This is a genomic window from Treponema rectale, from assembly GCF_014202035.1.
In the GTDB taxonomy this organism is placed as follows: Bacteria; Spirochaetota; Spirochaetia; order Treponematales; family Treponemataceae; genus Treponema_D; species Treponema_D rectale.
Window position 1 is genome coordinate 173,015 of the sequence record NZ_JACHFR010000003.1, and the last position, 115,343, is coordinate 288,357.

General features: G+C 40.9%; 93 protein-coding genes and 3 tRNA genes (2 of these 96 running past the window's edge). 59 read left to right on the top strand and 37 right to left on the bottom strand.

Going from position 1 to position 115,343, the window contains the following annotated elements; genetic code table 11:
* Window positions 1-133, top strand: partial view of a Cys-tRNA(Pro) deacylase gene (gene ybaK / locus HNP77_RS09620; RefSeq protein WP_184652978.1) — the end only. Its footprint begins 350 nt before the window's first position; the window shows 133 of its 483 coding nt (coding positions 351-483); its start codon lies off the left edge, out of view; its stop codon occupies window positions 131-133.
* 2 nt (window positions 134-135) lie between these two features.
* Here the strand turns inward: ybaK and HNP77_RS09625 are convergent, their stop codons facing one another.
* The 5 genes from HNP77_RS09625 to HNP77_RS09645 all read right to left on the bottom strand — a co-directional run bounded on the left by HNP77_RS09625 (window position 136) and on the right by HNP77_RS09645 (window position 6,344).
* Window positions 136-1,074: an SPOR domain-containing protein gene (locus HNP77_RS09625; RefSeq protein ID WP_184652979.1), complete on the bottom strand. Its 939-nt coding sequence runs from the start codon at window positions 1,072-1,074 to the stop codon at window positions 136-138.
* A gap of 30 nt (window positions 1,075-1,104) precedes the next feature.
* Window positions 1,105-1,740, bottom strand: a complete 636-nt coding sequence (coaE, locus tag HNP77_RS09630; RefSeq protein WP_184652980.1) for a dephospho-CoA kinase — start codon at window positions 1,738-1,740, stop codon at window positions 1,105-1,107.
* Entirely contained in the window at window positions 1,737-4,544 is a 2,808-nt protein-coding gene (gene polA, locus HNP77_RS09635) for a DNA polymerase I (protein ID WP_184652981.1), read from the bottom strand. Before polA ends, coaE begins: the two co-directional genes overlap by 4 nt.
* A 130-nt stretch (window positions 4,545-4,674) precedes the next feature.
* Window positions 4,675-5,703 carry a sugar kinase gene (locus HNP77_RS09640; RefSeq protein WP_221266570.1) on the bottom strand — a complete coding sequence of 343 codons (1,029 nt, stop codon included), beginning with the start codon at window positions 5,701-5,703 and terminating at the stop codon, window positions 4,675-4,677.
* Window positions 5,704-5,705: 2 nt separating this feature from the next.
* A complete protein-coding gene (locus HNP77_RS09645) occupies window positions 5,706-6,344 on the bottom strand; it encodes a bifunctional 4-hydroxy-2-oxoglutarate aldolase/2-dehydro-3-deoxy-phosphogluconate aldolase (protein WP_184652982.1) in 639 nt (212 codons plus the stop codon).
* Between the two features lie 317 nt (window positions 6,345-6,661).
* On the opposite strand from HNP77_RS09645, the gene HNP77_RS09650 reads away from it, so the two are divergent.
* The 9 genes from HNP77_RS09650 (at window position 6,662) to HNP77_RS09690 (ending at window position 20,318) form a co-directional block, all read left to right on the top strand.
* Window positions 6,662-8,311 (top strand): family 43 glycosylhydrolase, encoded by a 1,650-nt coding sequence (locus HNP77_RS09650; RefSeq protein WP_184652983.1) that lies wholly within the window; start codon window positions 6,662-6,664, stop codon window positions 8,309-8,311.
* 11 nt (window positions 8,312-8,322) lie between these two features.
* The gene (locus tag HNP77_RS09655; protein ID WP_184652984.1) at window positions 8,323-9,426 is read left to right on the top strand and encodes a glycoside hydrolase family protein; all 1,104 of its coding nucleotides are present in this window, start codon (window positions 8,323-8,325) and stop codon (window positions 9,424-9,426) included.
* Between the two features lie 12 nt (window positions 9,427-9,438).
* Window positions 9,439-10,719 carry a family 43 glycosylhydrolase gene (locus HNP77_RS09660; RefSeq protein ID WP_184652985.1) on the top strand — a complete coding sequence of 427 codons (1,281 nt, stop codon included), beginning with the start codon at window positions 9,439-9,441 and terminating at the stop codon, window positions 10,717-10,719.
* A gap of 14 nt (window positions 10,720-10,733) precedes the next feature.
* Window positions 10,734-12,524: a fibronectin type III domain-containing protein gene (locus HNP77_RS09665; RefSeq protein ID WP_184652986.1), complete on the top strand. Its 1,791-nt coding sequence runs from the start codon at window positions 10,734-10,736 to the stop codon at window positions 12,522-12,524.
* Window positions 12,525-12,538: 14 nt separating this feature from the next.
* Complete coding sequence (locus HNP77_RS09670) at window positions 12,539-14,638, top strand: fibronectin type III domain-containing protein (RefSeq protein ID WP_184652987.1); 2,100 nt, start codon at window positions 12,539-12,541, stop codon at window positions 14,636-14,638.
* Window positions 14,639-14,658: 20 nt separating this feature from the next.
* Window positions 14,659-16,476 (top strand): Ig-like domain-containing protein, encoded by a 1,818-nt coding sequence (locus HNP77_RS09675; protein WP_184652988.1) that lies wholly within the window; start codon window positions 14,659-14,661, stop codon window positions 16,474-16,476.
* An 84-nt stretch (window positions 16,477-16,560) separates the two neighbouring features.
* Window positions 16,561-17,157 carry a hypothetical protein gene (locus HNP77_RS09680; protein ID WP_184652989.1) on the top strand — a complete coding sequence of 199 codons (597 nt, stop codon included), beginning with the start codon at window positions 16,561-16,563 and terminating at the stop codon, window positions 17,155-17,157.
* Entirely contained in the window at window positions 17,158-18,414 is a 1,257-nt protein-coding gene (locus HNP77_RS09685; protein WP_184652990.1) for a family 43 glycosylhydrolase, read from the top strand. It abuts the gene before it with no gap.
* Window positions 18,415-18,581: 167 nt separating this feature from the next.
* Window positions 18,582-20,318 carry a glycoside hydrolase family 35 protein gene (locus tag HNP77_RS09690; protein WP_221266571.1) on the top strand — a complete coding sequence of 579 codons (1,737 nt, stop codon included), beginning with the start codon at window positions 18,582-18,584 and terminating at the stop codon, window positions 20,316-20,318.
* A 293-nt stretch (window positions 20,319-20,611) separates the two neighbouring features.
* Here HNP77_RS09690 and HNP77_RS09695 read toward each other — a convergent pair whose 3' ends face one another.
* Together HNP77_RS09695 and fliS are read right to left on the bottom strand one after the other, a co-directional pair.
* A complete protein-coding gene (locus HNP77_RS09695) occupies window positions 20,612-21,094 on the bottom strand; it encodes a flagellar biosynthesis protein FlgN (protein WP_184652991.1) in 483 nt (160 codons plus the stop codon).
* A 27-nt stretch (window positions 21,095-21,121) separates the two neighbouring features.
* Window positions 21,122-21,574, bottom strand: coding sequence for a flagellar export chaperone FliS (fliS, locus tag HNP77_RS09700; RefSeq protein WP_184652992.1), 453 nt, complete (start codon window positions 21,572-21,574; stop codon window positions 21,122-21,124).
* 155 nt (window positions 21,575-21,729) lie between these two features.
* Between fliS and ftsH the strand changes: the two genes are divergently transcribed.
* From ftsH to purA, 8 genes are all read left to right on the top strand, one after another.
* Entirely contained in the window at window positions 21,730-23,808 is a 2,079-nt protein-coding gene (gene ftsH, locus HNP77_RS09705) for an ATP-dependent zinc metalloprotease FtsH (protein ID WP_184652993.1), read from the top strand.
* A 147-nt stretch (window positions 23,809-23,955) separates the two neighbouring features.
* Window positions 23,956-25,461: an IMP dehydrogenase gene (locus HNP77_RS09710; protein WP_184652994.1), complete on the top strand. Its 1,506-nt coding sequence runs from the start codon at window positions 23,956-23,958 to the stop codon at window positions 25,459-25,461.
* A 6-nt stretch (window positions 25,462-25,467) separates the two neighbouring features.
* On the top strand, window positions 25,468-26,073 hold the full coding sequence (locus HNP77_RS09715) for a hypothetical protein (protein ID WP_184652995.1): 606 nt from the start codon (window positions 25,468-25,470) through the stop codon (window positions 26,071-26,073).
* The gene (locus tag HNP77_RS09720) at window positions 26,073-26,906 is read left to right on the top strand and encodes a sensor histidine kinase (protein ID WP_184652996.1); all 834 of its coding nucleotides are present in this window, start codon (window positions 26,073-26,075) and stop codon (window positions 26,904-26,906) included. Before HNP77_RS09715 ends, HNP77_RS09720 begins: the two co-directional genes overlap by 1 nt.
* On the top strand, window positions 26,906-27,514 hold the full coding sequence (locus HNP77_RS09725; protein WP_184652997.1) for a response regulator: 609 nt from the start codon (window positions 26,906-26,908) through the stop codon (window positions 27,512-27,514). Before HNP77_RS09720 ends, HNP77_RS09725 begins: the two co-directional genes overlap by 1 nt.
* A 136-nt stretch (window positions 27,515-27,650) precedes the next feature.
* The gene (locus HNP77_RS09730; RefSeq protein ID WP_184652998.1) at window positions 27,651-30,560 is read left to right on the top strand and encodes a leucine-rich repeat protein; all 2,910 of its coding nucleotides are present in this window, start codon (window positions 27,651-27,653) and stop codon (window positions 30,558-30,560) included.
* A 57-nt stretch (window positions 30,561-30,617) separates the two neighbouring features.
* Window positions 30,618-31,409, top strand: coding sequence for a leucine-rich repeat domain-containing protein (locus tag HNP77_RS09735; protein WP_184652999.1), 792 nt, complete (start codon window positions 30,618-30,620; stop codon window positions 31,407-31,409).
* A gap of 285 nt (window positions 31,410-31,694) precedes the next feature.
* Window positions 31,695-32,921, top strand: coding sequence for an adenylosuccinate synthase (gene purA, locus HNP77_RS09740; RefSeq protein ID WP_184653000.1), 1,227 nt, complete (start codon window positions 31,695-31,697; stop codon window positions 32,919-32,921).
* 88 nt (window positions 32,922-33,009) lie between these two features.
* Here purA and HNP77_RS09745 read toward each other — a convergent pair whose 3' ends face one another.
* Window positions 33,010-35,166: a PP2C family protein-serine/threonine phosphatase gene (locus HNP77_RS09745; protein WP_184653001.1), complete on the bottom strand. Its 2,157-nt coding sequence runs from the start codon at window positions 35,164-35,166 to the stop codon at window positions 33,010-33,012.
* A 221-nt stretch (window positions 35,167-35,387) separates the two neighbouring features.
* Window positions 35,388-35,594 carry a 30S ribosomal protein S21 gene (gene rpsU / locus HNP77_RS09750; protein WP_184653002.1) on the bottom strand — a complete coding sequence of 69 codons (207 nt, stop codon included), beginning with the start codon at window positions 35,592-35,594 and terminating at the stop codon, window positions 35,388-35,390.
* A gap of 183 nt (window positions 35,595-35,777) precedes the next feature.
* On the opposite strand from rpsU, the gene HNP77_RS09755 reads away from it, so the two are divergent.
* The 3 genes from HNP77_RS09755 to HNP77_RS09765 are packed head-to-tail and all read left to right on the top strand — an operon-like array spanning window position 35,778 to window position 38,584.
* A complete protein-coding gene (locus HNP77_RS09755) occupies window positions 35,778-36,821 on the top strand; it encodes a glycosyltransferase family 8 protein (protein WP_184653003.1) in 1,044 nt (347 codons plus the stop codon).
* Window positions 36,822-36,839: 18 nt separating this feature from the next.
* Window positions 36,840-37,679, top strand: coding sequence for a lysophospholipid acyltransferase family protein (locus HNP77_RS09760; protein WP_184653004.1), 840 nt, complete (start codon window positions 36,840-36,842; stop codon window positions 37,677-37,679).
* A gap of 38 nt (window positions 37,680-37,717) precedes the next feature.
* Entirely contained in the window at window positions 37,718-38,584 is an 867-nt protein-coding gene (locus tag HNP77_RS09765) for a M23 family metallopeptidase (protein ID WP_184653005.1), read from the top strand.
* A gap of 4 nt (window positions 38,585-38,588) precedes the next feature.
* Here HNP77_RS09765 and HNP77_RS09770 read toward each other — a convergent pair whose 3' ends face one another.
* From HNP77_RS09770 to HNP77_RS09805, 8 genes are all read right to left on the bottom strand, one after another.
* Window positions 38,589-39,245, bottom strand: a complete 657-nt coding sequence (locus HNP77_RS09770) for a 3'-5' exonuclease (RefSeq protein ID WP_184653006.1) — start codon at window positions 39,243-39,245, stop codon at window positions 38,589-38,591.
* 86 nt (window positions 39,246-39,331) lie between these two features.
* The gene (locus tag HNP77_RS09775) at window positions 39,332-41,113 is read right to left on the bottom strand and encodes a phospho-sugar mutase (protein ID WP_184653007.1); all 1,782 of its coding nucleotides are present in this window, start codon (window positions 41,111-41,113) and stop codon (window positions 39,332-39,334) included.
* A 133-nt stretch (window positions 41,114-41,246) separates the two neighbouring features.
* Window positions 41,247-42,212 carry an ABC transporter permease gene (locus tag HNP77_RS09780; protein ID WP_184653008.1) on the bottom strand — a complete coding sequence of 322 codons (966 nt, stop codon included), beginning with the start codon at window positions 42,210-42,212 and terminating at the stop codon, window positions 41,247-41,249.
* Window positions 42,212-43,318, bottom strand: a complete 1,107-nt coding sequence (locus tag HNP77_RS09785; protein ID WP_184653009.1) for an ABC transporter permease — start codon at window positions 43,316-43,318, stop codon at window positions 42,212-42,214. The genes HNP77_RS09780 and HNP77_RS09785 overlap by 1 nt, the downstream gene beginning before the upstream one ends.
* Window positions 43,315-44,853, bottom strand: a complete 1,539-nt coding sequence (locus HNP77_RS09790) for an ABC transporter ATP-binding protein (protein WP_184653010.1) — start codon at window positions 44,851-44,853, stop codon at window positions 43,315-43,317. Before HNP77_RS09790 ends, HNP77_RS09785 begins: the two co-directional genes overlap by 4 nt.
* A 79-nt stretch (window positions 44,854-44,932) precedes the next feature.
* Complete coding sequence (locus tag HNP77_RS09795; protein ID WP_184653011.1) at window positions 44,933-46,069, bottom strand: BMP family lipoprotein; 1,137 nt, start codon at window positions 46,067-46,069, stop codon at window positions 44,933-44,935.
* A 139-nt stretch (window positions 46,070-46,208) separates the two neighbouring features.
* Complete coding sequence (locus HNP77_RS09800) at window positions 46,209-48,305, bottom strand: methyl-accepting chemotaxis protein (RefSeq protein ID WP_184653012.1); 2,097 nt, start codon at window positions 48,303-48,305, stop codon at window positions 46,209-46,211.
* An 86-nt stretch (window positions 48,306-48,391) separates the two neighbouring features.
* Window positions 48,392-50,194, bottom strand: coding sequence for a phosphoglucomutase (locus HNP77_RS09805; protein WP_246428911.1), 1,803 nt, complete (start codon window positions 50,192-50,194; stop codon window positions 48,392-48,394).
* 95 nt (window positions 50,195-50,289) lie between these two features.
* Here HNP77_RS09805 and mnmA point away from each other — a divergent pair, with 95 nt between their 5' ends.
* Window positions 50,290-51,498: a tRNA 2-thiouridine(34) synthase MnmA gene (gene mnmA / locus HNP77_RS09810; RefSeq protein ID WP_184653013.1), complete on the top strand. Its 1,209-nt coding sequence runs from the start codon at window positions 50,290-50,292 to the stop codon at window positions 51,496-51,498.
* 5 nt (window positions 51,499-51,503) lie between these two features.
* Here mnmA and HNP77_RS09815 read toward each other — a convergent pair whose 3' ends face one another.
* Together HNP77_RS09815 and HNP77_RS09820 are read right to left on the bottom strand one after the other, a co-directional pair.
* On the bottom strand, window positions 51,504-52,379 hold the full coding sequence (locus HNP77_RS09815) for a M23 family metallopeptidase (protein WP_184653014.1): 876 nt from the start codon (window positions 52,377-52,379) through the stop codon (window positions 51,504-51,506).
* Between the two features lie 23 nt (window positions 52,380-52,402).
* Window positions 52,403-53,467, bottom strand: coding sequence for a hypothetical protein (locus HNP77_RS09820; protein ID WP_184653015.1), 1,065 nt, complete (start codon window positions 53,465-53,467; stop codon window positions 52,403-52,405).
* A gap of 146 nt (window positions 53,468-53,613) precedes the next feature.
* Between HNP77_RS09820 and HNP77_RS09825 the strand changes: the two genes are divergently transcribed.
* Window positions 53,614-54,252: a PTS sugar transporter subunit IIA gene (locus HNP77_RS09825; protein WP_184653016.1), complete on the top strand. Its 639-nt coding sequence runs from the start codon at window positions 53,614-53,616 to the stop codon at window positions 54,250-54,252.
* Between the two features lie 23 nt (window positions 54,253-54,275).
* Here HNP77_RS09825 and HNP77_RS09830 read toward each other — a convergent pair whose 3' ends face one another.
* A complete protein-coding gene (locus HNP77_RS09830) occupies window positions 54,276-55,430 on the bottom strand; it encodes a hypothetical protein (protein ID WP_184653017.1) in 1,155 nt (384 codons plus the stop codon).
* A gap of 31 nt (window positions 55,431-55,461) precedes the next feature.
* Between HNP77_RS09830 and HNP77_RS09835 the strand changes: the two genes are divergently transcribed.
* From HNP77_RS09835 to HNP77_RS09880, 10 genes are all read left to right on the top strand, one after another.
* Window positions 55,462-56,127 carry an RluA family pseudouridine synthase gene (locus HNP77_RS09835; RefSeq protein ID WP_184653018.1) on the top strand — a complete coding sequence of 222 codons (666 nt, stop codon included), beginning with the start codon at window positions 55,462-55,464 and terminating at the stop codon, window positions 56,125-56,127.
* 132 nt (window positions 56,128-56,259) lie between these two features.
* Window positions 56,260-56,742, top strand: coding sequence for an LSm family protein (locus HNP77_RS09840; protein WP_184653019.1), 483 nt, complete (start codon window positions 56,260-56,262; stop codon window positions 56,740-56,742).
* 11 nt (window positions 56,743-56,753) lie between these two features.
* Window positions 56,754-58,211, top strand: coding sequence for a transcription termination factor NusA (nusA, locus tag HNP77_RS09845; RefSeq protein WP_184653020.1), 1,458 nt, complete (start codon window positions 56,754-56,756; stop codon window positions 58,209-58,211).
* A 9-nt stretch (window positions 58,212-58,220) separates the two neighbouring features.
* Window positions 58,221-60,941 (top strand): translation initiation factor IF-2, encoded by a 2,721-nt coding sequence (infB, locus tag HNP77_RS09850; protein ID WP_184653021.1) that lies wholly within the window; start codon window positions 58,221-58,223, stop codon window positions 60,939-60,941.
* The gene (gene rbfA / locus HNP77_RS09855) at window positions 60,942-61,325 is read left to right on the top strand and encodes a 30S ribosome-binding factor RbfA (protein ID WP_184653022.1); all 384 of its coding nucleotides are present in this window, start codon (window positions 60,942-60,944) and stop codon (window positions 61,323-61,325) included. It abuts the gene before it with no gap.
* A gap of 11 nt (window positions 61,326-61,336) precedes the next feature.
* The gene (truB, locus tag HNP77_RS09860) at window positions 61,337-63,223 is read left to right on the top strand and encodes a tRNA pseudouridine(55) synthase TruB (protein WP_184653023.1); all 1,887 of its coding nucleotides are present in this window, start codon (window positions 61,337-61,339) and stop codon (window positions 63,221-63,223) included.
* Window positions 63,224-63,268: 45 nt separating this feature from the next.
* On the top strand, window positions 63,269-63,538 hold the full coding sequence (rpsO, locus tag HNP77_RS09865) for a 30S ribosomal protein S15 (RefSeq protein ID WP_184653024.1): 270 nt from the start codon (window positions 63,269-63,271) through the stop codon (window positions 63,536-63,538).
* A 228-nt stretch (window positions 63,539-63,766) separates the two neighbouring features.
* Complete coding sequence (gene pnp / locus HNP77_RS09870) at window positions 63,767-65,863, top strand: polyribonucleotide nucleotidyltransferase (protein ID WP_184653025.1); 2,097 nt, start codon at window positions 63,767-63,769, stop codon at window positions 65,861-65,863.
* A gap of 91 nt (window positions 65,864-65,954) precedes the next feature.
* Window positions 65,955-66,182, top strand: a complete 228-nt coding sequence (locus HNP77_RS09875; protein ID WP_184653026.1) for an OadG family transporter subunit — start codon at window positions 65,955-65,957, stop codon at window positions 66,180-66,182.
* Window positions 66,183-66,294: 112 nt separating this feature from the next.
* Window positions 66,295-68,118: a dihydroorotate dehydrogenase gene (locus HNP77_RS09880; protein WP_184653027.1), complete on the top strand. Its 1,824-nt coding sequence runs from the start codon at window positions 66,295-66,297 to the stop codon at window positions 68,116-68,118.
* Here HNP77_RS09880 and HNP77_RS09885 read toward each other — a convergent pair.
* Complete coding sequence (locus tag HNP77_RS09885; RefSeq protein WP_184653028.1) at window positions 68,045-69,643, bottom strand: RecQ family ATP-dependent DNA helicase; 1,599 nt, start codon at window positions 69,641-69,643, stop codon at window positions 68,045-68,047. The genes HNP77_RS09880 and HNP77_RS09885 overlap by 74 nt on opposite strands.
* A gap of 157 nt (window positions 69,644-69,800) precedes the next feature.
* Here HNP77_RS09885 and HNP77_RS09890 point away from each other — a divergent pair, with 157 nt between their 5' ends.
* The 6 genes from HNP77_RS09890 to HNP77_RS09915 are packed head-to-tail and all read left to right on the top strand — an operon-like array spanning window position 69,801 to window position 77,810.
* Window positions 69,801-71,222, top strand: a complete 1,422-nt coding sequence (locus tag HNP77_RS09890) for a lyase family protein (protein WP_184653029.1) — start codon at window positions 69,801-69,803, stop codon at window positions 71,220-71,222.
* Window positions 71,223-71,228: 6 nt separating this feature from the next.
* On the top strand, window positions 71,229-72,377 hold the full coding sequence (locus HNP77_RS09895) for a Gfo/Idh/MocA family protein (protein ID WP_184653030.1): 1,149 nt from the start codon (window positions 71,229-71,231) through the stop codon (window positions 72,375-72,377).
* 26 nt (window positions 72,378-72,403) lie between these two features.
* Window positions 72,404-73,063, top strand: coding sequence for a LolA family protein (locus tag HNP77_RS09900; RefSeq protein WP_246428912.1), 660 nt, complete (start codon window positions 72,404-72,406; stop codon window positions 73,061-73,063).
* Between the two features lie 12 nt (window positions 73,064-73,075).
* Complete coding sequence (locus HNP77_RS09905; RefSeq protein ID WP_184653031.1) at window positions 73,076-74,176, top strand: helix-turn-helix domain-containing protein; 1,101 nt, start codon at window positions 73,076-73,078, stop codon at window positions 74,174-74,176.
* A gap of 18 nt (window positions 74,177-74,194) precedes the next feature.
* Entirely contained in the window at window positions 74,195-75,559 is a 1,365-nt protein-coding gene (rimO, locus tag HNP77_RS09910; protein WP_184653032.1) for a 30S ribosomal protein S12 methylthiotransferase RimO, read from the top strand.
* A complete protein-coding gene (locus HNP77_RS09915; RefSeq protein ID WP_425506744.1) occupies window positions 75,549-77,810 on the top strand; it encodes an ATP-dependent helicase in 2,262 nt (753 codons plus the stop codon). Before rimO ends, HNP77_RS09915 begins: the two co-directional genes overlap by 11 nt.
* 19 nt (window positions 77,811-77,829) lie before the next feature.
* On the opposite strand, the gene HNP77_RS09920 is transcribed toward HNP77_RS09915, so the two are convergent.
* The 5 genes from HNP77_RS09920 to HNP77_RS09940 form a co-directional block, all read right to left on the bottom strand.
* Window positions 77,830-78,429: a chromate transporter gene (locus HNP77_RS09920; RefSeq protein WP_184653033.1), complete on the bottom strand. Its 600-nt coding sequence runs from the start codon at window positions 78,427-78,429 to the stop codon at window positions 77,830-77,832.
* Window positions 78,426-78,971 carry a chromate transporter gene (locus HNP77_RS09925; protein ID WP_184653034.1) on the bottom strand — a complete coding sequence of 182 codons (546 nt, stop codon included), beginning with the start codon at window positions 78,969-78,971 and terminating at the stop codon, window positions 78,426-78,428. Before HNP77_RS09925 ends, HNP77_RS09920 begins: the two co-directional genes overlap by 4 nt.
* 163 nt (window positions 78,972-79,134) lie before the next feature.
* The gene (locus tag HNP77_RS09930) at window positions 79,135-80,808 is read right to left on the bottom strand and encodes an ABC transporter permease subunit (RefSeq protein ID WP_184653228.1); all 1,674 of its coding nucleotides are present in this window, start codon (window positions 80,806-80,808) and stop codon (window positions 79,135-79,137) included.
* A 48-nt stretch (window positions 80,809-80,856) separates the two neighbouring features.
* Complete coding sequence (locus HNP77_RS09935; RefSeq protein WP_184653035.1) at window positions 80,857-82,350, bottom strand: sugar ABC transporter ATP-binding protein; 1,494 nt, start codon at window positions 82,348-82,350, stop codon at window positions 80,857-80,859.
* Between the two features lie 79 nt (window positions 82,351-82,429).
* Window positions 82,430-83,581 carry a substrate-binding domain-containing protein gene (locus HNP77_RS09940; RefSeq protein WP_246428926.1) on the bottom strand — a complete coding sequence of 384 codons (1,152 nt, stop codon included), beginning with the start codon at window positions 83,579-83,581 and terminating at the stop codon, window positions 82,430-82,432.
* Between the two features lie 366 nt (window positions 83,582-83,947).
* Between HNP77_RS09940 and HNP77_RS09945 the strand changes: the two genes are divergently transcribed.
* The 9 genes from HNP77_RS09945 to HNP77_RS09985 all read left to right on the top strand — a co-directional run bounded on the left by HNP77_RS09945 (window position 83,948) and on the right by HNP77_RS09985 (window position 92,246).
* Window positions 83,948-85,516, top strand: coding sequence for a sodium:solute symporter family protein (locus HNP77_RS09945; protein WP_184653037.1), 1,569 nt, complete (start codon window positions 83,948-83,950; stop codon window positions 85,514-85,516).
* A 128-nt stretch (window positions 85,517-85,644) separates the two neighbouring features.
* The gene (locus HNP77_RS09950) at window positions 85,645-85,956 is read left to right on the top strand and encodes an Asp-tRNA(Asn)/Glu-tRNA(Gln) amidotransferase subunit GatC (protein ID WP_184653038.1); all 312 of its coding nucleotides are present in this window, start codon (window positions 85,645-85,647) and stop codon (window positions 85,954-85,956) included.
* Entirely contained in the window at window positions 85,956-87,455 is a 1,500-nt protein-coding gene (gene gatA, locus HNP77_RS09955; RefSeq protein ID WP_184653039.1) for an Asp-tRNA(Asn)/Glu-tRNA(Gln) amidotransferase subunit GatA, read from the top strand. The genes HNP77_RS09950 and gatA overlap by 1 nt, the downstream gene beginning before the upstream one ends.
* Before the next feature lie 4 nt (window positions 87,456-87,459).
* Window positions 87,460-88,998, top strand: coding sequence for an Asp-tRNA(Asn)/Glu-tRNA(Gln) amidotransferase subunit GatB (gene gatB / locus HNP77_RS09960; protein ID WP_184653040.1), 1,539 nt, complete (start codon window positions 87,460-87,462; stop codon window positions 88,996-88,998).
* 33 nt (window positions 88,999-89,031) lie between these two features.
* Window positions 89,032-90,177 carry an SH3 domain-containing protein gene (locus HNP77_RS09965; RefSeq protein WP_184653041.1) on the top strand — a complete coding sequence of 382 codons (1,146 nt, stop codon included), beginning with the start codon at window positions 89,032-89,034 and terminating at the stop codon, window positions 90,175-90,177.
* Between the two features lie 13 nt (window positions 90,178-90,190).
* Complete coding sequence (locus HNP77_RS09970) at window positions 90,191-90,985, top strand: hypothetical protein (protein WP_184653042.1); 795 nt, start codon at window positions 90,191-90,193, stop codon at window positions 90,983-90,985.
* Window positions 90,985-91,281, top strand: coding sequence for a hypothetical protein (locus HNP77_RS09975; RefSeq protein ID WP_184653043.1), 297 nt, complete (start codon window positions 90,985-90,987; stop codon window positions 91,279-91,281). The genes HNP77_RS09970 and HNP77_RS09975 overlap by 1 nt, the downstream gene beginning before the upstream one ends.
* A 104-nt stretch (window positions 91,282-91,385) precedes the next feature.
* On the top strand, window positions 91,386-91,799 hold the full coding sequence (locus HNP77_RS09980) for a hypothetical protein (RefSeq protein WP_184653044.1): 414 nt from the start codon (window positions 91,386-91,388) through the stop codon (window positions 91,797-91,799).
* Between the two features lie 42 nt (window positions 91,800-91,841).
* Window positions 91,842-92,246 (top strand): hypothetical protein, encoded by a 405-nt coding sequence (locus HNP77_RS09985; protein WP_184653045.1) that lies wholly within the window; start codon window positions 91,842-91,844, stop codon window positions 92,244-92,246.
* A gap of 136 nt (window positions 92,247-92,382) precedes the next feature.
* Here the strand turns inward: HNP77_RS09985 and HNP77_RS09990 are convergent, their stop codons facing one another.
* Window positions 92,383-93,264, bottom strand: a complete 882-nt coding sequence (locus HNP77_RS09990) for a PHP domain-containing protein (RefSeq protein WP_184653046.1) — start codon at window positions 93,262-93,264, stop codon at window positions 92,383-92,385.
* Window positions 93,265-93,350: 86 nt separating this feature from the next.
* Here HNP77_RS09990 and HNP77_RS09995 point away from each other — a divergent pair, with 86 nt between their 5' ends.
* The gene (locus HNP77_RS09995; protein WP_184653047.1) at window positions 93,351-94,610 is read left to right on the top strand and encodes a Crp/Fnr family transcriptional regulator; all 1,260 of its coding nucleotides are present in this window, start codon (window positions 93,351-93,353) and stop codon (window positions 94,608-94,610) included.
* 60 nt (window positions 94,611-94,670) lie between these two features.
* Window positions 94,671-94,743, top strand: a tRNA-Thr gene (locus HNP77_RS10000).
* 115 nt (window positions 94,744-94,858) lie between these two features.
* Here HNP77_RS10000 and larC read toward each other — a convergent pair.
* The 7 genes from larC to HNP77_RS10035 form a co-directional block, all read right to left on the bottom strand.
* The gene (gene larC / locus HNP77_RS10005; protein ID WP_184653048.1) at window positions 94,859-96,148 is read right to left on the bottom strand and encodes a nickel pincer cofactor biosynthesis protein LarC; all 1,290 of its coding nucleotides are present in this window, start codon (window positions 96,146-96,148) and stop codon (window positions 94,859-94,861) included.
* Complete coding sequence (gene larB, locus HNP77_RS10010; protein ID WP_184653049.1) at window positions 96,145-96,837, bottom strand: nickel pincer cofactor biosynthesis protein LarB; 693 nt, start codon at window positions 96,835-96,837, stop codon at window positions 96,145-96,147. The genes larC and larB overlap by 4 nt, the downstream gene beginning before the upstream one ends.
* Before the next feature lie 3 nt (window positions 96,838-96,840).
* Complete coding sequence (locus HNP77_RS10015) at window positions 96,841-97,956, bottom strand: metallophosphoesterase (protein ID WP_184653050.1); 1,116 nt, start codon at window positions 97,954-97,956, stop codon at window positions 96,841-96,843.
* A gap of 20 nt (window positions 97,957-97,976) precedes the next feature.
* Window positions 97,977-99,578, bottom strand: coding sequence for a UDP-N-acetylmuramoyl-L-alanine--D-glutamate ligase (murD, locus tag HNP77_RS10020; protein ID WP_184653051.1), 1,602 nt, complete (start codon window positions 99,576-99,578; stop codon window positions 97,977-97,979).
* Between the two features lie 54 nt (window positions 99,579-99,632).
* On the bottom strand, window positions 99,633-100,349 hold the full coding sequence (locus HNP77_RS10025; protein WP_184653052.1) for a hypothetical protein: 717 nt from the start codon (window positions 100,347-100,349) through the stop codon (window positions 99,633-99,635).
* 9 nt (window positions 100,350-100,358) lie between these two features.
* Window positions 100,359-101,492: a D-alanine--D-alanine ligase family protein gene (locus HNP77_RS10030; RefSeq protein ID WP_184653053.1), complete on the bottom strand. Its 1,134-nt coding sequence runs from the start codon at window positions 101,490-101,492 to the stop codon at window positions 100,359-100,361.
* Window positions 101,493-101,562: 70 nt separating this feature from the next.
* Window positions 101,563-103,275 (bottom strand): Mur ligase family protein, encoded by a 1,713-nt coding sequence (locus HNP77_RS10035; protein ID WP_184653054.1) that lies wholly within the window; start codon window positions 103,273-103,275, stop codon window positions 101,563-101,565.
* A gap of 65 nt (window positions 103,276-103,340) precedes the next feature.
* Here HNP77_RS10035 and HNP77_RS10040 point away from each other — a divergent pair, with 65 nt between their 5' ends.
* Complete coding sequence (locus HNP77_RS10040; RefSeq protein ID WP_184653055.1) at window positions 103,341-104,717, top strand: MATE family efflux transporter; 1,377 nt, start codon at window positions 103,341-103,343, stop codon at window positions 104,715-104,717.
* Between the two features lie 158 nt (window positions 104,718-104,875).
* The gene (locus tag HNP77_RS10045) at window positions 104,876-105,166 is read left to right on the top strand and encodes an HPF/RaiA family ribosome-associated protein (RefSeq protein WP_184653056.1); all 291 of its coding nucleotides are present in this window, start codon (window positions 104,876-104,878) and stop codon (window positions 105,164-105,166) included.
* Between the two features lie 28 nt (window positions 105,167-105,194).
* Here HNP77_RS10045 and rpoN read toward each other — a convergent pair whose 3' ends face one another.
* Window positions 105,195-106,622: an RNA polymerase factor sigma-54 gene (gene rpoN / locus HNP77_RS10050; RefSeq protein WP_184653057.1), complete on the bottom strand. Its 1,428-nt coding sequence runs from the start codon at window positions 106,620-106,622 to the stop codon at window positions 105,195-105,197.
* Window positions 106,623-106,681: 59 nt separating this feature from the next.
* Here rpoN and HNP77_RS10055 point away from each other — a divergent pair, with 59 nt between their 5' ends.
* Entirely contained in the window at window positions 106,682-108,013 is a 1,332-nt protein-coding gene (locus tag HNP77_RS10055; protein ID WP_184653058.1) for a DUF1015 domain-containing protein, read from the top strand.
* A 12-nt stretch (window positions 108,014-108,025) separates the two neighbouring features.
* Here the strand turns inward: HNP77_RS10055 and recQ are convergent, their stop codons facing one another.
* Window positions 108,026-109,975, bottom strand: a complete 1,950-nt coding sequence (recQ, locus tag HNP77_RS10060; RefSeq protein WP_246428913.1) for a DNA helicase RecQ — start codon at window positions 109,973-109,975, stop codon at window positions 108,026-108,028.
* Window positions 109,976-110,056: 81 nt separating this feature from the next.
* Here recQ and HNP77_RS10065 point away from each other — a divergent pair.
* Window positions 110,057-110,139 (top strand) — tRNA-Leu (locus HNP77_RS10065).
* A gap of 83 nt (window positions 110,140-110,222) precedes the next feature.
* Here HNP77_RS10065 and HNP77_RS10070 read toward each other — a convergent pair.
* Entirely contained in the window at window positions 110,223-111,791 is a 1,569-nt protein-coding gene (locus tag HNP77_RS10070; protein WP_221266572.1) for a YifB family Mg chelatase-like AAA ATPase, read from the bottom strand.
* Between the two features lie 194 nt (window positions 111,792-111,985).
* Here HNP77_RS10070 and earP point away from each other — a divergent pair, with 194 nt between their 5' ends.
* From earP to HNP77_RS10095, 5 genes are all read left to right on the top strand, one after another.
* On the top strand, window positions 111,986-113,203 hold the full coding sequence (earP, locus tag HNP77_RS10075) for an elongation factor P maturation arginine rhamnosyltransferase EarP (protein WP_184653059.1): 1,218 nt from the start codon (window positions 111,986-111,988) through the stop codon (window positions 113,201-113,203).
* Window positions 113,204-113,244: 41 nt separating this feature from the next.
* Window positions 113,245-113,814 carry an elongation factor P gene (gene efp / locus HNP77_RS10080; protein ID WP_184653060.1) on the top strand — a complete coding sequence of 190 codons (570 nt, stop codon included), beginning with the start codon at window positions 113,245-113,247 and terminating at the stop codon, window positions 113,812-113,814.
* Between the two features lie 79 nt (window positions 113,815-113,893).
* Window positions 113,894-113,968, top strand: a tRNA-Arg gene (locus HNP77_RS10085).
* A 162-nt stretch (window positions 113,969-114,130) separates the two neighbouring features.
* A complete protein-coding gene (locus tag HNP77_RS10090; RefSeq protein WP_184653061.1) occupies window positions 114,131-114,904 on the top strand; it encodes an SDR family oxidoreductase in 774 nt (257 codons plus the stop codon).
* Window positions 114,905-115,082: 178 nt separating this feature from the next.
* On the top strand, window positions 115,083-115,343 hold the 5' portion of the coding sequence (locus HNP77_RS10095) for an antibiotic biosynthesis monooxygenase family protein (RefSeq protein ID WP_184653062.1). It continues 57 nt past the right edge of the window; the window shows 261 of its 318 coding nt (coding positions 1-261); the start codon lies at window positions 115,083-115,085; its stop codon lies beyond the right edge, outside the window.

Genomic DNA, 115,343 nt, shown 5'->3' on the forward strand with positions numbered 1-115,343 from the left:
TTTTATTGACCAGTCAGCTCTTGACTGTGATAAGGTTTATGTAAGTGCAGGGCAGAGGGGCGTTCAGCTTTGTCTTGCTCCTGAAAATTTAATAAAGGCCTGCAACGCAGTCGTTACAGACCTTAAACTCTGATTTTATTTTCCGATGCTTGAGTTTGTAACGTAAGCTCCGCTTGCTGCAAACTCAGCGATTTTTGTTATTTCAGCTTTCCAGTATTCAGCCTCGCTCTTTGTTGTATAAGGACCAACCCTTACGCGGAAGTAGAGGGTATCTTCTTTATTGCGCCAGGTAAATACTTCGCACTGGAATCCTTTATCGTAAAGCAGCTTTCTTGCTTCATCAGCAGTTTTCTTGCTTGTATATGATGCAATCTGAATCCAGAAACGGTCAGCCTGCTTTTCTTCTTTTGTGCTTCCAGACTTGACGGCAGTTTCTGTTGTTTTTGAAGAAACTGCTGCAGGTTTTGATGCCTGCTGCGTATTTTTTACAGTATTCTTTGAAGGCTGTACGGTTTCAGAAGATGCTGTTCCCACGGAAGCGGCTGAATTGCCGGCCTTGGAAGAAACTCGGGCAGCTCCAAACTGAATGTCAGTAGATTCAGTTTCGTTTTCAGGAGGAAGAACAGTTTTTTCTGGAACCGTTCTCTTGTTTCCTGTTTCCCTGATTATCCTCTGAGCAGCTTCATTGTTTGCAGTTACGCCTTCTGTTCCTTCCTTAGTGTTTTCATAGATATTAGTAGTTCCGCTGGCATAAACCGTAAGGTTTTCTGTCATCAGGTTTTCCGGCATAGCAGAATCTGAAGTTTCAGATTCTACCCTGTCAGCTATCTCTGAATCGTATGGGAATGCGCCTTGTTCGCTGCCGGTGAACTCAGTAGTTTCATCGTTGAAGGAACTCGGCGGTTCAGAAGAAGGAACCGACGGTGCTACATATATAGAATCACTTCCGTTGGAATAGCCTGTTTCAGCAGATTTTTTTGTCTGCGGGGCATACAGAATAAGGGCAGCTCCTATTACGAATAAAAGGAAAATTCCTGCTGCCAAAACAATCCATAAGGTCTTTTTCTGTTCCATAATCGTAAATCCCCTCCCGGTACCCCTGTATCAGTCTTCGTAAAGTTTTTTTAAAAATACGTCTATCTTTTTTTCAAGATTCAAAAGTGTACCGGTATTCCGTACTCTTCTAATATCGGCATTTGAATTTTTATATTTAGCAAAAAGATTTTTCTGGCTTTTAAACCTGTTGAGAATGAGGCTGAAGGGCATTCCGTCCCTTTTTCTTGCCCTGAAAAGACGCTGAATTAACGGACTGTCTACATAAAGTACGGCGTCACATTTTTTTATGAAGGGAACTTTATATAGAACTGCGGCATTTATGACTATATCTGTGGCTGCATTTTTTTCTGCGAATTCTTCTATAAGTCTGTTTATTTCCGGAAAGATTATTTTCTCGTGGGCTTCCACAAGTTCTTTGCTTCCGAAAATAAGCTGTCCCAGATTCCGGCGTATTATTTTACCGTTTACATCAGTAAGCTGAATGTTTTTTTCTTCCGCCAGTTTCTTAAACTGAGTTACGACTGCGTCATTTACTTTTTCCAGAGCCTGATGGGCAAGAATGTCTGCATCGGCACAGGCAAATCCTTTTTTTTCAAGTATTGCTGCTGCGGCATTTTTTCCTGCTGCCATTGGCCCCGTTACGCACAGAATAAGGCGTTTGTTTTTTCCGTTATACGTTTTCAATGGAAGCATCCCCAGTTTTTGCCGTACTCAACGCTTACTCTCAGTGGAACATTCAGTTTGAAAGTATGTTCCATCCTGTCCGTAATTAAAGCAACTGCCTTTTTTATGAGGGACTCATCATCAGGACATTCAAATATAAGTTCGTCATGAACCTGAAGAAGCATTTTTACAGGAAGCTTCTGTTTTTTAATTTCTTCATTCACGTCAATCATTGCTTTTTTTACGATGTCAGCTGCGCTTCCCTGAATCGGAGAGTTTACTGCAATGCGCTGTCCGCTTTGCTGAATGAGTTTATTCGTATTTCTCAGTTCCGGAACGTAGCGTCTTCTGCCTGTAATTGTTTCAGTATATCCCTTAGCAGCAGCATCTTCGATCGTTCTGCTGATAAAATCCCTGACTCCGCTGTAAGTCCTGAAGTACTGGTCTATGAAGTTTTTTGCTTCCGTGCGGGAAATATCCAGTTCCTTTGCAAGCCTGAAAGCACTCATTCCGTACATTACGCCGAAGTTAACGGTTTTTGCAAAACGCCTCTGCTGCGGTGTAACTTCATCCGGACTTATTCCGTAAATAAGGGCGGCTGTAGATTTATGAACGTCAGTTCCGTCTATGAAGGCCTGGCTTAAGTTTTTATCTCCGCTAAGGTGAGACAGAATTACAAGTTCAATCTGGGCATAGTCTGCACTTATGAGGACGGTTCCCTGTTCAGCGGTAAAGGCACTTCTGATTCTCCTTCCGTTTTCATCCCTTACCGGAATATTCTGAAGGTTAGGTTCCTTTGAGGAGAGACGCCCGGTTGCAGTTCCTGTCTGCATGAAGGAAGTGTGAACGCGGGAAGTTTCATCTGCAAGAAGAGGCAGAGTCTCTACATAAGTATTTAAAAGTTTTGTATAAGAACGGTATTCAAGTATTAAGGAAGGCAGCGGATTATCCGTGGTTTCAGAAAGTTCTTCAAGAACGGCGGTATCCGTTGAATATCCTGTTTTTGTTTTTTTACTTCCTGTCAGTCCCTGTTCCTCAAAGAGAACATCCTGAAGCTGTTTTGTAGAGGCTATGTTGAATTCATGGCCGGCTTTATCGTAGATTTCTTTTTCTTTATCTGCAATAAGCTTTTTCAATTCTATTCCGTAGGCTGCAAGCTCTTTCTTATCAAGATGAATGCCGGAAGTTTCCATTGAAGCCAGAATCGGAAGAACCTTCATTTCCATTCCGTAAAAAAGCTCGTGGAGTGAATTTTCTTCTATAATATTGGAGAACAGTTTGTACAGCCTGAAAGTAAAATCTGCATCTTCTGCTCCGTAAGGAACTGCCTGTTCCAGGGGAACGTCTGCAAAGGTGCTTCCTTTTGGAACTATGTCTGAAAATTCAATTCCTTTAAGGCCAAGATAGTTTTCGCTTAAGGTTTCAAGAGAGTAGGGAGATTTTCCTGATTCGCTGGGATTTAAAAGCCAGGCGGCAACCATTGTATCAAAGACAGAGCACCGGATTTCCTGTTTCATTCCGTTTGTTTTAAGGACTTCCAGGTCAAATTTTCCGTTATGCATTATTACAGTAACTTCAGGATTTGAAAACAGCCTTTCAAGTTCATTAATGCAGTCAGATTTTGCAATGGTTTCAGGAGCAAACATTTCTCCCGGAAGAAGGACAGGTATATAGCAGGATTTTCCTTCTTCCGTACAGAGGGAGAATCCTACAAGACTGTCTTTTAAACTGTTTAAGCCGGTTGTTTCCGTATCAAAGGCCGCTGTCTTATTTTTTGATGAAAGAATGTCATCGATAAGGGAGGAAAGCTGCTCTTTTTTTGTTAAAGCAGTGTAATTTCCCTTGTTCTGAATTACTGTTTCTGCTTTTTTTAACGGTGGTTCCGTAAAATTTCCCTGCTGTGGTGCAGCCGGTACTGACTGCCTCTTTTCTTCAGCCGGTTCAGTTTTTGCGGCATTTTTTGAGAAGGAGGAGGCAACCTGAAAGGCTCCGTATTTATTTAACAGGGCAGCGGCTCTGTCAAAATCCAGATTGTCTGTCCTGAAACTTTCAAAATCTATTTCTACCGGAACTTCGTCGTTTAAGGTTATGAGTTTTTTTGAAAAATATGCATTTTCCCTATCGTTTCTGATTTTTTCTCCAAGGGCACCTTTTATTTCTTCCGCATGTCCGTAGATTCCGTCCAGAGACTGGTACTGGGTAAGAAGTTTTACTGCCGTTTTGTCTCCTACGCCTTTTACTCCGGGAACATTGTCTGCCGTGTCTCCGGTAAGGGAAAGATAGTCCAGTATTTTTTCCGGTCCTACACCCCATTTTGCAAGAACATCGTCTTTGTTTAAGGTTTCCCATCCGCCGCTGGCTTTATCCGGCTGCATCTGAAGGCAGGTATCTGTTACAAGCTGAAGAAGGTCCTTGTCTCCTGAAAGAATCCTGCATTCCCGGTTTTCTTCAGCACATTTTTTTGCCACGGTGGCAATTATGTCATCAGCTTCGTAGCCGTCTTTCTGAAGTACGGGTATTCCAAGTCCTGAGAGTATTTCTTCAATCCATGGAATCTGGGCATGAAGGTCTTCCGGAGTTTTTGCCCTGGTTGCCTTATATTCAGCGTACATTTCGTGCCTGAAGGTAGGGGTCCTGGAATCAAAGGCTGCCGCAAGGTATTTTGGATTGTGGCTTTTAAGAAGTGCCCGGAGATTCTTAAAGAAGATTACTACGGAATTGATGTTTTCTCCGTTTTTATTTGTAAGGGGATGATTTATCAGTGCAAAGTATGCCCTGTAAATAAGGCCGTAACTGTCAAGAATATAAACGCAATTATCACTCATAGGGCTATTTTAGTGAAAAAGCCTTCCTTTGTCAGTGAAAATGCAGGGGTAAAAAAAAGACCGCCTGAAAAAATATGGAGAACCTTCAGGCGGTCAGTGGTGATAATGAGTTTAGATGTTTTACAAGTGTTTATCTCTGTACGCGACCGGAACCGTCACCGCCGGCAAGAGTCTGTACTTCTGCTACGCTTACCATGTTGAAGTCACCTTCGATAGAGTGCTTGAGACAGCTTGCAGCTACTGCAAATTCAATTGTTTCCTGATTTGCATAGTTGTTTGTACATGCGTAGATAAGTCCTCCGCCGAAACTGTCACCGCCTCCTACGCGGTCAACTATTTTCATATTGTATTCTTTTGAGAAGAAGCTTTCTTTAGTTTTTCCGTCATAAAGCATTCCTGCCCAGTTGTTTTCACTTGCAGAAATTGAAGTGCGGAGAGTAATTGCTACTTTCTTGAAACCGAATCTTTCCGTAAGTTTTGCTGCAACTTCCTTGTAGCCTTCCTTGTTGAGCTTTCCGCTGGTTACGTCTGTAGCTTCTGATTTTATTCCGAATACGTCATTTGCATCTTCTTCGTTAGATATACATACATCTACGTACTTGCAGAGTTCACCCATAACCTGTCCGGCCTTCTCTTTAGTCCAGAGCTTCTTGCGGTAGTTAAGGTCACAGCTTACGGTAATTCCCTTTTCACGGGCTTTTTTACATGCTTCGAGACAGATTTCTGCAACGTTGTCGCCTAATGCCGGGGTAATTCCAGTAAAGTGGAACCATGATGCACCTTCAAAAATCTTGTCCCAGTCAAAATCTTCTTTTGAGGCAAGGGCTATTGAAGAACCTGCGCGGTCATATATTACTTTTGAAGGACGCTGGGAAGCTCCTTTTTCAAGATAGTAGATTCCTACGCGCGGGCCGCCTCTTGTAATAAAGCTTGTGTCTACACCAAAACGGCGGAGACTGTTTACTGCAGCCTGTCCGATTTCGTGAGCAGGAAGTTTGGTTACGAATGCGGTATCAAGTCCGTAGTTGGCAAGAGAAACAGAAACGTTTGCTTCTCCTCCTCCGAATGTTGCTCCATAATTTTCTGCCTGAACAAAACGGTAATAACCTTCCGGTGCAAGGCGGAGCATGATTTCTCCGAATGTTACGATTTTTCCCATGATTAACCTCTTATTTCTTTAACGATATTGCTTGCTTCGCGGGTAAGACGTTCGATTTCCGCAAAGTTTCCTGCATTTATAAGGTCGCCCTTAACCATCCAGCTTCCTCCGCAGGCAAGAATCTTGTCACATGCAAGGTAATCCTTTACGTTGTTTGCATTGATTCCACCTGTAGGCATGAATTTCATCATTGTGTACGGGGCACTCATGGCCTTTATCATTTTGAGTCCCCCTGCATTTTCTGCCGGGAAGAATTTTACTACATCAAGCCCGAAACCTAATGCCATTTCAAGTTCTGTAGGAGTCATTATGCCTGGTGTTACCGGATAGCCTTTGTTAATGCAGTGTTCAACAACCTTCGGATTGAATCCCGGAGAAACGATGAATTTTGCACCGGCATCAACAGCACGGTCGGCCTGTTCTGGAGTAAGGATTGTGCCTGCTCCCACAAACATTTCAGGGAATTTTTTTGCGATTGCACGGATGCTTTCTTCTGCCGCATCTGTTCTGAATGTAACTTCTGCACATGGAAGACCGCCCTTTATAAGGCTTTCTGCCAGAGGCTGTGCGTCGTCTGCTTTATTCAGTACAACAACCGGAACAATGCCGGTTTTACCTATCTGTCTGAGCGTATCGTTCATAAAAACCTCACTTTACATAAACTGTAGTGCCTTTTTAAAAAAAAGTCACGCAAAATTTGGTTTCAAAGTGAAAAATTTGATTCTAAATAACTAAATTTGATATCAGATTTAGTTTCCTGATGCAGAGTGATGATATATTTTTTTAAGATGATATCAATTTTATAAAAGTGATATCACTTTTATAAAGAAATATTAATTTTTTCTTGACATATCAAAAAACTGGGCTGAAAATATTGTGAAAAGGTTTTCAATAAATTGTTATCAAACGTTTATTTTGGTTAATGAAAGCATTTAAAAAAAGGAGGACATAAAAAAAGATGAGGAAAGTTTCTGCTTTTCTTGCGGCTGCATTCCTGTTTTCTTCCTGCTCGCTCGTTGATAATGGTACGGCGGATGTTTCGACCTATAACTACGGGTATGTGACGCAGGATGGAAAGAGTGTTGTTGCAACAGGAATCAGAACGCTTGATACGGACGGCAATGAACTTTTTGGTTCAGGCGGCTGTATGGTTCAGGCGGGAGAGTATTTTTACTGGTATGGTGAACATCGCTTTGCCAATTATGGTTTTCTTGGAACTTCCTGCTACCGGTCGAAGGATTTGGTTCACTGGGAGAACCGCGGAGATATTGTCCGGTGGGACATTAATGACTGCGGTACTATTCTTGCCGGAGGAAAGGACGGTTCAATCATCGTTGAACGCCCTAAAGTCATTTACAACAAAAAATACGGCTATTATGTAATGTGGGGACATCTTGACCGCGGTTACGGACTTGCAGGTGTTGTTGTCTGCAAGGGAAACAGTCCTGATAATACAGACGGCAGCTGGGAATATGTAGACTGGTTCCGTCCTTTTGACGGTTCTAAGTTTAATGTCCATGAAAACGGAAGTTACGGTGATTCTGCTTACTATGATGATGAGGGAGTTCATGGAACAGATCCTTACGGATACATGAGCCGGGACTGTACGCTTTTTGTTGATGATGACGGAACTGCTTATTTTGCAGGTTCTTATGCAGAAAATCAGTACATGCATATCTATCGTCTTACAGATGATTATCTCCATATAGATGAATCTTACTGGCCTACGGATAATACTCTTTCTGCTACTGCAAGAGAAGCTCCATGTCTTTTCCGCGAAGGAGACGTATATTACATGATAAGTTCCGGTACTGCAGGATGGACTTCTACCATTACAACACTTCAGTATGCCTATGACATAAGGGGACCATGGTCTTCAACACTTACAATCGGTGATACAACTTATGTCGGACAGCTTTCTCAGTCTGACCGTTCGCAGCCTGCCTATGTATTTAAGCTTGAAGCAACTGATGGAAGCGGAAACTACGACTGGATTTATATGGGTGACCGCTGGGGACCTGCATTTGGAGGAAGTTCTCCGTATGACAGCCAGTATGTATGGTGCGAACTTTATCTCAATAAAGGCAGTTCCCACATGTATTTCAGTGAAGCCCTTCTGGTTGACATAAAGCACGGGGATGTTTCTTCTCCGACTTACTATAAGCTTCAGGACAGGGCTGGCGGATACATTTACAGTGCTGATACTTCATTTGCCGGACTTAATCCTCAGCGCGTAACTTCGCTGGATAATGTGTACAAGGGACAGTGGCGTTTTTATCCTGTAGGTGATGCTTACATGATTATCAACCGCTGGAGCGGAATGTGTCTTTCAGTCGTCGATGATGCCCTTAATTCAAGACTCGTTCTTGCAAGCCGTGATTATACAGATACTAAACAGCTGTGGTACATAGATGATTATTCAACTCCATATAACAAAATCAGGAGTAAGTATTCAGGCTATTACATTTCTGACAGCCATCCGATTACAGGCGGTGTTGCCCAGAGTTCATGGGGATACAGAAATCCTGGCTGGACTCATGACAGTACGATTGAATCAAATGAAAAATATACGCGCATAAATTATATGGCGTTTAAAGTGACACAGTAGGGGGTACAGTGATGAAATTGTTTTCTAAAAAAAGTGTCACTGCGGTATTATCAGCAGCAGCCCTTTTATTTACATCCTGTGATTCACTTGCTGATGATGTTCTTGTTGAACCTAGTGACTGGAGTGAAGGTGTAATGGAAACTCCTTATTACCTTATGTCTTCCATTGGTGCAAATATGTACATTTCCAGTGATTCTCTTCATCTTGCATGGAGTGATGACGGACTTACATGGACTGCCTTTAATTCTAACGGTGCAGTGCAGACTACTAATTCCGGTTCCAATCATTATCGTGATCCGAGTATTTTCAGACTGAACGACGGAACCTTTGTTCTTCTGGCTGCAGACTTTACAAGTTCAGGAGAAATCCAGGATCTTGGAAGCCGTTCAGATTTAAATTACTGGGGTCATCCTAAAAGTACAATTTATGTTGCTTTCAGTAATGATCTGATTAACTGGACGAAAGGTCATTTCTTAAAGCTTACGGAAGGTACCGGAAAAGACGGTGCTGTACGTCACTGCTGGTCTCCCCGTGCTGTCTATAATAAGCAGTATAAGTGTTATGACATTTACTGGATTGGTGATAATGAAGAAGGGGTTAATGAAGTTTATCTTACACAGACTTATGATTTTTATTCCGTAAAGTCTCTTAAGGATAATGTAATTTATTCTCCGGGATGTTCCGTAATAAATGCAGCTGTTGTGAAAAGCGGTTCTTCTTATTACCTCTTTGCCCGCGATGATGATGTAGATTTTGCTACAGGTTCAGGCGGAGATATCCAGGTCGCTAAATCAGAAAGATGGGGTAAGGGCTTTACCCGTATTTCTTCTGATTACATAAACAGGGTTAACGGTCAGTTTACTCCCGAAAACGTAATGTATCCATGTGTCTATAAACTTAAGGATAATAATACCTGGGTAATGCATGTTAATAAGAAAAATGATCCTACGACATTTTCTACTTATGTAACGACAGACATTTCAGATACTTCAAGCTGGAAGGCAGCTTCTGCAGCAGATCCTGCTTTAACCTTTACTCTTCCCGGTGCAAATATTGATACATCAGTTGTCATGATTACTCAGGAAGAATTTGATGCACTGGATGCTGTGTACTAAGGAGTCGGTAAGATGAAAAAAGTTTTAATACTAACAGTTGCTGCTTCCTGTGCCTTTGCTTTCTTTTCCTGCAGGGAAAGTCCTTCTGTTGAAAACGGAGCAATTACAGCATCAGGAAACAGTCAGAATGCTTCAACTGTGAATACAAACGGAACCCCGTGGAAGGATACTTCCGGTAAAACCATTCAGACTCATGATTCAATTCTTCATTATCAGGGAAAATATTACTGGTATGGTCTTGATTATGAGAGCAACCTTATAAACACGGGTTGTGATGCAAATGGCTTCAGGGCTGTAAAGTGCTATGAAAGTGAAGACCTTGTTAACTGGACGCTTAAGAATAATGTTCTTACATGTAATACTTCAGCTTTACTTGCAAACTGTGACCTTAACAACATTCAGGTTGTATATAATCCGAATACTCATAAGTTTGTAATGTGGGCCGGCTACAATAAGTCTTATGTGGGAACAAGCGGTCTTAATTTTGGCGCAATAAGAACAACTCATAACCGCCTTTATACAATGGCAAATATTGTTGCAACAAGTAATTCTCCTTATGGAAATTTTGAGATTGCAAACAGTTTCTTCTATCTTCACGGCGGAACTACGCAGACATCTCTCTTTGTTGATGAAGACGGAACCGGCTACAGCATGGGATGGGCTAATAAAGATAATTCATGGAGATTTTATATAGACCGCCTTTCAGATGATTATCTTGGAACCTCTTCTACAGTTGCAGAGCTTTATCCTGAGACAGAAATTGGAAGAGCTTCTGTCGTAAAATACGGAAACTTTTACTATCTGTTTATGGGTGCCTTTATCGGAGAACTTGATGATGCAACATACAACAGTGTAGGCTCTGCATCCCGCGTTGACAGCTGGATGACGAATAAAAACGGTTCTACTACAAATCAGTCTAATGACGGTTTCATTAACTATCACTTTACGTACTTTGATTTTTACAGAGACAGTGCAATTTCAAAGCCGATGGGATATACCGGCGTAAGGGTTGCATTTGCTTCAAGCATGGACGGCAGCTGGAGTGATTACGGTTCATTCGGTCCTGATGATTCAAGCTGTGAATTCAGTTCTGTGCTTAAGATTCAGGGAACGGAAGAAACCAGTTACATGCTCATGTTCAATAAATGGAATACGGCAGATTTAAGTGAAAGCGGTTATGTCTGGTATCCTGTTTTCTTTAATAAAGTATCTCCTCAATTCAGTTATCCTGAATTTGAAGAGTATCAGGATATTACCATCAATGCTGCTAAAGGCACTGTAACTGCAGAGTAAAGGAGAGAAGCGTCATGAAAAAAATTATTGCTGAAACAATAGCTTTCCTTTTAGGTTTTAATGCATTATTCACTTCATGTTCACAGTCAGATCATAAATTTATTATGACTGAAGACAGGGGACTTGCAATTGCGTCTCTGGAAATAGATCATGACAGTATTTACATGCAGGGAAACAAGGGAAAAACTCAGGCATCTCTTTCCGTAACATACAGTCCGTCTCTTGCTCAGGATACGCTTATTTACTGGTCTTCTTCGGATGAAAATGTAGCTTCCGTTTCTGATACAAATCTGACGACCTGTACGGTTACGCTTCAGGGTACGGGAAAAGCTGTTATTACTGCTTCTTCGTATTCTGGTTCTGCAAAGGCTCAGTGTGTCGTAGAAGGAATCCTTGATGAAACACCAGCCTTTGAAGTTGCAGACATTACTGTTACTCCTTATGCAAACAATATTGAACTTACATGGAAAAATCCAAGTGACAATGCAGAGAACCTTTATGGAATCCGTGCAGATATTTATGCCGGAGATAAGGCTGAGGGTACTCCTGTAAAAAGTGTTGAACTTGAAGGAGCAGGGGAAGGTAAAGTTTATTCAGAGAGAATCAGAGATTTAACCCCTGAAACTGAATACTGTATAAGCGTACGTTCCCTTACTGTAAATGCAATTTTAAGTGATGAAGCAAAAGAGGCTACCTTTACAACCCTCGCAGCTGATGATGAAGCTCCTGCGGCAGTTACTGATGCTGTCATTGGTTCTGTATCTGCAGAAAATGTGGTTGTAAAGTGGACGGATTCTGCCAGCGATGATGTATGGTATATTGCCGTTTATGCTTATGATGCTTCAGATGAAGAAATTGATTTCGTAAAGGTATTGCCGGGTAATGAAAGCTGTACAGTTGCCGGAGTTTCAGATGACAGTGATAAATATACATATAAGATTGTTGTCGTGGACAATAATTTTAATGTGTCATCTGAAGTTTCGCTGGTATATTATAACGGAGCACATGTTTCTGCTCTTACGGCTGCACCTTCAACAGAGTATTCAGGTCTCTTAAGTCTTGCATGGACTGATCCTGAAGAAGATTTTGATCATCATTCAATAACACTTTCTTCTGAAGGACAGGAAGATATTGTAGTTGAATCTGTTGCAGCGGGAGTTCAGAAATATGACTTTGCAGGCCTTGTTCCTGGTGCACTTTATTATGTAACGGTTTCTACATTTGATTCAGAAGGAGAACCGACTGGAACCTCAGGAACGCGCTCTTATGCTTCAAAAATACAGATCAGATTTTACAGCCGTGAAAGTGCAGGCTTCATGGTTGTAACTTCTGCAAAATCATTTAAGACTCAGGACGGCAGTTCTGCTGCTTACAGTTACAAGTGGCTTAAAATGCCGGCCCTTGATGGAAGCACTGAATTTACTTATGACGGTGACAGTGGAAAAACAGGAACAGTTCCTACATATTCAATTATGGCTCAGGGAATAGATGGCAGTGCTTCAGGACAGTACATATATCTTACATCGAATGATTCTTCCGTAACAGGAGGAACGTCATCGACTGAAGCTCCTTTGACAATCTGTACTGCTGATGATGTTGATGCTGAAAGGCTTTCCTTTGCAACATTTATTTCTGCTGCAGTAGATGCAGATGATTCCAAATATAAAGCTTTACGCTTTAAAGAAAACTACTATCAGCTTGGTTCAACTTCTTCAAAAGTCATATACAGGACAAGTGCCGGTGCTGCAGGATATACCAGATGGCACTGGACTATTACTGAAGAAGTTTCAACACCTGAGGACTAGGGGAGGATATGATTGTGAAAGAAAAAATCATTAAGGCTGCAGTTTTAATGTTTATTCTTCCTGCTTTTCTTATGTCCTGCGTGGATGTAGAGAAGGCTGAAGAAAGCGGCAGTCTTGTAATAAGTCAGAGTGAAATCTCTATTGATAATGCACTTGCAACTTCATCATCAGCTGAAATTACAGCTTATCTTGAAAATGCGGACGGTGTGGTTAATTTTAAGAGTCTTAATGAAAGTGTCGTTACTGTAGAAAAGACATCTCCAAATAAAGCTGTTCTTACTGCACAGGGAGATGGAACTGCAAAAATCTGTGTTTATACAGATGACGGAAAATATGTAAAGTACTGTACGGTAAATGTAACTTTAGGAAAAATTTTCTGTCATGATGTAACGGATATAAAGGAAGGTGAGGTTACTGAAGAGTCAGCTTCACTTTTCTGGACGGCTCCTTCTGATGCAAGCCTTGTAGAAGTATCAGTTATGGATGAATCCCTTGAAATTCTTAATGTTGTTTATTTTCCGGCAAAAGACGGAAGCGGCACTGTAGAAAATCTTGAACCTAAAACTGTTTACAACTTTAAGGTTCGTGGTGCTAATAATCCTGGAACATCAAAGGAAGTATTTTCTAAAAATTATTCAGATGTCATTCAGATGGAAACTGATGAATTTGTTCTGGCTCCTGGAAACGTAGAAGATGTAATTGCCCGGGTAACAGATCATACGATTACACTTACATGGACGGATCCTTCTGATAAGTATTATTCGGCTGCCGTTATCACTGTAACTTCTGATGCAAAGAAATTTGACGGAAGTGCTTTTACTTCTGAAGAAACAGAAATTGAAGTTCCTATCGGAAAGAAATATGTTTCATGGTCTGATGTACAGGCAGATACGGAGTATACATTCAATATCAGGTCAAAGGATAAGTTTGGAAATGTTCAGGGAGATGCAAACAATGCTTCTGCTGAAGGTGTAAATTACACTGCAAGAACAGAAGAGGATGTGGATGCTCCGTCTGCAGTTTCAGATGTGTTTATTGATGTTTCATCTGACGGTGTGAGCTGTTCATGGACTTGTCCTGATACATTTGACGCAAAGAACATTGTAGTTGCTGAAAATGATACTGAACTTGCAAGGGTTCCTGCATCGAGTGTTTCTGCTGTTCTTTCAGAACTTACAGAAGGAATTCATTCCCTTAAGATCTGGGTAGAAGATTATGATGAGAATAAATCTGCTGTTCTTGCGGCAGAAGTTGCTACAGGAGCATCGGCCTCAGCTCCGTCTGATGTTACGGCAGAAGCTCACTTTTCTGATGCAATTATTGTAAAGTGGACTGATATATCTGATGCAGAAACTTCATGGAATTATTCGATCAGATGTGTAAATACTTCTGATGAAACAGAGTATTACAACATTAATCCTGATTCTACTGTCTGCTGCATTCAGAATCTTACAGCCGGCAGTACTTATAAAGCCAGCGTTTACTGTTCAGCCGTAAAAGACGGATATACAGTACGCTATGTTACAGACGTTGCCGGAAACAGTGCATCTGCAAAAGCTGTACGTATTCTTCGTGACATAAGGTTTAACTGGGATTCAAGAGCTCTTGTACCGTTCATTTCTGCTGATGAAAGCACAGTATTTGATAATGTTGTCTGTGTTCAGCATGATTCTGCAAAAGAGTTTGATCTTGCAAACATGAAGTACCCTGTATGGATTGTTCGTCCGTCTTTAAGTAATCCTGCTTCAGAAGAATATTTCAGTCTTGAGGCTGCAACTTCTTCAGGAGAAGAAAGCGGCCTGTATCTTGACTTTGAAGCAAGTTCTTCAGGTTTTTCTACAGATTTTGACGTAGATAATACTACATGGGGAAGTGCTTCCAATCCTCATGGTTATGCAGTTGAATCTTCTGCTGTTACAGATGTGACGACTGCATCATTTAAGATTGGAGATAAAGTTCTTGATTCTTCTATAACCGGATTTTCAGACTGGGGTCATATTCTTACTGAATCTGGAAAGGAAGTATACGCGTCAAACTCAAATCCATATCTGGTAGATTCAATTCCAAAAGAAAATGAATACTGGTGTTATAAAGATACTGTTATAGGTGAATAAAAAAAAGGAGAATATTGATTATGAAAAAAATTATAAAGGCAGCTGCAGCATTGACCTGTGCATCACTTTTAGGCGGAGCAGTTTTTGCTCAGGATGCAGATTTTGAAGAAGAAAGAGCATCTGCTCCACTTCCTGTTTCTGTTTCAGAAAGAAGAACTGTAAATGACAGTCTTCAGATGTCAGAAACTGTAAAACAGATTTCCCTTCACAAGATTGATTATAATACGGACTTTCCGGAACTTTCTGTAAAGGGATATAACAGCCGTGATCTTAAATGGTCTTCAAGCAATATGGATGTTGTGAAAGTAGACCAGAGAGGCCGTCTTTTTCCTAACAGCATAGGTAAAGCTGTTGTTACAGCTGTTTCTTCTGACGGAAAAAAAGCTGAATGTGAAGTAGAAGTTACAAAGTATGGACCGAAACCAACATCTGCAGGACTCAGTCTTTCTACAGGACTCACAGGTGATGCAAGTGTTACATGGGGTTTTGATCTTGATACAGGCCGTTCCGGCTTTACGACAGATCAGAACATTAAGCTCAAGATGGATGTTTTAAATCTTGGTGAAGTATGGGCTGGAGATAATAAAGAGGCTCTTCCTGTATGGGGAGAAATCCGTATCTATACAAAGGGTGATCCGGTGCGCTATATGGTAGATTCAGACAGCGAAACAGATCCTTATGTAAACAGCGGTGACTTTGCAATTATGGTTGACCGTGCAAAGGTTCATGTGGGTGATGCCTATATTACTCTCTTTGACAAAGACTATTCAGATCTTGGTTATGTAAATTATACAACAGGCAGTGATGTTGCATTCAGCTTTATGGCTGCAGACCCGGATTACCGCTATGGTCATCTTACTAAGAGAAACCTTCATACTTATCTTTCTTCTTATGACGAAGATGCAGAAGTATTTGGGTTAAGTGCAGGCTATGAAATGCCTAACGTATTTAAGCTTCAGGCAGATGTTGCTTCTACAATGGAGTGGGTTGCAGGAAGCGATAATCATACATCAGATACTGCAGATCCTTCTCATAACGCTACTGATTATGTTTACAAAGTTTACGGTGAATTTAACTGGATTAAAAATCTCAGCGTTCAGGCAGGTTTTTCAAGCGGAGTTCTTGGAAAAGATTCTACTATAAAACCTGATATTCGTTTTGGTGCCCAGGCAGATTATCAGTGGAACTTCTATGATATCTTCTATCTTAAGCCTTCTGCCGGTGTAACGATGATGCAGCTTGAAGGAATGGGTGATGTTTATCCTCTCTATTCAGCAGGTATCATGCTCGGATGGGAAGACAGACAGAGTGCATTTGATTACTACAGCTGTAAGTATTCCCGCGATGATTATGGACCTTATCCTGGACTTGCATTTGCAATGCAGTATGCTGATTCAAAAATTGCAGAATACGTAACATATTTCAGTGCACAGAATCTTCTTACGACATTCACCGGTGATGATCTTCTCATTCTTCATGGATCATTTAACACAGGAAACAATCTTCTTGTAAAGAACCTTGAAGCTGTCGGTGCAGTTGATATTGTAAATGTTCTTTCTGACCGCTGTGTAATCGGATATACACTTGGAGCTGCATATTATCTTCCTCTTGGAAATCACGGGTTTGGTGTAAAGCCTAAGTTCCTTGTAACAAACTATCATGATACATATAACGATCTTAATGATTACTGTTATGTAAAAGGCGGTGTTGAAATTGGTTTCGAACGTGTAACACTCAGTATTGATTATCTTTCAAATGATATTATCAATGGTTATAACGACGGTACTGATTACAACCGCATGGGCTGTATTGAAACTAAAGTTAAAGTTTCGTTCTGATCAGCAGATCTGTTTAATGGAGCTGTCTAATGGGGACAGTTCCGTACAGATAAAAATTAAGGGAAACGTATAATGAAAAAAATTATGTTTTTAATACTTTCAATAGCCGCTTTGCTTGTAAATGTATCATGCACGACTGATGCTGTTGATGAAGGCAATTATGCAGTTATTACTCTATGCCAGGGAACGGAAGATGATGTATATACATTTACTCTTCCGTATGCCGGACAGAAGAAAATATATGCATCTACCGGTAAGGCAAGTTCTGATGCTTCTCTTACGGCATACCGCATAAAGGCAGCCAATGGTTATGAGGATGAAGGTCAGGGATATCAGACTCTGGAAATTGAGTTTGTTCCATCTCAGACAGATGAACAGGGAAATACTGTTGATCCCTATATGATTGTAACTATGTATAATTTCCTGCATCAGAATTCAAGTACATCTGATGTCCCTGAACAGAGAAATTTTACAATTACAAAGGATAATCTTTTTTCATCAGCAAACTATAAAAAGGCATCTGCAGAAGACGGAACTCTTTTCCTTTCATGGTTTGTAGATGAAGAAAATGCCGTTAATCCTGATTCTGCCTATACGAGTCAGAACTCTACCGTTCAGCGCTACCGTATTAAGGGAGTTGAGTTTAAGTCGACAATCATTAATTCTGGTCTGGAGGAATAAATGAAAAAAATACTTAAGATTTTTACAGCTGCTCTGTTTGTTCTTGTTTCTTCTGCCGGACTTTTTTCATGTAAAGAAGAAGTTGAAAATATTCAGGCTTATCCGGGACCTCTTGTTAAGCGCAGAAGTGATCCGAGTGTGGTAAAGCATGCAGACGGAAAGTATTATCTTGTTCATACTTATGATTACGGCAGCTGGAGCGAAATAAAAATAAGAAGTGCGGTTTCAATTTACAGGCTTAGAAGTTCTTCGGATGAAAAAACTATAATAAGTTCATCTACTGCTACAGATGGTGCAGTTCCATACGGATATTTCTTTGGACCTGAATTGAAATTTATAGAAGGTCAGTGGTTCCTTTTCTTTACTGCCAGCGAATCTTCTTCTTCGTCATGGACTCAGAGACCTTTTGTTGCCGTGTGTGATGACTCAGATCCTGTAAACGGTACCTGGAAAATTCTTGGAAAAATTCAGGGTGTAAAGGAATCAGAGTTTCATGACTATAATAATGCCATCGAGACTTATTCTTTAGGTCCGACAGTTTTTGAATATGACGGACAGTGGTATTTTATGTATGCCGGTAGAGTCGAAGACGGTAATGTAAAATTTGATGAAGATCAGATTGCTGACGGAAGCCTTACTGTTAACGGTAAAGTATATGAAGATCTTTCAAAATCTACGATGACTTCATATGGCACAGCCAATACTAATGCAGAGACTTCTGTAAACTGGCAGTGTATTTTTATCGGAAAAACTTCACCGTCTGACTTTACAAAAGTTACAGAACTGACGATTGTAAGTGTTCCGGAATATGACTGGGAATGCGGTATATACAGTAAGCATTGCGACAATAAGTTTAATAATACTGATGATGCACCTCAGGCACTTATTCACGGTAATGACCTGTTTGTAGTATTCAGTGCCAGTGACATTGATGAAAGTTACTGTATGGGAATCATGAAGTGTACTGATAAGTCAAATCTTCTCAGCATGAGCAGCTGGAATAAGTCTTCAGCACCTGTATTTGAAAGTGATTCCTCATATCAGACTTACGGGCCAGGTTCCTGCAGTTTTACCACAGACGATGGATATGATGTAATGTTCTATAGTGCACGCTTACAGTACGGATTGAATCTTACATCAACAGGTACCACCGGAACGGATGCCTATGCAGATAAAAACCGCGGTGTTTATGCAAAGGCCTTTACCTGGAAAAGCAACGGTTATCCTGATTTTGGACGGGCAGGGGGAAAAGATTAAGTTTTTTTCTAATTGAGTTGCCGGGATGCATTCTCCTGATTGAACATATAAGTTCTGTTATGGAGAATGCATTTTTTTTTATTTTTGCCATCAGCCTTGAAAACGTTTTCAAAAATGTTATACTGTACATAAGGAAGTTTATCGAACATATAAAAAGGAACATTATTATGGTAGAAATTAATGAAAAAGTTGTGATTGACGGAAAAGAGACCGGTATTATTTCCGGTTCCATTCATTATTTCCGTGTTGTACCTGAATACTGGCAGGATCGTCTTGAAAAGCTTAAGAATATGGGCTGCAATACTGTAGAAACCTACATTCCATGGAATTTTCATGAAGAAAAAAAAGGGCAGTTTAACTGGAAGGGCGGTCATGATGTATTTAAGTTTATAGAACTTGCTTCAAAACTGGGACTTTACGTCATTATCCGTCCTTCTCCTTATATCTGTGCTGAATGGGAATTTGGAGGCCTTCCTTACTGGCTTCTTAAAGAAAGAGGAATGAGGCTTCGCTGCAGCTATAAACCTTATCTTGATGCAATAAAATCTTATTATGAAGAACTTATTCCCCGTCTTGTACCTTATCAGCATGATAAAGGCGGCAATATAATTTTATTCCAGATAGAAAATGAATACGGCTATTATGGAACCGATCACGAATACATGAAGTTTCTGGCAGATACCATGCGTTCTCTTGGTGTAACACAGCCTTTTGTTACTTCAGATGGTCCATGGGTGGAAGCTTCCTTCAAGAATGGAATGGTAAAAGGTGCCTGGTCTACAGGAAACTTTGGTTCGCAGGTAGAGACTCAGTTTAATACCATGGAAAAATACACAGGCGGCAATAAGGCTAAGATGTGTATGGAATTCTGGTGCGGATGGTTTGATGCCTGGGGTGAACCTCATCATACTTCAGACCTTGAACAGAATAAAAAAGACCTGGCAGATGTTATAAAGACCGGACATGTTAATTTCTATATGTTTGAAGGCGGTACTAACTTCGGGTATACGGCAGGCCGCAACTTCGGTGTAAAAAATGCCGACATAACTTCTTATGACTATGATGCAATTCTTACAGAAGACGGACAGATTACTCCTAAATACGAAGCATTTAAGAAGATTATTTCAGAAAGCCGTAAAATTGAAGAAGTTCCTCTCTCAACAAAAATCTGCCGCAAGGCATATGGTGAATTAAAATGCACTGGCAGGGCAGATCTTTTTACTGTCCTTGATGACATTAGTACTAAAATTTCTTCTCCATACCCTCTTACTATGGAAGATATTGATCAGAGCGGAGGATATATTCTTTATAGAACCCGTCTTCCGGAATATGAAAAGGCCCTCAGTATAAAATTTGACCGCGCCGGAGACAGGGTAAATGTATTTGAAAACCAGAAGCCTCTGTTTGCAGTTGCCCTTGAAGAAATGAAAGAAGCCTTTAAGCGGGAAGATGCTCCTGCAGGTTCTGTAGTAGACATGCTCTTTGAGAACTATGGCCGCGTAAACTTCGGACCTGCCCTTGAAACACAGCGCAAGGGAATTGAAGGCTATATGATTCTTAATGATCACCTTCAGCACGGATATGACATATATTCTCTTCCGCTTGATGAAAAGCAGCTTTCTAAGATTGATTTTGCAAAAGGATTTAATGAAGGCTGTCCTGCATTCTATAAATATGAATTTGAGGCTGATGAACTTTGTGATACCTTCCTTGAAGCAAAAGGATTTGAAAAGGGGGTTGCCTTTGTAAACGGCTTTAATCTTGGCCGTTACTGGAATATTGGACCTCAGAAGAGGCTTTATATACCGGCACCGCTTCTTAAAAAAGGAAAAAACACCATTATCATATTTGATACGGAAGGAAAAGAAGGAACTGTTTCTCTGGAAGACAGTTTAATATGGTAGAAAATTGTTGAAAAAAAAGGGGATGACCAATAAGTTTAAAAAATGTCATTTTCGGGCTGTCAACAACTTTTTATAAGTGTCATTTTCGGGCCCGACCCGAAAATCCCTCTGCATGAGATTGCCGCATCAAGTGCGGCAATGACAGGGTGTCGAGCACGGCAATGACTCATACTGAACGCTACGCCACATTCGCACACACATTCGTAGCAGGTGCGTGCGAATGTGGCGTAGCGTTCGGAATGACACTAGGATGTAAACTTATTGGTCATCCCCTCCTGCTGTATTCTAAAAGTTTATATTTCTATTGCTATGCGGGTACCTGCTGTAGCGGTATTTCTTGCATAAACCGAGGCTGCGTTTCTGTACGGGTTTGAGAATCCGTCTATCTGTTTCCTCAGCTGGGAAAGGTGACTCTTTAAGAGAATCCTGTTCTTTTCATTCTGTGTAATGACTTTCTGCTGAAGGGAAGCAAGTTCTTTCTGAATTGTTTCTACCGGAACTGCATCTTCCATACTGTAGAAGCTTCTTTCTTTTTCGTACATTGTCTTAAGCGGAACAATCACTTTCTGTAATGAACAGATGCTTGAAACTATCTGTCCTTCAAGTTCCGTATGGTTCATCAGAGACTGTGCGTCTTCGGTGTAAATCTTTGCTTCCTGATGCTCAAGTACATTCAGGTATTCTGCAAATTTTGCCCTCTGCTGTTCAAGCAGGGTCCTGAATCTTCTGAGAACTGCAATTCTTTCGTTTAGTTCTTCCTGACTAAGTTTCTGCATAAACTGCCTCCCGTTATTTGATTTATGTCAGCCCTGAATGTTTAACGAACTGTGCTGCGGACCTGAATTTTGGGTATTTGCCGTTGAAGATGCGGCGGTTTCCCATGACTGGTGAAGGTCAGAAAGCATTTTCCGTATCGAACTGAGTTTTTCTTTATCATGAGAAATGCTGGCATCCAGAATTTCTTTGTTGAAGTATATGTACAGGGACATAAGGTTTTTTGCAATTTCTCCTCCCTTATCCATGTCAAGGCTTACTTCAAGTTCCGTTATTATATCCATTACTTTCTGAAGATGATTTCCAAAGTTTTCAATCTGTTTTGCCGGAATTTTATTGTTTCCGTCTATAAGGGCAATTGCCTTGTCCAGATGAGATACGGCACCTTCATAGAGCATTACGACCAGTTTTCCCTGACTTGCAGTCTTTACTCCTACTGATTTATAAGCGTTATATCCGCCGTAAGGATTTGTATATGCCATGATTCACCTCTGTTATATTCTGTTTTTAAGATTATCGGTTTTTTTTAATTCAGGTTTAGTTTTTTATCGAATTTATTTTGTAAAAATAGTTTCCACACAAGACAAAAAAATGCTTATATTGTATATTGATGATACTTTCGTTAGTGTAGGTGTGTATGAGCGAAAACAATAAAAAAGAAGATGATAACCGCAGGGAAAATGATCCGTATGATTTTTTTAAGCTGGATCCGGGTCCAGGCGGAAATAATAACGATAAAAAAACTCCTGACGGAAAGAAAAAGGTACCTTTCTGGGGAATTCTTCTTATAATTCTTGGAATTCTTGTAATCGTAAACCTTGTTTTTACGGACAGGGATGAAGGTAAGGAAGTTTCTTTCTCAGAATTCAGGTCTAAGATACTTTCAGGTGAAATTATAGAAATCGAGATGGGAGAAAATACTTTTGTAGGGTATACGGCAGAAGCTGCCTCGTCAAAGTCTGGCGGGGGTCTGTTTTCTGCTGCATCTTCCAGAGGAATATACAGGACGAGAGGTGTTTTAAGGGACAGTTTCCTTGATCAGCTTGATGCTCAGGGAGTTAAATATTCCTTCATAAAGCCTCAGAATAACTATTTCCTTCAGCTGCTTCTTAATCTTGCAGTTCCTTTCGGATTCCTTCTGCTTATGTATTTCTTCTTTTTCCGCAAGATGGGCGGCGGCGGTGTTGGCGGCATGTCTATCTTCGGTGGCGGCGGTAAGACTAAAGCTGTTGACGAAGGTAAAGTTAAAACTCGTTTTGCTGATGTAGCCGGTGTTGATGAAGCAAAGGAAGAACTTGTTGAAGTTGTAGATTTCCTTAAGGAACCAAAAAAATATACTGAAATCGGCGGTAAAATTCCTAAGGGTGTTCTTCTTGTCGGACCTCCGGGAACAGGTAAAACCCTTCTTGCCCGTGCAGTTGCAGGTGAGGCAGGTGTTCCGTTTTTCAGGATAAGCGGTTCTGATTTCGTGGAAATGTTTGTCGGTGTAGGTGCATCAAGAGTTCGTGATTTGTTCCGTGCTGCAAGGGAAAAGGCACCGTGCATTATTTTTATTGATGAACTTGATGCAATCGGTAAAAGCCGCGTAAATAATCTTGGCGGTAATGATGAACGGGAACAGACACTTAATCAGCTTCTTGTAGAAATGGATGGATTTGACAATGAGAAGGGGCTTATCCTTCTTGCGGCTACAAACCGTGCTGACATTCTGGATCCTGCTCTTTTAAGGCCTGGCCGTTTTGACAGACAGGTTCCGGTAGAGCGTCCTGACGTAAAGGGTCGTGAAGCAATTCTGAAGATTCATGCAAAGAATGTAAAACTTGATGATGATGTAGATTTCGTTTCCGTTGCTCATGGTACCTCAGGATTTGCAGGAGCTGATCTTGCAAACGTTATAAATGAGGCAGCCCTTCTGGCAGTTCGTAATGGACGTAAGAAGGTCTGCATGGAAGATCTTAACGAAGCTATTGATAAGGTAAGCATCGGTCTTAAGAAAAAGACTCGCCGTGATAACATTAAGGAACGCAGGCTTGTTGCATTCCATGAAACCGGGCATGCCCTTGTAGGAGCCTTTACGCCTGATTATCCTCCGGTAAATAAAATAACTGTAGTACCTCGCTCAAGGGGAGTAGGCGGTTTTACCCAGTACCGGGAGGAAGAAGAAAGGTTCTTCCGTACGAAGCGGGATATGCTTAATGAAATAGACACATGTCTTGGCGGACGTGCTGCTGAACAGATAATGCTGGGAGAAATTTCGACCGGTGCTTCAAATGACATTCAGAGGGCAACCGACATTATTCATGACATGATAACTGTCTACGGTATGAGTGAACGCTTCAAGAACGTTACTCTCGGAAAGAGGGGCGGCGGTTATGCTGCGGAGCCAACGCTTGTAAGGGAGTTCTCTGAAGAAACACAGAAGTATATTGATGATGAAATTGCTTCCATGATGGATGAGCGCTATAACTACGTTCTTAACCTTCTTGGAAAACATAAAGACCTTCTTGAGTATATTGCAAACCGTCTTCTTGAAATAGAGACGATGGACGGTAAGGAATTTTACGAGATTGTTAATGCAGAGAAAAACTGCGTTAAAACGGAGGTGTCAGCTGATTCCGGTGAGAAGAAGTCTGTACGCACAAAGAAAGTGTCGGCAGCTTCTGATGAACCGAAGAAAACTGTCCGCCGTACGAGAAAGGCTAAGACTGAGGAATGATTGTGAGCACTTACGGGCTTTGTGTCTGTAAGTGCTTTTTTTTATCAGGTATCATTCGGTGATTTATAAGAAATTTTACTTCCAAATGAAAAGTAAAATCTGTATAATTCATCGAAAATTATATAATTTTCATAAGGGGTCCATAAAATGGCTTACTTCTACGAAGAACCTTCGCACACTTTTGGTGAGTATCTCCTGGTTCCAGGTTATACTTCTGCAGACTGCATTCCGGATAATGTTTCCCTGAGAACGCCTGTTGTCCGCTTTAACAAAAAAGCAGGTGAACAGTCTCCTCTTTACATGAACATTCCGCTTACAAGCGCTGTAATGCAGTCAGTTTCTGATGATAAAATGGCAATTTCCCTTGCTAAGGAAGGGGGAATCAGTTTTATCTACGGATCCCAGACAATTCAGGATCAGGCAGCAATGGTTGCCCGTGTTAAGTCTTATAAGGCCGGTTTTGTTACTTCCGATTCAAATATCCGCCCGGATCAGACTCTTGAAGAAGTCGTTGCCCTTATAGAAAAAACAGGACATTCTACTATTGCCGTAACGGAAGACGGCTCTGCTCACGGAAAACTTGCCGGAATCATAACAGAAAGGGATTTCCGCATTGATCATGTTCCTGCCAATTCAAAAGTAAGTGAATACATGACACCGTTCAAGGATTTGATTACAGGTCAGGACGGTATTTCTTTAAGCGATGCAAATGATCTTATCTGGGCTCATAAAGTTAATCAGCTTCCTGTAATTGATAAAAATAACTGCCTTGTTTCAATGGTTTTCAGAAAGGATTTTGACAGCCATCAGACATATCCGAAGGAACTTCTTGACAGTCAGCACCGTTATATTGTTGGAGCCGGAATCAACACCCGTGATTACATGGAACGCGTGCCTGCTCTTCTTGAGGCCGGTGTTGATATCATGACCCTTGATTCTTCAGAAGGATTTTCTGAATGGCAGAGAAAGGCTCTTAACGATATTCATTCAAAATGGCCTGAAGCAAAGGTTGGTGCCGGTAATGTTGTTGATGCAGAAGGATTCCGTTTCCTTGCAGAAGCCGGTGCAGATTTCGTAAAGATAGGAATCGGCGGCGGTTCAATCTGTATTACAAGAGAACAGAAAGGTATCGGCCGCGGTCAGGCAACTGCTACTATTGAGGTAGCAAAAGCCCGTGATGAATACTATAAGGAAACCGGTATTTATGTTCCTATCTGCTCAGACGGTGGAATTGTACATGACTATCATATGACCCTTGCCCTTGCCATGGGTGCTGATTTTATCATGCTCGGACGTTATTTTGCACGCTTTGATGAATCTCCTACAAACAAACTTATCGTAAACGGTAATTACGTAAAAGAATACTGGGGAGAAGGAAGCAACCGTGCCCGTAACTGGCAGCGTTATGATCTTGGCGGTAAAAAAGGCATGGCTTTTGAAGAAGGCGTTGATTCATATGTTCCTTATGCAGGACATCTTCATGACGGTGTAAACATGAGTATGAGTAAGGTTATTCATACAATGTGTAACTGCGGTGCCCTTACTATTCCGGAACTTCAGGAAAAGGCAAAGATTACTCTTGTAAGTTCAACTACAATCAGTGAAGGTAGTGCACACGACGTTGTGGTAAAAAATACAAGCATTAATTCGTAATGCTTTATGAAATATATTTTTAAAACTGCTGCGGTTTGTGCCGTGGCAGAATTTCTGAACTTTCTTTCAGTTTTTATTTTTTACGAGACTTTACATCTTCCTCTTTTTATGGACACGATTTTTACAGTTGCAGTTGTGTTCTATGCAGGACTTGTTCCGGGCCTGATCGTTGCAGCAGGATATAATATTTTTGATTCATTCATAGCAGTTTTATACGGATATCCGTTCAGCGCTTTTACGATGCTTTTTTCTTTGTGCGGAATTTCAATCGCATTTATTACATGGCTTTTTGCCCGTAACAAAAGTGAATTTAAAATTTCACCGGCCATTACGTTTTTGTATCTTCTGCTGATTGTATTTATTACTTCGTTCTGTTCGGTTTTTATAAGCGGAATTATTGATTACTATAAATATACGCATTTCAATCTTCCGGATATGGTTGCGCCTGTTAAAAATTTTACGATGAGTTTTCTTTCTCAGAAATTCAGTCTTTTTGCAAGCTGCATTTTGGGGCAGGTTCCGGTTTCGTTTTCAGACAGGCTTATTACAACTTTTGCAGGCTTTGGAGTTTATAAACTTGCAGTCCGCTTTTTTGGAGAGATCAATAACTGATGAAAGAAGTTTTTAATATTGCCCGCTCGTATGCATCTGTTGAAGAAGAAGTTGAATGGCTTCGTTCGATTCTTCAAGGTTACACAACATTTTTTCTGATTTTTGATTTTGTGTTTTTTGCTGTAGCCGTTACTGCGATTATTCTTGCAATCAATTTTTTAAAATCGCGTGAGCAGTTTAAAAAAAGTCACAGCTATTTGCGTTATGTAATTCAGGGGCAGGAAGAAGAACGAAGCCGTATTTCACGTGAACTTCATGATACGGTTGCACAGGATTTGCGCTGGTGTAAAAATGTTCTTGAAAAACAGAATGCAGATGAATTAAAAAAAATTTCAGAAGTCGTTTCAAAAACTTTGAAAATGGTAAGAAGTTTGAGTTTGAATCTTGCGCCTCCAGATATTATAAAAAATGATTTTCATGCAAATGTTTTAAATTTGTGTCAGAATTTTTCGGAATTGAATAAAGTTGAATTCCGTCTTACAGTTATGTCTGAACTTGATACAAAATTTCTTTCTGCCGATGAAAATCTTAATCTTTATAGAATCGTTCAGGAAGCGCTTACAAATATTCAAAAGCATGCAGAGGCTTCTGAAGTTACGGTTTTAATCCGTAATGAACTTGACTATGAAGCAGAAGGGCTTTATGTTTTCATAACTGATGATGGAAAAGGATTTGATGTTTCTAAAGTAGAAGGCCGCGGTTCAGACTGCACTCACTTTGGAATAACCGGCATGAAAGAAAGAGCCGAACTGATTGGTGCACAATTAGAAATCAGTAGCGTTGCAGGTGAAGGTACCTGTATTCAGATTGTAAAACTGAAGGAATCTTTGTGATGAAAAAGATAAATTATTTTGTAACGGAAGATCACTCCCTTACAAATCTTGGAATAAGACAGTTCTTTATTAACTTTAAGGAATTTGAATGTGCGGGATTTGCTTCTACAAAAGAAGAGACATTTTCAAAACTAGAAAGTTTAAAAGGAAACCTTCAGCTTTTGATTCTTGATTTGAATCTTGGAAATGAAAGCGGACTTGATGTTTTGAAGGAAGTAAAAAAAATTATTCCCGGATTAAAAGTTCTCGTGTATTCAATGTTTACAAATCCCGGAATTGTTTCGCTTGCACTGGAATACGGTGCTGACGGTTTTGTCTGTAAGGACGGTTCTGAAGATGAACTTATAAAAGCAGCACGTGAAATTATAAACGGAAAACTTTTTATTCATCAGAATCTTGCAGCTTCACTTTACACATATTCAAATCTTTTGCAGAGTCTTACAAAACAGGAACAGACAATCTTTAAAAAAATCATTGAGCGTAAAAATAATTTTCAGATTTCAGAAGAATTAAATCTTTCCATCCGCAGTGTAGAAAATTATATGAGCCGCATTTATTCTAAACTCGGCTGCCGTGGTCACGAAGAAATAATCTCTCACTTTGGATAATTTCCTGCCATATCTCTAAAAATTTGTTTGTGAAATTTTCACAACTTTTCTGTGTGTTGATACTGACTACAAAAAAGAAATTGTCTTATATAATTCTCCGTAGAAAATTTATGTTTTTTTTTTATAAGGAGATTTTATGAAACATTTAAAAAAGGCAGTAAACTTTTTTTTATTGTTTTTAACTGCAGTTTTTATTTCATTTTTTGTGTCATGTTCGTCAGATGGAGACGGTAAAGGTTCGTATGAACCTTCTCCTGAGGGTGAGTATAAATGCCGGGTAACTTTTTACCCTGATGACGGTTCTGAGTATTTTGAACAGGAAGTTGTGCAAGGTGACTATGTTGTAGAACCAGAGTATGTGCCGCATAAAGCCGGTTATGTTTTTTTAGGCTGGGCTGAATGGGATATGGAAAAAAACTGTGTCAGTGATACGCTTTTTGATTTTAAGAATACTCCTGCTACAGACTTTTTTTTAATTTTATATGCAAAATGGAGAGTAAAAGATGGTACTTATAGAATAACTTTTGATTATAATGGCGGAACTAAGTATGATGAAACAAGTAAAGTTGTATCTGTTAAAGAAGATTATGCGTTACAGTACCTGCCTGATGAACCTGTAAAAAATTATTATTCTTTTGGCGGATGGTTTTTAAATCTTGGTGAAGAAAATGAATGTGAATTTACACTTGAAACAGTTATTACTGATGATATCACTGTAAAGGCAAAATGGATTGTAAAGGAATATGTTCTTGAATTTCTTTCTGACGGCACAGAAAATGCAGAAAAGGAAGATATTATTTTTACTGTAGAAAAGCCTGTTATAATTCCAGAATGTACATTCGAAGTTCCTGATAATCATTATTTTGCAGGCTGGTCTACAAGTGATTCAGGAACCAGAAGCAGTATAGGGTTTGGAGCTGGAAAAGAAGTAAAAGAACTTAGTGATCTAGACTACTGGGAAAATTATGACTGCACTTTAATAAAAATTTATGCGGTGTTCCTTCCGTATGTAAGTCATAATATTATTTATAATGATATTCCTTCTGATTCTGCTGCACCGTCCAGAACATCGTTCTTTGAAAATGAAGATGTTGAACTCGAACCAATTGAACGTTACGGTTATATTTTTATAGGATGGAGTGGGGGAATTGAAGGCTGGAAGGCTTATGAACAGACAGAAGATATTGTTCTTTCTCCAATCTGGAAACTTAAAAGTGAATATGAAGTAACAGTAGAAGACGCATTTGATGTAATTGAAAAATTGCCGGAGTGTAATATTTATACAATTAAAATTTCTGGTGAAATTACAGAAGACTTTCTGACAGAGTTTTCAAAAGCTGTAGTAGACAGTTCGAAGGTGTCAGAATTAAATCTTGATTTAAGAAAGGCAACCGGTTTAACAGTAATGGATCCTTCTATTTCAGATAATGTTATGCTTCAGAATAACAAAAAATTAGGCTCTCTTGTTCTTCCGGATGTACTTGAAGAGTTAGGTGGTTTTGCTCTTTATAACTGTTCAAATTTTAACAGTATAACAGTTCCTGAAAACTACAGGGGCAATTTTATTTCTGCATTAAAGTTTTCTTCTTCTCGTGTCCTTTCTAACATCATTGTTGATGAAAAAAATACAAGGTATGCTACTGTTGATGGAGTTCTTTATTCAAAAGATTTAAAAATTATTTATTTATGGCCTGCTGCAAAAGCAAAGCTTGAAATTGAGATTCCGGAAGGTGTTGAAGAAATAGACTCTTATGCATTCTGGAAATGTGTTGACCTTTATGAGGTAATTATTCCTTCTTCTGTTAAAAAGATTTGTAGCGATGCTTTTGGAGATTGTCATAACCTTTGTAAAGTTACTTTTAAAGATCCTTACAGCTGGTTTGAAACTGAAAACTTTAGCTATGATTATTATAACCAATGGAAATCTAGCGATTGTCTGACAAAAGAAGAACTGGAAAAAGCTGATAATTATCATGCAAAAAGTGATTTGGATTTATCTTTCCGCTTTCATAATAAATATCTTTATAAACATCAGATTGACGTAACTGCAGAAAATGCACTTTCTGAAATTACAAAGGATAAACTTGTTGCGACTGTAACTATAAAAGTACGCGGACGTATAACAACAGATTTCCTTAATGATTTAACGGCTTTAATTAGAGATTTTAACTTATCTAGTGTAAAAATTAATCTTGATTTAAGTGCAATAACCGGTATTACTGAATTAGAAGCTGTTTCGGGTAAAAGTCTGTTTGCCGGATGGGATATTACAGACGTAGTATTGCCTGCCGGAATAAAAACAATTAGTAAAAATGCTTTTTATCAATGCTGGAGACTTGAGCGAGTTGTTATTCCGTCGGAACTTGAAAGTATAGGGGAATTTGCATTCTTAGAGTGTAGGTTACTTAAAAATATTGAAATTCCTGACAGTGTAAAAGTTATAGAACAGGGAGCTTTTAAAGAAACTGGTCTGACTTCTTTTAACCTGCCGGCTTCTCTTGAAACTTTTTCGGGTAGTGCCTTGAATTACATGGATAACCTTGAATCGGTTTCTATCAGTTCTTCAGCAAAAAATTTTATTGTTAAGAATAATGCCGTTTATTCAGAGGATGAAAAAACTCTTGTTGCGTATCCGGTAACTGGAACTGAATTTACCATACCAAATGGAACTCAGATAATCGGTGAATATGCTTTTACAGATTCAAAAATTACTTCTATTGTTATTCCTTCAACTGTAAAAACTATAGGCCATGCAGCATTTTCTGAGTGCGAGTCTCTTACAAAAATTTTAATTCCAGCTTCTGTAACAGAAATTGGAGATTGGGCTTTTAGCTCTTCAGGTCTTACTGAAATTTCTTTCGAAGATCCTGAAAACTGGTATAAGCAAATGAATTTTGGGTCAGGTAGTGGTGATGGTACTCTGTCTGGCTGGCAAAACTTCGGAGATGTATCACCGGAAGATATTGTTAAAGCTGAAAAGTGGGATCAATCTGGTCTAGATGGTTTAAAACCGTACCGTCTTAGAAAACATGGAGTTGAATACTGATTTTTATAATGCATGATGCATTCTGCGTTATATAACTTTTTTTTAAGGAGTGTTTAAATGAAAATGAGTAAATCTGTAAAACTTTTTGCAATGTTGGTTGCAGCAGTTTTTTCAATGTCAAGTTGTAGAGGTAAAGAATCAGCTGGAAGTAAACCTGATTTTTCTAAACCGAATCCTGAATCAGATTTTGAATTTAGTCTGATAAGAAACGGTACCGCTATAAGCATTGATTACTATAGTGGAAAATCAAAAAATGTTGTTGTTCCGTCTGAAATACAGGGCTGCCCTGTTGTGAAGTTTGCTCCGGATGAATGGCCTGAAATAGAAAATCTTGTAATTTCAGAAGGTGTTGAAGTCGTTCGTGTTTATTCTGAAATATTGAAATATATAAAACTTCCTTCGTCGTTAAAGTTTATCACTCTTCGCTCTGATGTTCTTGAGTCTGTTGATATTCCTGAAGGCGTTTTGTTTGTTGATTTTGGACGTACACCTCTTAAATCAGTTAAACTTCCTGAAAGCCTTGTTGGTATAGCTGATCGTGCTTTTGAAAAGTCAAATCTTAAATCTATTACAATGCCTGAAGGATTAAAATATTTAGGAAATAAGGCCTTTGAGGATTGTGATAAACTTGAAGAAATAAATGTTCCGGAAGGATTCAATCCGTTCTTTGTATGTACTGATTCTTCCTGGTTTGGAATACACAGCGAAAAAACTTTTGAAGATGTCTTTACAGGTGAAAAAATAAAAAAGACTGTTGCACTTCAAAAACTGTTAAAACGTGAATTCAGGGATTATGAAAGCTCTGCTAATGATGAGTTTAAAGAATTCTATTATTCACAATACGAGTAGCCATAATCTGATAATGCTGAGTTTAAAAAATTCTATTATTCTTTTTGGGCTGACTAGATAATTTAATTTAATTGCAAAAGGCTGCCTGTAAAATTCAGCATATATGGAGGTTTTGACAGATTTAACCGCCATGTACTGAATTTTTCAGACAGCCTTTTTTTTAACGTTAGCGAATGACTTTATTTTATAAACTGCCCCTATGGTCAAATTGAGCGAAAAGTGGTAGGATTTGCCAAGTTGCAATTACCGGATAATAAGGCATAAAATGCATATTGGGAGTAAAAAATGAAAGTTGTAATTATCGGTGCACAATGGGGCGATGAAGGAAAAGGTAAGATTGTTGATTACCTTGCAGAAAATGCAAAGTACGTTGTACGTTATTCGGGCGGTCCAAATGCAGGACACACAATCGTAGTAGACGGAAAACAGTTTGCCCTCCATCAGGTACCAAGCGGAATCCTTTATTCAGATAAAAAAGTTTATCTTGGCGCAGGCATGGTTATTGATCCTGAGAAACTCTTTAAGGAACTGGATATGCTTAAAGAAAACGGAATCAATTGGGAAGGCCGTGTATTTATTTCTGACCGTGCACAGCTTATTCTTCCAAAGTACCGTCAGATGGATAAAGACCGGGATTCTCAGAGAAAGCGTCCAATCGGAACTACAGGAAGCGGTATCGGTATTGCCTATTCAGAAAAATCCCATAGAGACGGACTCCGTCTTGCAGACCTTGACTGGGAAGAAAAGATGGCAGAATTTGACGGCGAAGATAAGGAATATCTTGATAAATACAAGGATAAGCTTATTGAAATGCGCGTAGACCTTACAAAAGTAATGTGGGAAGTACGCAAAGAAAACATTCTTTTTGAAGGTGCCCAGGGTGCAATGCTTGATATTGATTCAGGAACTTATCCTTATGTATCTTCCGGAGCAAGCTGTGCTGCAGGTGCCGCAACTGGATGCGGAATCGGACCTCATGATCTTGATAAGATTCTCGGTGTATTTAAGGCTTATCAGACTCGTGTCGGAAACGGACCTATGCCTACTGAGTTTAACAACGAAAGTGAAGGCGAACTCTGCCAGTACGTACGTGATACAGGCCGTGAATATGGAGTAACAACAGGACGTGCCCGCCGCTGCGGTTACCTTGATCTTGTAGCTCTCCGCTATGCATGCCGTACAAACAGTCTTGACGGTCTTGTTCTTACTCACCTTGATATTTATGATGCAATGGAACAGATTGAAGCCTGTGTAGCTTATGACATTGACGGAAAAATCGTTACAGATTTCCCTGCAAATGTTGACCAGATGAACAGGGCAAAACCTATTCTTGAAAAATTCAAGGGATGGAAGAAACCTCTTAAAGAAATCAAGAGTTATAAAAAACTTCCTAAGGAAGCCCGTGACTATATCGAATTCATTGAAGAATATACGGGAGTACCTGTAACAATCGTTTCTGTAGGATATGAACGGGATGAAACCTTTATCCGTTCAAACCCATGGAAAAAATAAACAAATAAACCTGCTGTTTTTTAAGTTTTTATAAAAGGCTCCTGCCGTGAGGTGTCACGTAAAGTGCATTTAATGGCAGGAGTTTTTTTTATAATTCTTCAAGAAGCTCTTCGCTTTCTGTCTGCTGTGCCTTAAAAGAAGAATCTCTTTTTGCAATTATGACCGTTATGTCATCATCTATCTTGGAATCTTTTGTAAAGTCTTTTACGTGATCTTTTATTATGGAAAGAATCTCAGCTGATGTTTTATTACTGTTCTGTCTGACAATCTGCATCAGATCTCCGGTGCCGTACTGTTCACCCTTACTGTTGTTAAGTTCAGAAATTCCGTCCGTAAACAATACGAGTATATCCCCGTCTTTCATCGTAAAGTTTGACTGGGCAAAAGATACCTGTATTCCTGACATTCCTATTGCACCGTAATGGTCTTTCCCGTCATTGCCTTTAAGTTCGTAAATTTCTTTATTTTCCGCACTGTATTTAAGGGGGTAGGGATGCCCTGCATTGCCGAGTTCAGCCCTGCAGAAACCTCCTCTCCTGTCTTCATTAAACCGGCATAAAAGCCCGGTCATGTAATTCTGAATATCGCCCTTTTCTTTTATTATAAGAGTATTAATCTCTGAAAGAATTTTACTTGCCGGCACTTTATTCCTGAATCCTTTCTGGAAAACTCCTGAGATAATGTTTTTTGAAAGCATTGTAACAAGACTTGCAGAAAGACCGTGTCCTGAAACATCAAAAATCGAAAGGCCGTTGAGAACATTGTTATAAGTAAAGTAGTCGTAAAAATCTCCTGACACTTTTGAAAGCGGTTCATACCAGGTGTTTATATCCCAGTTTTTAAGATTCTGTGCAGGATGAGAAAAGAAGTTTTTCTGAACGATGGAAGCCATTTCCAGGTCCGTTACAAGACGTTTCTTGTCTTTTTCCAGCTGTTCATTCAGGTCGTTGAGCCTGTCATTGGCTGTTTTTAATTCACTGGTTCGTGAATCAACTTCTTCCTGAAGGTGATTTGTAAGCCTCTGGTTCCGTTTATAGGTTCTGGAGAATCTGATTGCCAGCATTATTATGAATATGATTGTTGTTACTGACCATCCGAAAATTGAATAATAGGGATAGACTTCACTTTCATCACTTTTACGTGCGATTACGTCGATTAAGGAAGCTGTTATAAAAGGAATCATGGCAAGAATGAAATACAGGGTCTGTGCCCGTCTTTCTTTTTTAATGAATAGTTTGATTATATAAATTATTGCGGTAAGAATCTGAATGAACAGCAGTGCAAGCATGTATGGTGCAATTTTAATAAGTCCGTTGTAGGAAGGTATGCCTGCTGTCAGCAGAGTCTGAAATGTAAGAATTGATATTCTGAAAATCCTTAAGGGAAGTGAGAAGCTTTTGTGATGAAAATCAACGGCAAATGCAGTTGCAAAATAAACCATAAAGTATACCGGAATGCACAGGGTAAACTTTGTAAACAGAAGGAATGGAATTATTCCTCCGGTATAAACAGGGAGTTCTGTTGCAAAGAATATGAGTACGAACATTGCGGTAAAAATATTCAGAAACGCAAAGTCTTTGAATTCCCTGAAGTCTTTCGCACTGAGGTAGAAGCACATGTACAGGATGAAAGTAAGCAAAAGTGAGCCGGTAAGGGGCATGTAGATTTTGGTATGATGAAAATTTATAACTTCAAAAGCAGGATAGGCAAATCTTGCCGGCTGTATGAATGAATGGCTGGAAATGCCGCTTTTTCCCTGAGCGTATATCTTTATTAAAATAGTATTCTGCCCTTCCTGTTTAAGCACGTTTAATGGAAAACTGAAAAAGTGAGCCTTGAATAATGTTGACTGCTCGTTTGGAGGAAAGTTTCCGTACTGCGAAATGAAGCTTCCGTTACAGTAAACCTGTCCGGCAAACCTGAGGTAGGGTATGACCAGACCCAGCGGCTGGTTCCTGAAGTATTCCGGGATTTCAAACTGCGCCATGACCCATACATACCGTGAACCCGGACCAAGAACATTCAGAAGGTTGGACGTTGATTTGTCTTCAAGTTTCTTAAAGTCTGCAAAATGTTTCATTGCATCACCGGGGGTAGAACCGGCATCTGCTTCCCAGTACCAGAATGAATCTCCGAGAGTAATCTTCGGCTCCTGATTAGGTTCGCAGGAACACAGGATAAAAAGTGACGCAATAAGCGACAGAATGTACAGTATTTTGTTATTTTTATTCTGCAGGCTTTTCATATAAACTATTTTATCACGGAAAAACAGTTTTTATAATTGAAGATTTGTTCTTTTTTACATAACTTTTCGTTTTTATTAAAAAAAAAGGGCTGTCCAAAAAGTTGTCATTCCGAACTCGTTTCGGAATCTATGCACTATATCTAGTGTAGATGCTGAATCAAGTTCAGCATGACAATACTTATTGGTCATCCCCTTTCTTCAAAAAGATGTATCAATAAAAATTAGTGATCTTTTCTTTCTGACTGACGTCTCTTGTTCAAGAGTTTGCGTTCAAGAGTTGTCTTTTTCTGGTGATTAGTAGCAGAAGGTTTAACGAAGTATTCGCGCTTTTTGTATTCGCGGATGATGCCTTCCTTTTCAACCATGCGCTTGAAACGTTTGATTGCCTTTTCAAGGTTCTCATTGTCGTCAACACTGATTGTAGCCATGTATATTCACCTCCTCTTTCCGGTAGTTCCGTAGAAAGTATGCCCATTTTACAGAAAAAAAAATAAAATTCCAAGGCTTTTTAGTTAAAAAATTTTGGTTTTACCGCTTTTTTTATGGTAAAAATAGTGAAGATAAAAAAAAATTACTTGTCTTTACTTTTGATTGAGCGTAAAATTAACCTTATGAGCAAGATAAAAGGATTAAAGGTGCCTGTATTCCTGGCATCTGATGACAATTATGCGCCGTTTCTGGCTGTTACGTTAAAATCAATTTTTGAACATGCATCTCCTGAAAACTTTTATGAGATAATAATTCTTTCAACAGACCTCTCAAAGGAAAATGAAGAAAAGATTATTGCCTTAAAGACAGACAATTCTTCAATCCGGTTTGTTTCAATGAAGGAACAGGTAGAAAAAATAAAGTCTATTTTTCCAATCAGGGATTATTATTCAATCGAAACCTATTACCGCATCTTTATTGCGGATTTGTTCCCTCAGTACGATAAGGTGGTTTATCTTGACTGTGACGTGGTAACTCTTGTTGATATCGCAGACATGTACCGCGTCCGTCTTGGAAACAAGCTGGTTGCTGCAGCTCATGAGGATGTTGCTGATATTCTTGAAATTTACCGTAAGTACATCCGTTATGCCCTTGACTGTAATCCGAAAAAATATTTCAGTGCCGGAATTCTTTTAATGAATACAAAACTTTTCAGAAAAGAACAGTTTGCAAAGAAATTCATTAACCTCATGTCAAAGTATACCTTCAGAATCACTCAGGATGAGGACTATCTCAATGTACTTTGTAAAGGAAGAATCCGTAAACTGGATTTGGGATGGAACAGGGGAGCATTCCCTCTCGGTTCTTTTGATGAAAAAGAACTGAAGATTATTCACTATAAGCTTAACTGGAAGCCGTGGAAGGTTGATGATGCCAGCTATCAGGAGCATTTCTGGAACTATGTGGAAAAAACTCCATATAAGGAAGAAATTCTTCGTAAGAAGAGTGAGTATACTGATGAAAGAAAACAGAAAGATGCTTCGGATTTCCAGAGGCTTCTCTGCTGGGTAGCAGAAGATGCAGAGGATCCTAATAATTACCGTAATGCAGAAGTTATGAAGGGATTCCGCAAGATTCGCCGTAATGTGCTTCATGTTATGGGAAAGGTTTCTTATGTAGGCCGTTTTTTCATGTATGTTGGCCGTTCTATTTTCCGTACTGCATAAGGTAAGAGGCTTGGTTTTATGGAACAGATAGAAAAGGATAAGGGAAGACTGGAAGTTCTTGCCAGAATTGAGGAATTCGAAAAGGCTGGCCGTTTTAACGAGGATGTTGAACAGGATCCTCCTACGATTCCCCTTACGCCGGATAAGGTAGATTATCTTGGGAAGAAGCTTTCGTCTAAAATAAAGACCAGGATAGTTAATGCCATAGCCCTGCATTTTATAAACAAGATGATTAAGCAGGGATGGCTTGTTATAAAAGAAGTCCGTGGAATTGAAAATTTCAGAAAAATTAAGGCTGGTGGGGCTGTTCTTACCTGTAATCATTTTAATGCCTTTGATAATTTTGCAGTTCTAAAAGCCCTTGAATATGAGCTTAAGCACAGGATTATGTATAAGGTAATCAGGGAAGGCAACTTTACGTCTTTCCCGGGGTTGTATGGCCTTATGTTCAGAAACTGCAATACCCTTCCGTTAAGTCAGAATAAAAGCACTATGCGCAAGTTTCTTGAAAGTGTTGATATCCTGCTGAAGAGGGGAGAAAAGATTCTTGTTTATGCGGAACAGGGAATGTGGTGGAATTATCGTAAGCCCCGTCCGCTTACAAACGGAGCCTTTCATTTTGCAGTAAAAAACAATGTTCCGGTGGTTCCGATCTTTATAACCATGACTGATTCTGACAGAATCGGTCCAGACGGCTTTCCTGTTCAGGAGTATACGATACATATAGGCGAAGCAATTTTTGCTGACAGTTCCAAATCTGCAAAGGATAATGTGGAACTGATGAAGCAGAAAAACTATGACGTATGGAAAAAGGTGTATGAAGATTTTTACGGAATACCTCTTTCCTATGAAAAATAGTTAATTTTCATCATGAATTCTGCCGATATTAGAAAGGTATGAAAATCGGCAGAATTTATTTTAATCATAAAAGACTTTTTCTTGTACTGGCACTGACAGTCACTGTTGCTGCCGTTCCTTTTTTTTCAGCATTTTCTCAGTCTTCTTCCGTGCATAAGGTTGCAAAGGGGGAAACTTTTTATTCAATAAGCAAAAAATACGGTATAACTGTAGATGAACTTTGTTCAGCAAACGGTATTACTAAAAATGACGTTCTTAAAGTAGGTCAGAGCCTTAAGATTCCTTCAGCAAAGACTTCGGGACAGGCTCCGGCACAGAGAAACTATGACATTTATACCGTTCAGAAAGGTGATACCCTTTATCATATTGCCAGAATCAATGGAATTACTGTTGATGAACTGAAGAAACTTAATTCTCTTTCAGATGCTTCTTCTTTGAAAGCTGGTGAAAAACTTAAGATTCCGTCTTCCGCAGCAGAGGTAAAAAATACTGTCCTGCCTGATCTTACTGCCAGTGATCCGAGAAATTATTCTTCCAAAAAGGGAGATTCCAGTCTTGTCTGGCCTGTAAAAAATCCTGTAGTTACTTACATGAAGGGAAAGGTCAGCGGGGTTCAGCTTACGGCCGTTAAAAACGAAAGTGTAACTGCCATACGGGCCGGAACTGTAATGTACGTTGGAAATTACCGGGGCTATGGTCAGGTAGTATTCATACAGGCTAAGTCAGGACATATTTATTCTTATTCAGGGCTTGGATCAATAAAGGTAAAGAAAGGAGACTATGTTGTCTTCGGAGACGTGCTTGGTACTGCCGGAATTGATTCCATAAAAGGAACTCCGCAGATCTGCCTTATGGTTTTCCTTAAGTCTCAGCCGGTTGATCCTGCAAAAGCTCCCCGCGGTTAATTCTTTAAAACAGACTGAGCTGGCTTTTTTCTTCCTGAGCCTGTTTGTAGTCTTTCTGTCTGGGTAGAGAATCTTCTACAATCCTCTTCAGAACTTCCATGCAGACTCTTGCATCGTCATCTGCCCTGTGTGCAGCTTTTACTTCTATATTGAACCTTTGAGCAAGAGACTGTAATTTGAATGTTCCCTTTATATTCATTGCAGTCAGGGACGGGTATGCCCATTTTGACAGGGGCAGGGTATCAATGCAGATGTTTTTCAGCGGTGCAAGACCCGATCTTATCAGGGCTGCATTCATGAAGTAGAGGTCAAAGGGGGCGTTATGAGCTGCAAGAAGAGTATAATCGTCCTCAATGTATTCAAGAAAAGCTTTTACTGCTGTCTCTTCTCCGGGACAGTCTTTAAGCATGTCATTTGTTATGTGAGTCAGTTCTTCCAGCTGAGCCGGTACGGGTACAGGGGGCTTTATGAGTATGTCAAAAGGTTCTCCTATTATTCCGTCACAGTTGAATTTTACGGCGCCTATTTCAATCATATAGCTGTCTGAGGCATGAAGCCCTGTTGTTTCCGTATCAAATGCTATGAAGGTTCTTCCGCAAAAAAATTCCCTGGCAAGAGTGTTGTATTTAGAAAAAATATGTATAGGAGGTCTTTCGTTCATTTTCCGTTTTATCCTGTAAAAAAAATATCCCGCAGTTATACAGCCACGGGATATTATTAAAATAAAAGTTCTATGAAGTTAATTCATTACTGAGCTGCATCAAGAACAGCCTTGATTTCTGCAGAAATCTTATTGCAAAGATCATCTGCTTCTTTTTTAGCTGCTGCAAGAGCTGCATCTGTTTTTTCTGCAACAGGAACAGTTGAATTGATATAGAACTTAATCTTTGGTTCAGTTCCTGAAGGGCGTGCACTTACGACTGTTCCACCTTCGAGGAAGAACTGAAGTACGTTGCTCTTTGGAAGGCTTACGCTTTCCTTTACAGAAGGGTTGAGAGGATCAAAAGAAACGCTTTCCTGTACGTCGCGGATCTTGAGAACTTTTTTTCCGCCTAAAGTTTTAAGACCTTCTGAGCGGAGTTTTGTCATGATTCCCTTCATGATTCCAGGGCCTGAAATTCCAGGGAAGTACTGGTTGATTGAAACATCCTGGTAAAGACCGTATTCCTTGTACATTTCGTTGAGGCGGTCAAGAAGTGACTTACCTTTGCTTGCCCAGTAGAGGGTCATTTCTGCACACATTGCAGCAGCACTTACACCGTCCTTGTCGCGGATCTGTGTTTCGATAAGGTATCCGTAGCTTTCTTCAAAACCGAAAACATAGTTTCCAGTTCCGTTCTTTTCCATCTGTCCTTCATCATAAGCAATCCATTTGAATCCTGTAAGGCATTCCTGGCTTCTTACACCGTAGTGAGCAGCAATCTTGTCAGTAAATGGAGATGTTACGATAGAGCGGATGAGAACAGGATCTGCCGGCATCTTGTTGAATTCTTTCTTTGAAAGAAGAACATAGTCTGCAAGAAGGGCTCCCATCTGGTTTCCTGTAACAAGTACGAAGTTTCCGTCTTTGTCAGGGAATGCTGAACCGAAACGGTCTGCATCCGGGTCAGTTGCCATTACAACGTCAGCCTTTTCTTTTTTAGCAAGGTCAAGTGCCATTTTAAGGGCTGGTGCTTCTTCAGGATTTGGTTTTTCTACTGTAGGGAAGTCACCGTTTCCTTCTCTCTGTTCAGGTACGGTAATAACGTTAAGTCCGAGGTCTCCAAGAACCTTTTCTACGTGCATTGCACCTGTTCCGTGGAGTGGTGTGTATACAACTTTTACAGAAGATGCTTTTTCTTTAATGAGTTCAGGACGGAAAAGCTGGCTCTTAACCATAGCCTGGAATTTTTCATCCATTTCTTTGTCCATGAGAACAATCTTTCCTTCCTTGATTGCCTGTTCACGGTCAATGAGTTTTACTTCTTTTACTGCATTAACTTCTGTGATAATGCCTTTGTCATGTGGTTCTACAACCTGGGCACCGTCATCCCAGTATGCCTTGTATCCGTTGTACTGAGGAGGATTATGGCTTGCTGTTACTACAACGCCAGACTTACAGCCCAGTGTGCGGATTGCAAAAGACAGTTCAGGAGTTGGTCTCATTCCTGTAAAGAGATATGCCCTGATACCGTTTGCTGCAAATACGCGTGCAGTGATATCTGAGAATTTGTCATGGTTGTGCCTTGAGTCGTAGGCAATAGCAACGCTTAAGGTTCCCTTTTTGTGTTCTTCAGGGAATGCCTTGATAAGATAGTTTGCAAGTCCCTGTGTTGCTTTAGAAATGTTAAGTGTGTTCATGCGGTTTGTTCCGCCGCCCATAACTCCGCGCAGACCGCCGGTTCCAAATTCAAGAGACTGATAGAAACGGTCTTCAAGTTCTTTCATGTCTTTTTTAGCAACAAGTTCTTCTACCTGTGAGCGGAATGAATCATCTTTTTCTTCCGCAATGTACTGCTGTGCTTTAGCAAGAATTTCCTGTTCGTTCATGTTTATCCTCTTTTGCTGTTAAAATGTGTACAAAAGTAACGGATGCCCGAAAATCTCAGAGCATCCGCCTAAAATATATCAGAATAAGTTAGTTTCTGCTACCACTTTTAAAAATTAAGTTTAAGGGCAGAACTCAGCGTGTTCCCTTGTCGTAAGGAATTCCTTCTGCCTTTGGAGCACGGGATTTCTTTGACGTAAGGGCAAGTACGATAAGCGAAATTATGTAAGGAAGCATCTGGAACGTTTCGCTTGGAAGATGGAGTACGTCAAGTGCCTTAAGGAGAATGTCAAAGCCTGAGTAGGTAAATGACAGTGCATAGAAGAAACCGAAGAGAAGGGCAGAACCTGCGATGTAGAGAGGTTTCCACTGACCGAAAATCATTACTGCAAGGGCAAGAAATCCTGCTCCCGTTACACCTGTTGAGAATTTCCATTCTGCAGAAGCTGAAGAAATGTATGTGATTCCTCCGATACCGCCAAGTGCTCCTGAAATGAGAACGCCTGCATAACGCATCTTGTAAACGTTGATACCTACGCTGTCTGCTGCCTGAGGATGTTCTCCGCAGGACCAGAGTCTTAAACCGAATCTTGTCTTGTACAGGATTACGGTTGCTGCTGCAAGTACCAGTACTGCAATTATGATGAACCAGTTGAATTTAAAAGAACCTATGCTGAGAAGAAGGGATTCCCTCTGCTCGTTGTACTTCAATATATCAGAAAAGTCCTGCTGCGGTTCGTTTGCAGTGCGGGCTGTATTGAATGAAGTTACGATAACGGTTGCTGCTGCAGTTGCAAGCATGTTGATGGCCGTTCCTACAAGTGTCTGGTCTGCCTTGAAGTTTATTGCAGCTACGGCAAGGAGAAGGGAAGAAATCATTCCGCAGAGGGCACTTACCAGAATCGTAAGGAGGACAATTACAAAAGGACTTGTTCCTGCCGAAATCTGAGAAAGCACGAAGGCTCCTCCCAGCGCACCGAATACCATTATTCCTTCAAGACCGATGTTGATTACGCCGGAGCGTTCAGAAAACATTCCGCCTAATGCTACAAGTATAAGAACAGAAGCAAAAATTAATGTGTACTGTATGATAAGGGCCATTATGCAGCCTCCTTACTTGAAGTTCTGTTTTTCTTTGCCGTAAATTTTGTAATTATGGTTTTGAATATAAGTACGAATGAGCAAAGATAGATGATTATTGAAGAAATCAAATCAGCAATATGTGGATTGTAGTAGGTTGTATCAAGGGCGGCACCTCCGGAAGTAATGTGCTGGATGAAGAATCCTGCGAAAATTGTTCCGATAGGGTTAAGGCCTCCAAGGAAGGCAACTGCAATACCGTTGAATCCCATTCCAGGAACAGCTGCGCTTGTTTCCCACTGCTGCATGTCCGTAAGGTAGTAAAGGCCTGCTGCCATGCCTGCAAGGGCACCTGAGATTGCCATTGTAATGATGATGTTTGTCTTTGCCTTCATGCCGGCATATTTTGCTGCGTTTTTATTGAATCCGGTAGCCCTGAGTTCATATCCGAAAGTAGTTTTTGTAAGGACGATAAGGATTGCTATGGCAACGATTATTGCCAGAGGAATTGCTATGGTTGCATAGCGGCAATTGAAAACCTTATCAAGTCCCATCTTCGGAAGAAGGGAATCAGGAGAAACGGCGGTAATATTGTAAGTAAGGGATTTTGAGCTGTTCATTACTGCCGGTCTTTTAAGGATAGTGTTGGTAATGTAAAGTCCGATCCAGTTAAGCATGATGCATGCAATTACTTCGTTTACGTTAAACATTGCCTTGAAGAATCCTGCCAGTGCGCCCCAGAGTGCTCCTGAAAGTATTGCAAAAATAAGGCACAGGTACCACGGCATGTGGAATCTTACGGCACAGGTAAGGGTAACTGCAATGGCAATACAGTACTGTCCGCCGGCACCGATGTTAAAAAGACCTGCTTTATAGGCAAAGAGAACTGAAAGTCCGCAGAGAATCAGCGGAACTGCCTGTACCAGGGTGTTTCCAAGATTTTCAAGAATCAGGTCCCCTGTTGGAAAATTAAGGAAGTTCAGAAGAATTGTCTGAATTCCTTCACCTGCGTGTTCTGCGTTAATGAACAGGAGTACGATAAATCCTGCCAGAATTCCCAAAAGGGCACAGAAAACGGCTGAAACTATTGATTTAAAGCTTTCGCTTTCTAAAATATTATTTTTCATTTGTCATTCCCCTGTCGTTTTGCACCTGACATGTAAAGTCCAAGTTCCTTGAATGTGATTTCTTCAGGCTTAAACTCTCCGTTGATTTCTCCTTCGTACATAACGAGGATTCTGTCTGCAAGGGCAAATACTTCTGAAAGTTCGTAAGAAACCAGAAGAACACCGGCTCCTCTGTCTCTGTCTGCTACAATCTGCTTGTGAATGTATTCGATGGCACCAACATCAAGACCGCGGGTTGGCTGTACTGCGATAAGAAGTTTGTGTTCCTTGTCAAGTTCGCGGGCTATGATTGCTTTCTGCTGGTTTCCTCCTGACATGGCACGGACAGTAGTTTTTGTTCCCTGACCTGATCTTACGTCAAACTGATTAATAAGGCGTTCTGCATATTCAGTAACAGCTTCCTTCTTTATAAAGCCTTTGTTCTGGAAGTCTTTCTGCCAGTAACGCTGAAGGACAATGTTCTGCTCAAGATTGTAGTCAAGAACAAGACCGTGCTTATGGCGGTCTTCCGGAATATGGCTCATTCCGTCAATGGAACGCTGCCTGATGGATTCTTTAGTAATGTCTTTTCCGCCGAGAATGATTGAGGTGTCGGCAGAGGCAAGAGGTTCAAGTCCTGTAAGTCCGTGAATGAACTCTGACTGTCCGTTTCCGTCAATACCTGCAATACATACGATTTCTCCTGAATGAACTTCAAGACTTACGTTTTTTACTGCAAGGGCATCATGGATGCGGCTCTTTACGCAGAGATTTTTAATTTCGAGTACAGTATCTCCCGGTTTTGCAGGGGCTTTATCTACCTGAAGCTGAACGTCACGGCCAACCATCATATGGCTTAAGTCATTTTCATTTGTATCTTTTATGTCTACGGTGCCGATGTATTTTCCCTTCCTGAGAACGGAACATCTGTCGGCAACCTGCATGATTTCTGCGAGTTTATGTGTGATGAAAAGAATTGATTTTCCTTCTGCTGCAAGATTTTTCATAATCTGCATGAGTTCTGTAATTTCCTGCGGAGTAAGAACTGCTGTAGGTTCATCAAAAATAAGTATTTCATTTTCCCTGTAGAGCATTTTAAGTATTTCTACGCGCTGCTGCATTCCTACAGGTATGTCTTCAATAATTGCATCCGGGTCAACAGAAAGCCCGTAGCGGTTGCTGAGTTCTATGATTTTTTCTCTGGCTTCTTTTCTTTTAAGAAAACCGTATTTTGCCGGTTCTGATCCGAGAATGATGTTGTCAAGTACTGAAAAGGTTTCCACAAGCTTGAAGTGCTGGTGAACCATTCCGATGCCGAGAGCCGTAGCATCATTAGGATTATTGATTTTTACTTCGACGCCGTCTTTTTTTATCTTTCCTTCTTCCGGCTGGTAAAGACCGAAAAGAACGCTCATAAGGGTTGATTTTCCGGCACCGTTCTCTCCCAGAAGGGCATGAATCTCACCTTTTTTTAACTGAAGCGTAATGTTGTCATTAGCAGTGATTCCGGGGAATCTTTTTGTAATGTTGAGCATTTCGATAATGAATTCACTCATGTTGTAGTCCTTTTTGGAAAAAAAATGTCATCACTCAGTTTTTGCTGAATGATGACATTTCTTCTATTTTTAAGATTTATTATTTAATGTTTCCGTATGTGTTGAATTTGATTGCAACAGAAGGTTCTTTTTCAATTTCAGCAGATACAGAAAGTTCACCTGTAAAGAGCTTTGTTACAAGTGCCTTGTAGTCATCTACAGAGAAGTTTTTCATAGACCATGTGTCTGTAGGAAGCTGAACGTAGTTGCTCTCGATGTTTGTAGAAGAAACAAGACCGAGGCTTGTAATCTGTCCGCCGTATACGTCATCCCATGTGTTGTTGAGGATTGCAGCAAGGTTTGCCTTTACTGTAGGTGCAAGACCCTTCATTGCAGAAGTGATGCACATTCCGTCTCCGTAAGTAGAGTTGATGAGGGCACTCTGGTCTGTATCTACACCGATGAGTTTTCCGCCAACATCTTTTGCAGCTTCACATGCTGATGTAAAGATTCCGCCGCCGCATGCAAATACAACCTGTACTCCGCGTGCTGTGTACCATGAATCCATTACACCCTTAATCTGAGCGTCACCGAAGAACTGGTTACCGTAAACATATTCAACAGTAACTTTGTCTGCTTTTCCGGCTTCAACAGCAGCCTGGTTTGCACCCTGAACAAATCCGTATCCGTAGCGGACTACAGCAGGTACTGCCATTCCGCCAAGGAATCCCAGGTGTTCGTATCCTTCTTTAACTGCAGCGTATCCAGCCATGTAGCCAGGAATCTGTTCGTCATATACTGCACAGAAAACGTTGCCAGGAAGTGTGTATCCTGCTTTTCCTGCAGCCTGTGCTGCACCTTCAATATCTCCCTTTGATACGTCAAGGGCGATGAATTTAATGTTAGGATATTTTTCTGCTCTTTCTACGATAGCTTCTGCAAAAAGGAATCCTGGAAGTACGATAGCCTTGATTTTTCCTTCTTTTGCAGCAAGATCAATTGAAGCAACACGTGCTGATGTTGTGTTTGCTGTTGGTTTGAAATACTTGAAAGTAAGGTTGTTTTCTTTTGCGAATTCCTTACATGCTTCATAAGTTGTCTGGTTGAATGACTGGTCTGTGATGTCTCCTGAGTCTGTAACCATACAGATGTCAGCTCCACCTTTTTTGGAATTACATGAAGTAAGTCCTGTAAATGCCGTGAGTGCTACTAAAGCAGCTGCAAGCAGTTTTTTCATGTTTGTTTTTCTCCTTCTTTGAATGTTTTTTTTTAGGATCCTGTGGTTTTTCAAAACCGCGTATCGATTATTATAAATCTAAGGTTTTTAAAACACAAGAAAAATATTCAATTTTAGTGAAGATTTTATATCAGTAGCGTCAAACTTTGAACTGATCAATCTCCTTTCCGATACGGTTAATTGATGCGTTCATTTCCGCAGAGATTCCCGTAAGGGCATTTCCTGTTTCTTCAATTTTTGTAGCACTTGCCGTAATGACGCCTACGGAATCATTGAGGTTTCCAGAGTTGTCCTTGAGTTTTGCTACTTCTGAGAGAATCTGGCGGCTTCCGGTACTCATTTCTCCGGCTGCTGCCTTTACGTTTGACGTGCTGTCACTCATTGTCTGTAGGGCATCAAGAACCTGTTTTGAACCTTCTGCCTGTTCTTCCATTGCGGATTTTATCTGCCTTACCAGTTCATCCGTTTCCTTTATGCTTGCAGAAACTGCCACGAAGGCTTCACTGGATTCAGAGGAAGAGGTTACTACAGTCTGAATTGACGACATGATTTTTTGAAGCTGGTCTCCGATGGTCTTTGACTGTGCGGAAGAGGTTTCGGAAAGTTTACGGATTTCATCTGCTACTACGGCAAAGCCTTTTCCTGCGTCTCCTGCGTGGGCTGCTTCTATGGCTGCGTTCATTGCAAGAAGGTTAGTCTGCTCTGCAATTGCAGAAATTGCTACGTTTGCCTCCTGAAGCATTGTTGATTGAGTTTCAATTTCGCTTATCTGCTCGTTTACAGTCTGCTGCTTTGAAGAACCGAGATTTGCCTTCTGCTGCAGGGAATTAAATTCCGAGGCCATCTTTTCGATGGAAGTATTTATTGCAGATATGTTGCCGATCATCTGTTCCGTTGCTGCGGAAGCCTGTGTAACTCCCGAAGACTGGTTTTGAATCATGTGTTCGAGAGACTGAATGTTTGAAGTTATTTCGGTAACAGCCGTGGCGGTTCCGTCTACGCTCTGGTTCTGGGTTCTTATGATTTCCTTAAGCTGGTTTATGCAGCCGAGTATTTCTTTGATGGAAGTTTCCGTGTCCTGAGTGCTTGCCTGAAGGTTTTCGTCTGCTGCAACAAGCTCTTTTTTTGAATCCTTTACCTGAGAGATTATTTCCTGCAGTTTCATTATGAATTTATTGAAGCCGATACCTACAGAACCGATTTCATCTGCATGTTTTATTTCTATTCTTTGGGTAAGATCTGCATTTCCGCTGGCAATGCCTGCAATGCTTTTTCCTACAGCCTTGAGGGGTCTGAAGGCTATAAGCATCAGGGATATTATTATTAAAAGTATAACGATGGCGATTATTATATTGCTTATTACAAGTATGTTTCTTATGCTGTTTGCAGATGCGTCAAGCTGTGGTTTTGGAATGCAGATTCCTACTGACCATCTGGTTTTGTTTACAGGAGCAAAGAAAATAACGTCAGATTCTCCCGGCATTACGAAACTGTTTACGAGTGCATTGCCTGTTTCTCCTGCAAGCATCCGTTTTGCTGCTGCATTTATGTCCAGATGACCGTCAATGCTGTCGTTAAGGAAGTTCTTCTGCATCTGAAGTTCACTGTCCGGGTGACACATTGCGGTTCCGTCTCCGGAAAGCATGAAGGCATAACCTTTTTCGCCAAGGGTAAAGGCATGTATTTCTGACTGAATTTTATCTATGGTTTTTACCCCGACAAACATACCGATTTTTTTACCGTCGGAAGAGTAAGCAGCTTTTGCTATCATTATTGATACTTTTCCAGTTGCTTTTGCAAAAGTTGGGTCTGCTATAAAATAATCGTCGCCTGACATTATGGCTTTGTAGTAGGCGCGGTCTGAGTTGTTACCCCGTTTACCGGAGTCATAGTAGGAATTTCCCTGAGCATCGATGAATAGTACATAGTCAATTTCTGGTGTGCGGCGGGGAGGTGTAGTAGCTAGCCATTGTGCAATTTCTTCCGGTGAAGTGTAATTATAAACTACATCAGCATTTGTATAGAATTCCATGTGGTTGATGTTTTCATCAATCCATGAAGTTACGTATTTTGCATAGGTCTGGGCAATCTGGGTAAGATCATTATCTGCGGTTTCTTTAGATGATTTGTTTACTTCGTATACAGAAAGTTCTACCAGCAGTACGAAAAGTGCAACTATTACGATACCTGTCGTTAAAACGATTTTTCTGATGATACTCTTCTTTTTAGGTTCCATAAAATCAGTTTCCTCCAGTTTTTTTGCTGTTTGTTTAATATTACTTTAATTTTACATTAGGAAACTGAATTTAGCAAAGAAAAACGTCAGGCCAGGTTTGAATCGGCTTTCTGCAGCAGCGCCCGTTCCCATTCAAGAAGGCTTGCTTCCGTCTGAGGACGATCTCCCTTTACGTCGCACAGTACTCTGAATACTTTTTCCGTTCCGCTGGGCCTCATCCATATAAAGGCTACAGGATTTCCGCTTTTGTCCTTAAACAGAACCTTAAGACCTCCGTTGCCGTTGTTCCATTCTGTGGCATTCCGGGTTTCTTTTGTGCCGTTGGTGGTGATACATTCATAACCTGCAATGGAATACTTTTCTAAAAGTTCCTGTTTCCTTGCATTCCATTCCTGCATGAATATTTTCTGGAATCTGAGTTTCAGGTGCCCCTTGTCTTCTGTCTTTACGTCAAGAACTGCCCGCTTTTCGCTTACTCCTGTAGTTGAATACTTAGGAAGGGTTTCAATTACATCAGAGAGGGTAAAGTCAGGCTTGTACTTGTTTTCCTGTCCCGACAGCCTGCACCATAAGTGAAAGATTCCTTCCTGAACACGGCCTTTTTTGTTTACCGTGTCCCGGATGCAGAGAAGCTTTACTGCTGCAAAAACAGTTGCGACCGGATCCCTTACGCAGGACGGCCAGGTGATGTTTCCTCCGTTTGAGCCTTCTCCTAAAATTCTGACGATGAAGCCTTCATTCCGCTTTTCCCGTGCAAGATTTACGACGTTTGCTTCTCCTACTTCTCCACGGAATACCTTTGCATCAAAGACTTTGCATATTTCTTCTATTCTCATGGAAGTCGGACAGTTTACTGCCACTGCAAGTTTTTTTGTCTTAGGATTTTTCCAGTATTCAAAGGCCAGTTCAGCCATAACGCACAGGGCAAATACTTCCTGGGCTGCAATTGGAACGGCTTTATCCTGTTTTTCATTCCAGTAGACCATATTTCCCCTGTCTCCGTCGCAGTCAGGCATATAGCCGAGAAGAGCTGCCGGGTTTCCGCTTTTCTGAAGTTCATTCATTTTTTCTGCGCACCATACAAGGTTTTCAGGTTCAGGAATTATTTCATGAACGATTTCACCTGGTTTAGCATTTATGGCTGTAAATCCCAGTGAACATTTCTGTACGAAGCTGCTGTCTATAGAAAGGGAACGGGCGCTTCCGTTCATGTCACAGACTATGGAAAGGGGGTTGTATTTTACGCATTCTTTCAGCAGAGAAAAGAATTCTTCCTGCTGTTTTTCTTTTTCCGTACCTGTTATTACCGTTTTAATGAATTTTTCATAGCTGGAAACGGCGAGTTTTTTAAATTCTTTGCTTTCCGTAAGTACTTTTGCATATTTTTTTTCATCAGTCAGGTTAAGCAGTTCTTCTGCATGGGGCTGGCAGTTTACGGTAAGAAGCTTTGACTTAAAGTCTTCCGCCAGAAGTTTTGCCTGTGATGCTTCCAGTACTCCTCCGTCATTCATTCCGAATTTTATTCCGTTGTGTCCTATGGGATTATGGCTTGCACTTATATAGATAAATCCGTCTGCATTTTTTGAATAGGCCATTATCTCCGGAGCTGCGGTAATGCCCAGATACTGGATTTTTACTTTATGGTACAGCATTGCCTTTATCATTGCCGTGGCCATCTGGTTACCGGTAGGACGGCTGTCCCTTCCCAGTACAATGACTGGTTTTGTTTTGCGGGTTTTATTCTGAACGTAGTTTACGAAAGACTCTGCTATAAGGGCACATAAAAATGTGTTTGTTTCTCCGATGTTTTCTCCAGAATCAAACTGGTCTCCTGATTCTGCAAATACTTTGCGCCAGCCTGATGCTGACAAAATCATATTGTGTTCCATAGTTTTTCAATTATACCGATTTTTTGTCATAAGTTCCATAAATTAAGGCGTCAGCCGTATTTATTAAAATTGAGTTTTCCTATAGATTGTTTCTTATGGAATATGAAGAACTTAAACAGCCTGAAGCAGGTGATGTAGTTGTTGTCGGTCTCAGTGGCGGTGTAGATTCAACCGTTACTGCAAAACTTCTGAAAGAAAGGGGATGCCGTGTCATAGGTGTAACCATGTCATTGTGGAAAAATGACATGCCCCAGCTCCCTGAGGAAGTAAAGCTTCATGACAGCTGCTATGGTCCCGGTGAAGAAGGTGATATAGAAGAGTGCCGCACTTTCTGTAATGAGCAGGGAATAGAGTATCATGTCATTGACGTGAAGGATGAATATCAGAAGGAAGTTCTGGATTATTTTAAGGCAGAATACCGTTCCGGAAGAACTCCTAATCCATGTATCAGATGCAACCGTTTTATAAAATTCGGTGCCCTTCTGGCAGGAATTTCAAAACTTGGCATTGAATATGATTATTTCTGTACGGGGCATTATGCAAAGACAGTACGGCCTCTTGAAGCAATCCGTACTGTTTACGGAAGTGATGCTGCAGATATTCCTGAAGGACAGTCCCGTCCTGTTCAGATTGCCGTTGCAATGGATATTTCCAAGGATCAGGCATATTTCCTTCACAGAATTCCTTCTTCTGTTCTGGAGAAAGTCCGTTTTCCTTTAAGCGGATATACAAAAAAAGAAGTGTTTCAGATGGCCCGTGACTGGAATCTTAAGGCTGCTGCCCGGGAAGAAAGTCAGGACTTCATGCCTCAGCCTTTTATTGATGTGCTTTTTTCAGACAAACCTTCCGTTCCGGGAGATTTTATAGACAGGGACGGACATGTTCTTGGACGTCATCGCGGAATAGAGCATTATACTGTTGGTCAGAGAAAAGGTCTGGGAATAAGTTCCGTACGCCCTCTTTATGTTGCAGAAATTGATGAAAAGGAAAATAAAATTGTTCTGGGACATGATGATGAACTGTTCTCTTCTGAGTTGATTGCGGAAGATCTTGTATGGGCCGGCAATTATAATCCTCTGTGTGCTTTTGAGGCTATGGTAAAAATAAGGCTTGCTTCCCGTCCCGTAAAGGCAAGGGTTGAGCCTTACGTTCCTGCTGATTTAGAAAACTTCAAGACTCCCTGCTGCAGGGTAGTGTTCGAAGAAAAGCAGAGGGCTGTAGCTCCGGGGCAGTCAGTTGTATTTTACAGTGACGGTGTTACTCTGGGCGGAGGCATTATCGCCCGTGCTTTAAGAATCCAGTAGTAAAATCAGTAAATATCCAGGGGGAAAAAGTAATTCTTATTCTCCCTGAGTATGTTTGTGATTGTAATTCCTACCGTGTTTTTTCCCGGTGTCAGCGGAATGCGTGCCAGAAGTTCCTTTGTTGAATCAGGATACAGTTCCTCTACGGAATAGTTTTTGTTTCCGCTGGTACAGAGTTTTCCGTTTTTTTCACACAGGGTTTCAAACTGAATGTGCTCTACTGCAGCTCCGTTTATGGAAACTGTTGTCTTTGCAGGAACAGCAGTTTTCTGTCTGTCTTTGTAAATGCTGTAGGTTCCGGACGGAAGCCTTTTTTCCGTTAAAGGATTGTGGTATATGCCGTTGTCATCCTTCAGGGTAATGTTTGTGGCATAAAGCGGCAGTTCAGTTCCTGTACGGGGCATTGGAATGCGGGGATTTACAGCGTTTGAGTTTTTTGTATCTAGTACCTGGAATTCAAGGCAGCTGAGGCCTTCCTGCCAGCCTGAGTTTCCGCTTTTTCCGATAAAAGTTCCCGGTTCTACTTTCTGCGGAAGGTCTTTCTGTAAACTGTCTTCATCAAGATTGCCGTAAATGCACATAAGGTCGTCATCGTGGGCAATGAATACTGCATTTCCCAGGGTAGATTCAAACCAGCCGTAGTCATTTGTGTGTTCCCTGACTGTAAGCAGGAGTTCACCGTTCTGTACTGCTTTTATGTCTGAAATATCGTTAAAAATAAGTGAAGTGCTTATTGTTCCGCCTCTGAGCTGACCGAAGTAAGAAAAAAAAGAATCTGCGGCCGTTTCATTCTGAGGCCAGTCAAAGGAAGAAAATTCTCCGAATACACCTGATGCTGCAAAACCGGCTGTAAGAACTGCCATTGATATTATTTTTTTCATAGTATTCCGCCTGTCTGTACTGTTTATTTTTTAGAAACTGTAAGTCTTGAAATCTTACTGTTTCTTCCGATGTAGAAATTTTTGCCCCGCACCTGAATGAATGCGCATTCTGCTTCAAAGGAGAACTGTGAAGCGATATGGTTGTATTTTTCAAGAACGGTAACCGTGTATTTGCTGTCATTTTTACTGAGTACAAATACAAGGGACTCAGAAGAAGATTCTTCAATTTGAATTACTCTTCCATTTATAGGAAGATGATAGGATTTTTCATCATCGTAGCTGTATACTCCGAGATGGTCTTTGTAGCTGTAGTAGACAGCCCTGTCATTGAGGGAGTATTTTACGATTACCTGTTCGGAGGATTCTGTTTCAAGATATTCATGAAAAACGATGCGGCTGTGTCCTTTGTCTTTTTTTGCCGTTACGAACCTCTGTCTGTCCCGTCCGCTGATGCATGAAACTGAGTTTCCGTCAGAAGAGATTCCTGCTCCTAAAATTATCTCATGCCTGCTTCCCTTTGGAGAAAACCTGTGGTTTACAGAACCGTCATTGTTGAAGGAAATGAGGGTGCCGTCTGCATAGCCTGCTACTGTTCCGCCTTTACTTGAACTGAAGGCTGTGATTGGAGCGTAGTTTTCAAATTTCCAGAGAGCTTTTCCGTCGGAACCGCATTTAACAAAAGAGGTGCCTCCCGGAAGAAAAACATATATCCGGTCTTTGTCAAAAAAAGGAAATCCAGAAAGTTCTATTGTTCCAGCTTTTGTGCCGTCTGCATTAAAAAAATCTGCAGAATTATTGTTGGTTCCGAATGCTGCATAATAAGAATCAGAAACTGCTGCTTTATATGGAAAAGGTATGTTGCGGACGATTGATCCGTCTTCTGTAAAATATCCTATGTTCTGTCCGAGCTTGAAGGGAATCAGCTCTTTTTTCTCAGTTTGAGCGGTTTCGTTTACATGAAAAATATCCTGTGTCCATTCAGGTATCAGATGAAGTTCTTTTCCCAGCGGCCGCATGGCGAATATTATGTAAAGTACGCAGAATGCCGTTACGCCGATGATGATTTTATTTTTATTTGATGGTTTCATGTGTCTGATATTAGTTTATAATTGTAAAAAAGAAAAGTTCTATATTATAAACGGATATTTTTTTATTCTTAACAGATGTAAACATTGACAAAAAACCGTAAAGTTTGCAAAATACGACAGACAAAAAAATTGAGGAAAATAATATTATGGAAGATGATATTCTTACTATAGAAGAAGTTGCAAAATATCTTCGTGTAAGCGAACGTACTGTTTATGACTGGGCTCAGAAAGGCGAAATTCCAAGCGGAAAGATTGGAACTGTATGGCGCTTTAAGAAAGCAGAAATCGAGCACTGGGTAAATCAGCGGCTTTCCGGTTCTGCCCGTCCGGAAGGAGAAATTAAAGTAAAGAATATTCTTTCTCCTGAACGTATTGTTTTTCTTAATCACGTTACAAAGCATGATGCTCTGGTTGAACTTTCAGATAATCTTGCTACTGCTCCTCAGATAAAGGACGGTAAGGAACTTCAGGCAGAAATCCTGAAGAGGGAAGATCTTGTTTCTACTGCAATCGGAAGGGGAATTGCCATTCCTCACGTAAGGCTCTCAAGTATAACTGATCTTGTGGTAAGCCTGGGTATCTCAAAATGTGACATCATGGATTTTTCAGCCCTTGACGATGTTCCGGTACGGATTGTTCTTATGATCGGAGCTGCCTATAACCAGCATAATTATTATCTTCAGACGCTGGCTTATTTTACGTCAAAACTTAAGGATCCTGCACTTAGGGAAGCTCTCCTGAAATCAGAGGATCCTGTAGAAGTTTATAACCTGCTTACAAAATAAGTTTTCTCAGAAAATATCTTAACCTAATAGAACAGAACCGGAATCCACTGTGACTGGTCTGTCATGTCGGAGGCTATTTTTCCCCATGAAAGGTCTTTTGCAGTTGTTTCTCCGGTAAGGTATTTTTTCTCACCTAAACTAAATCCGAATCCCGGGTGGTCTGAAACAAGACCCGCAACGGCATGATTGAATGAGGGGCTGACAAAAAGACAGCAGTCCATGTTCATTCCGTTCAGTAAAACGCACAGCAGCATTGCCCTTGTATCACAGTCACAGCCTTCTCCTGTCAAAGCCGCCGGAAGGGATGTAAAGTCAGCTTCGTTTTTTTCCCTTGAATATTCAAATCCCTGGGTCCAGTTAAGCAGTTTCTGTGCAAGATCGGTATTGTCGTTGCAGAATGGAGCCAGTTCTTTATAGATGTCGTAGGCAGGCTTTAGGAGCCTGGAACAGGAATCTCTGTAAATCATCCTGTAGTATCTCTGCCATGCCAGCTGCCATGCAGGGGAGGACTGATAGCAGAGAAGGGTGAAGTATTCTCTTTTTACAAGATAGTCTGCAGCTTCCATGTCGGTGGCATTCAGAATGGTTTTTATTTCAATTCCTTCTATATTTATGTCTGTTTCTTCGGTTTCTTCTGATTTAGGGTAGGCAAAGGCTGTCATGGCTCCGCATTCAAGACTGTTGTCTGCGCTTACGTAAAGGCTGTCCATAAAACTTCCCATGAAGGATGCGGTGTTTTCAAAGTTTTCTGAAGAACTCCAGATTAGGTATACGAAGGTTCCCTGACTGTCAGGAAGTGTTGTGCTTATTGCGAAACCTGAAGACTGAATGCCGAGCATGTTTCCTTCAAAGATGCTCATGGCAGAAATGCCTTCTCCCCAGTTGAAGTCGCCGGTTTGAGCAGAAAGTGAAAATTTTGTCATTATGTCCGTAAGAGCTTCTCTGTTGGAAGAAAAGCGGCCTTCCGGATAAATTCTTATGATTGCCGTGACAGGAACTACGGACGAAGAAAGCATGAAGTATTTTCCGTTTTCTCCGGTTTCTTTTACTCCGAATCCTTCCGGCAGATCCATGTAAACGGATGGTTTAAGGCCGGTGAAGTATGTTTTTCCGCAGAAAGCCGGGAGTGCAGTTAAAAGTATAAACAGAAACACGATTGTTCTTTTCATTCTTGTCATCAGTAAACCTCTTTATATATAATATCGGCACATGAAAGATTTTCCAGTAATTTTTGAAAATGATGAAATCCTTGTAGTCAACAAACCCTGCGGAACTGCGGTTCAGGGAGGAAAGGGAATAGCTCATCCTCTTGATGATGAACTTTCAGCCCGTTTAGGCTATAGAATTCATCTGGTACACCGCCTGGATAAAGAAACTTCCGGTCTCCTTATAGTGGCAAAGAATCCTGCTGCTGCTTCGAAATGGACTTCATTAATAGGAACAAAGGAAGTTAAAAAAGAATACATGTGTGTTTGCTGCGGTGAGGTAATCTGCAACGGAAAGCCTTCCCGAAAAGGAAAACTGGTTTCTAAAGTGGAGGCTCACGGCAGAATCCAGAATGCGGAACTTTTTTTTGAAGTAGTAAAATCGACTGAAATTAAGGTTCCTGAATCGGATGTCAGTATAAAATTAAACCTTGTTCATATAACATTGGGAACCGGCCGCATGCATCAGATCAGGATTCAGATGGCAAAAAGCGGTGCTCCTCTGGCTGCAGATGACCAGCATGGAAATTTCAAGATGAATAAACTGCTGAGAAAAGCCGGAATAAAAAAACTCCAGCTTGCCTGTGTCCGGCTTACTCTTCCTGTTGATGGAAAGCAGCTGCTTCTTCAGGCAGATTTGCCGGAACATTTCTATAAGTTTTCAGATTGATTTTTTACTGGAGTTGACATACTTTCTTCTAAATGTTAAGGTAAGTAACATTTTAATAAACTTTAAAGTGGAGCCCGAAAAAACGGCTCCTTTTTTTTAGTTTAATCACCACAGATGTTGCAGAGGTAAGGTTTGGAGTATATTTCACCTGAAAAAAATCCCTATTATAAGGAAAGCGCAGAGTGCGTTTTGTCAGCAGGTTTTGTTCTTGTTGAACTTCAGGTAGTACCGCAGAACGGTAATATTCATGTTACGGCAGTTATCTCGCCGTCAGATCCAAAAAAAGACATTGGTGTTGCAGACTGTTCTAAAGTGCATCATCTTTTAGGCCCGAAAATCCTTGAACTTTTGCAGAATAACGGTTCAGACGTAACGGAAGATAACCTCTACATGGAAGTATGTTCTCCGGGGCTTGACCGTAATATAAAGAATGCCTGGGAATTTTCAGTTTTTGCAGGCAGAAAAATCCGTGTCTGGGATAAGAATGTCAGTGACTGGGTGGCAGGAACTCTTCTTTCTTCCGACGAAAATCAACTTGTTTTGGAATCAGAGGACGGAACAAAAAAATCCGTTTCCTATGTAGATATTGCTAAGGCAAAATTTTTTAATTTATAAGGGGGCTTGATATGTCAGAAATGGCAGATGCAATCCGTGCACTGGCAGCAGAGAAAGGTCTCAGTGAGGATTCAATCAGGCAGACAGTAGAAAACACAATTAAAGCAGCTTACAAGAAAACTTTTGGTACTTCAGACAACTGTATCGTAAAATTTGCAGATGATATGTCAGACGTAACTGTTTATTCACGTAAGACTATCGTTGACGGTGTATATGACCCGTCTCAGGAAATCGAACTTGAAGAAGCCCTTAAGCTCAGCTCTGAATGTGAAATTGGTGACGAAATAGACATTCTTGTTGATCCTCATGATTTTGAGCGTTCTGCAGTTACTACAGGTAAGCAGATGGCTCATCAGGGATTTAACGAACGCTATAAGGATAATCTTTACAATGAATACAAAGATAAGGTTGGACAGATTATCATAGGTTACTATCAGCGTGAACGCAACGGAAATATCTTTGTCGATCTTGGAAAAGTTGAGGGAATGCTCCCGGTTAAATTTCAGAGTCCAAGGGAAACTTACAGCAAGAATGACCGCATTAAGGCTCTTATTGTTGACATTAAAAAGACAAATACTGGAATTCAGGTTATCCTCAGCCGTTCAGATCCTAAATTCGTACAGGATACTATTGAAAATGAAGTTCCTGAAATTTCAGAGGGAATCGTAAGCGTATACAAAGTTGTGCGTGAAGCCGGATACCGTTCTAAAATCGCAGTTTATTCAAACAAACTGGATGTAGATCCTGTAGGAGCCTGTGTAGGACCTAAAGGTGTGCGCATTCAGGCTGTTATCCGCGAACTTGAGGGTGAAAAAATCGATATCCTTAAGTATGACGAAGATCCTCATGTATTCATCAAGAATGCCCTTTCTCCTGCAGAAGTTACACAGGTTGTAATCCGTGATGCAGAAAAGAAGGAAGCTCTTGCAATTGTTCCGGAAAGTTCCTTCTCTCTTGCTATCGGTAAGCAGGGACAGAACGTTCGTCTTGCAAACCGCCTCTGTGACTGGCTTATTGACGTTAAAACGGAAGAACAGGCTGCTGAGCTTGACCTTACAGAATCAGATACACGCAAGGCTGCAGAATCCCTGTTTAATGATGCTGCGGATGATTCTTACGAAGAGGTTACAACTGTATCACAGCTTCCTGGTGTAGATCAGAAAATTGCCGCCCTTCTTAAGGATGCGGGAATTGATGATATTGAAAAGTTTATGGCAGCTGTTGAAGACGGTTCTGCAATAAAAGTTCAGGGTGTTAATGCTGATGATATTGAAGCAATCAATAAGATTATCAGTGAAAACGTTGAGTTTGAGGATGAAGAAGAAAAGACAGAAGATGCTGTTGTTGAATCATCTGAAGAAACTCAGGAAGAGGAAGGATATTTCTGTCCTGAATGTGGAGAAAGAATCACTTTGGATATGACACATTGTCCGAAGTGCGGTGCTGAATTTGTTTTTGAAGAGGAATAATAGAAAAACATGGCGGATGAATCAGAAAAAAAGCCAGAATTTGTGGTGATTAAAAAAGAAAAGAAACCGGAAACTCAGTCTGAAAAGAAGGTTGTCGTTGTAAAACGTAAGCCTGCTGCGCCTGAAAAGCAGAAAAAGGTTGCGGTAAGGGTTGTTGCAAAGAAGGCCCCTGAGACATCCGCTAAGCCGGAAGAAAAACCGGTTGCTGAAAAAACTAAGGAAACTGCAGTTCAGCAGACAGCACCAAAGGCTGCTGCTCCAGTTCAGGAAAAACCTGCAGAACGTAAGGTTGAGAATAATTCAGAACGTCCTCAGCAGCAGAACAAGCCTCAGAGACAGTCTTTTGAGATTAATTCTGCCCGTCCTAATGTTCGTGCCGGCAATTTAAGCGGTTCCGGCAGCAGGGGCGGATATGGTAATCGTTATAACAGCGGTTACGGAAATAATCGTGGTTCTGGATTTACAGGGGCTCAGGCTCGTGAAGGTTATCAGAACCGTGAGCGCTCCGGCGGATATAATAATAACCGTGGTGGAAACGGATTCAACGGAAACGGTGCAAACCGTCAGGGTGGATTCAATGGAAACCGTGGTGGAAACGGATTTAACGGAAACGGTGCAAACCGTCAGGGTGGATTTAACAATAATCGTCAGGGCGGCGGATTTAACCGTCAGGGCGGTGGATTTGGCGGAAGCCGTCCTGGATTCGGAGGTTCCCGTCCTGGATTTGGAGGCGGTTCGTCTTTTGTTCCTCCAGCTCCTATTCCTCAGGGAAAAACTCCTGCAAAGAAGCAGTTTAAGGGTAAAAAGCAGGATTATTCACAGCGCAAAGATAAAGAAGAATTCTTTGATGAGGAAGAACTTTATAAGAAAAAGAAGGAGAGTACTCCTGCAAATGTTGTACCTCCAACAATAGATATCATGGAAACCATTTCCGTATCTGATCTTGCCCGTAAGATGAACCTTAAGGCTGGCGAAATTATCGGAAAACTCATGTCCATGGGTATGATGGTTACCATTAACCAGTCTATAGATTCTGATACTGCAACGATTCTTGCAGAGGAATATAACTGTAAGGTTCACCTTATCAGCCTTTATGATGAAACTGTCATCGAAAGTGATAAGGGAAATGCAGAGGGGGAACGTTCCCGTCCTCCTATCGTTACCGTAATGGGTCATGTTGACCACGGTAAGACAAAGACTCTTGATGCAATTCGTAATGCAAACGTAGCAGCCGGAGAAGCAGGCGGTATTACTCAGAAAATCGGTGCTTACAGAGTATCAACTCCTAAGGGAGACATTACTTTCCTTGATACACCGGGACATGAAGCCTTTACAATGATGCGTGCCCGCGGAGCTCAGATTACGGATATTGTTATCCTTGTAGTTGCAGCAGATGATGGTGTAATGCCTCAGACTCTTGAAGCAATTAACCATGCAAAAGATGCAAAGGTTCCAATTATTGTTGCCGTAAACAAGATGGATAAACCGGATGCAAATCCTGAGCGCGTAATGACGCAGCTTTCTGAACACGGTCTTACTCCGGAAGCCTGGGGTGGAGATACTCAGTATGTAAATATTTCTGCACTTAAGCGGGAAGGTATAGATGAACTTCTTGATGCTGTACTCATTCAGGCAGAAATGCTTGAACTTAAGGCTCAGTATGATTGTCGTGCAGAAGGTAAGGTTATTGAATCCCGTATTGATCAGGGCCGTGGTGTTGTAGCATCTGTAATTATTGAACGGGGAACACTCAGAACAGGAGATCCGTTTGTAGCAGGTATTTATTCAGGCCGTGTACGTGCAATGTTTAATGATAAGGGACAGAAAATTACTGAGGCAGGACCATGTACTCCTGTAGAAGTTCTCGGTATTGAAAATATGCCTAATGCCGGTGATCCGTTCCAGGTTACGGAAAGTGAAAAAGATGCCCGTGCATTTGCTGCAAAACGTCAGGAACTTAAGCGCTTTGAAGATGCAAAGGCTGTCAAGAAAGTTACTCTTGATAATCTTTACTCTACAATTGAGGCCAGTGAAGTTAAGGAATTTAAGGTTATCATTAAAGCTGACCTTCAGGGTTCTGCAGAAGCACTTAAAGCATCCCTCGAGAAGCTGTCAACAAAAGAAATACGCCTTTCTGTAATTCATTCCAGTGCGGGTGCAATTAATGAAAGCGATGTAACTCTTGCGGCTGCTGACTCTAATGCAATCATCATCGGATTTAACGTACGTCCTACTCCAAAGGCAAAGGCTCTTGCAGAGCAGGAAAAGGTAGAAATCCGCAAATATAACATCATCTATAAGTGTGTTGAAGAAATTCAGCAGGCTATGGAAGGTATGCTTCAGCCGGATACAAAAGAAGAGGTTACCGGAACTATTGAAGTACTTAATACCTTTAAGGTTCCTAAGGTTGGTCTTATTGCCGGATGTATGGTACGGGACGGTATCGTTAAGAGAACAAGCTATGTTAACGTTATCCGTGACGGAGTCGTTGTATGTTCTGCAGCCAAAGTTTCTTCCCTCAAGCGTTTCAAGGACGATGCAAAGGAAGTTCGTGAAGGATTTGAGTGTGGTCTCGGTATTGAAAACTGGCAGGATATTCAGGTTGGCGATACTATCGAAGCATTTGAATATATTGAAGTTAAGCGTAAGCTTGGTCAGACTCTTGCTGAAGAACAGGCTGAAGCAGAAAAACACCAGGCTTCGGATTCCGGAGAATCTCAGGAAAATTAAATGGGACAGTACAGATTGTTGCGTCTGGGTGAACAGCTCAGACAGGAAATTTCACTTATGCTCCTCAGACATGAAATTAAGGATCCACGCGTAAGTGAATTTCTTTCCATTGATCGGGTTGAAGTTGCCGGTGACCTGGCTTATGCAAAGGTTTTTGTTTCTTCCTTTATGGATGACGCCTCTGTAAAACGTGGTGTTGCAGGTTTACAGAGTGCGGCCGGTTTTATTCAGTGTTCTATTGCAAAAAAACTTTCTGTTTATCGTTTTCCTCGCCTTACATTCGTTGCTGATTTCAGCATGAAAGAGGGTTATAAGATGGTTCAGAAGCTTAATGCTCTTGAAGCTGAATCTAAAGCCCGGGAAGACGAAGAAAATAATGGTTAGATAGCGGTTAAATGAAAAAAAATAAAAGGACTTCTGTAAAAGACGGGATTCTTCTTTATGCAAAGACTCCCGGTATTACAAGTTTCTCTTCATTATGGGATATAAAGCACGCTCTTGATACTGACAAAATCGGTCATACAGGAACGCTGGATTCTTTTGCAGAAGGACTTCTTGTTGTTTTAAGCGGTCATCTTACTCATCTTGTTCCTCATATTACTGGTTTTACAAAGACTTATCAGGCTGTGGTCTGTTTTGGTAAAGAAACAGATACTCTTGATCCTACAGGAACTGTAATGAAGACAGCTCCTTCTTTAACAAGAGAAGCTCTTGAAAATGTACTTCCGTCTTTTACTGGAGTGCAGCTTCAGGTTCCTCCAGTTTATTCAGCGCTCCATTCAGGCGGAAAACGTGCAAGTGATGTTGTCAGAAGCGGTGGGGAAGTAAAACTGGACAGCCGTCAGGTTTTTATTTATAAAAATGAACTTCTTGATTTCAGGGAAGCCGGGGATGACGGGCTTTCTTATGCGCTTTTAGAGATTACCTGTTCAAAAGGAACTTACATCAGGGCTCTTGCACGGGATATTGCTGCTGCTGCGGGTAGCTGTGCTTTTTTGTGTGCCCTCAGGCGTACTCAGGTGGGCCCGTTTTATCTTAAGGATGCGGCCTGTTATTCTGGATTTTGTGATTTTACTATTGATTACGGAATCGAAAATGCACGCCGCTGTTCTGAAATTAAAAATGAAAAACGTATTACTCCGGATTCAGTGTTTACTGACATCAGGAGCAGGTTTCTTGATTTTACTCCGGAAACCGCTTCTTTATGTGGTTTTGAAGTAAGTGAACTGAAAAAAGATGCAGAAAAATCTTACCTCAACGGACGTCCTCTTTCCGGCAGTATGTTCAGGAGAATAACAACAGGAGTGAGTGAACCTCCGTGTACCCTGAAGGATAAGGAAATTGCCGTTTTTTATTCCGACGGCATGTTTGCCGGCATGGTGCGGCTTAATCCTGATCACCGGCTTTTTTACGGGTTTGTTGTACCCCGTCAGAAAAAGAAGCTTAAGGTCTTTACCTGGAACGATATTGTGAAAGGGGAATTTCCTTTAAGCTGGCGGCAGAAAGGAACGGCATTGACTGTCGGTAATTTTGACGGAATGCATTCGGGACACCGGACTTTGATAGAAATGGTAAAGGATAGTTCCATTCCTGTAAAAGGAATCGTGACTTTTACAAATCCCGGTGAACTTGTAAAGAATAAAACGGGAGTTTATGAAGGTGACGTGATGACTCTTTCACAGAAACTCCGGTTCTGTTCTGAATCGGGCCTTGACTTTGCCGTAATCATTGACTTTTCTGACGATTTCAGTAGAATTAGCGGAGAAGATTTTGTCAGCACTTTAGTTTCTTTAGTAGGAATGAAGTATATGGCTGAGGGAATTGATTTCAGGTGCGGATTCCGTGGTCAGGCTGATTCTGCCGTGATAAAGGCTCTGTCAGAGAAATATGGATTTGAGTTCCGTTCTGTAGAGAAAGTCTGTCTGGAAGGACAGAGCATCAGTTCATCAAGAATACGCAGTGCTGTAAGGAAAGGTGATTTTGCATCGGTACAGAAAATGCTTTCAGGGTGTTTTGTGCTTGATCTTTCAGAAACTGAATTTACGCCTTCAAAGACAGTTTCTTCAGATCCCATGATGGAATGGTTTTCTGCCGCTGTAGTTTCCGGACAGGTTCTTCCTGAAAACGGAACTTATGAAGTTGCAGCCGTTTTGGGTGAAAATATTCTTCATACAATGCTTTCTGTTTCAGAAAACACTGTTGAGGTTCTTCTGCCTACAGAAAATACGGCAAAACGTTTGACTGAGGTAAAGTTTGTTTACAAACCTAATGTTACTTTGTGAAGAAAAAGCTGGGTAACATGGTAATTTATATAAAAGGAGTAAGTTATGGCACTTACAAAAGAAACATCTGCTTCAATCGTAAGCAAATTCGGTGCAAATGCAAATGACACCGGAAACACAAAAGTTCAGATTGCACTTATGACTGAACGTATCAAGCAGCTCACAGAACACTGCAAGGCTTTTCCAAAGGATACTAGCGCTCAGCGCGGTCTTCTTAAAGTTGTAGGTTCACGCAGAAAGCTTCTTAAGTACTATCAGCGTACAAACCTTGAAGGCTACAGAGCTCTTATTAAGGAACTTGGTATCCGTAAGTAAATTCTCCAAAGAAGGCGGCATTCTGATTGTGTAAAATCGTGCCGCCTTTTTAGTTAAGAAAACTGTCTTTTCCGGAAATTCCCGTAAAGCAGTTTTTTGTGACTTTGCTTCCATACTGAAGAAGAAAGGTGATTCCGGCTGTTCAAACGGAATAAACCTTGCGGCTATTTAGCTTATGCTGAGTACTGCAGAAAAAAAAAGAACAAAAAAAGAATTAAGGAAAATTTTATGGTACAGAGAGTAACCCGTAAAATCGGTGACCAGGAACTCATTCTTGAGACTGGTAAAATCGGAAAACAGGCAAACGGATGTGTATACGCACAGATTGGTGGTACTGCCGTAATTGCTACAGTTTGTGCTTCAAGTGAAGTTAAAGAAGGACTTGATTTTGTTCCTGTAACTGTTGAGTACAATGAAAAGTTTTATGCTGCCGGAAAAATCCCTGGCGGTTTTGTAAAAAGAGAAGGTCGTCCTAAGGATAAGGAAATCCTTGTAAGCCGTCTTATTGACCGTCCTATGCGTCCGCTTTTTGAGACAGCATTTGGTCGTGAGATTCAGATTGTTCCTACCTGTGTTTCTGTTGATGGTGTAAATCCACCGGATATTCTTGCAGTAATTGCTTCATCTGCTGCAGTTTCTATTTCAGACATTCCTTTCCACGGTCCTGTAGCAGGCTGCCGTGTTGGTTATATTGACGGTGAATATGTAATTAATCCTACATATGAACAGATGGAAAAAGTTCAGCTTGAAATCGTTGTTGCCGGAACAAAAGACGGTTTTACAATGGTAGAAGGCGGTGCAAATGAAGTTTCTGAAGAAGTAATGCTTGGTGCTCTTGAAAAGGCACAGGGCTTTATTACTGATATGTGTCTTCTTCAGGAAGAACTTGTAAAACTTGCAGGTAAGGAAAAACTTCCGCTTGCTCCTCTTAATGTTGAGCTTGCAAATGCAGATGCAATTAAGGCAGAGGCACTTCCTCTCATGCAGACTGCATGCTTCCTTAAGGGAAAGCAGGCCCGCGGTGATGCAGTAAAGGCTGTTAAGAATCAGATTGCAGAAAAGTATGCAGAACAGCTTGAGGATCCTGTACAGGCAAAACTCTTCAGTGCTCTTTTTGATGACATTCAGTATGATCTTCTCCGCTCAAGTATTCTTGAGAAAGGACTTCGTATTGACGGACGCGGAACTGAAGATATCCGTCCTATTACCTGCGAAATTAATGTTCTTCCTAGACCTCATGGTTCAGCACTTTTTACCCGTGGTGAGACACAGTCTCTTGCAGTTACGACACTTGGTACTGCAATGGATGAACAGGTATATGATGATATCGAAGGAGACAGAAGCGAAAACTTTATCCTTCATTATAATTTCCCACCATATTCAGTTGGTGAAGTAGGAAAACTTACGACAGGACGCCGTGAAATCGGTCATGGAAATCTTGCCCGCCGTTCTCTTGCACCTATGATTCCTAGCCGTTCAGAATTCCCTTATACAATTCGTGTTGTTTCTGAAATCATGGAATCTAACGGTTCTTCATCACAGGCTTCTACCTGCGGCGGATGTCTTTCACTCCTTGCAGCAGGCGTACCTATGAAGAAGATGGTTGCAGGTATTGCAATGGGTCTTATTACAGACGGTCCTCAGTACAAGAAGTATGCAATTCTTTCTGATATTCTTGGAGAAGAAGATCATCTTGGAGACATGGACTTTAAGGTAGCCGGAACTCATGACGGTATTACCGGATTCCAGATGGATATTAAAATTGCCGGTGTTTCTATGGATATCATGCGCAAGGCTCTTGCTCAGGCAAAACGCGGTCGCGAGCATATTCTTGGTATCATGGAAAAGTGTATCAACAAACCTCAGCCAATCAGTCCATATGCTCCAAAAATTGACACAATGAAGATTGCTGTTGATAAAATCGGTGCCCTCATCGGACCAGGCGGAAAGAATGTAAAGGCACTTTGCCAGCAGTATGGTGTTACGATTAATACTGAAGATGACGGAACTGTTACGATTTACGGTAAGACTGGAAATGCAACTGACGCTGCAAAGAAGGCAATTAAAGGTATTTGTGAAGATCCGGAACCAGGTACAATTTATCAGGGTACAGTAAAACGCATCATGGACTTTGGTGCATTTATTGAAATCCTTCCTGGAAAAGAAGGTCTTTGTCATATCTCTAAACTCAGCCGTCAGCGTGTAGAAAAAGTAACTGATGTTCTTAAGGAAGGTCAGAGTGTTCCTGTAAAACTTCTTGAAGTTGACAAGATGGGACGTCTTAATCTTTCTTATATTGATGCTGTTGAAGAACAGTCAAAATAATTTCTGAACTGATTTATCTTTAATCAGTGACAGGTAATGACGGTTTTTTGTCTGAGGACAGAAAACCGTCATTTTTTGTAAGGGGAGTGCTATGGGTGAGGCAATCGGAATTGGTCTTGATGTTCTTGGAGACTGGCATGTAATTTTTATTCTCATTTTAATGATTGTTTTCATTTCACTGGCTAATTATGTAATTAAGTATAAAAAGAAGCCCCGCATGCCTAAAGTAAAACCGGCTCCTGCTTCTGCTCCGGCTGCAGAGGGAGAAAAGAAACCTGAAGGTGAAGCTTCTGCAGAAAAAGAAGCAGCTGCTAAATAAAGTCTGATAATTAAAAATCTTTATAAAACATATTCCAAAGATTCTCCATTTTTAGTATAGTTAGCTAATGCTAATTTAAGTTAGTATTAGTTTATTTAAGGATGGCGAAAAATTGGATTTAGCTGATATTGATGAAAAAGGCAGGGGTATATTGTTTTATGGTGAAACAACTGTGGAAAAGTGTTTTGCCGTTAAAGGACAGTCAAATATTTATCTTCTTCAGACGACTATAGTTCAGCAGCATGAGAATCAGATTGGTCCTAAACCGGGTCAGTTTTATTTAATAAAAGGACAGAAATCAGATGTTCAGTATAACAGACCTATAAGTGTTTACAGATGTGAGGAAAAATTTAACAGGACAACTTCCAGAAGTGAGTATACGGTTCAGTTCATGATAATGGAAAAGGGCAGGGGTACTCAGGAATTATGTCACTTTACAGCCGGAGAAAAAATGAAGGTAATCGGTCCGCTTGGAACTCCCTGGCCTTCTCCTTCTGAAACAGTAGATTTTTCAAAAAATGAAATATGTATTGTCGGCGGAGGAATAGGAGTAGCTCCTGTTGCAAATCTTGCTTCTTCCCTTCCTGACGGCTCATACGATTTTTATGCCAGTTTTAAAAGCGGAAGTTATGGTCTTGAGCATATTCATCCTTTTAATCTTGTAATTACTACTGATGATGGTTCGGAGGGAATAAAAGGAATGCTTCCGGTTGCGTTTACAAAAGATGCTGTAAAAAAAGCCGGATATAAAGTTATTTATGCCTGCGGTCCGACTCCTGCACTGGCTTATGTAAAATCTGTTGCGGAAGAACTTGGCATTCAGTGCTATGTAAGCATGGAACACAGAATGCTCTGTGGTCTTGGGGCCTGTTTAGGCTGTACGATAGATACTTCCATAGGAAAAAAGAGGGTTTGTAAGGACGGACCTGTTTTTGATTCAAAAATAATAACATTTCCTAAACCTTCGTCTCGAAGAAAACCTCTGGAAGAAAACGAAGATCCGGATCTTACCGTTAATCTTGCCGGTATTACACTGAAGAACCCGGTAATTGCTACTGCAGGAACCTTTGCCTATGGCCAGAATTACCGCGGTGTTTCAGATGTGCGCTGGTGGGGTGCCATTACTTCAAAAGGAATAACCTATGAACCTAGAGCCGGTAACAGTGGTGAACGATGCCTTGAAGTTGTAGGCGGAAACATGAATTCCATAGGACTTCAGAATCCTGGTGTACCGTATTTTGTAGACAACCTTCTTTCTCCCATGCTTGAACTTGGTCCTGAGGTAATCGTAAATCTTGCCGGTAAAGATATAACTGAATATATAAACGGTGCAAGAATGCTTGATAAAACTGATGCAAAAATAATTGAACTTAACATCAGCTGTCCTAATGTGAGCGGAACTCCTTTCGGTATGGATCCGGAACTTGCATATTGGGCTGTAAAGCTTGTAAAGGAAGAAATTCATAAGCCGCTTTTTGTCAAACTTTCTCCAAATGCACCTGATATATGTGAAGTTGCAGAGTATTGTATAAATGCCGGAGCAGACGGACTTAGCCTCATAAATATGGTTCATGGAGTTGCGATAAATATTGAGGAAGGAAAGCCATTCTTTGAAAAGGTTCATGCAGGATGGAGCGGACCTGCACTGAAGCCTCTTGCGCTCAGAATGGTTTATGATGTCATTGCCAGAATAAATACTCTTCCTCCGGAAAAACGGGTTCCGGTAATCGGAATTGGAGGTATTTCTGACTGGAAAGATGCAGTTGAGTTTATTATGGCTGGTGCTGCGGCGGTCGGAGTCGGAGCTGCTAAGTTTACTAATCCTGATGTGGCTAAAGATATTACCGAAGGAATGAAAGCCTTTATGAAATCTCATGGTTACAGGAATCTTGCGCAGATGAGGGGAATTGCTCAGGTTGATAAAGGGGTGGTTTGATATGGCAGCCGTACTGTTTTTTTGATGCAAAACTGCCCTTTTTTATAAGGCCTGAATCTTCCAGCTGAACGAGGACTTCAAGCACATCATCAGAATGCCATGAATTTATTCTGCTGCTGACGTTATTTCTGTTCAGTTCATTGGTAAGGGCATTTAATAAAGCATCTTTTTTCAGGAGAAAGTTTTTTTTCCGGATAAAATGCATGACGGCAGCGGCATCTGCTGCAAAATAAGCCGGGTGTCTGCTGCTACATATGTCACATCCTTCACAGAAGGCCTGTTCTCCTCCTAAAGCGTCAAGCAGGACCTGTCTTCTGCAGCTTCTGCTTTCTGCAAATTTTTTCATGATTGATTTACGGCTTCCTTTTTCATGTTTTCCGTATTTTACGGAATCTTTCCAGTTCCACAGGAGAATGGCCTTTGCCGTACTTCCGTCTCTTCCTCCGCGGCCTGCTTCCTGAATGTAGCTTTCAGCAGTAGGACTTGCTTCCAGATGAATTACGGTCCTGATGTCTTTTTTATCGATACCCATTCCAAATGCGCAGGTACAACATAATACGCCGTCTTTTTTCGGGTAAAACCATTTTTCAGTACGGTCTTTTTCTTCCTTAGTCATTCCCGCGTGATAAAACCGTACGTTTTCATAGCCCAGAACAGGAGCAAGTTCTCTTGCCATATCTTCAGATTTTCTTCTTGTGCCGCAGAATATTATGAGGGGCCCGGGCTCTTTTATGGCAAGGGAAAATGCAGCCCTTTTTTTGTTCCAGGCATTTATGACGCTGTAGTGTATGTTCGGTCTGTCAGAACAGCTCCTTATTATGCGTGCATTACCGTCAAAAAGTATTTCTGAAATTCTTGCAAGAACTTCAGGAGAGGCTGTTGCTGTAAAGGCTGTTACGCATTTTGGGTTCAGTTCTTTTATAATGCTTCCTAAAGTCAGATAGGACGGACGGAATGAGTCTCCCCATTCGCTGACGCAGTGGGCTTCATCTATTGCAATATGGGCTATTGGAGTTTTTTTCAATTCTTCAATCAGTTTCTTGTCCTGGAGAACTTCAGGGTTTGCAAGAATTACTTTTGCTTTGCTGCGTATCATCTGAAGGTTGTTGAGCCGTTCCCCGACGCTTTGTCCGCCTTTGAGTACTGCGCTGACAATTCCTGCGTCATCCATTCTGCGCTTCTGGTCCGACATCAGTGCGATAAGCGGATACAGTATGAGGGTAGGTCCTTTAAGAAGCAGTGCCGGAACGAGAAAACATAAAGATTTTCCGGCTCCTGTAGGCAGAAGGACAATCTGGTTTGGGGGAGGAAAATCTTCTTCTGTATCATTTTCCGGAATATTATTTATTTTATTGCGGCACCCGGCCTGTTCTGCTGCATCCATTATGTTTGCAATTACAATGCGCTGCCACGGGTACAGGTAGTTTATTTTAAATGCTTTTCTTGCGGCATTCAGTACCGGGTCATCAACTGGTTCATCCTGCTGCGACATTTTTGTTTCTTTGTAGATTTCCTGATTTTCCATATATAATATATTTTCACTGTTTTTTCAAAATCACCACTTTATTAAAAAAATATTTCTGCCAGGGGTTGTTTCTGAGACATTTATATATGAAGATTTCGTCAACAAAGGCTTTAATTACGTTGTCTTTTGTAGAAATTTATGCGATAATTATTTTATTATGGAAACACGTAATATTTTTGAAAATCTTTCTTGTATTGATCACCGTTATTCACTTTCAGAAGCTTCTGTTTTTGAAGGCCTGTCAAAATATATTTCAGAAGAGGCAAGTATCCGCTCCTGTGCAAAGTGTGAGGCAGCCCTTGTTAAGGCACACCTTAAGATGCGCGGAAATCTTACTGACGCAGCCGTAAAGAAACTTGATGAGGTTGCTGAAAATATTGATCCTCAGGAAGTTTATGCTGAGGAAGAAAAGACAAAGCATAATATCCGTGCTCTGGTTAACGTTATGAAGACAAAAGTTGACTCAGAAATCGGACCTCTCATTCATCTTGGTGCAACATCCGTTGATATTCTTGATACAGCCCTCAGCTGCCGCATGCGTGATGTAACTAAAAACGTTGTTCTTCCTGAACTTAAAACTCTTGAAAAGTATTTGTGTGAAATAGCTGAAAGGGAATGTGCTACTCCTCAGGTTGGACGTACTCACGGTCAGCATGCCGTTCCTATTACATTCGGATGGAGTATCGCTGAATTTGTAAGCCGCCTCGGAAAATCAATTCTCCGCATTGAAGAGCTTTCAAATCAGCTTGTCGGTAAGCTTGCAGGCCCTGTAGGTTCTTATAACGGTCCGTCGATGATTGTAAAGGATCCTGAAGAACTTGAAAGAATGTATGTCGGATTCCTTGGACTTCAGCCTTCAGAATATTCCAACCAGCTGGTTGAACCGGAATATGTACTACGTCTTCTTCTCGAGATGAATGTTGCGTTCGGAATAATTGCAAACCTTGCAGATGATCTCCGTAATCTGCAGCGTTCTGAAATCGGTGAGGTTTTTGAATATTTCGCTGCCACACAGGTAGGTTCTTCCACAATGCCACAGAAACGTAATCCCTGGAACAGTGAGCACGTTAAGTCTCTGTGGAAGGCTATGTGTCCCCGTGTAATTACATTTTATATGGATCAGATTTCTGAACATCAGAGGGATCTTACAAATTCAGCAAGCCAGCGTTTTATTTCGGATTATGTTTCAGGATTTACAATGGCCGTTGCCCGCATGAACAGTGTAGTAAAGGGACTGCAGGCAGATAAGGAAGGAATGGCCCGTAATCTTGAAAATGCCGGTGGAAAAGTAAAGGGTGGCGTTCTTGCTGAACCTGCTTATATCCTTCTTGGAGAAGCCGGATATAATGACGGTCATGAAATTATCCGTAAGATTACTCTTGAGGCTGAGCAGAGCGGAAAAACCTTCTTTGAAGTTCTTAAGACTCACGAAAAAGAATTTAAGGATATTACAGCACAGCTTGAAAAACTTGGAGTAGAAAATCCTGCAAATTTCTTTGAGCATCCTTCAAATTACTGCGGACTTGCTGCGGTTAAGTCAAAGAGGCTTGCTCAGAAATATGCAGAACTTATGAAATAGGAATTTATGTCACTGGACGGATTTTATACTGCTGCACTTATAGGATGCGGACGCATCGGTTTCTCTCTCGGTCACGACGAAAAGCGTGAACAGCCTGCAAGTCATACAATGGCTTTGCTTGATAATCCGCGCATTAAGATTGTTGCAGGGTGTGATAAAAACCCTGAGAATCTTGCTGCGTGGCATGAGGAAGTCCCCTATGCCCAGGTTTATGAAAACTCTGCATCCCTTTATCAGCATCATCATCCGGATATTGTCATCGTAGCAGTAAATGAGGCTTATCACCTTGAGGAAGCTGTTGCGGCTATAGAAGCAGAACCTAAGCTTTTGATTCTGGAAAAACCTGTTGCCCTTAATCTGGAGGAAGCTTTCAAGATTAAGGAAATTGCAGAAAGTAAAAAGGTTCCTGTCCTGATTAATCACGAAAGACGTTTTTCTGAAGATTATATTACTGCAAAAAACTATATGCCTGGTATCGGTCCTATTATAAACATAAGGGCAACTCTTTCTTCGTCAATGGCTGTTTATGACCAGAACGAAGAAAGCAGCGGAGCTTATTCCCTTATACATGACGGTACTCATCTCAGTGATATAGTTCTTTATTTTCTGGAAGATCTTAATTCTCCTTCGACGACCATAGAAACACTTACGTCTCTTACTGTGCCGTCTGGAGAGCAGGTTTCTTCTCCTAATGATTCTCTTATCAAAAAGGATGAGAAGCAGAAAAAGATTATTGTAAATACCCTTTTGAAAAGACCGGTTCTTACCGGAGTTGTCAGGGATGAAAATGGAGTTGTGCGTCAGGTTTGTGCTCATTATATTACTCACGGCTGTCCTGATGTAGAGCTTCTGTTTGTCGGCCGTTCAAAGTATTTTGGTTTTGAGATAGAAATAAACGGAACGGACGGAAGAATTTGTATTGGAAACGGTTACTGTAAGTTATATAAGGCGGAAGAGTCCAATCTGTATTCTGACCTTTTTTCGCTGAGATGTGATAAGTCAGCAAAGATTCCTGTTAAAACCAGGTATTTTTCTAATATGGTTCAGAATGCCATAGATTTTCTTGATGAAAAGGAAAACCTTAAGTCTACGCTGCAGACCGGAATAAATGCTCTTGCAATTCTTGAAGAAATTCGCAAACTACTAAAGGGTTGATTTTTGATTGTACGTGGGAGTTAAAAATGAATAAAAAGATCATTATGCTTTTAGGCGGTATTTTTTTCTGGGCAGCCGGAATATGTTCTGCCCAGATTCAGACTGCCAGTGAATTTTTTAAAACGCTGAGTGATTATTATGCTACATTTAATGATTATGAGGCTGATCTGACTATGGAAGTTGCCGGTCAGGAAATGAAAGGCAAGGTAAGTTTCAAGAAGCCTGAAATGGTTCGGATTGATTTTTCTGATCCGGCAGAGCAGGTATTCGTATACAATGGTGATAATCTCGTCATATATCTTCCTGGAAATTCTGCAATTCTTGAGCAGCATACAGAAGGAAATCTTGCAAAATCAATGACGGGTCTCGGTCTTCTTAAGCGTTATTATACTGTTGCCTATGAAAGCGGTCCTGAGGCTGTTCCTTTTGAGGAAGGCAGCGAGGATATGGTTATAAACCTAGTTATGTACCGCCGTTCTACATCGGAGGTGTTTTCTTCAATAAGGATGTCTGTAGGTGCGGAAGATAATCTTATCAGGCGCGTTGAAGCCAAGACTACGGCAGGAGCTGTTTACAGTATTTCTTTTGATAATTATAACATAAATACAAAAATGTCCGACCAGCGCTTCATTTATGATCCGCCTTCTTCTGCAAATAATTATAAAAACTTTTTGCTTTCAGAGTAGACGGGGATTGAAATGGAAAGTTACGGTCTTATTTTAAGGAATGCCAGAGAGGCAAAAAATCTTGATGTAGAAACTATAGCAAGAGAAACTTCTGTTTCCAGAACTTATCTCCTTGCCATGGAAAATGAAAAGGAAGATGAGTTTCCGGATGGTCCGTATATTACCGGGTTTTTGCGTATTTATTGTGAATATCTTGATGTTGATGCAGAAAATGTAATCCGTCTTTATGAATCAAAAAAACTTCAGGAGACTCCGGTTCCGGTTCAACTGCTGGAAAGAAAGGCACCCCGGTTCATTAAACCTCTTGTAATTGTTACATCTTCTGTTATTGTTCTCGGACTTGCCATATGGCTTTTAGTGGGAGTTTTCAGAATTCCTCAGAAAATTAATGAACGTAACCGTAAAAACAACCTTTCGGAAGAAAACCGTACCTATCGTATAGGCTCTGAGGTTACTCAGGTAAGGCTTAAGAAGGGGGATCAGATTCTTATTCCTTCCAGTGAAGGCGAAGATAAGAATATCGTTATAACGGTTTCTGATACTTTAGGAAAACTTTCTCTTTCTACACCGGTTGGACTCCAGATTCTTGAATTTACTGATGACAGAAAGATTGATCTTAATGGAGATGGTAAACTTTTCTTCTGCATATACCTCAGTGACATCAGCAGAAAGAAGGATTACGGTGCTGAGGTCCGCATGTTTATGAGTGCGGAAGACGGAAGTATTATTGCTCCGAATACGACTGAGATTTCAGCAGTAGAAACTTCTACAAAGGCAGATATTCTCCGCCGTACAGTCATTCATGAAAGCAACAGACCTTATCCGTTTACAGTAGAAGTTACTTTCCGCGGTTCCTGCATGTTCAGGCGTAAGGTTGATTCTTCTTCTTACGAGGAATCCTACTATCACAGTTCTGAACAGATTACGGAGCGTCCTAATAATGCAATAAGGCTCTGGATGAGCAATTCCAATGCTGTCAACATCAGGCTTACTGCTGATACGTCCCGATATGATCTCGAAGTTGGACGTGCAGGTGAAGTTAAGGCTGAAGATATTAAATGGGTTCATGATAGTGATGGAATGTACCGCATTGTCGTGATGGAACTTGACTGATAGTTTTGTGGAATTTTTATGAATAAAACTTTTTTCCTTGATCAGCATGGCTGTGCAAAGAATCAGGTCGATGGTGAACTTATTATAACCCGACTTGAAAAAATGGGGCTTACCCGTGTAGAGGATGCAGCAGAAGCTGACCTTATAATAATTAATTCCTGCGGGTTTATAGAAAGTGCAAAAAAAGAAAGCCTGGATTCTCTTATGGGAGCAAGAACTGCTTATCCTGATGCAAAGATAATTCTTGCAGGCTGTCTTGCTGAACGTTACGCTGAGCTTTTTAAAACGGAACTTCCTGAAGCAGACGGAATTTTTGGTAACGGAAATATTGATTTAATTGATTCTGCGGTAAAGGAACTTTTTGACGGAAAACGGCCTGTGGTAAAACCTGCTCAGAAGGGAGTCTGTTCCGGAGACAGAGATACCTATCTTAATTTTAAGGGCAGTGCATACGTTAAGATTACAGAGGGCTGTAATAACCGCTGTACTTTTTGTGCCATTCCTATTATCAGGGGAGAACTAAGATCAAGAAATGCTGATGAAATCGTAAAAGAAATGCAGCAGCTGTCTGATTCCGGCATTCATGAGATAAATCTTATCGGACAGGATCTTGCGGCTTACGGTACCGGTGCAACGGACGACGGCTTTACTCTTCCTGAACTGATAAAGAAAATTTCTAAAGAAGTAAAAGGCAATATCTGGATTCGTCTTCTTTATATTCATCCTGATCATTTTGTTCCTGAAATCCTGGATGAGATGAAAAAGGATTCCAGGTTTCTTCCATATTTTGACATTCCGTTTCAAAGCGGAGATTCTGATGTAATTCATGCAATGAACAGAAAGGGCTCATCTCAGGAATACATCCGTCTTGTAAAAAAGATTCGTGAAGTTTTTCCTCAGAGTGCAGTAAGGACTACCTTTTTGACAGGTTTTCCGGGAGAAACTGAGAAGGCAGCAGAAAATACCTGTGATTTCCTGAAAGCTATAGAAAGTGACTGGTCCGGCTGTTTTACTTACAGCAGGGAAGATGATACGCCTGCAGCCCGAATGAAAAATACTGTCCCAAAAAAAGTTGCAGTACAGAGGGAGCACCGCCTTCAGGAAATTCAGTCAGAAATTACAGAACGCCGCTTAAAGGAACGTACCGGTAAAATTTATGATGTTCTTGTTGAAGAGATTGTAGAAAATCAGTCTGGCGGAGATGACGGGCTTGCAATAGGAAGGGCCTGGTTCCAGGCTCCTGAAATAGATGGAAGTGTTGTAATCCGTTATGATCTTGACGACAGTAAGGCTGTATCCGAAATTGTTCCGGGGGCGCTTGTTAAGGTTAAGGTTTTTGCTTCTTCACAGGTAGATGTAGACGGAGAATATTGTGGCAGCTGATTACCTTGAAGTATTGAATGAGCAGCAGAGGGCAGCTGTTGAACATGACGGCAAATCCCTGCTGATACTTGCAGGTGCAGGTTCAGGAAAAACCAGGGTTATTACTACAAAGATCGCATATCTTATTTCTCAGAAAAATGTTAATCCATTTTCAATTCTTGCAGTAACTTTTACAAAAAAGGCTGCTGCAGAAATGAAAGAAAGGGCTCAGCTGCTTGAAGAAAGAAGCCGCTTCTGTCAGATACGTACATTTCATTCCTGGGGGGCGTATTTTCTGAGGAAGTATCCTGCATTTGCCGGTGTTGCACCTGATTTTACCGTGTATGATGATGAAGATATGGTAACTCTTCTGATGAAGGCTGTTCCATCCCTAAAAAAAAAGGATGCTTCTCATTATGTAAAAAAGATTTCACTGGCAAAGGATTACTGTATTCTTCCTGACAGTGACGAACTTTTTACAGTAGATTCTGATTCAAGATTTCAGGAAATTTATACTGCCTATCAGGAGCGCCTGCGTCAGACGGGAAATGTAGATTTCGGTGATCTTATTCTTCTTCCATATATAGTTCTTAAGGAAAATGAAAAAATACGCAGACAGGTTCATGACCGTTATAAAGTCATAATGGTGGATGAATATCAGGATTCTAACGTTGCTCAGTTTAACCTGTTAAAAATGCTGAGCGGTTCTGATGAAAATACCGGTACTTATGTTTGTGTTGTCGGCGATGATGACCAGAGCATCTATAAGTTCCGCGGGGCAGAAGTCAGGAATATTCTGAATTTTCAGAAAGATTTTGAGGGAACAGATCTTATTCGTCTTGAAACAAATTACCGTTCTACTCAGGAAATTCTTGACTGTGCTGATTCTGTAGTAAAAAACAATCATCAGAGAATCGGAAAAACTCTCGTCAGTTACCGGGGTAAGGGTATGCAGCCGGCACTTGTTTTTTTGCCGGGGCAGGATGATGAAACGGAGTTCTGCAGTGAGCTTATAAGTCAGTCAGTTGAAAAAGGCGGTTCGTATTCTGACTGGGCAATCCTTTATAGAACTAATGCCCAGTCCCTTGGTTTTGAAACAGAATTTCTTCACAGAAAAATTCCTTATGAAGTAGTCGGCTCCTTAAAATTCTATGAGCGTGAAGAAATAAAGGATGCTCTTTCCTGGATAAGTTTTATTGCCAATCCGAGGGATGAGATTGCATTTCGAAGAATAATAAATAAGCCTGTAAGGGGAATCGGACCTGGAACTCAGGATAAGATTCTTTCTGCTGCCATCGGAAAGAATATTGCAGAAACTCTCTGCAGTGTAGAAATGTCAAAAAAAGCCAGAAGCGGAGCAGAAGCATTTAAGGCAGTTTATGATGAACTTCTGGCGTTGATTCCTCAGCCGGAAGAAACGGAACAGTCAAACGCTTCTCTTGCTCAGTCTGCAATGGGAGTTTTTGATGACGAAAAAGAAGCTGAAACAGCTGAAGGTCAGAAAGAAGATGGAAGTGACGGATTCAGGCTTTCTTCTTTTGTAGAGGCCGTCATAAAAAAAACAGGGCTTGAGGATTTTCATGCGGCTCAGGACGAAATCGGCGGTACTCAGAAAGTATTAAACCTTCAGGAACTTGTTAACTCTGCCGTCTTGTATGAATGTAACAGAAAGGGACTTCTGGAATTTCTTGACCATATCAGTCTTGACCGTACTCTTGAGACTCAGGAAGAACTTTCAGGAGAAAAGCAGGACAGGGTAACTCTTATAACGATTCATAATACAAAAGGTCTGGAGTTTCCTAAGGTAATAATTACCGGAATGGAAAATGAGATATTTCCTCGTATGCCTGACAATGGAGAAGAACTGGAGGAGGAACGCCGTCTTTTCTATGTAGGTATTACCCGTGCAAAAAATGAACTGTATTTTACCAGTTGTTCTGTAAGACGGCTTTATGGAAGAACAAATGCCATGTCGCCCAGTGTTTTCTTAAAAGAACTTGATGAGAATAAAATAAGGATTCTGGGGCAGAAACCCCGTTCCTTTTCTTCTGGTGCAGCAGGGGGTGATCCTGTTGCTGAAAAATATTCTGTAGGTACCAGGGTTTATCATGATGACTGGGGTTACGGTCAGATTGTCAGGGGAGCGTATTCAGAAACTTCAGATGATGATGAAAGGGAATGGGTTATAAGCGTCAGCTTTGATACCGGCGGAATAAAAAAGTTTCTTCCTAAGTATCAGGGCAGTTCCCTTATAGTCTGTAGTGATGACTGATTTTTAATTTCTTACCGGATTATAAGAAAATAATTCCGAATACTGCACTCAGTACAACAATAAAGACCGGATGAAGCTTTGTTCTGTAAAGAATTACAAGACAAAGTTCGTAAAGGGCTATGGCCTTCCAGTTTAAAAGAATATCCAGCGCAGAACGCGGAGAGTTTGTGACGGCCTGTATAAAATCACAGGTTGTCTTAAAACTTTGAGTGTTTATTATGCTCAGTGAAAGGACCTGAATAAGTGCAACCAGAACCATTCCTGTTGTTGCCGGACGCAGGAAACTGAATATGTTTTGTGTCAGAGGTTTTTCCTGAAATTTTGAAAAAAAACGTGCAATGAGCATTGTTACTATCAGGGAAGGAAGAACTTCTCCAAAAGTTGTAATAATGCCGCCTATCGGTCCGTAAAGTTCCGTACCGATGTAGGTAGCAAGGTTTATTCCAATGGGTCCCGGAGTACTCTCTGAAATGGCAAGCATGCTGTAGAATTTTTCTGCAGAAAGAAGGTGATACTGTTCTACCAGAGCCTGCTGCATGAACGTTGCTGCAACAAGACCGCCTCCTACGGCAAAGAGCCCGATATAAAAAAATATGAAAAAAAGATGTATGAGGGTCATTTACTGGTCTTCCTGAAAAAATAGAAAAGTGTTCCTGCAAGGGAAGCAGTGAGGATTACTGCTATGGTATGGCATTTAAAAAAGTATATTGACGAAAACGCAGCCAGAAAAACAATTGCGCTGTACCATTTTTTTATTGTTTTTTTGCAGAGGTTTATTACAGAGTAGGTAAGGAGAGCTGCAACTGCAACATTTATTCCTTTTAAAGCTTTCTGAACCCAGACAATTGATTCAAAGCTGGAGATGAATTCTGCAATTATTGTTATGATGATAATTGAAGGTGATATCATTCCTAAAGTTGCTGCAATTCCTCCTGCCATACCTTTTTTTTTGAAACCTACAAAGGTTGCTACGTTTACAGCAATGATTCCCGGAGTAGACTGTCCGATGGCATAGTAGTCAAGAATTTCTTCATTTGTAACCCAGGATTTTTTTTCTACAAGTTCCCGTTCCAGAATAGGCAGCATTGCAAGTCCGCCTCCAAAGGTTATGGAGCCTATCTTAAAGAAAGTAATATAAAGTTCCAATAAGTCTTTTAACATGAAAAGAATTATAGCTTTTAGTCTTGAATTTGTACAACATTAACTTTTCGGTATTCCGGTGTAAATCATATAAAATACGGATAAAAAAATCCCGGCCTCTTCTGAAGAAAAGACCGGGAAAGTGTTCTATTCAGCTGAATGCTGCAGAAACCTTTTTATGAAATTACTTTCTCTTAAGGTATTTTACGCTGTCAAGAGCAACTGCTGCGATGATGATAAGACCTTTGAAGATGAACTGAAGGTTCGTATCAATCTGAAGGAATGTAAGACAGTATGTAAGGCTTGTGAAGATGATTACACCGATTGCAGCTCCGCCGATTTTACCGATACCGCCGTTGAAAGAGATACCTCCTACTACACAGGCAGCGATGGCATCCATTTCGTATCCCTGTCCTGTACCTGCACTTGCATTTGCACGGAATGCTTCAAGGAAGGCACCACATCCGTAGAAAATACCTGCCATGATGAAGATAAGGAGGGTTGTCTTGAATACACTGATACCTGAAACTGCTGCAGCTTCTGCATTTCCTCCGACTGCATACATGTTTTTTCCGAAAGTTGTTTTGTTCCAGATAAACCATGCTACGATTACGGCAATGATTGCAGGAATGATAAGTTTAGGAATAGTTACCAGTTCTCCGTTTATTACGCCTAAAATCCATCTTCCACCGATAAGGTCTTTTACAGAAGGATCAATACCTCCTACAGGAGTTCCTGATGTTCCGAAGAAGAGGAGACCGTAGATGATGAGCTGAGTTGCAAGTGTAGAAATGAACGGGTGAATCTTAAGCTTTGCCGTAAAGAATCCTGCAAATACGCTGAATGCTACGCAGAGTGTAATGCTGAGGAAGAGGGCAAGGAAAAGACGTCCGCCCATAGGAAGGGAAGTAAAATCCCATGGTCCGATGTTGAAGAATTTAACGATGTTTTTTCCAGGATGAAGAATAAGTCCCGTGATTACGGAACCCATGGCAACCATACGTCCGACGCTAAGGTCTGTACCTGCAATAAGGATAAGTCCTGCAACGCCGAGGGCATAGAACATACGGGTAGAAGACTGTTCGAGAATGTTGAAGATGTTAGGAAGTGTAAGAAGGTTTCCTGAACCCTTTAACGGTGCGTAGATGATACAGATGATGAAGAACAGTGCAATGGCAAGGTAAAGTCCGTTATCAAGAAGGAATTTTGAGAACTTGAAGTTATAAACGTAGTTCTTGAAGCTGAGGGCAATATCTTCCTTAAAACTTGTCTTACCGTTGCGGATTGTACGGTTTTCCTGTACGTGATCCGTAAAGGCCTGTTTTTTTACATCCTTGCAGCGGTCGATTTCTGTCTGAGTGTGGTTTTTAGCATCAAACAGGGCTGATTTAAGTTCGTATGCTGCAGTATTTTTTTCCTGTTCTGTCGTGCAGGCAGCAATGCGGGCTGCAAATTCAGAACGGATTCTGGCTGTGGTTTCTGCATTTGCTTTTTTTGCTTCCGCAATTTTTTTGTCTTCTTCTGCGTTTACCTGTGCAACATATTTTTCAGAAAGGGCGTTTGCATATGCAAGGGCGCAGGCTGTAAGTTCTTTGTCTGCTCCGGCATTTGCAGCGGCAATTTTTTCTGCCTGAACAATAAGCTCGTTCTGTTCTGCAATGAAGGTATTTCTTTCTTCTGCAGAAAGCATTTTGTTCTTCTTTGCAGCAGCAATTTTCTGCTTAAGCTCAGTAATTTTGTTTACACCGTCATTTCTGAGAAAATCAAGGGCTTCGTGAAGCTTTTTGAGTGTTTCGTCTTCAGAAAAGGACGGAACTGTCTGTGCAGACTTAAGTTCGGCAAGCTTTTCGCCTGTCATTTTTTTAAGTTCTTCGATATTAATGTCTGTCATAGTTTTCCTCTTGGATTAAAGATATTTTGCAGAGAGACGGAGGAGTGCTTCCTGATCCGTATCTTTTGTATCAACGATTCCTGCAAGCCTGTGGTTTGACATTACTGCAATTCTGTTTGTAATTCCCAGAATTTCAGGCATTTCGCTGGAAACGACGATAATTGTTTTTCCTTCTTTTGCCATCTGAATGATGAGCTGGTAAATTTCGTATTTTGCACCTACGTCAATACCGCGGGTCGGTTCATCAAGCAGGAATACGTCAGGTTCCCTTTCCATCCATTTTCCGATGATTACTTTCTGCTGGTTTCCGCCTGAAAGTGAACTGATGAGCTCGTCTGCAGATACACATTTTGTGTGCATTCTCTTGATTTCGCGGTTTGCTGCATCGTACATCTTTCTCTTTGAGAGAATACCGTTGGTTTTGTAAGAATCAAGGTTTGTAATGGTTGTATTGAATTCAATGGTTGCCTTTCCGAACATACCGTTGAACTTTCTTTCTTCAGTTACAAGGGCAAAATTGTAATCCATTGCATCTTTACTTGACTTAAAGCGGAGTTTTTTACCGTTAAGGATGATTTCTCCGGATGCAATTGTTCTGATTCCGAATATGCTCTCAAGAAGTTCACTTCTTCCGGCTCCTACAAGACCGTAGAGACCGAATATTTCTCCTTTCTTTACCTTGAAGGAAATGTCATCGAGACGAGGCTCATATTTTGTAGAGAGGTTTTTAATTTCCAGATAGTCTTCACCAGGAGTGTTGTCCACATCAGGGAAGCGCTTGTCAAGGGAACGTCCAACCATGGCTGTAATGAGCTTGTTCATGTCAGTATCTTTTGTTGGAGAAGTGTAAACCATGCTTCCGTCACGGAGAACTGAAACTTCATCACAGATACGGAAGATCTCGTCCATCTTATGGGAAATATATACAAATGAAACACCTTTTGCCTTAAGGGAGTTTACTATTGAAAAGAGCTTTTCAACTTCCGGCTCCGTAAGAGAAGATGTAGGTTCGTCTAATACAATTATTTTTGCGTTGTAAGAAACTGCCTTTGCAATTTCTACCATCTGTCTCTGAGAAACAGACATTGTCCTCATTATTGTCTGCGGGTTAACGCTCATGCTTAATGATGAGAACAGGGACATGCTTTCCTTGAACATTTTCTGTTCGTCAATAATGCCGAATTTTACCGGATATCTTCCAAGGAAGAGGTTGTCCATTACGGTTCTGTCAAGACACTGGTTAAGTTCCTGATGAACCATTGCCACACCGTTTTCAAGTGCTTCTTTAGGGCTGATAAAATTGACAGGCCTTCCGTCTAATGTAATCTGGCCTTCATCCTTTGCATAAATACCGAAAAGGCATTTCATCATTGTAGACTTTCCGGCTCCGTTTTCGCCCATAAGTCCCATTACGCTGCCTTTCTTGATAGAAAGATTTATTCCGTTTAAAACTTTATTTTTAGCAAAGGATTTCGACATATTTTTTATTTCAAGTACTGTATCACTCATAAATCTCAATCCTGTTTTTATATTGAAAAAAATCCGGTCTGATGCGTCGGGGGCACCAGACCGGTAAAAGCTTCAGATATTAGTACTTAAGCTTGTCTGTATAGTCAGATGCAGAGTTTGTCTTAACCATGTTGATTGCGTAAGCATCGAAGTTGTTGAGGTTTGTAAACTTGTCGAGACATGAAGCTTCGTTCTGTCCGTCACCCTGTACGTATGTTACGTCAAGGTTAAGGAGTGGAGCGTAGTATCTGAGAGCCGGGAGGTATGAAGAAGAAAGGAAGTTGTCAGCAGAGTTGTAGATTGTAAGGAGAACCTTCTTCTTTTCTGCATTTGTCTGTTTGATTCCAGGGTCACGTTTTCCTTCCTTAAACTGTTCCCAGTTGTCCTTGTTTACAGCAACGTTAAGAGCTTTTACAGCTTTTGTATCAGCTTCGTATGTGAGTTCTGCAGAGATTTTGTTTCCATAGCGGTCAGCTTCGAAGATACCTTTTCTGTAAGCAGCTTCTCCCTTTTCTCCGTCAAGAAGGTTGCGGATAACCTGAAGTGTTGCTGTAGCCTGAGCGTCTGTGTTCTGTGATACTGTACCAGTAAGGCGTCCCTGTCCGATAGCTTCGATTGCGTCTGCATTTGCATCATAACCGAAAATTGGAAGTCCTGCAGGATAGTTTGAAGCCTGGAGACATCCCATAGCCATACCGTCGTTATTTGAGATAACCATATCGAGTTCCGGCATGTCAGCCCATTTACCCATAGCGTCTGTAGCAGCGTTTGCATTCCATGTAGAACCGTCTGTTCCAGTCATGAATTTTCCTTCAAGTTCAACTACTTTGAGGGTCTTGTTTCCTACTTTTACGCTACCGATTTTTGTGTTTCCTGAATCATATGAACCTGCCCATGTCTGGAGAGCTTCACGAATACCTCTTGTACGAGCCTTTGAGTCGTTGTGGCCTGCGTCACCCATGCAGAGTACGTAACCGATTTTTCCGTCTCCGTTGCGGTCGATTTTTGCAGGATCAGCGCTTGCAAGGTAGTCTGTAATGAGTTTTCCCTGAACTGCACCGCCGCCGGCAGCATCAAAACCTACGTAGTAAGTCTTGTCGTTCCAGTTCATTGCTGTCATGTCGATTTTATTGCTGGTAGGATCTGAAGGCTGTCTGTTAAAGAATACCAAAGGTTTGTCTTTGTTGAGAGATCCGCCTTTAGAACATCCTGTGAATGCTGAGGCTGCCATTACCAGTGCTGTTGCAGCGAGAAGTGACTTTTTCATTATTGTTTCCTCCTGAATAATGAATAGTGTATTTTTTGTGATAACAGTTTTGATTTTTTTAAGGGTATTTTCAGATAAATTTAAGATTAACCAAAGTCTATCATCCCACCCGAAAAAAAATTGTCAAAAACTGATGTTTGAAGTATAAGTCCAGTTTAAGAAAACTGTCAAATTTTTTTATGCAAAAATTGTGAAATTTTTTGTGTAATTTTAATGTAATTTTTAAAGGTTGTTTTAAAAATACTTTTTTTATTAGAGATTTATTTATTTTCTGGTTTTGAAAATACTGCAGAGTCATGATAGAATGGTCAAAAATTACTGGAGTTTAAAATGTTTATTAAAATCGCTCTCCTTTTAGTGTTTTTCGCTGTGTTTATTTTTGTAGGCATAAAATGCCGGTCTGTCAGCAGGAATGTATCAGGATATGTTCTTGGCGGACGTACTGTTGGTCCGTGGCTTACGGCCTTTGCCTATGGAACTTCTTACTTCTCTGCGGTTATATTCGTAGGCTACGCAGGACAGTTCGGATGGACTTTCGGTATTGCTTCCACCTGGATAGGTCTGGGAAATGCCTTTATAGGTTCCTTTATGGCATGGGCTGTTCTGGGACGCCGTACCCGTATCATGACCCAGCATCTTAATTCAAGGACGATGAGTGACTTTTTTGGAAAAAGATACGGTTCGTCTGCCCTTAAGACTGCTTCTTCTGCCATAACTTTTCTGTTTCTGATTCCGTATACGGCTTCTCTTTTCAACGGACTTTCCCGTCTGTTCCGCATGGCGTTCAGCGTTGACTATGCAGTCTGCGTAATCGTCATGGCACTTCTTACGGCTGTTTACGTAATAGTCGGCGGCTATATGGCTACTGCAGTAAATGATTTTATTCAGGGTATCGTAATGCTTGCCGGAATTGTTGCTGTAATCCTTGCAGTTCTTTCAAGAAACGGCGGATTTATGGCAAGCCTTACGGCAATGTCTGAGATTCAGTCAGAAACCGTATCGATGAAGGGGGCTTTCGTTTCTTTCTTTGGTCCTGATCCTCTTTATCTGCTTGTGGTCGTACTGCTTACTTCTCTTGGAACCTGGGGACTTCCTCAGATGGTCGGAAAATTCTATGCAATCAAGAATGAGGAATCTATAAAAATCGGTACCGTAATTTCTACTTTTTTTGCTGTCGTCGTTGCAGGAGGCTGTTACTTCCTCGGAGGTTTCGGGCGTCTTTTTGCCGAGCCGGCTTCCGTTCTGTCCCAGGGATATGATTCAATCGTTCCATCCATGCTTTCCGGTCTCGGAGATGTACTTATTGCCGTGGTTCTTATCCTTGTGCTTTCGGCTTCCATGAGTACCCTTTCTTCCCTTGTACTGACTTCCAGTTCCACCCTTACGCTGGATTTCATTAATTCCTTTAGAAAGAAACCGTCTTCAGAAAAAAAAGACATGCTGACCATGCGTTTCTTTGTTGCCGTATTCATTGCTGTTTCTGCAATAATTGCAATTGTTCAGGCTAAGAGTAGCGTTACCTTCATTGCCCAGCTTATGGGAATTTCCTGGGGTGCACTTTCGGGAGCTTTTCTTGCTCCGTTTATGTATGGACTTTACTGGAAGAAGGCTTCTAAAGCTTCTGTTGCAGTATCCTTTTCATTTTCAGTGGTAGTAATGCTTTGTCAGCTCTGTATTTCTCTGAAGCTTTTCTCTGCCGGAAACGGAATTGCAGGCTTTATATTTAAGAATTCTCTTTATTCCGGTGTGTTCTGCATGCTTTCAGGACTTGTAATTGTTCCTTTTGTAAGTCTTTTTACCAGAAAGACTGTGCCTGAGGGGACGGATGAAATGTTCAGCTGCTATGATGCAAAAGTTCTTGTTCCTGTAAAGGATGTTCTTACGGATTCTGCTGAATGAAAACTGCCTGTGAATAGAATTTGAAGCCTGGCCTGTGCCGGAACTGAGTATGTACCGGTGCAGGCCGTGCTTTTCCCTGCCGTGAACGCTCTTCCACAAGAAAGATAATTTCTTTATAATGCCTGTTTATGAGTGAAACAAAATCAGTTAATGAAGATACGCTTGAAGCTTTGCTGTATCTTTCCCGTCTTTCTCCGGAAAGTACGAATATGGAAATCCTTAAAAAACAGGTAGACGAAATCGTCGGATATTTTGACATTCTTTCCAAATACGATGATTCTGAAAATCCTTATGACGCATATCCTACTACAGAGGCTGACCGTCTTCGTGAAGATGAAGTTGTTCCGGGCCTTGAAATGCATGATGTAAAGAATATCAACAAGGGAAATTTTGTTGACGGATATTTCCAGGTTCCTAAAGTTTTGGGTGAGGGTGCGTGATGTATTATACAATAAAAGAAACTGTCGAAGCTCTTAAAAAGGGTGAAGTTACCAGTGCTCAGTTAGTAAAGAATTCAGTGGAGACTTTTGAGGCAGACAAGGCTGGTGAACGTCCCCTTAATGCATTTCTTGAAATGTATGAAGATGCCCTTTCCAAGGCAGAGGCCGCTGATAAAGAAATTGAAGAGGCCCGCGCTTCCGGAACTGTTGATGCTCTTTATGAAAAAAAGCCTCTTTTAGGTGTTCCTTTTGCAAATAAAGATAATATCAGCTGCAGGGGTAACAGGCTTACCTGCGGTTCAAAACTTCTTGACGGATATGTGGCTCCATACAGTGCTACGGTTATTTCCCGCCTGGAAAATGCAGGTGCAGTACCTCTCGGACGCTGTAATCAGGATGAATTTGCAATGGGTTCCTCAACGGAATATTCTTCCTACGGTGCAACCCGCAATCCTATAAACCGTGACTATGTATCAGGCGGTTCTTCCGGCGGGTCGGCTGCTGCAGTTGCCGCAAACCAGGCGCTTTTTTCTCTGGGAACGGAAACTGGCGGTTCTGTACGTCTTCCTGCAAGTTACTGCGGACTTTACGGACTGAAACCGACATACGGCGTTCTCAGCCGCTGGGGAGTAGTTGCATACGGTTCTTCCCTTGACCAGGTGGGTATCATGGGACATACTCCGGAAGATATTGCCCTTCCGTTAAGTGCTATGTGCGGTGCAGATATGTACGACGATACCAGTGCAGACCTTCCCGGATCAGATTCACTCAGAACCCTTAAGCCTTACGGTGATTTTTCTTCACTTAAGATTGCAATTCCAAAGCAGTTCCTTGAAACTAAGGGACTTGATCCTGATGTAGGTGCTGTATTTGATTCAACAAAAAAATGGTTTGAAGAAAAGGGTGCCGTTATTGAAGTTGTGGACCTTCCTGTCCTTGAAGCTTCCATTGCAAGTTATTATGTAATTGCCCTTTCAGAAGCTGCCTCTAATTTAAGCCGTTTTGACGGAATCCGTTACGGCCGCAGGGTAGACAATGGTAACGGTTATGATGAACTTTACAAGGATACCCGCAGTGAGGGCTTTGGTCCTGAAGTAAAGCGCCGCATTATAATAGGAAACTATGTTCTGTCAGAACAGTTCTCCGGATCTACCTATAAAAAAGGTATGAGCGTACGTGCCCGCATTCAGAAAGAAGTTGCAGCCTTGTATGAAAAGTATGATCTTATTCTCTGTCCTACATGTCCGACACCGGCATTTAAGCTTGGCCAGAAAGTAGATGATCCTCTTGAAATGTACCTTAGTGACATGTATACGGTTTTTGTAAACCTTGCCCGTATTCCTTCAATTAATGTTCCTGCAGGACGTGCAGCCGGAACAGACGGTATGCCTGTGGGAATGCAGTTTGCCGGGCCTATGTTCAGTGAGGCAAAACTTTTACAGCTTGCCCTTGCCTGGGAAAATGATCACAAAGGCTGCGGTGTACCGGTTAAGGAGTAATTGAATGGCTATCGATAAATATGAAATAGTAATCGGCTGTGAAATTCATACACAGCTTTTAACAAAAACAAAGGCATTCTGTGCCTGTGAAAACCGCTACGGCGGAATGCCTAATACCCGTGTCTGTCCTGTCTGCCTTGGTCTTCCGGGAGCTATGCCGCGTATCAGCAAAGGTTATGTTGAACTGGGAGCAGTTGCCGGACATGCTTTGAACTGTAACATTGCACGCTTTACTAAATTTGACCGCAAGCACTATTTTTATCCTGACCTTACTAAGGGATATCAGATTACTCAGTATGATATTCCTCTCTGTACTGACGGTCACGTTGACCTTCCTATGCATAAACTTCCTAAGGAACAGCAGTTTGGCGGAGAAAAGTGCAGGCCTAAGAATTTTGTCGGAGATGACTGCATTATAGAAAACGGAAAATACCGTCGTGTTCGTGTAGAACGCATTCACCTTGAGGAAGACGTAGGTAAATCACTTCACCTTCAGGGTACTCATTCTTACATTGACTATAATCGTTCCGGAACTCCTCTTATAGAAATCGTTACAAAACCGGATATGACTTCTCCTGAAGAAGCAGCTCTTTTTATGGAGACGGTTCAGGAAATCCTCCGTTATGTAAAAGTAACAAACGGAAACCTTGAAGAAGGAAACATGCGCTGTGATGCAAACATCAACCTGAATGTCTGGGAAGATGGAAAACTCTATCATACGCCTATTTCAGAAATAAAGAACCTTAACTCCTTCCAGAAAATTAAGGACGCCTGTTCCTATGAAGCTCAGCGTCAGCTTAAAGAGTTTCAGGAAGACCGTCAGCCGTTTAATCCTGGATTTAAGGTTACTATGGGTTGGGATGATGATAAAAAGTGTACTGTCGTTCAGCGTACGAAGAACTCTTTTGTAGATTACCGCTTTGTTGTTGAACCGGACATCAAGCCGTTCAGCGTAAGTGAGGAACTTATCAGCCGTGCCCTTGAAAAGGTTGGAGAACTTCCGGAGGCAAAACGTACGCGTCTGAAGAAGGAATACGGCCTCAGTGATTTTGATGTGGAAACTCTTACTCAGACCCGTGATCTGGCTGTATGGTTTGAAGAGGCTGCAAAGAATGCAAAGGATGTTAAGAAAGTTGCAAACTGGATTCTTGCAGAACTTCTTGCTGTTCTTAATGAAAAGAAAGAGACTATAAATGACGTTACGATAACACCGGCTCATATTACGGAACTGGTAAATGCCATTGCAGATAAAAAGATTTCCAATGCGCAGGGAAAAACTGTATTTGCAAAGATGCTTGAAACCAACAAAATGCCTTCCGTAATCATTAAGGAAGAAGGCATGGAAACCGTAAGTGATGCAGGTGCAATTGAAAGTATTGTAGATAAGGTTATTGCTGATAATCCGAAAGCAGTATCTGACTATAAGGGCGGAAAAACGAATGTAGTAGGCTGGCTTATGGGACAGGTAATGAAAGCTTCCGGTGGAAAAGTAAATCCTAAGGCTGCTACGGAACTTGTTGCAAAGAAGCTTGCTTCCATGTAAAGAGTTTTTTGTTGAATTACAGACGGAACCGGTATGATGAAAAAAAAACATCTGCTTTTTCTTTTTCTCATGTCATTTGCATGTTCAGTTTTTTCATATGATGTCTATGATTTTTATGATTATGAAGAATCTGAATATGTAGATGATTATGGTTTTTCCGAAGATATGGACTTCGGCTCTGTAATTTCGCGGGAAGAGAATTCCGGTAAAAATCTTTCTGATGAAGAGTCAGCTGCTGATGACGAAGAAACTGTTTCTGAATGGGAACAGCCTTCTTTAGAGGATTATTATGGTAGAGATTTTTCATCTGTTCAGCAGTATTATCGTGCCAGAGTCACGGAGCAGAAGGTTAATGTAAGAAAGCAGCCGTCAACTTCATCAGAAAAGGTAAAGGTAGTTTATAAAGATGACGTTGTTTTTGTCCGGGGCTTTGATGATGAGCGTCAGAATGTAGACGGTCCCGGTTACTGGGTCATGATAAGTGATTCAGAAAGAGGTGATCTTTCCGGCTGGATTTATTCAAAATATCTTGATATTGATCATAACCTTTATTCCGGCAGGTTTTCTTATATCCGCACGGAGAAACACGAGTCAGGTTTTGAGAGCCTGGTGCTGAAACTTTCGCGCTGTTATGAAAATGCCGTGTATGTAGATGTTGTATTAAAGCGTAATGAAGGACAGGATTTCTGTACTTTTACCTGGGGTCCTGCAAATCCGCAGTTTAAATATTATGATCCTGTCGGTACTTTTGTATTGAATGAAGAATCAGGAATTATAAAACATGTTTCCTATAACGGAGGCAATTACGATTCCTTGTGGTCCTGTTTTACTGATGATATGGAATTTATGATTCAGGACGCCGGAAAATCTTCTACGGCCAGGGCTCTTAATGTTTATGAAACTTCTTCAGGTCAGCTTATTTTTTCTGGAAATTATTATAAGGATATTTTTCTTGAAGAAGATTCGATTGTTGTCGCTGAAATATATAATTCATGGAATATAGGAAACGGTTATATTTCAAAAGAATCAATAAAAAAAGCAGAAGAGTTTAAGGAAAGTCTGTCTGCTGAAAATCTGAAAAAAGGCGAGATTCTTGTTTTGTACAGGCTTAACCTTAAAACGACGAAGATGGAATATATCAGGTGTGTCCTGTCTGTAAAGCAGAAGGCTGCATTTTAAATAGGATGAAAATATGGATAGAACAGATTTTCTTTTTGGAGAGTTAAAATCACGTTTTGGAACCGTAAAGCGTGCCAGGGGAAATTTTCTTTATACAGCTTCAGGAGTCCGTCTTACTGATCTTTACAGGGAAGGGGGAAGGGCTGTTTTAGGATGGCCTTCACAGGAAAGTGCCGTTACAGTTTTCAAGAACGTTTTGAGCAGGGGTATTACCGGAAGTTATATTACTGATTTTACTTATGCTCTTGATAAGGCTGTAAGCATGCTTTTTAATTCTTCAAGGCGCTGCATTGCTTTTTCTTTTAAGGAAGATGCATGTGCTTTTGCAGAAGAAAAATTTTCTGATTCTTTTGTATGGTTCCGTCCATGGAATACGGATGTTTCAGTTGCAGAAAAATCCTGTATTCTTTTTGAGCCTGTTTTTCCATGGGCAGAGAATACTGTACTGGCGTGCATTGATTCAGACTGGAAAGGATTTGAGGGGGCTGTAACGGAACGTTCAGTCCAGCTCAGTGCTCCTTTGTGTGCTGCTGTAACTCGTTCTGTCTATAATCTTATAAAAGCCCTTCAGGTTTATGAAGAAAAAAACTGGTTTTTATATGATACGGTGCTTAATCCTTACTTTACCAGAAAAGGTCCCTGGCTTTATTCTAAAATTCCGGAAGATTCTTATGATGAATTTGTCCTGCACTGTCTTGACTGTCATATAGTTGTAAGTCCTGATCCGGATGTTCTTTCTGCTGTGCCTTTCGGTGTTCAGAAAGGAGTATTTGACCTTCTTAAGAAAAATCCTTTCGGGAGACGTTAATGGAAAGTGCTGATCTTGCATTGTACGTAATAAAGCTTATTGCCGGCGGTCTTACGGCTTTTACTGCAGTACTGCTGTGGAGTAAGACCAGGGATGGTTCCTGGATGGCCATGCTCGGAGCTATTGTAATTAATTATGCCGGAATAGTTTATGATTTGCTTTCAGAGTTTAAGATAATTGGTTCTGACCGGATAATGATAGGAGGGCTGCCTCTTACTTCACTTTTTTTTGCGGTCGTTCCTTCCTGTCTTTTTATGACAGGAATGATTTTGATGCTTATACGTAAATTACGCTGATTTGTTCTGATAAAAAATATTTTTGCTGAAAATCTGTTTTTTTAGTGTTATAATGTACCCGGAGCCTGTTTCAAAAAAAATTACGGGCTTCAGGGAGTTTTTTTATGGCAAACAAAAAACAAGTTGCTTTATTTTGGACAATTCTTAACCTGGCTGTAGGCTGTTTCCTTGCCATTGGTGGAATTTATGCCCTTCAGGGTGGCGGGGATCCTGCTGTAGATGCTTTAAAGTCAATTATTGAGAACCGCAGCGTAGAAAATGTTGTAGTTCTTGCATTTGGCGTTATTGAACTTCTTTCAGGCCTTTTTATAATCATCCAGACTTTCATCGGTGATCGTTTCGGTAAGTTTGGTTCCATCCTTAAACTTGTGATTGTTATTGTATGGATTGTAGCAATTGTACTTGGTGATTTCTTCGGCCCTTCCGGTCTCTTTAAGGTAAAGGACATTCTTGCGTGGGTATACAGATTTGCACAGCACCTCATCGTTCTCTGTGCCCTTCTTGTAACAAGAGACTGATTTATCCTGCGGTAAAACCCGGGCTTTAAAGGAGTAAAAAATATGGCAAAGAAAGTAAAGCTTCCGCTTTTTTATCTTATCGGCATGGCTCTTGTTGTTGTAGGATTTATCCTTCCTATGTTCAAGTATGGTCCTCTTGAAACAACAGGATTTGATTTTATTAATTTTAAGGATTTCGGGCTTTCTACAGTCTGTGCACTTATGATTTTTGTTGGTGCCGTATGTGGAGTTGTTCTGTGCTTTATTAACGTAAAGAATGCAGATCTTCTCAAGCTTGTTGTTCTTCTTGTAAGCATTGCAGGATTTGTCATTCTTGCTGTTTCTTCCCAGAAAAACGGGCTTAACCGCTTTTTGGCAAAGGGATTTATAAAGACTGCTTATATAGGTTTCTATATGGTAGTTGCAGGCTGGGTTGTGGCTCTGGCAGGATATTTCGTTAAGAAATAATTCCGGTTGAAAAATAAACCTTAAATGGTTAAAAGGTCTGCTGTAGTTTTTTACGGCGGACCTTTTTTATTGAGGGAATAGTACAAACCCTCAAAACGCTGTTGTTAAGGTTTTAAGTGTGAGCTTGCCCTGACTCTTATATGAATCTGGAAAAGTCTGACTGTTCAAGGGCAGGCTTCAGGTTTTCGGTATAGAACCTGTCTTCTATGATCCTTTTTCCTGCCGTGTGGCCGATCATTCTGTCTGCCCTTACTTTTTCTCCATGAAAGTCACTTCCTGCTGTTACTATCATTCCAAGAACTCCGGCAATTTTTTCCAGTCGTTCTGCTTCTGCAACTCTTACTCCGGGATGCCAGGCTTCAAGTCCCTGAACGCCGCAGTTTCTTATACGTTTTATAGTCTCGTCCATTTTTCCCCATGAAATGTACATGCTCATAGGATGTGCCTGAACCGGAATTCCTCCTGATTCTTTTATTGCAATACAGGATTCTTCAAGATCTGCACCGGTTCGTTCTGTGTAGCACGGTCTGCCTTTTGCAAAATATCTGTCAAAGGCTTCCTGCCTGTTTTTTACTATTCCTTTTTTTACCATGCAGTCTGCAAAATGAGGACGTCCTATCATTGCCGTGTTGAAGTTCTGCATTACTTCCTCGACTGTTATCTGTGCTCCCTGGGCCCTGAGTTTTTCTGCCATTTTTATATTGCGGCTGAGCCTTTCTTCTTCAAGAAATTTTTCGATTTCCTTCAGTTTTGCTGAAGGTGATTTTATTCCCAGCCCCAGCAGATGAAATTCTCCCGTGGGCCATTGAATATTAAGTTCTATTCCAGGGATAAATGTAAAATCCGTTCCTTCTTCTCTTACTAAGCCTGCTTCTCTTGAAGCTTCTTCCAGTCCTGCTGTCGTATCATGGTCCGTCAGTGCAAGAACTGATATTCCTTTTGAAACTGCATATCGTATAAGCTCAGACGGGGTTTTTGTTCCGTCGGAAGCTGTTGAGTGAGTGTGTAAATCAATCATTTTAAAAATAATAGCATATTTTGGATTTTTGTGATATAATATGAAAATAAAACTCAATTAAAAGTAGTTTGTGAGGTACACAATTAATGCCTAAGGCTGTTTCTTATGCACAGGGAGCGATAATTTTTTTCTCAGGAGACAGGGATGATCACATTTACATTGTTCAATCCGGGCTTATTTTAAATCAGGAAGTTGATATAGAAACAGGGCAGCAGATTACGGAAAAGCTCAAGCCTGGTGAATTTTTTGGTGTAAAAAGTACTCTTGCACGTATGCCTCATATGGTAACGGCTTATGCTGCTACGGACTCTGTTGTTATAGTTATGTCCCTCCAGGAATTTGAAAAACTTTTTGCAAATAAACGGGATGTTACGGAGAAAATGCTCCGGGTTTTCAGTAAGACGCTGAGGGAAATTCACCATAAAATGCAGTCAATCCTTCATAATGATGCAGTTGCCATACCTCAGGATGTGGGAATGATGATGGTGGCAAAAGCTTTCTATGATGATGATGAGTTTTTCAGCTGTGCAAGTGTTCTTACAAGACTTCTGGAAAAAATGCCTGATGCAGGTAATAAGGAAGCTGCAGAAAAACTGCTTGCTGATGCAAAAGTGAAGGCGGAACAGGATGCTCACAATAAGCAGACTGCTGTTTCTTCCGTTGATACTTCGGATGATGCATCTCTTAAACAGTTCTCGGCACCGATTTTCCAGCGCTTTACAAAAGAATTCAAGAAGGGAGAGGTTATAGTTACTGAGTTTGAACCTGGAGAAACCTTCTATCTTATTAAGTCTGGTGACGTTCAGATTGTAAAATGCATAACAGGTCAGAATAAAAATCTGGATATTCTTCACAAGGGAGAATTCTTTGGAGAAATGGCAATTCTTGATAAATCTCCAAGAACTGCTACCTGCGTTGCTCATACAGATGTTTCACTTCTGGAATTCAATAAAGAAAATTTTGCTTCTCTTGTTTTAGGAAATCCTCATCTTGTAATGAATCTTCTTAAGCTTTTCTGTAAGCGTATTTATGACCAGCAGCGTTCGATTAAAATTATTCTTATAAAGGAGATAAATGTCCGGATCTGTGATGTTTTTCTTATGTATGATGAGCGTATTGTATCTCCTGAATCAGAACTTATGAATCAGCGCCGTACTTTTAATATTACTGTAAACGATATTGCTCATTGGGCTGGAATTTCAGTAGCAACAGCTAAGGAAGAACTTAATAAACTTGCTGCAAAAGACAAAATACAGCTTTTTGACGGATATATTAATATAATGAATATTCGTGACATGAAGAGGGTTGTAGATTCTTACTATTCAAATCTGTCTCAGAAAAGCTGAAAGCAGATAAAACCATTTGAATAAGTTTTAAATATCTGCTATATTCTTTTTACATTTTATGCCGTCTTAGCTCAGTTGGTAGAGCAGCTGATTCGTAATCAGCAGGTCAACAGTTCGATTCTGTTAAACGGCTTTTCTAAAACAGTGTATAAACTGTATGCATTCATTTAGGGTCCTGGTAATGAACGTTGTTTATTATCAGGACCTTTTCTTTATGGCTGCCGTCTATGGCTGTCAGCTGCCTTTTTTTAACATCCGTATGTTTGTTCTGCTTCAGCAGTAATACGGTTGTATGTATCATAAAAACTCAGGTTGTTTTTTCTTGCGGTTTCTGCAACATCTTCGTATTCAGGGACAAGACGTATTTTTTCCGGTGCAATTATTTTTTTTACTCTTACCGGACCGAAGGATGTATTTACCGTAAGCATTTCCCTTTCAAGAACGGTTCTGTTCAGAAGCTGACGCCTTATGCCGATTGTGCTCGTATGGGTAAAAATAAGTGTTTCCATGAGTTTTCTGTCTTCTATGCTGCAGATGACCTCAAGTGTGTATCCCGGCCTGTTTTTTTTCATAAAGCAGGGAATGCAGTGAACTTCTTTTGCGTTGTTTTTTAAAAGCTCATCCATGACGAAGCCTATTGTTTCCGGGGTGCTGTCATCAATGTCCGTTTCAAGTTTATATACGGAATCCTCTTTTTGGGAAGGTTCTATAATCATTACTCTGAGTATTGACGGAATCGTATGGTTTCTTTTGCCTGCTCCCAGACCTGTTTTTTTTATGATGAATGTTTCCGGAAGTTCAGTGTCAGTACGGACGGCTGCCGCTATTGCTGCTCCTGTTGGCGTTACCAGTTCTCCCTGGACGTTTGTGATGCAGAGGGGAAGGGAATGTTCTTCTGCAATGTATGTTGTTGCAGGAACAGGGACTGGAAGTATTCCATGCATGCATCTTACAGTTCCACAGCCTTCAGAAATTGATTTTATGCAGACTCTGTCGGCTTTAAGGTCATCCATGCATACTGCAAAGGAAATGATGTCAACGATGGAGTCAATTCCTCCTGTTTCGTGAAAGTGAACCAGCTCTGGAGATGTTCCGTGGGCTTTAGCCTCTGCCGAAGCAATTATGCTGAATATTTTTTTTGCAAGAACTTTTGCATTTTGAGGAATGCCGCTGTCTTCTATAATCTCATTTATTTTTGCAAGGGAAGTATGGTGATGATGTTCTTCGTGTTCATGATGATGGTGTTCATGTTCATGATGGTGTTCCTCGTGCTGATGTTCAGAGGAATTATGAAGATGCCCGTAAAGATATTCCATGTCATGATCAAGGCCTGAGTCTTTGCTGTCAAGGATTACGTTAAAGTCCGTGCATTCGATTCCGCTTTTTTTTACTTTTGAAATCTGAATTTTATATCCTTCAAGCTTTACTGTAGAAAGTGCTTCCCTGAGTTTTGCTTCGCTTGCACCTGCATCAAGAAGTGCTGCTACTGCCATGTCTCCGCTTATACCGCTGCTGCATTCAAAATACAGTTGTTTCATTTGTTCCCCCTGACTGCAAGCCGGTTGATCTGTGTTGCAATATAGCCGGCTCCGTATCCATTATCGATGTTGACGACACTTATTCCGTTTGCACAGGAATTTATCATTGTAAGAAGGGCACTTAATCCTTCAAAGGCTGCTCCGTATCCGGTTGATACAGGAACGGCAATTACCGGTACTTTTACAAGACCTCCGATAACGCTGGCAAGAGCTCCTTCCATTCCCGCAACGGCAATAACGGCATTTGCCTTCTGTATTTCGTCCTTGCAGGCCATAAGCCGGTGTATTCCGCTTACTCCTATGTCGTAAAACCGGTTTACCTGACAGCCAAAATATTCTGCAGTTTGTGCTGCTTCTTCTGCAACCGGAATGTCAGCGGTTCCTGCAGAACAGACTGCAACAAGTCCTTCAGGAGTTTCTTTGTCTTTCTGAATTTTAAGAATCCTGCTGGTTTTATCGTAAGTGCATTCAGAAAACTGCTGCCGCAGGGTTTCGTATTGCTCTTCTGATGCCCTCGTGCCCATGACGGTACCGTTGTTTTTGTAAAGGGCTGTAAATATCTGAAGAACCTGTTCTGAGGTTTTACCCTGGCAGTATACAACTTCGTTGAAGCCTGTTCTATTTTTCCTGCCGGTATCAAGTTTTGCAAAGCTTGAATTTTCTTTTTCCAGACTTATGAAGCCTTCCATGTGTCAGTCCTGTTTAATTAAATTGACTACCGCATATTCACAGTTTCGTTCTGTCCTGAATGAATATCCCCAGCCTGCAATTCCAGATGTAACGATTACAGAAAAATTTCCGTCGGTATATTTTCCGTAGGTAAAGCTGCCTGCTACATCCATTATTCTTCCTACAGGAAAAATCTGACCGGCGTGGGTGTGCCCGCTTAAAAGAAGGTCTGCACCTGCTTTTTTAACGGCAGAAACATCTTTAGGCTGATGGTCGGCCACAATTATAAAACTGTTCCTGCTGAAGCCTTCGAGAATTTCATTGATTGAACTGCGTTTTTCCATACGGTCCATAGAAAAATCTTCCCTTCCTGCAAGGACAAGATCCTTATCAATAAGAACTGCATAGTCCTGAAGGATTCTTATTCCGTTTTCAGTGATTGCTTCATCCAGTTCTTCCCGGGAGAAAGCCGGAGAAGATGTATACAGCTGTCTGTCGTGGTTTCCGTAGACATAATATATTCCATATTTTGCCTTCAGGCTGCCGAGGATTTTAAATACATTAAGCATTTCTTTTTTTGAAGTATTTTCATCCGTAATGTCACCGTCAAGTATAATCAGGTCTGCATTTTCACTGTTGATTTTATCAATGGTGTTTATAAAAACTTTAGTATCCTGAATGGTTGCCCAGTGCATGTCTGAAATAAGGAGAACTTTATAATCCCGTAAAAGTTTAGGAGAAGTGACGGTATATTCAGTTCTTATTATTCTGTGCATGTTGAACCATGCAATTGTGCTGACGATGATCAGCAGTACGGCCGGAATGATGCATAAAATTCTTATGCCGTGAAGTATTCTTAAAAGAGAAGGTTTTCTGTTCCTGCAAAAATGTTTGACCGGAAGGTGAATTATGTCAACTGCAAGAGTGAATGCAAGAAAATGCATTACATAAATAAGCACATGAGTTTTAAGGTTAAAACTTAAGCAGAGAATTGTAAACGTCAGGGCTGCAGTTATTATTTTTATGGACTTCTGCAGTACTGGAAGATTGAAGAACTTCATTATCCTGAAAATGATGATGAAGATATAGACTCCCATTATGAGAGCAAGTATTCCTGCTGCTACTAAAAGACCTGCCATAGCTGCCTCCCTGGTTTCTGTCAGAAAATATTTTTTACATTGTCCTTAAACTTGTTTCCTCTGTCAAATTCATTGGAGAACATTCCGAAGGAAGTGCATCCCGGTGAAAATACAACAGGAAGGTACTGGTTTTCATGGGCTGAACCATAAACATGTGAAGCATTTTTTGACATGAGGGAAGTTTTAAGTATTCCCAGCAGAACTTCAAGAGAATCAAAAGGACCTGTATATTTAATTTTTCTTTCGTCAAGAAGAGGAATAAGTTTGTCTGTTCCCGTTCCTGACAGAAGATAGATTTCTTTTGGAATGTATTTTGTTGAGTTTTCTCCGTGGAGGGTTTTTGCAAGAGGTAAAAAGTCAAGGTTTTTATCCGTGCCGCCGGTGATTAAAACTACGCTTTGATTGAAGGACTGGCTTGCGGCTGCTGCTGCTTCCGGAACAGTGGCACAGCTGTCGTTGTAAAAAATGATTCTGCGGGAATCCACCGGACAGGTCCATTCATGAAATCTTTCAAGCCTGTGGGGAATTCCTTTCCAGTTTCCAAGAATGCTGATAATCTGTTCCGGTGCTACTCCCATAAGGTGAAGAACAAGGCTTGCATTGAGGACGTTTATCCTCATGTGGTCTCCCGGAACAAAAAGTTCATCCATTATTTTTTCTTCAGAAAGATTATGAGTTTTTGCATACGTGCTCTTAAGTTCGTCACAGAGCCGGGCAATTCCCTCTGTTTTTCCTGAAGGAAGTTTTCTCTGGTATACTCCTTCAAAAGAATTGCCTGGAACGGAAGTTGAGTAGCGGAGTATCTTTGCTTTTGATTCTGAAGCAAAAAGATCTCCCCAGCATCTGCAGCCGGGTTTTGGAGAAAGGGAATCCTTAAGGTAATCGTCTTCATCTCCGTCTAAAATTGTAAAATCCTTTTCATCCTGGTCAGCATAAATCAGTTTTTTATCATCTACATAACTGTCCATGTCAGAATACCAGTTCTGATGGTCCGGAACTATTTTTGTTATGACTGCAATTTTTGGCTTAAGGGCTTTTCTTCCCCTTAAATCTGCCAGCTGCCATGAGGAAAGTTCAAGTACAACCGGAGTAGTGCCGTCGGTCTGTTCAAGAAAAGTCAGCGGACTTACAGTGATGTTTCCTCCAAGAAAGCTTTTAAATCCTGCTGTCCTGAGTCCGTAATCTATTGCACTTACAGTACTTGATTTACCTTTGCTTCCTGTGACTGCAATTATCGGAGCTTTGGTAAAGTGAAGGAATATGCTTATGTCTGTTTCTATATGGGAAGCAGCTGCGAGATATTTATTTCCTTCAAATTTTACGCCTGGATTTTTTATTACACAGTCTGCATTTTCAAAATCCTCAATGCGGTGTTCACCAAGAACATATTTCAGATTCTGAAGGGGAAGTTTTGAATCGCTGTTGATTGAGTCAATAGTCGGCTTGAGCTGCTGTTCTGATTTCATGTCAGTGACTGTAACGATTGCCCCGTGTTTAAGGAAAAACCTGACGCAGGCTTCTCCTCCGCCGTTAAGTCCCAGTCCCATTACTGTTACGTGTTTTCCGCGGATATCTTCCAGGGTGCTGAATGTACAGCCTTCAGGATATACATGATGTGTCATAAAAAAATCTCCTTTGAATAGTAGTTGCAGCTTTAAGAATTCAATATCAAAAAATCAGCAGTCCCACCATGCAGCTGCACTTTGATCTGCAAGCTGAAGCAGCAGGACAAGAGGATTCTGCAGAAAGTTTGAGTAATTCAACCGTTCCAGTTCACTTAAATCACTGAATCCCATGTGGCGGCTTACGGCTTCAATTACGTTCCGCCTGTTTATCATCGACGGAACTGTTTTCAGCATTATAAGGACGGATTCGTTTCCGTGTCCCAGATTCCTCATTTCCGGTTTTACTTTAAATACCGGTTTTTTTGTCCAGTTGCCGTTTATGTCCTTTGTGTTGTGGAATTCAACTTTATAACTGCCGACTTTGCAGAAATCATGGCAGACTGCACTTAAAAATACGTCTTCTGCCGTATACGGGAATGTGCTTCCTGGAACTGATGCAAGGGGAGAAGAAAGAAAGCTTTCTGCTACCGGTACTGCAAATCTAAGTGCCTGAAGGGTAACCATAAGCGTGTGAACGCATAAGCCTGAATCCCAGTTTCCGTGAAACTTTGTTGAAGCCGGTGCCTTAAAAAAATCCGTTGCGGCCAGGTATTCTTTAAGGGAACTGCATTCTCCGCTGTCTGACATGATGAATTCTGCCATCTTGAAGTAGCATTCCTTTACTTTTGAAATGTCAAAGTTTTTCGGACCGCGGATACATTCAGAAGTTTCAAAAATTTCAATCAGGCTGTGTATCTGGGATTTCAGGAGATCAAGTTCTTCTTTCATAAAAAATCCTTATGTACGGGAGGTGCAGAGACGTTCCTTTTCTTTGAAGGCGTGCAGGGCTTCTTCAAGAAGATAGTCGATTAATTTTGTGTATTCCAGTCCTGCTGCTGAACACATTTTCGGGAACATGCTTATGGAAGTAAATCCCGGAAGGGTGTTGATTTCGTTCAGGTATGTATCTCCAGTATCTCTGTCGATAAAAAAGTCTACCCGGCTGAGGCCAGAGGCGTTAACTGCTGCATAGGCTTTTTTTGCAGTAGTCCGTATGTATTCAAGTTTATCTTCATCAAGAAGGGCAGGTATCTTTAATTCCGCACCGTCAGGATCATTATACTTTGCATCGTAGTCGTAGAAAGTGTGTTTTGGAACGATTTCTCCCGGACCGTAAGCCTTGAGTACAGTACAGTCAGCTGAAGAATCTTCCGTAATGGAGTTGCCTGTAACGGAACATTCAACTTCTCTTGCGTTAATTGCTTTTTCTACAAGAACCTTGTTGTCCCAGTTGAAAGCTTCCATGAGGGCTGCGTTAAGCTCACGCCTGTCATTTGCCTTTGATGCACCGTCGCTGGAACCTGCAGAGCACGGCTTTACGAAAAGCGGAAATCCGTATTCCTGTATGGCTTTTTCTATTAAACCGTCATAGCGCTTTGAATCATTTACGTCTGATCTTGTAAGGCAGATTCCCGGTACGACAGGAAGTCCTGCTGCTTTCCATAGAATCTTTGTTGTGTCTTTGTCCATTGATGCAGCGCTGGCAAGTACTCCGCAGCCTACATATGGAATTCCTGCCATTTCAAAAAGTCCCTGAATTGTTCCGTCTTCAGAATAAGTTCCGTGCATTACCGGAAAAACTGCGTCACATGGAATGAAGGAGCCGCATGCGTAGAAGATACTGTTCCTGCTGTTTCCTGGAAAAATGGAAACTGCGTTTTTTTCATCGGCATGAACGGAAAGTTTTGCGTCAGGATTGTTTCTTAATTCATTAAAGACGCTGTCATTTTCAAGATACCATTTTCCGTCTTTTGCAATGGAAATCATTTTTACGCTGTGTTCTGAACTGATAGCCCTGGCAACGCTGGCACAGGAAAGCAGGGAAATTTCATGTTCTCCAGATTTTCCGCCGTAGATTAAAATTATATTCATTTTTTTATTCCTTAATAAATTATGTTGAACAGATTATAACGGAAACACCGTTGTTTGTTTAGTTTAAGCATTACTTCTGAGAGAGAAGTTCCTGCAGCGCTTTTTTTGCTTCTGCAATTTCATCATACGGGACAGGCTTGTCTTTGTAGATGATGGAATTTTCATGACTCTTTCCTAAAAGAAGAATTATGTCGTCATTTCCGGCATCCTTTAATGCCAGACGTATGGCAGCTTTTCTATCCGGTACAAGGAAGAGGTCTTTGCCTTCTGTCTTTCCGGCTTTTTTTGCTCCGGAAGCAATCTGGTTTAAGATTTCCATGCTGTCTTCAAAACGCGGGTCTTCATCTGTAAGAATAACCCTGTCACAGAATCTGCCTGCGATTTCTCCCTGAAGGGGACGTTTTTTTACATCCCTTTCTCCTCCTGAACCGAATACGCAGGTCATTTTTCCGGTGCAGCGTTTTCTTACCGGAGGAAATATGGTTTCGAAGGATGAAGGGGTATGGGCGTAGTCAACTATGACTTCAAAAGGCTGTCCTTCATCTATTACGGTCATGCGGCCTTTTACTGGAGTAAAGGACTCGAGGCTTGGAACAAGATCTTCAAGGGTGCATTCCGTAGAAAGGGCAACTGCAAGAAGGGCTGCCATAATGTTGTAGGCATTGAAGGCTCCCGGAAGAGGGCATTTTACATGTACGGTCCTGTTTTTGTCTGCCAGATCATGGGTGTTTTCAAATCTGTAAATCGTAAAGGTAAGGCCGTATCTTGCACTTGCAATGTTTCTGGCTGCAAGGTATGCAATGTCAGAAGGAACCGGAGGAAGAGGCTGTGCGTTGATTTCTTCACCGGCTGATTTTCCGGCTTTGCCTTCTGTCGTAAAACCGAATGTTTTTTTAGTTGTTGCTTTCTTAAAGTATACTGCGGCAGGGTCTTCCAGATTTACTATGCCGAAACTTGGTACCGTAACTTTTTTCCCGGCAATGATTTTTTCGTGGTCATGCTTATCAAGGGCTCTGAACAGGTTAGCCTTGTCACTTTTGTACTGCTCGTAGGTTCCGTGGAATTCAAGATGCTCAAGGGTTACGTTCATAAATACGGCAACATCAAAAAGTACGTCTCCCAGACGGTTTGTTCTTGTGCTCAGTCCGTGGGAAGAACTTTCGACTACGGCATGGGTACATCCGTTTTCAAGCATTTCGTAAAGTTCCCGCTGTACTATCGGAGCTTCCGGTGTAGTCTGATGCTGGGGATTGTCAATGGCATCCTCTCCAAGTGAGTACTGAACTGTAGATATGAATCCGGCTTTTATTCCCCTTGCCCTGAGAAGCTGCCAGATGAATGCAACGGTTGAGGATTTTCCTTCTGTCCCGGTTACGCCGTATATTACAAGCTTTTTTGAAGGATAGTCATAGAATGCTGCAGAAACCGGACTCATGGCAAAGCGGCTTGATTCAACTTTGAGGAACACTGTCTGCTGTTTTGAGGAAGCAGTAGCTGCTGCAATTGCATTTTTTTCTTCTTCAGAAAATTCTCCTTCAAATACAACTGCACAGGCTCCGTTTTTAACGGCGTCAGCAATGAATTTATTTCCTGTAGTATGAGTTCCCGGAAGTGCAAAGAACAGGCTTCCCGGTTTTACCTGCCGGCTGTCAAAGGCCAGTGAAGAAATGCAGGCTGCCTGTGCGGATTTAAGTGCAGTACCCGGAGCAAGTTCTGTTTTTCCGTCTTCTGCAACGATGGTATTTTCAAATGTATTAAGCAAATCAGATAAATATTTTTTCATGATAATATGGATTTTACTTTTTTTATCTTATTTAAACAACTGTTCTTTTGCGCTATGATAAAAAAATGCAGCAGAAATCCAATAAGATTGATATGACTGAAGGAAGCGTTTTTTTTAAACTTGCAGCTTTTTCGGTTCCCCTTATTTTTTCCAGCGTACTCCAGCTTCTGTTTAATGCGGCAGATGTAATTGTTGTAGGGCGTTTTGCCGGAAAAAATGCTCTTGCTGCCGTAGGTTCCACAGGTTCCCTCATAAATCTTCTCGTAAATCTTTTTATTGGGCTTTCAATCGGTGCGAACGTAACTGCTGCAAGATTTTTTGGAGCAGGACAGAAGGACAGGGTATCAGATACTGTTCATACTTCCATGGTTTTAAGCCTGTTTTCCGGTCTGCTGCTGACTTTTGCAGGAGTATTCCTTTCAAAGACAATTCTCATCTGGATGGATTCACCTGAAAATGTCCTGGATCTTTCTTCACTGTATCTGCGCATTTATTTTGGCGGAATAATTCCTACAATTATTTATAACTTTGGAAGTGCTCTTTTAAGGGCAAAAGGTGATACAAAGCGTCCTCTGTATTTTCTTTTTATAGCCGGAATAATAAATGTAATCCTGAATCTTTTTTTTGTCATAGTATGCCGGATGAGTGTTGCGGGAGTTGCCCTTGCTACTGTTATAAGTCAGGGAATTGCAGCTTTTCTTGTCGTTATGTGTCTCGTAAAGGAAAATGATGAATTTCATCTGGATTTCAGCCGTCTCAGAGTGAATTTTCCCATTATGACCCAGATAGTAAAAATCGGTCTTCCTGCCGGATTTCAGGGAATCGTTTTTTCCCTTTCCAATGTCATAATACAGCGTGCCGTAAATTCCTTCGGAGACATTACTGTTGCCGGAAACTCTGCAGCTGCAAATATCGAAGGCTTCGTTTATATAGCGATGAACGGTTTTTCCCAGGGAACCCTCACTTTTGTTTCCCAGAATATGGGAAAGCAGGATTTTGCCCGGATAAAAAAAGTGACGCGGGTATCTCTTCTTACTGTTTTTTTTATAGGATTCATATTTGGAAATACGGTTTTTCTTCTCGGAAAGATTCTCATAGGCTTTTACAATACAAATTCCCTGGTAATACATGAAGGCGTCATCCGTCTTAAAGTCATATGTACGACTTATGCCCTGTGCGGAATCATGGATGTAACGGGAAGTATTATCCGGGGAATGGGACATTCCGTCATGCCTATGGCGGTTTCAATGCTTGGAGCCTGCGGAAGCCGAATCCTGTGGATTGCAACGATATTCAAAATACCTGAATTCCACAGCTGCTTTGTGGTTTTTCTTTCGTATCCAATTTCCTGGTTCCTTACTTTTGCCGTACATTTTATTGTTTTTCTTTTTGTTTACAGAAAAGAGAAGGCTGTCTGTAAAAAAAGACTTGAGAAACTTTGAAAACAGCTGTTTTTTCAGGAAATTTCATTTTTGTATATTCTTTAAATTGTTTTTGATTTTTAAGAATTCCCGGTGTATAATTTAATCAAGTTCGGATGAACCTCTCGTGCGGATGTGTTTTTCCGATTTATAAAAAATATTTAAGGGAGAAAAACGATATGACAAAATCAATTTCAGCACAGGGATTTTCTTTAAAAAAAGATCAGTCGGATTTAATTGAATCAAAGCTTCAGCGCATAGCTTATGCTGATAATCTCATTGTTGACCTTATTATGCACGTTAAGGAAGACAAAAAGTATTATTTTGATGTAACGATTAACTTCCGCTGGGGTGCAAATGCTCATGTAACAAGTGACGACTTTGACTTTGCTGCAGCCGTTAATAAACTGATGGACATTCTTGACACCAAAATCAAAAAGGAAAAGGATAAGATTCAGGAAAAGAAATAATATTCTTCCTGCATTTATATTGCCGGAATCATCTGCTGTAGGATGATTCAATATTAAGTTTAGCCCGGTATTTAGCCACAGTGCGCCGGGCTATTTTTATTCCCTGCTGATTGAGTATTTTCGTAAGAGTCTGGTCGCTGGGTTTTTTAATGTCATTGCGGTGAAGTTCAATAACTTTTTTAAGGGCAAACATCACCTGGTCCTGACTGAGGGAGTTTTTATCATCAGGATTTTTTGATACGGCATTTGTGAAAAACTGCTTTATGGGAATCAGGCCAAAACTGCACTGAATGTATTTTGTTCCTGCCATACGGCTTATGGTGGCTTCATGCAGGTTGAGGAGCTTTGCAAGATCTTTCTGGGACAGTGGATGAAGGTTTCCGGGACCGTGTCTGAAAAAATCCATCTGTTTTTTTACAATATAGCAGCAGGCAGTCAGCAGTGTGCTTTTTCTGTATTTAAGGCTGTCAAGAAATTCTTTGGCTTTCTTTATGCTTTCTTTTATATCTTTTGAGTCTTTATTTTTCAGGTTCGGATCTATGTAGATTTCAGGTTCAGTTTCTGCTCCGACTTTTATTTTAAAGCAGCCGCTGTCATTTTTTATTATTCCCCTGGCAAAATCATCATGTGCCGTATACTCATTGCTTTCCGTTATGGTTACATCTGCGCTGATATAGTTTGTTCCTTCCGTTGAATAGGCGGCACCGGGGTAGGGATTAAGTTTCTGTATGAATGCCACGGCTTCCTTTACTTCTTCCTCAGTTGCGTTGAAGTTTTCGTAGAAGGCTTTTGACTTTTCATCAAGGGCAAACAGTTTTTTTTGCGTACGGGCAAATTTATTAAGTTTTTCGCATATCAGTTTTATGTTAAGCGGATCAAGAAAAGAAAAGTGTCCGTCCAGAATAAAAAGAGCCATCCTGTTTGGTTCCGGTTTGTCCTTTGCCTGTACCAGAAGGCTTTCTTCAAAGTTTTTTGTACATGTTCCTACAGGATCAAGGTGCTGGATGATGTCGGTTACTTTCTTCAGCATTTCCCTGTTCTGAAGGGGATCTTTTTTATCAAGAAAGTTCATGCTGTTGTAAACCATGAATCCCTTGTTGTCTAAATGATGAATCAGCCGGGATGCAAGCTGGTGTTCGCTTTTTGAAAGCTTGATGAGGTTCAGCTGGCTCATGAGGTGATGCTGCAGGCTTTCCCTGAAATCTTCTTTTGATTCAAGAAGTTTAATGTTGTTGTCAGATTCTATTTCTGAAGCGTGAGAAACTATTGATGAAGAGCGTATTTCTGACCGGCGGAAATTTTTTATGATGAGGGCAGGGTTTTCTTCTGCGGCTCTGTACATTTCTTTTTCAAGGTCTTCAGCTGACATGGAAAGAATTTTCAGGGACTGAATCTGTTTCTGTGAGAGAATCTGCTGCTGCTTTAACTGCTGACTTAAACCTTGAGTTAATTTCATACACTAAATATGGAATAAATTTTTTGACATGTAAAGGGAATTTCGGCATACTTTCAGTTATGAAAAATTTTGAAGAATTCGGCGTAAAAGTTCCTGAGATTCTCCTTCCTAAAAATAAGGACCTCAGTTCATGGAGTGTGATTGCCTGTGATCAGTATACACAGGATGAAGAATACTGGAAGCGGGTTGAAAATGCTGTTTCAGGAAAACCTTCTGCTCTGAATCTTATTCTTCCTGAAGTATATCTTTCTTCTCCTGACAGACAGAAAAGAATAGAAAAAATCCGTTCAACAATGAAAGACTACATTAACGGTGATGTGTTCGATGAAGGGGATGAATGTTTCATTTATGTAGAGCGCAAAACCGGTTACGGAAGAATCAGGCACGGTCTTGTATGTGCGATAGATCTTGACTGTTATGAATGGAAACCTTTCAGTAAAGCCCTTATCCGTGCAACAGAGGCTACTATCGTAGACCGTATTCCGCCAAGAAAAGAAATAAGAAAAAATGCACCTCTGGAACTTCCTCATATAATGCTTCTTGTTAATGATCCTGAGCACATTCTTGTAGAAGCTGCAGGTAAAGAAGCAAAAGAATCAGAACCTGTTTATGACGGCGACCTTATGCTTGATTCCGGTCATATTACCGGATGGAAAATTAAGGATAAGAATCTTGATAAAGTTCATGAAGCCCTTGAGTCATTAAAAAAAGCCGGTACTCAGAAAGATTCAAGCGTATTCCTCTTTGCTGTGGGAGACGGAAATCATTCTCTTGCCACTGCAAAGGCTGTATGGGATGAATACAGGCAGGAATGCATGAAGGCTGGTGTTCCGGAAAGCGAAATAAATAAAAGCCCGGTTCGCTATGCTCTTGTAGAAATTGTAAACATTTATGATACAGGACTTACGTTTGAACCTATTCACCGCGTTCTGTTTAATGTATCTGCAGAGGAACTTTGTACTGCAGTAAAGTCTTCTTTAGGCGGAACTGTCATTCACTGTAATGACGGTGCTGAACTTGAGAAGAAGGTTCGTGAATCTAAAGCTGGTTTCGGTTTTGTCAGCTGCAGTGAGGGAAGGGACAGTTATATTTTCCTTGATACTTCTGTAACGGAACTTGCGGTAAGCCGCTTCCAGCCTGTTGTAGATGAATTTATTGCTTCAAAGAAAGCTGCCGGTTTTAATGTAGACATTGACTATATTCACGGAAGTGACGAAGTATTCCGTCTTGGAAAGAAGGCAGATACCGTATCAGTTCTTCTTCCTCCTGTAGCTAAAGATACATTCTTTGCCACAATAGGAACTACCGGACCTCTTCCGAGAAAAAGCTTCAGTATGGGTGAAGCAAGTGAAAAACGTTTTTACCTTGAATGCCGCAGGCTTTTCTCTTAGGAAAAGTTTTCTCTAATTCGCAGAACTGTTTTTCAGAGAGTTTTTTACTATTCTGAGAATATTCCAGCCGAACTTTTCTGTCTTGCTTTTTCCGATTCCATAGCAGTTCAGAAGTTCGGCTTCTTTTTTCGGCTTGTTTTCTGCAATTGAAAATAATGTTCTGTCTCCGAATATTACATAGGGCGGAACATTAAGTTCTTCCGCAACTTTTTTTCTCCATTTTCTGAGTTCCTGTTCAATGAGGAGGCTTTCTTCATCATCGGTTTTAAACTCTGAAGACGGTTTTTTAATGAGTATGAATTTGTTTTTAGGAATTTTCTTCTCTCCGGAAAAGTGTACCGGCAGAAAAATTTCATCTCTGTTTTTTAAGGCTGCCCGTCCTTCTTCCGTAACATAAAGTACCTGATATTCACTGGATCTGAAAACATATCCTCTTTCTATAAGACAGGAGGCCAGTTCATTCCAGTCATTCCGGCTTAATTCCCTTCCGATTCCGTAGGTAGAAATTCTGTTGTGTCCGTTTTCATAGATGCGCTGGTTTTTGGACCCGGTAAGCACGTCTGTTATATATCCTGTTCCAAAACGCTCCCCCGTGCGGAGAATGCATGAAAGAAATTTCCAGGCAGGTTCCGTAACGTTTTTTTCTTCTCCCGGACCTTCCGTGCATATGTCGCAGCAGCATTTATTTTCTTCTTCCGGAATGTAGCTTTCTCCGAAGTATTCCATCAGTATCTTCCGGCGGCAGGTTCTGCTTTCTGCAAAGCGTATCATCGTTTTGAGAAGTTCTTCGCTTCCTTCTGACGATGAGTTTTCTTCCATAAACCAGCGTATTTTATGAACGTCTCCCTGACTGAAGAGAAGAAGGGCTGATGAAGGCAATCCGTCCCTTCCGGCTCTTCCTATTTCCTGATAATACTGTTCGATGGACCGGGGCATGTCATAATGAATTACGTAGCGGACATCCGGTTTGTTTATTCCCATTCCGAAGGCTACGGTAGCAACCATTACATTTACTTTATCCCTGATGAAATCTTCCTGACTTGCAGTTCTCTGTGCATCACTCATACCGCCGTGGTAGCAGGAGGCAGTGATTCCTGAGGCGTTCAGTTTTTCACAAAGGTCTTCCACCTGCTTTCTTGAAAAACAGTAAATTATTCCGCTCTGTCCTTCGTGCTCCCTTATGTACGTAACCGTCTGCTCAAGGGCATTTATTTTACGCCGGACTTCAAGGTAAATGTTTTTTCTGTTGAAGGAAGATATGAGTATCTCCGGATTATCCAGCTCAAGAAGCCTTACGATATCCTGACGTACCCGGGCTGTAGCCGTTGCAGTCAGGGCCAGACAGACTGCTTTTGGAAACTGTTTTCTTATTTTTGCTATTTCAAGATAGTCAGGCCTGAAGTCGTGTCCCCATTCAGAGATGCAGTGTGCTTCATCAATGGTAATGCAGTTTATTTCCTTTGAACTGGAGTGCAGAAGTTCCTGCATTTTTTCACTGGAAAACCGTTCCGGTGCAACATATAAAAGGGAAAGTTCTCCTTTTTTTATTCTGGAACAGGTCTTTACATATTCATCGTAATCCTGACTGGAGTTAAGAAATGCGGCTTTTATTCCAAGTTCTTTCAGCTGAGAAACCTGATCCTGCATCAGTGCTATAAGGGGAGAAATTACAACTGTCAGCCCTCCGTATATCAGAGCCGGAATCTGATAGCACAGGGATTTGCCTCCTCCTGTAGGCATTACGGCAAGAGTATCCCTTCCTTCGAGAATGTTTGAGATGACGTTTTTTTGAAGCGGCCTGAATGATTCGTATCCGAATGTTGTTTTTAAAACTGCTGCTGCTTTTCTCAGAAGTTCTGAATCCGGCTGTGTGTCGGAAGCTGTATCCATAAAAAATAATCCTGCCTGTCTTGAAATCTTTCTGAATGTTTCCAGAAGACAATTATATTGAAAATCATCCATTTCTAAAACCTCAATTCCTCCTGAATGATGATGGGGGGTTACTTGCAAAAGTTAAGGTATTTTGCTATATTAACCCTGCATGCCGCCTTGGTGGAATGGTAGACACGAAAGACTCAAAATCTTTTGCGCGCGAGCGTGTCTGAGTTCAAGTCTCAGAGGCGGTAAAACAGTAACAGTCATCCGTTTTCCGGATGGCTGTTTTTTTTGGAAAATAATAGAAAGAAAGTCGAGCTTGCTTTCTATTATTTTACAGCATTCCTGCAATAAGGTTTTCATTTTTTCGAAGCAGGACGGCTTCTTTCATACATTCTCCGTTTATTGTCTTAAGCCCTTTCATGTCTGCTATTGTCCTTGAAACTTTAAGGCAGCCCGCAGCGGCTCTTGGAGAGAACTCATATTTTTCAGCTGCCTCGTCAAGGAGTTTTTTTGCTTCATTGTCAGTTATGCAGATTTTTTCGATGTCGGAAGGCAGCAGCCTGCTGTTTCTTTTTCCCTGCCGCTGCCGCTGTATGCTTACGGCCAGTGCGATTTCTTCCCTTAGTTCATCGGTTGTTCTTGAAGGTCCGGAACTTTGTCTTTCCGGATCGACTCTAATCCGTATGTCTACCCGGTCAAGAAGGGGTGCGGAAAATTTCTTCCAGTACTGTTCTACGGAACGGGCAGAGCACAGACATATTTTTTCTTTAGAGCCAAAATTCCCGCAGGGGCATGGATTTGCAGACATCAGAAGCTGAAAGTCGGCCGGGTAAACTGTCGTTCTTCCTGCTCTGCTGATAGTTATGGTTCTGCTCTCAAGAGGTACCCTGAGCATCTGTAATACGGATGACTTGAATTCAGAAGCTTCATCAAGAAAAAGTACTCCGTTATGAGCCAGAGAAATTTCTCCAGGTCTGCACTGGCTTCCTCCTCCGCACATTCCTTCTATGCTTGCAGTCTGATGAGGCTGACGGAATACAGGTTTTCTTATTATCGAACTGCCTTTACTCAGCAGTCCCGCAATGGAATGGATTCTCGTTACAGAGGCTGATTCTTCAGGAGTAAGGAGGGGCAGCAGGGCACTGAACTTTTGCAGCGAAAGGGTTTTTCCGCAGCCTGGTGCTCCATAGGCAAGAAGATTGTGTCCTCCTGCGGCAGCAATCTGTACGGCTCTTATGAGTTCTTTCTGGTTTTTTATTTCTCCGTATTCAAATCCCTTTTCTACCGGTGCAAAAAGAATGCCGTGCTTTTCTATCATTCCTTCTTCAGAAACAAGAAGTGAATTAAGGTTTCTGATCTGTTTTTTTGAACTGAAAAGTTCTGCATTACTCAATGCGCTGAAAGCTTCAGTAAGATTTTTTGCACCGAATACTTTCATGTTGCCTGCAGCTCTTGCTTCTTCTGCGTTTTCATAGGGAACTATGCACATTTTTATTCCTGAAGAAGCTGCCGTGGCTGCAGCTGCATGTACGGCCCTTACGGGTCTGAGATTTCCGTTAAGTTCCAGTTCCCCCATGACCATAATGTTTTCTTCTATAAATTTGAAATCATTTTTTTTACTCTGAATGAGAACAGCCAGTGCAAGCGGAAGATCAAAACCTGCACCTTCTTTTTTCAGATCAGAGGGCGAAAGACTTATGAGAACCCGTTCACAGGGAAAATCAAACCCTGAGTTGATGACAGCACTCCTCATTCTTTCTCTTGATTCCCGGACGGCTCCGTCTGCCAGCCCCACAATGTCAACAGCCGGTATTCCCCGGCGCAAGTCGACTTCAACTGTAACAAGTGAACCTTCAAATCCGAATGGAGAAAAAGTATAAATGCATATTTCTGATTCCATAAAACCTCCCGTGCGGAAACTTCTGAATATAATCAGGCAAATTCCCGGCATTTTTTCAGACAATCCAAAAAACTGATAAAAAGTTTTTTTGAACTTCCCTATATATATTTGAACTGAATTTTTAAAATCACCATTTTCTGCAGGATTTTTTTTAGGAATTTGAATTTTTTTTATTTATGGGCTACAAATATTTCATGAAAAAAATACTTCTTCTGTGCCGGGTTGTAGATAATTACGGTGACATAGGTTTTGTATACAGACTGTCCAGATCACTTTCAGAACTGTATCCTGAAGATTATGAACTTACTCTTGCGGTAAGCAATCTTGATTCCTTTTCAAAACTTTGTCCTTCCGTATCTCCTGATAAAAGCATTCAGAAATGCTGCGGCTGGAATATACTTGACTGGAATGCCTCAGAAAAAGCATCCGGCTTTATCAGTAAAAATTTTCCCGATGTTATTCTTGAATGTTTTCAGTGCGGACGTCCTGAGTGGCTTGATGAGCTTCTCTTTGATTCAGAAAACAGAAAATGCCTTATCGTAAACGTTGAGTATCTGACGGCAGAAGAGTGGGCTGATGATTTTCATCTGCTTAAAAGCGGAACAAGAAGCAGTTCCGTAAAGAAAATAAATTTCATGCCTGGCTTTACTGATAAAACAGGGGGACTTGTACTGGATTCTTCATTTACTGAAAACCTCAGCTCTGCATCTGCTGCCTTAAATAAAATTGAAGGACTTATTCCTCAAGAGTCCTTCAGTGCAATAAAAACTTCTTCAGATTTTAATGTGCTTGTCTTTAACTATAAAAGAGATTTTTCCGTTCTTGCCGCTGCCCTTGAAAAGTTTTCTGCAGTGATAAAAAAGAATGTAAGGATTTTTGCAGCTCCCGGACTTAGTTTTGATTCTGTCGTGGAAGCTGCCGCGGGGTTAAGTCACGTAAAGATTCAGAAACTTCCATATATGTGTCAGACTTCCTGGGATGCCCTTTTATGTCTCATGGATTTTAATTTCATCAGGGGGGAAGATTCTTTCAGCAGGGCAGCTTTATGCGGAAAACCTTTTGTCTGGGACATCTATCCTCAGGAAGGACAGTTTCATCTTGTAAAACTGGAAGCCTTTCTTTTAAGGTTAAAGCCTTATTTTTCAGACGGACAGCTTTTTAAGCGGTTCAGAAGATTTGTACTGGGCTATAATCTTAAGCTTCATGATGAGATTTGCAGTGAAGCTCTTGATGCAGTTACTCCTGAGGAATATAAATGCCTTGAAGACAAAGACTTTGCTGTAAATGAACTTCTTTATCTTTTTGATGAATATTCAGCTTTGAAGGATGCTTTTTCTGAATTTGCCGGAGCTGCTGTTTCCAACGGAAATCTCACCGTACATCTTAATGAAGTGTTGAAAAATTACTTCTAATTGTATATAATAAGTACATATTTTTTTAGGGGACGTGTTTTATGATTACAACAAATGAAATCAGAGTAGGCTCGGCTTTCATGTTCGAAGGCTCACCTTTTATCGTTCAGCGTATGCTCGGACAGAAATCAGGTCGTGCAGGTATCACTGTAAAACTTCGTGTAAAGAATATTGTTACAGGCGGAACACAGGACCTTGGTCTTGACGCCGGAGAAAAATTTGATGAAGTAGACCTTGAAGAAAAGAAAGTTAAGCTTTCATATATTGATGGTGACGACTATCACTTCATGGATCAGGAAACATATGATGACATTTCTCTTTCTAAGGAAGACCTTGGAGACAATGCCGGTTATGTTTCTCCTGATGATGATTATGAAGTTTCAATTACTTTCTATGAAGGAAAAGCAGTTGGTGTTAATCCTCCAATTAAAGTAACACGCACAATTACTTATTGTGAACCTGGAATTAAGGGAGATACTTCTGGAAAATCCCTTAAGCCTGCTACTCTCGATACTGGTATCGAAGTAAAGGTTCCATTGTTCTGCAATACAGACGACCGCATCGTTATCGATACACGTGACGGTTCATTTGTAGAACGTGCAAAGGACTAATGATTGACGGTGTTTTTACAGGCTTGTCATACCGGGAGTTTTTCTAGTATGATTCAGGCCGGTTAAAAATACCGGATACGATCCCGTAGCTCATTTTGGATAGAGCGTCTGCCTCCTAAGCAGAAGGTGGCGAGTTCGAACCCCGCCGGGGTCATATAAAACCTGCTTTTCTATTAAGAAGGGCAGGTTTTTCTTTTTTAAAGCTTTATTTTTTTTCATTTTTTTATGAGATTCTGTTTCATTATTCTGTAAACCTATATACTAAAATGACAAAATTTGTCATAATGTCAGAATAAATAAACCGACGGAGGCTTATATGAAAAATTATTTTGATTTGACCGGACAAGTTGCTGTAGTAACAGGCTGTTCTACAGGTCTTGGCGTTCAGATGGCAAAAGCACTTGCAAATCAGGGGGCTAAAATCGTTGCAATGGCACGCAGAAAGGATAAGATTGAAGCTGTAGCAAAAGAAATTGCTGATACATACAAAGTTGAAACCCTTGCCGTTCAGTGTGATATTACTGATACAGACAGGGTTAATGCTGCTGTAGATGAAGTTCTTGCTAAATTCGGTCGCATTGATATTGTTATCAACAATGCAGGAACCGGTGCTGTTGCTCCTGCAGAAGACATTACTGATGACCAGTTCAATGGAGAAATGAATGTTGATCTTTTCGGAACCTTCAAGGTTGCCCGTGCAGTTGCAAAGAAAGCAATGATTCCTGCAAAGTACGGCCGCGTAATCAATATCGCTTCAATGTATGGTCTTGTAGGAAACAAGATTGCAGGTTCAGCTCCATATCATGCAGCAAAAGGCGGTGTTGTAAACCTTACCCGTGCCCTTGCAGCAGAATGGGGTAAATACAATATTACTGTAAACTCAATCTGCCCTGGATATTTTTACACACCTCTTACAAAAGAAACTCTTGATTCAGATTTCTTCCAGCAGAATGCAAAGACAATGATTCCTATGGAACGCTATGGAAACGAAGGTGAACTTGACAGTGCCGCAGTATTCCTTGCAAGTCCGGCTTCAACTTATGTTACAGGCGTAAATCTTCCGGTAGACGGCGGATATACCTGCATGTAATAAAAAAAGAATAAGCCGTGCATAAACCGTCCCTGTCATATATTGAAGTATGACTGCGGACGGTTTTTTGTTTTTAGTATGAAAAAAAAGTTTTAAAGTTTTAAGAAAGTGCTTTATAATTTTTTAAGCAGGTTCTGGAATGCAGGCCTTTAATCAAATGCCTTTCAGGGGGTTAATCATGAAGCACTGTATAATTGTAAAATTCAATCCGGATATTTCGATGAAGATAGAAAATTCCTTCATCATGCAGATAAAAAAGCTTTTTGATGAATGTCTTGAAATTGAAGGCATTCATTCCGTAAAGGTGTTCCGCAACTGTAATAATATGGACGGCAGGTCTGATATTATGATTCAGATTGATATGGATAAGTCGGCTCTGGACGCTTATGACAAAAGTGATGCCCATCTTATGTGGAAGGCAGAATACGGAAGGTTCATA

Bases quoted from the DNA above. Each gene is read 5' to 3' on its own strand.
- HNP77_RS09925 (WP_184653034.1), bottom strand. From the start codon at position 78,971: ATGTTAAAAGACTTATTGGAACTTTATATTACTTTCTTTAAGATAGGC.
- gatB (WP_184653040.1), top strand. From the start codon at position 87,460: ATGGCTATCGATAAATATGAAATAGTAATCGGCTGTGAAATTCATACA.
- HNP77_RS09680 (WP_184652989.1), top strand. From the start codon at position 16,561: ATGTTTTTAATACTTTCAATAGCCGCTTTGCTTGTAAATGTATCATGC.
- HNP77_RS09805 (WP_246428911.1), bottom strand. From the start codon at position 50,194: ATGGAACACAATATGATTTTGTCAGCATCAGGCTGGCGCAAAGTATTT.
- larC (WP_184653048.1), bottom strand. From the start codon at position 96,148: ATGAAACAACTGTATTTTGAATGCAGCAGCGGTATAAGCGGAGACATG.
- HNP77_RS09940 (WP_246428926.1), bottom strand. From the start codon at position 83,581: ATGGCAGCCTCAGCATTCACAGGATGTTCTAAAGGCGGATCTCTCAAC.
- HNP77_RS09765 (WP_184653005.1), top strand. From the start codon at position 37,718: ATGAAAATCGGCAGAATTTATTTTAATCATAAAAGACTTTTTCTTGTA.
- HNP77_RS09665 (WP_184652986.1), top strand. From the start codon at position 10,734: ATGAAAAAAATTATTGCTGAAACAATAGCTTTCCTTTTAGGTTTTAAT.
- HNP77_RS09735 (WP_184652999.1), top strand. From the start codon at position 30,618: ATGAAAATGAGTAAATCTGTAAAACTTTTTGCAATGTTGGTTGCAGCA.
- HNP77_RS09935 (WP_184653035.1), bottom strand. From the start codon at position 82,350: ATGAGTGATACAGTACTTGAAATAAAAAATATGTCGAAATCCTTTGCT.
- HNP77_RS09815 (WP_184653014.1), bottom strand. From the start codon at position 52,379: ATGAAAAAAATAATATCAATGGCAGTTCTTACAGCCGGTTTTGCAGCA.
- polA (WP_184652981.1), bottom strand. From the start codon at position 4,544: ATGAGTGATAATTGCGTTTATATTCTTGACAGTTACGGCCTTATTTAC.
- HNP77_RS09725 (WP_184652997.1), top strand. From the start codon at position 26,906: ATGAAAAAGATAAATTATTTTGTAACGGAAGATCACTCCCTTACAAAT.
- nusA (WP_184653020.1), top strand. From the start codon at position 56,754: ATGTCAGAAATGGCAGATGCAATCCGTGCACTGGCAGCAGAGAAAGGT.
- HNP77_RS09675 (WP_184652988.1), top strand. From the start codon at position 14,659: ATGAAAAAAATTATAAAGGCAGCTGCAGCATTGACCTGTGCATCACTT.
- HNP77_RS09760 (WP_184653004.1), top strand. From the start codon at position 36,840: ATGGAACAGATAGAAAAGGATAAGGGAAGACTGGAAGTTCTTGCCAGA.
- HNP77_RS09645 (WP_184652982.1), bottom strand. From the start codon at position 6,344: ATGAACGATACGCTCAGACAGATAGGTAAAACCGGCATTGTTCCGGTT.
- rpsO (WP_184653024.1), top strand. From the start codon at position 63,269: ATGGCACTTACAAAAGAAACATCTGCTTCAATCGTAAGCAAATTCGGT.
- HNP77_RS09980 (WP_184653044.1), top strand. From the start codon at position 91,386: ATGGCAAACAAAAAACAAGTTGCTTTATTTTGGACAATTCTTAACCTG.
- HNP77_RS09650 (WP_184652983.1), top strand. From the start codon at position 6,662: ATGAGGAAAGTTTCTGCTTTTCTTGCGGCTGCATTCCTGTTTTCTTCC.
- HNP77_RS09800 (WP_184653012.1), bottom strand. From the start codon at position 48,305: ATGGAACCTAAAAAGAAGAGTATCATCAGAAAAATCGTTTTAACGACA.
- mnmA (WP_184653013.1), top strand. From the start codon at position 50,290: ATGGAATATGAAGAACTTAAACAGCCTGAAGCAGGTGATGTAGTTGTT.
- murD (WP_184653051.1), bottom strand. From the start codon at position 99,578: ATGACACATCATGTATATCCTGAAGGCTGTACATTCAGCACCCTGGAA.
- HNP77_RS10015 (WP_184653050.1), bottom strand. From the start codon at position 97,956: ATGGCAGGTCTTTTAGTAGCAGCAGGAATACTTGCTCTCATAATGGGA.
- HNP77_RS09625 (WP_184652979.1), bottom strand. From the start codon at position 1,074: ATGGAACAGAAAAAGACCTTATGGATTGTTTTGGCAGCAGGAATTTTC.
- truB (WP_184653023.1), top strand. From the start codon at position 61,337: ATGAAAAAAAATAAAAGGACTTCTGTAAAAGACGGGATTCTTCTTTAT.
- HNP77_RS09835 (WP_184653018.1), top strand. From the start codon at position 55,462: ATGAAAGATTTTCCAGTAATTTTTGAAAATGATGAAATCCTTGTAGTC.
- HNP77_RS09965 (WP_184653041.1), top strand. From the start codon at position 89,032: ATGATGAAAAAAAAACATCTGCTTTTTCTTTTTCTCATGTCATTTGCA.
- HNP77_RS09730 (WP_184652998.1), top strand. From the start codon at position 27,651: ATGAAACATTTAAAAAAGGCAGTAAACTTTTTTTTATTGTTTTTAACT.
- HNP77_RS10030 (WP_184653053.1), bottom strand. From the start codon at position 101,492: ATGAATATAATTTTAATCTACGGCGGAAAATCTGGAGAACATGAAATT.
- gatA (WP_184653039.1), top strand. From the start codon at position 85,956: ATGTATTATACAATAAAAGAAACTGTCGAAGCTCTTAAAAAGGGTGAA.
- HNP77_RS10055 (WP_184653058.1), top strand. From the start codon at position 106,682: ATGAAAAATTTTGAAGAATTCGGCGTAAAAGTTCCTGAGATTCTCCTT.
- HNP77_RS09990 (WP_184653046.1), bottom strand. From the start codon at position 93,264: ATGATTGATTTACACACTCACTCAACAGCTTCCGACGGAACAAAAACC.
- HNP77_RS09780 (WP_184653008.1), bottom strand. From the start codon at position 42,212: ATGGCCCTTATCATACAGTACACATTAATTTTTGCTTCTGTTCTTATA.
- HNP77_RS09785 (WP_184653009.1), bottom strand. From the start codon at position 43,318: ATGAAAAATAATATTTTAGAAAGCGAAAGCTTTAAATCAATAGTTTCA.
- HNP77_RS10025 (WP_184653052.1), bottom strand. From the start codon at position 100,349: ATGAAAGAAGAACTTGATCTCCTGAAATCCCAGATACACAGCCTGATT.
- earP (WP_184653059.1), top strand. From the start codon at position 111,986: ATGAAAAAAATACTTCTTCTGTGCCGGGTTGTAGATAATTACGGTGAC.
- HNP77_RS09875 (WP_184653026.1), top strand. From the start codon at position 65,955: ATGGGTGAGGCAATCGGAATTGGTCTTGATGTTCTTGGAGACTGGCAT.
- HNP77_RS09895 (WP_184653030.1), top strand. From the start codon at position 71,229: ATGTCACTGGACGGATTTTATACTGCTGCACTTATAGGATGCGGACGC.
- fliS (WP_184652992.1), bottom strand. From the start codon at position 21,574: ATGGCATATACAAATCCTTACGGCGGATATAACGCTTATAAATCAGTA.
- HNP77_RS09905 (WP_184653031.1), top strand. From the start codon at position 73,076: ATGGAAAGTTACGGTCTTATTTTAAGGAATGCCAGAGAGGCAAAAAAT.
- rimO (WP_184653032.1), top strand. From the start codon at position 74,195: ATGAATAAAACTTTTTTCCTTGATCAGCATGGCTGTGCAAAGAATCAG.
- HNP77_RS10045 (WP_184653056.1), top strand. From the start codon at position 104,876: ATGACAAAATCAATTTCAGCACAGGGATTTTCTTTAAAAAAAGATCAG.
- HNP77_RS09695 (WP_184652991.1), bottom strand. From the start codon at position 21,094: ATGCAGAAACTTAGTCAGGAAGAACTAAACGAAAGAATTGCAGTTCTC.
- HNP77_RS09775 (WP_184653007.1), bottom strand. From the start codon at position 41,113: ATGAACGAACAGGAAATTCTTGCTAAAGCACAGCAGTACATTGCGGAA.
- HNP77_RS09995 (WP_184653047.1), top strand. From the start codon at position 93,351: ATGCCTAAGGCTGTTTCTTATGCACAGGGAGCGATAATTTTTTTCTCA.
- larB (WP_184653049.1), bottom strand. From the start codon at position 96,837: ATGGAAGGCTTCATAAGTCTGGAAAAAGAAAATTCAAGCTTTGCAAAA.
- pnp (WP_184653025.1), top strand. From the start codon at position 63,767: ATGGTACAGAGAGTAACCCGTAAAATCGGTGACCAGGAACTCATTCTT.
- HNP77_RS09685 (WP_184652990.1), top strand. From the start codon at position 17,158: ATGAAAAAAATACTTAAGATTTTTACAGCTGCTCTGTTTGTTCTTGTT.
- HNP77_RS09950 (WP_184653038.1), top strand. From the start codon at position 85,645: ATGAGTGAAACAAAATCAGTTAATGAAGATACGCTTGAAGCTTTGCTG.
- efp (WP_184653060.1), top strand. From the start codon at position 113,245: ATGATTACAACAAATGAAATCAGAGTAGGCTCGGCTTTCATGTTCGAA.
- HNP77_RS10070 (WP_221266572.1), bottom strand. From the start codon at position 111,791: ATGGAATCAGAAATATGCATTTATACTTTTTCTCCATTCGGATTTGAA.
- HNP77_RS09710 (WP_184652994.1), top strand. From the start codon at position 23,956: ATGGCTTACTTCTACGAAGAACCTTCGCACACTTTTGGTGAGTATCTC.
- purA (WP_184653000.1), top strand. From the start codon at position 31,695: ATGAAAGTTGTAATTATCGGTGCACAATGGGGCGATGAAGGAAAAGGT.
- HNP77_RS09945 (WP_184653037.1), top strand. From the start codon at position 83,948: ATGTTTATTAAAATCGCTCTCCTTTTAGTGTTTTTCGCTGTGTTTATT.
- HNP77_RS09930 (WP_184653228.1), bottom strand. From the start codon at position 80,808: ATGACAGGCGAAAAGCTTGCCGAACTTAAGTCTGCACAGACAGTTCCG.
- rpsU (WP_184653002.1), bottom strand. From the start codon at position 35,594: ATGGCTACAATCAGTGTTGACGACAATGAGAACCTTGAAAAGGCAATC.
- HNP77_RS09770 (WP_184653006.1), bottom strand. From the start codon at position 39,245: ATGAACGAAAGACCTCCTATACATATTTTTTCTAAATACAACACTCTT.
- HNP77_RS10035 (WP_184653054.1), bottom strand. From the start codon at position 103,275: ATGAAAAAATATTTATCTGATTTGCTTAATACATTTGAAAATACCATC.
- recQ (WP_246428913.1), bottom strand. From the start codon at position 109,975: ATGGATGATTTTCAATATAATTGTCTTCTGGAAACATTCAGAAAGATT.
- rpoN (WP_184653057.1), bottom strand. From the start codon at position 106,622: ATGAAATTAACTCAAGGTTTAAGTCAGCAGTTAAAGCAGCAGCAGATT.
- infB (WP_184653021.1), top strand. From the start codon at position 58,221: ATGGCGGATGAATCAGAAAAAAAGCCAGAATTTGTGGTGATTAAAAAA.
- HNP77_RS09790 (WP_184653010.1), bottom strand. From the start codon at position 44,853: ATGAGTGAATTCATTATCGAAATGCTCAACATTACAAAAAGATTCCCC.
- HNP77_RS09660 (WP_184652985.1), top strand. From the start codon at position 9,439: ATGAAAAAAGTTTTAATACTAACAGTTGCTGCTTCCTGTGCCTTTGCT.
- HNP77_RS09715 (WP_184652995.1), top strand. From the start codon at position 25,468: ATGAAATATATTTTTAAAACTGCTGCGGTTTGTGCCGTGGCAGAATTT.
- HNP77_RS09885 (WP_184653028.1), bottom strand. From the start codon at position 69,643: ATGGAAAATCAGGAAATCTACAAAGAAACAAAAATGTCGCAGCAGGAT.
- HNP77_RS09795 (WP_184653011.1), bottom strand. From the start codon at position 46,069: ATGAAAAAACTGCTTGCAGCTGCTTTAGTAGCACTCACGGCATTTACA.
- HNP77_RS09820 (WP_184653015.1), bottom strand. From the start codon at position 53,467: ATGAAACCATCAAATAAAAATAAAATCATCATCGGCGTAACGGCATTC.
- HNP77_RS09900 (WP_246428912.1), top strand. From the start codon at position 72,404: ATGAATAAAAAGATCATTATGCTTTTAGGCGGTATTTTTTTCTGGGCA.
- HNP77_RS10090 (WP_184653061.1), top strand. From the start codon at position 114,131: ATGAAAAATTATTTTGATTTGACCGGACAAGTTGCTGTAGTAACAGGC.
- HNP77_RS09830 (WP_184653017.1), bottom strand. From the start codon at position 55,430: ATGACAAGAATGAAAAGAACAATCGTGTTTCTGTTTATACTTTTAACT.
- HNP77_RS09745 (WP_184653001.1), bottom strand. From the start codon at position 35,166: ATGAAAAGCCTGCAGAATAAAAATAACAAAATACTGTACATTCTGTCG.
- HNP77_RS09640 (WP_221266570.1), bottom strand. From the start codon at position 5,703: ATGGGAAAAATCGTAACATTCGGAGAAATCATGCTCCGCCTTGCACCG.
- HNP77_RS09655 (WP_184652984.1), top strand. From the start codon at position 8,323: ATGAAATTGTTTTCTAAAAAAAGTGTCACTGCGGTATTATCAGCAGCA.
- HNP77_RS09890 (WP_184653029.1), top strand. From the start codon at position 69,801: ATGGAAACACGTAATATTTTTGAAAATCTTTCTTGTATTGATCACCGT.
- rbfA (WP_184653022.1), top strand. From the start codon at position 60,942: ATGGGACAGTACAGATTGTTGCGTCTGGGTGAACAGCTCAGACAGGAA.
- HNP77_RS09920 (WP_184653033.1), bottom strand. From the start codon at position 78,429: ATGACCCTCATACATCTTTTTTTCATATTTTTTTATATCGGGCTCTTT.
- HNP77_RS09755 (WP_184653003.1), top strand. From the start codon at position 35,778: ATGAGCAAGATAAAAGGATTAAAGGTGCCTGTATTCCTGGCATCTGAT.
- HNP77_RS09825 (WP_184653016.1), top strand. From the start codon at position 53,614: ATGGAAGATGATATTCTTACTATAGAAGAAGTTGCAAAATATCTTCGT.
- HNP77_RS09690 (WP_221266571.1), top strand. From the start codon at position 18,582: ATGGTAGAAATTAATGAAAAAGTTGTGATTGACGGAAAAGAGACCGGT.
- HNP77_RS09970 (WP_184653042.1), top strand. From the start codon at position 90,191: ATGGATAGAACAGATTTTCTTTTTGGAGAGTTAAAATCACGTTTTGGA.
- HNP77_RS09720 (WP_184652996.1), top strand. From the start codon at position 26,073: ATGAAAGAAGTTTTTAATATTGCCCGCTCGTATGCATCTGTTGAAGAA.
- ftsH (WP_184652993.1), top strand. From the start codon at position 21,730: ATGAGCGAAAACAATAAAAAAGAAGATGATAACCGCAGGGAAAATGAT.
- HNP77_RS10040 (WP_184653055.1), top strand. From the start codon at position 103,341: ATGCAGCAGAAATCCAATAAGATTGATATGACTGAAGGAAGCGTTTTT.
- HNP77_RS09975 (WP_184653043.1), top strand. From the start codon at position 90,985: ATGGAAAGTGCTGATCTTGCATTGTACGTAATAAAGCTTATTGCCGGC.
- HNP77_RS09985 (WP_184653045.1), top strand. From the start codon at position 91,842: ATGGCAAAGAAAGTAAAGCTTCCGCTTTTTTATCTTATCGGCATGGCT.